Annotated in this window: 75 protein-coding genes, 1 tRNA gene and 1 pseudogene; 49 read left to right on the forward strand and 28 right to left on the reverse strand. The window is 53.3% G+C overall.

Annotation, left to right across the window (positions count from 1 at the left end; all coding sequences use genetic code 11):
• Positions 1–192: 192 nt before the first annotated feature.
• A complete protein-coding gene (gene lysA / locus EC840_RS23980) occupies positions 193–1,452 on the reverse strand; it encodes a diaminopimelate decarboxylase (protein WP_113877583.1) in 1,260 nt (419 codons plus the stop codon).
• Positions 1,453–1,585: 133 nt separating this feature from the next.
• Between lysA and EC840_RS23985 the strand changes: the two genes are divergently transcribed.
• Positions 1,586–2,545, forward strand: a complete 960-nt coding sequence (locus tag EC840_RS23985) for a LysR family transcriptional regulator (RefSeq protein WP_132967294.1) — start codon at positions 1,586–1,588, stop codon at positions 2,543–2,545.
• 65 nt (positions 2,546–2,610) lie between these two features.
• Here the strand turns inward: EC840_RS23985 and EC840_RS23990 are convergent, their stop codons facing one another.
• Both EC840_RS23990 and EC840_RS23995 read right to left on the reverse strand, forming a co-directional pair.
• Complete coding sequence (locus EC840_RS23990) at positions 2,611–3,774, reverse strand: MFS transporter (RefSeq protein WP_112291965.1); 1,164 nt, start codon at positions 3,772–3,774, stop codon at positions 2,611–2,613.
• Between the two features lie 219 nt (positions 3,775–3,993).
• On the reverse strand, positions 3,994–4,911 hold the full coding sequence (locus EC840_RS23995) for a LysR family transcriptional regulator (RefSeq protein WP_120163080.1): 918 nt from the start codon (positions 4,909–4,911) through the stop codon (positions 3,994–3,996).
• Positions 4,912–5,026: 115 nt separating this feature from the next.
• On the opposite strand from EC840_RS23995, the gene EC840_RS24000 reads away from it, so the two are divergent.
• The 4 genes from EC840_RS24000 (at position 5,027) to EC840_RS24015 (ending at position 7,202) form a co-directional block, all read left to right on the forward strand.
• Positions 5,027–5,896, forward strand: a complete 870-nt coding sequence (locus EC840_RS24000) for an MBL fold metallo-hydrolase (RefSeq protein ID WP_132967296.1) — start codon at positions 5,027–5,029, stop codon at positions 5,894–5,896.
• Positions 5,897–6,177: 281 nt separating this feature from the next.
• Positions 6,178–6,510: a DUF805 domain-containing protein gene (locus EC840_RS24005; protein WP_132967298.1), complete on the forward strand. Its 333-nt coding sequence runs from the start codon at positions 6,178–6,180 to the stop codon at positions 6,508–6,510.
• 117 nt (positions 6,511–6,627) lie between these two features.
• A complete protein-coding gene (locus EC840_RS24010) occupies positions 6,628–6,906 on the forward strand; it encodes a type II toxin-antitoxin system RelE/ParE family toxin (protein WP_112291959.1) in 279 nt (92 codons plus the stop codon).
• Positions 6,906–7,202, forward strand: a complete 297-nt coding sequence (locus EC840_RS24015) for a HigA family addiction module antitoxin (protein ID WP_112291957.1) — start codon at positions 6,906–6,908, stop codon at positions 7,200–7,202. Before EC840_RS24010 ends, EC840_RS24015 begins: the two co-directional genes overlap by 1 nt.
• A gap of 26 nt (positions 7,203–7,228) precedes the next feature.
• Here EC840_RS24015 and EC840_RS24020 read toward each other — a convergent pair whose 3' ends face one another.
• Entirely contained in the window at positions 7,229–7,945 is a 717-nt protein-coding gene (locus tag EC840_RS24020; protein WP_129638909.1) for a tetratricopeptide repeat protein, read from the reverse strand.
• A 129-nt stretch (positions 7,946–8,074) separates the two neighbouring features.
• Between EC840_RS24020 and EC840_RS24025 the strand changes: the two genes are divergently transcribed.
• Together EC840_RS24025 and EC840_RS24030 are read left to right on the forward strand one after the other, a co-directional pair.
• Positions 8,075–9,829, forward strand: coding sequence for an ABC transporter ATP-binding protein/permease (locus tag EC840_RS24025; protein ID WP_129638908.1), 1,755 nt, complete (start codon positions 8,075–8,077; stop codon positions 9,827–9,829).
• Between the two features lie 174 nt (positions 9,830–10,003).
• Positions 10,004–10,744 carry a GntR family transcriptional regulator gene (locus EC840_RS24030; RefSeq protein WP_132967300.1) on the forward strand — a complete coding sequence of 247 codons (741 nt, stop codon included), beginning with the start codon at positions 10,004–10,006 and terminating at the stop codon, positions 10,742–10,744.
• 6 nt (positions 10,745–10,750) lie between these two features.
• On the opposite strand, the gene EC840_RS24035 is transcribed toward EC840_RS24030, so the two are convergent.
• Positions 10,751–12,352, reverse strand: a complete 1,602-nt coding sequence (locus tag EC840_RS24035) for a PTS transporter subunit EIIC (protein WP_112290355.1) — start codon at positions 12,350–12,352, stop codon at positions 10,751–10,753.
• Between the two features lie 616 nt (positions 12,353–12,968).
• Between EC840_RS24035 and EC840_RS24040 the strand changes: the two genes are divergently transcribed.
• Genes EC840_RS24040 through EC840_RS24050 form a run of 3 tightly spaced genes read left to right on the forward strand, consistent with a single transcriptional unit; the run spans position 12,969 to position 18,657 of the window.
• Entirely contained in the window at positions 12,969–14,102 is a 1,134-nt protein-coding gene (locus tag EC840_RS24040) for an efflux RND transporter periplasmic adaptor subunit (protein ID WP_120163073.1), read from the forward strand.
• A gap of 9 nt (positions 14,103–14,111) precedes the next feature.
• Complete coding sequence (locus tag EC840_RS24045) at positions 14,112–17,261, forward strand: efflux RND transporter permease subunit (RefSeq protein ID WP_132967302.1); 3,150 nt, start codon at positions 14,112–14,114, stop codon at positions 17,259–17,261.
• Entirely contained in the window at positions 17,254–18,657 is a 1,404-nt protein-coding gene (locus tag EC840_RS24050) for an efflux transporter outer membrane subunit (RefSeq protein WP_132967303.1), read from the forward strand. The genes EC840_RS24045 and EC840_RS24050 overlap by 8 nt, the downstream gene beginning before the upstream one ends.
• 86 nt (positions 18,658–18,743) lie before the next feature.
• Here the strand turns inward: EC840_RS24050 and EC840_RS24055 are convergent, their stop codons facing one another.
• The 4 genes and pseudogenes from EC840_RS24055 to EC840_RS25730 all read right to left on the reverse strand — a co-directional run.
• A complete protein-coding gene (locus tag EC840_RS24055; RefSeq protein WP_112290346.1) occupies positions 18,744–19,001 on the reverse strand; it encodes a type II toxin-antitoxin system RelB/DinJ family antitoxin in 258 nt (85 codons plus the stop codon).
• 167 nt (positions 19,002–19,168) lie between these two features.
• The gene (locus EC840_RS24060) at positions 19,169–19,438 is read right to left on the reverse strand and encodes a helix-turn-helix transcriptional regulator (RefSeq protein ID WP_132967305.1); all 270 of its coding nucleotides are present in this window, start codon (positions 19,436–19,438) and stop codon (positions 19,169–19,171) included.
• A 582-nt stretch (positions 19,439–20,020) separates the two neighbouring features.
• A complete protein-coding gene (locus tag EC840_RS24065; protein ID WP_132967307.1) occupies positions 20,021–20,521 on the reverse strand; it encodes a hypothetical protein in 501 nt (166 codons plus the stop codon).
• A gap of 128 nt (positions 20,522–20,649) precedes the next feature.
• Positions 20,650–20,727: pseudogene (locus EC840_RS25730) on the reverse strand (type VI secretion system tube protein Hcp); the annotation flags it as partial.
• Between the two features lie 260 nt (positions 20,728–20,987).
• On the opposite strand from EC840_RS25730, the gene EC840_RS24075 reads away from it, so the two are divergent.
• The 4 genes from EC840_RS24075 (at position 20,988) to EC840_RS24090 (ending at position 25,329) form a co-directional block, all read left to right on the forward strand.
• Positions 20,988–22,898, forward strand: coding sequence for an FAD/NAD(P)-binding protein (locus EC840_RS24075; RefSeq protein ID WP_113877564.1), 1,911 nt, complete (start codon positions 20,988–20,990; stop codon positions 22,896–22,898).
• Entirely contained in the window at positions 22,895–24,073 is a 1,179-nt protein-coding gene (locus EC840_RS24080) for a cytochrome c (protein WP_165929059.1), read from the forward strand. The genes EC840_RS24075 and EC840_RS24080 overlap by 4 nt, the downstream gene beginning before the upstream one ends.
• 297 nt (positions 24,074–24,370) lie before the next feature.
• Complete coding sequence (locus EC840_RS24085) at positions 24,371–24,853, forward strand: Hcp family type VI secretion system effector (protein WP_112290340.1); 483 nt, start codon at positions 24,371–24,373, stop codon at positions 24,851–24,853.
• Positions 24,850–25,329, forward strand: coding sequence for a DUF2778 domain-containing protein (locus EC840_RS24090; protein WP_132967309.1), 480 nt, complete (start codon positions 24,850–24,852; stop codon positions 25,327–25,329). The genes EC840_RS24085 and EC840_RS24090 overlap by 4 nt, the downstream gene beginning before the upstream one ends.
• A gap of 400 nt (positions 25,330–25,729) precedes the next feature.
• On the opposite strand, the gene EC840_RS24095 is transcribed toward EC840_RS24090, so the two are convergent.
• From EC840_RS24095 to EC840_RS24110, 4 genes are all read right to left on the reverse strand, one after another.
• Positions 25,730–27,112, reverse strand: a complete 1,383-nt coding sequence (locus EC840_RS24095) for an efflux transporter outer membrane subunit (protein WP_232829952.1) — start codon at positions 27,110–27,112, stop codon at positions 25,730–25,732.
• A 70-nt stretch (positions 27,113–27,182) separates the two neighbouring features.
• The gene (locus EC840_RS24100) at positions 27,183–30,308 is read right to left on the reverse strand and encodes an efflux RND transporter permease subunit (RefSeq protein WP_129638894.1); all 3,126 of its coding nucleotides are present in this window, start codon (positions 30,306–30,308) and stop codon (positions 27,183–27,185) included.
• Complete coding sequence (locus EC840_RS24105) at positions 30,309–33,500, reverse strand: efflux RND transporter permease subunit (RefSeq protein ID WP_132967311.1); 3,192 nt, start codon at positions 33,498–33,500, stop codon at positions 30,309–30,311.
• Positions 33,497–34,840, reverse strand: coding sequence for an MdtA/MuxA family multidrug efflux RND transporter periplasmic adaptor subunit (locus EC840_RS24110; protein ID WP_132967313.1), 1,344 nt, complete (start codon positions 34,838–34,840; stop codon positions 33,497–33,499). The genes EC840_RS24105 and EC840_RS24110 overlap by 4 nt, the downstream gene beginning before the upstream one ends.
• Positions 34,841–35,310: 470 nt before the next feature.
• Between EC840_RS24110 and EC840_RS24115 the strand changes: the two genes are divergently transcribed.
• The 3 genes from EC840_RS24115 (at position 35,311) to EC840_RS24125 (ending at position 38,037) form a co-directional block, all read left to right on the forward strand.
• Positions 35,311–36,141 carry a gamma-glutamyl-gamma-aminobutyrate hydrolase family protein gene (locus tag EC840_RS24115; protein WP_113877556.1) on the forward strand — a complete coding sequence of 277 codons (831 nt, stop codon included), beginning with the start codon at positions 35,311–35,313 and terminating at the stop codon, positions 36,139–36,141.
• The gene (locus EC840_RS24120) at positions 36,138–36,680 is read left to right on the forward strand and encodes a M15 family metallopeptidase (RefSeq protein ID WP_129638892.1); all 543 of its coding nucleotides are present in this window, start codon (positions 36,138–36,140) and stop codon (positions 36,678–36,680) included. The genes EC840_RS24115 and EC840_RS24120 overlap by 4 nt, the downstream gene beginning before the upstream one ends.
• Positions 36,681–36,852: 172 nt before the next feature.
• Entirely contained in the window at positions 36,853–38,037 is a 1,185-nt protein-coding gene (locus EC840_RS24125; RefSeq protein ID WP_112290324.1) for a sugar transporter, read from the forward strand.
• Positions 38,038–38,102: 65 nt separating this feature from the next.
• Here the strand turns inward: EC840_RS24125 and EC840_RS24130 are convergent, their stop codons facing one another.
• A complete protein-coding gene (locus EC840_RS24130) occupies positions 38,103–38,519 on the reverse strand; it encodes a DUF2000 domain-containing protein (protein ID WP_113877554.1) in 417 nt (138 codons plus the stop codon).
• A 133-nt stretch (positions 38,520–38,652) separates the two neighbouring features.
• Between EC840_RS24130 and EC840_RS24135 the strand changes: the two genes are divergently transcribed.
• Together EC840_RS24135 and argG are read left to right on the forward strand one after the other, a co-directional pair.
• Positions 38,653–39,129, forward strand: a complete 477-nt coding sequence (locus EC840_RS24135; RefSeq protein ID WP_129638891.1) for an Lrp/AsnC family transcriptional regulator — start codon at positions 38,653–38,655, stop codon at positions 39,127–39,129.
• A 194-nt stretch (positions 39,130–39,323) separates the two neighbouring features.
• Positions 39,324–40,685 (forward strand): argininosuccinate synthase, encoded by a 1,362-nt coding sequence (gene argG, locus EC840_RS24140; RefSeq protein ID WP_112290320.1) that lies wholly within the window; start codon positions 39,324–39,326, stop codon positions 40,683–40,685.
• Positions 40,686–40,989: 304 nt separating this feature from the next.
• Here the strand turns inward: argG and EC840_RS24145 are convergent.
• The 6 genes from EC840_RS24145 to xerD form a co-directional block, all read right to left on the reverse strand.
• Positions 40,990–41,063: transfer RNA gene (locus EC840_RS24145), tRNA-Gly, on the reverse strand.
• 150 nt (positions 41,064–41,213) lie between these two features.
• Complete coding sequence (lysS, locus tag EC840_RS24150) at positions 41,214–42,743, reverse strand: lysine--tRNA ligase (RefSeq protein WP_112291242.1); 1,530 nt, start codon at positions 42,741–42,743, stop codon at positions 41,214–41,216.
• Positions 42,744–42,752: 9 nt separating this feature from the next.
• A protein-coding gene (prfB, locus tag EC840_RS24155) for a peptide chain release factor 2 (RefSeq protein WP_132967315.1) occupies positions 42,753–43,851 on the reverse strand; the annotation gives its coding sequence in 2 pieces (ribosomal slippage) (positions 42,753–43,775 and positions 43,777–43,851; 1,098 coding nt in all).
• Between the two features lie 130 nt (positions 43,852–43,981).
• A complete protein-coding gene (gene recJ, locus EC840_RS24160) occupies positions 43,982–45,715 on the reverse strand; it encodes a single-stranded-DNA-specific exonuclease RecJ (protein WP_113877551.1) in 1,734 nt (577 codons plus the stop codon).
• A gap of 6 nt (positions 45,716–45,721) precedes the next feature.
• On the reverse strand, positions 45,722–46,441 hold the full coding sequence (dsbC, locus tag EC840_RS24165) for a bifunctional protein-disulfide isomerase/oxidoreductase DsbC (protein ID WP_112291247.1): 720 nt from the start codon (positions 46,439–46,441) through the stop codon (positions 45,722–45,724).
• A gap of 25 nt (positions 46,442–46,466) precedes the next feature.
• Complete coding sequence (gene xerD, locus EC840_RS24170; protein ID WP_129638957.1) at positions 46,467–47,426, reverse strand: site-specific tyrosine recombinase XerD; 960 nt, start codon at positions 47,424–47,426, stop codon at positions 46,467–46,469.
• Between the two features lie 110 nt (positions 47,427–47,536).
• Between xerD and fldB the strand changes: the two genes are divergently transcribed.
• Positions 47,537–48,055: a flavodoxin FldB gene (gene fldB / locus EC840_RS24175; protein WP_132967317.1), complete on the forward strand. Its 519-nt coding sequence runs from the start codon at positions 47,537–47,539 to the stop codon at positions 48,053–48,055.
• A 33-nt stretch (positions 48,056–48,088) separates the two neighbouring features.
• Here the strand turns inward: fldB and EC840_RS24180 are convergent, their stop codons facing one another.
• Positions 48,089–48,541 (reverse strand): protein YgfX, encoded by a 453-nt coding sequence (locus EC840_RS24180; protein ID WP_132967319.1) that lies wholly within the window; start codon positions 48,539–48,541, stop codon positions 48,089–48,091.
• On the reverse strand, positions 48,522–48,788 hold the full coding sequence (sdhE, locus tag EC840_RS24185) for an FAD assembly factor SdhE (RefSeq protein WP_112291258.1): 267 nt from the start codon (positions 48,786–48,788) through the stop codon (positions 48,522–48,524). Before sdhE ends, EC840_RS24180 begins: the two co-directional genes overlap by 20 nt.
• Before the next feature lie 278 nt (positions 48,789–49,066).
• Here sdhE and ygfZ point away from each other — a divergent pair, with 278 nt between their 5' ends.
• A complete protein-coding gene (ygfZ, locus tag EC840_RS24190; RefSeq protein ID WP_112291253.1) occupies positions 49,067–50,059 on the forward strand; it encodes a tRNA-modifying protein YgfZ in 993 nt (330 codons plus the stop codon).
• Between the two features lie 272 nt (positions 50,060–50,331).
• Positions 50,332–50,772, forward strand: coding sequence for a DUF1198 domain-containing protein (locus tag EC840_RS24200; RefSeq protein ID WP_112291257.1), 441 nt, complete (start codon positions 50,332–50,334; stop codon positions 50,770–50,772).
• 54 nt (positions 50,773–50,826) lie between these two features.
• Here EC840_RS24200 and EC840_RS24205 read toward each other — a convergent pair whose 3' ends face one another.
• Both EC840_RS24205 and EC840_RS24210 read right to left on the reverse strand, forming a co-directional pair.
• Positions 50,827–51,162, reverse strand: coding sequence for a DUF2002 family protein (locus EC840_RS24205; protein ID WP_112289777.1), 336 nt, complete (start codon positions 51,160–51,162; stop codon positions 50,827–50,829).
• Between the two features lie 125 nt (positions 51,163–51,287).
• Positions 51,288–52,484 carry an MFS transporter gene (locus EC840_RS24210; protein WP_132967321.1) on the reverse strand — a complete coding sequence of 399 codons (1,197 nt, stop codon included), beginning with the start codon at positions 52,482–52,484 and terminating at the stop codon, positions 51,288–51,290.
• Between the two features lie 273 nt (positions 52,485–52,757).
• Between EC840_RS24210 and EC840_RS24215 the strand changes: the two genes are divergently transcribed.
• Entirely contained in the window at positions 52,758–53,063 is a 306-nt protein-coding gene (locus EC840_RS24215; RefSeq protein WP_112289780.1) for a YqjD family protein, read from the forward strand.
• 128 nt (positions 53,064–53,191) lie between these two features.
• On the opposite strand, the gene EC840_RS24220 is transcribed toward EC840_RS24215, so the two are convergent.
• Entirely contained in the window at positions 53,192–54,652 is a 1,461-nt protein-coding gene (locus tag EC840_RS24220; protein WP_132967323.1) for a PLP-dependent aminotransferase family protein, read from the reverse strand.
• A 122-nt stretch (positions 54,653–54,774) separates the two neighbouring features.
• Between EC840_RS24220 and EC840_RS24225 the strand changes: the two genes are divergently transcribed.
• From EC840_RS24225 to mgrA, 6 genes are all read left to right on the forward strand, one after another.
• Positions 54,775–55,206 (forward strand): carboxymuconolactone decarboxylase family protein, encoded by a 432-nt coding sequence (locus EC840_RS24225; protein ID WP_113877544.1) that lies wholly within the window; start codon positions 54,775–54,777, stop codon positions 55,204–55,206.
• A 256-nt stretch (positions 55,207–55,462) separates the two neighbouring features.
• Complete coding sequence (nrdH, locus tag EC840_RS24230; protein WP_113877543.1) at positions 55,463–55,702, forward strand: glutaredoxin-like protein NrdH; 240 nt, start codon at positions 55,463–55,465, stop codon at positions 55,700–55,702.
• A 10-nt stretch (positions 55,703–55,712) separates the two neighbouring features.
• Entirely contained in the window at positions 55,713–56,117 is a 405-nt protein-coding gene (nrdI, locus tag EC840_RS24235) for a class Ib ribonucleoside-diphosphate reductase assembly flavoprotein NrdI (RefSeq protein ID WP_112289785.1), read from the forward strand.
• Positions 56,099–58,261 carry a class 1b ribonucleoside-diphosphate reductase subunit alpha gene (gene nrdE, locus EC840_RS24240; protein WP_132967325.1) on the forward strand — a complete coding sequence of 721 codons (2,163 nt, stop codon included), beginning with the start codon at positions 56,099–56,101 and terminating at the stop codon, positions 58,259–58,261. The genes nrdI and nrdE overlap by 19 nt, the downstream gene beginning before the upstream one ends.
• 21 nt (positions 58,262–58,282) lie before the next feature.
• Positions 58,283–59,281: a class 1b ribonucleoside-diphosphate reductase subunit beta gene (gene nrdF, locus EC840_RS24245; RefSeq protein WP_113877541.1), complete on the forward strand. Its 999-nt coding sequence runs from the start codon at positions 58,283–58,285 to the stop codon at positions 59,279–59,281.
• 81 nt (positions 59,282–59,362) lie between these two features.
• Complete coding sequence (gene mgrA / locus EC840_RS24250) at positions 59,363–60,403, forward strand: L-glyceraldehyde 3-phosphate reductase (protein WP_132967327.1); 1,041 nt, start codon at positions 59,363–59,365, stop codon at positions 60,401–60,403.
• Positions 60,404–60,452: 49 nt separating this feature from the next.
• On the opposite strand, the gene EC840_RS24255 is transcribed toward mgrA, so the two are convergent.
• Positions 60,453–61,013: an NlpC/P60 family protein gene (locus EC840_RS24255; RefSeq protein WP_132967329.1), complete on the reverse strand. Its 561-nt coding sequence runs from the start codon at positions 61,011–61,013 to the stop codon at positions 60,453–60,455.
• Between the two features lie 194 nt (positions 61,014–61,207).
• Positions 61,208–62,563, reverse strand: coding sequence for a 2-hydroxycarboxylate transporter family protein (locus EC840_RS24260; protein ID WP_132967331.1), 1,356 nt, complete (start codon positions 62,561–62,563; stop codon positions 61,208–61,210).
• Positions 62,564–62,883: 320 nt separating this feature from the next.
• Here EC840_RS24260 and EC840_RS24265 point away from each other — a divergent pair, with 320 nt between their 5' ends.
• The 15 genes from EC840_RS24265 to emrB all read left to right on the forward strand — a co-directional run bounded on the left by EC840_RS24265 (position 62,884) and on the right by emrB (position 78,657).
• Positions 62,884–64,536 (forward strand): sensor histidine kinase, encoded by a 1,653-nt coding sequence (locus EC840_RS24265; RefSeq protein WP_129638951.1) that lies wholly within the window; start codon positions 62,884–62,886, stop codon positions 64,534–64,536.
• Positions 64,529–65,242, forward strand: coding sequence for a response regulator (locus EC840_RS24270; RefSeq protein ID WP_129638950.1), 714 nt, complete (start codon positions 64,529–64,531; stop codon positions 65,240–65,242). The genes EC840_RS24265 and EC840_RS24270 overlap by 8 nt, the downstream gene beginning before the upstream one ends.
• Before the next feature lie 588 nt (positions 65,243–65,830).
• Positions 65,831–67,027: a glycine betaine/L-proline ABC transporter ATP-binding protein ProV gene (proV, locus tag EC840_RS24275; protein ID WP_112290451.1), complete on the forward strand. Its 1,197-nt coding sequence runs from the start codon at positions 65,831–65,833 to the stop codon at positions 67,025–67,027.
• Positions 67,024–68,223 carry a glycine betaine/L-proline ABC transporter permease ProW gene (gene proW / locus EC840_RS24280; RefSeq protein WP_132967333.1) on the forward strand — a complete coding sequence of 400 codons (1,200 nt, stop codon included), beginning with the start codon at positions 67,024–67,026 and terminating at the stop codon, positions 68,221–68,223. The genes proV and proW overlap by 4 nt, the downstream gene beginning before the upstream one ends.
• 116 nt (positions 68,224–68,339) lie before the next feature.
• Positions 68,340–69,341, forward strand: a complete 1,002-nt coding sequence (gene proX, locus EC840_RS24285; RefSeq protein WP_132967335.1) for a glycine betaine/L-proline ABC transporter substrate-binding protein ProX — start codon at positions 68,340–68,342, stop codon at positions 69,339–69,341.
• A gap of 24 nt (positions 69,342–69,365) precedes the next feature.
• Complete coding sequence (gene proX, locus EC840_RS24290; protein WP_112290456.1) at positions 69,366–70,361, forward strand: glycine betaine/L-proline ABC transporter substrate-binding protein ProX; 996 nt, start codon at positions 69,366–69,368, stop codon at positions 70,359–70,361.
• 114 nt (positions 70,362–70,475) lie between these two features.
• Entirely contained in the window at positions 70,476–70,658 is a 183-nt protein-coding gene (locus EC840_RS24295; RefSeq protein WP_113877532.1) for a type II toxin-antitoxin system HicA family toxin, read from the forward strand.
• 21 nt (positions 70,659–70,679) lie between these two features.
• Complete coding sequence (locus EC840_RS24300) at positions 70,680–71,111, forward strand: type II toxin-antitoxin system HicB family antitoxin (protein ID WP_113877531.1); 432 nt, start codon at positions 70,680–70,682, stop codon at positions 71,109–71,111.
• A 166-nt stretch (positions 71,112–71,277) separates the two neighbouring features.
• Positions 71,278–72,462: an MFS transporter gene (locus EC840_RS24305; protein ID WP_132967337.1), complete on the forward strand. Its 1,185-nt coding sequence runs from the start codon at positions 71,278–71,280 to the stop codon at positions 72,460–72,462.
• A 174-nt stretch (positions 72,463–72,636) separates the two neighbouring features.
• Positions 72,637–73,398 carry an AzlC family ABC transporter permease gene (locus EC840_RS24310; RefSeq protein WP_129638946.1) on the forward strand — a complete coding sequence of 254 codons (762 nt, stop codon included), beginning with the start codon at positions 72,637–72,639 and terminating at the stop codon, positions 73,396–73,398.
• Positions 73,388–73,729: an L-valine transporter subunit YgaH gene (gene ygaH / locus EC840_RS24315; RefSeq protein ID WP_112290461.1), complete on the forward strand. Its 342-nt coding sequence runs from the start codon at positions 73,388–73,390 to the stop codon at positions 73,727–73,729. The genes EC840_RS24310 and ygaH overlap by 11 nt, the downstream gene beginning before the upstream one ends.
• 174 nt (positions 73,730–73,903) lie before the next feature.
• Positions 73,904–74,425: a transcriptional repressor MprA gene (gene mprA, locus EC840_RS24320; protein WP_095923421.1), complete on the forward strand. Its 522-nt coding sequence runs from the start codon at positions 73,904–73,906 to the stop codon at positions 74,423–74,425.
• A gap of 23 nt (positions 74,426–74,448) precedes the next feature.
• A complete protein-coding gene (locus tag EC840_RS24325) occupies positions 74,449–75,903 on the forward strand; it encodes an efflux transporter outer membrane subunit (RefSeq protein ID WP_129638945.1) in 1,455 nt (484 codons plus the stop codon).
• Between the two features lie 25 nt (positions 75,904–75,928).
• Complete coding sequence (emrA, locus tag EC840_RS24330) at positions 75,929–77,104, forward strand: multidrug efflux MFS transporter periplasmic adaptor subunit EmrA (RefSeq protein WP_113877527.1); 1,176 nt, start codon at positions 75,929–75,931, stop codon at positions 77,102–77,104.
• Between the two features lie 17 nt (positions 77,105–77,121).
• Positions 77,122–78,657, forward strand: coding sequence for a multidrug efflux MFS transporter permease subunit EmrB (emrB, locus tag EC840_RS24335; RefSeq protein ID WP_113877526.1), 1,536 nt, complete (start codon positions 77,122–77,124; stop codon positions 78,655–78,657).
• A gap of 75 nt (positions 78,658–78,732) precedes the next feature.
• Here emrB and EC840_RS24340 read toward each other — a convergent pair whose 3' ends face one another.
• On the reverse strand, positions 78,733–79,836 hold the full coding sequence (locus EC840_RS24340) for a tRNA/rRNA methyltransferase (RefSeq protein WP_095923430.1): 1,104 nt from the start codon (positions 79,834–79,836) through the stop codon (positions 78,733–78,735).
• A gap of 242 nt (positions 79,837–80,078) precedes the next feature.
• Here EC840_RS24340 and trxC point away from each other — a divergent pair, with 242 nt between their 5' ends.
• The 5 genes from trxC (at position 80,079) to EC840_RS24365 (ending at position 85,932) form a co-directional block, all read left to right on the forward strand.
• Positions 80,079–80,498: a thioredoxin TrxC gene (trxC, locus tag EC840_RS24345; protein ID WP_015695963.1), complete on the forward strand. Its 420-nt coding sequence runs from the start codon at positions 80,079–80,081 to the stop codon at positions 80,496–80,498.
• Between the two features lie 128 nt (positions 80,499–80,626).
• The gene (locus EC840_RS24350; protein WP_129638944.1) at positions 80,627–81,331 is read left to right on the forward strand and encodes a tRNA-uridine aminocarboxypropyltransferase; all 705 of its coding nucleotides are present in this window, start codon (positions 80,627–80,629) and stop codon (positions 81,329–81,331) included.
• Between the two features lie 31 nt (positions 81,332–81,362).
• Positions 81,363–84,023, forward strand: coding sequence for a bifunctional acetate--CoA ligase family protein/GNAT family N-acetyltransferase (locus EC840_RS24355; RefSeq protein ID WP_132967339.1), 2,661 nt, complete (start codon positions 81,363–81,365; stop codon positions 84,021–84,023).
• A 147-nt stretch (positions 84,024–84,170) separates the two neighbouring features.
• A complete protein-coding gene (pssA, locus tag EC840_RS24360; RefSeq protein ID WP_240783347.1) occupies positions 84,171–85,523 on the forward strand; it encodes a CDP-diacylglycerol--serine O-phosphatidyltransferase in 1,353 nt (450 codons plus the stop codon).
• A 64-nt stretch (positions 85,524–85,587) separates the two neighbouring features.
• Positions 85,588–85,932 (forward strand): YfiM family lipoprotein, encoded by a 345-nt coding sequence (locus EC840_RS24365; protein ID WP_132967343.1) that lies wholly within the window; start codon positions 85,588–85,590, stop codon positions 85,930–85,932.
• The last annotated feature ends 168 nt before the right edge of the window (positions 85,933–86,100 follow it).

The raw sequence follows: 86,100 nt of genomic DNA on the forward strand, positions 1-86,100 counted from the left end.
GCTGTAATTTTTGCGTGTAGTTCTGGCCATAGGCACCTCCGTTTCAAGGATTATATCCTCTTAAGTCGGTGTCACCGATTATTAGACCAGAACAGCTTTAACTCATTGCTTTGTATTTAAAACCCCCTCCCGACCTCCCCCTTCGCAGGGGGAGGAGCAGAGCAAATTCCCTCTCACATTCAGGAGCAGGGACTACAATTCCAGAGCAATTAACTCTTCCACCGTCTGCCTGCGACGAATCAACCGCGGCACGCCATTCTCAAACAACACTTCCGGCAGCAGAGGACGGGTGTTGTAGTTCGATGACATCGATGCGCCGTACGCGCCGGTATCGTGGAACACCAGATAATCGCCGATGTGTACCGGCGGCAGCGGGAAGGTTTCCACTCCGCCGCCTGCCTGCTGGGTAAACACGTCACCGGATTCGCACAAAGGACCGGCGATCACGGAATCCGTCAGCGGTTGTCCGCTCACCTCGCGGCCATCGGCCGGTAACAGCGAAATATGGTGATAGCTGCCGTACATCGCCGGACGCATCAGGTCGTTAAAACCTGCATCACACAGCACAAAGTGACGGCTGCCCATGTCTTTCACCGCACGGATTTGCGCCACCAGCACGCCGGATTCTGCCACCAGGAAACGCCCCGGCTCGATCTCCAGTTTAATCTCGTGCCCCAGATGCGCAGCGATTTGCTCACGCGCCCGGTTCCACAGGCCAAAATAGTGGCCGGTATCAATGGATTCTTCTTCGAAATGATACGGGATCGACAGACCACCACCGGCTGAAATCGCTTCAATATCTTGTCCGGTTTCAATCACCTGACGCACCATCGCATCGCAAACCTGCTCAAGATGGCCGTAATCCACGCCGGAACCGATATGCATATGAATACCCACAAGTTTCAGGCCGTAACGGGCGATTTCTGCCAGCGCCTGTGGCAAATCGGCATACCAGATCCCGTGTTTGCTGTTTTCACCGCCGGTGTTGGTTTTCTGGCTGTGTCCGTGACCGAAGCCCGGATTGACGCGCAGCCACACCGGATGCCCGGCTTTATGCTGACCAATCTGACTGAGCATGTCGATGGAACCAGCGTTCACCGGAATATCCAGCGCCGTCACGCGTTCCAGCGTCGGCTGATCCAGCACGTCTGCGGTGAACACAATCTCACTGTCTTCGCGGCCCGGAATAAAACCGGCCACCAGCGCACGTTCAATCTCGCCCAGCGAAACAGAATCGACCTTCACGCCCTGCTCGCGCATCAGACGCAGAATATGAATGTTGGAACAGGCTTTTTGTGCAAAACGGACGACGTCAAACTGACGCAACTGCGCGATGCGCGCTTTAATAATCTCCGCATCATACGCCCACACAGGGCAGCCAAATTGTTGCGGCAGAGCCAGTAAGTTCGCGGCATTAAGCGCGGTAGACATATCGTTCAGGGCGCGTGGCATAAGATTTTCCGTCAGGTGAATTCAGTCATATTTCCATCAGTATGCCGCGTAACAATCTGGCGATAAAATATCTATTTCAGGACAGTCTATTCATTTATGATATGGATAAATCACGCCGTTTACCGGATAAACCATGCCTGCGATTTCCCTGCGCCATATCGAAATTTTTCATGCGGTAATGACCACCGGCAATCTGACTGAAGCTGCCGCGCTGCTCAATACCTCACAGCCGACAGTCAGCCGCGAACTGGCACGCTGCGAAAAGCTGCTTAATTTGCAATTATTCGAACGCCTGCGCGGGCGTTTATATCCTACCGTTCAGGGTCTGCGGCTGTTTGAGGAAGTGCAGCGCTCGTATTACGGGCTGGACAGGATCATCAGCGCGGCGGAAGGGATCCGCCAGTTCGAGCAGGCACAGCTCTCAATCGCCTGCCTGCCGGTGTTCAGTCAGTCACTGCTGCCTGCGGTGTGTAAACCGTTCCTCGACCGTTACCCTGACGTCAGTTTCAATATTGTGCCGCAGGAATCGCCGCTGCTTGAAGAATGGCTGTCTGCGCAGCGCCATGATTTAGGGCTGACGGAAAATACCCAGACGCCTGCCGGAACCGAGCGTCAGACGCTGCTGACGCTGAACGAAGTGTGCGTACTGCCTGCCGGACATCCTTTGGCTGAGAAATCACGACTCACACCACAAGATTTCAACGGCCTGAATTATATCAGCCTGTCGGCGACTGACAGTTACCGGCAACTGCTGGATACTTTATTTACGGAACAACAGGTTACGCGGCGACTGGTGATGGAAACCCACAGTGCGGCGTCGGTGTGCAGCATGGTGCGCGAAGGCGCGGGCGTGTCGATTGTCAATCCGCTGACCGCGCTGGACTATTCTGTTAAAAACAGCGAGAGCGGCTCTGTTAAAAACAGCAAGAGCGGCGTCGTATTAAGGGAATTCAGCATTGCCGTACCCTTCACCGTCAGCCTGATCCGCCCGCTGCACCGTCCCGCTTCCGCACTGGTAGACACATTTATCGAACACTGCCATCAGCAGGCGCAACGCTTTGCCGATCGCCTTGAAGCCGCGCTGACTCGCTGAACAAAAACAAAAAAGGCCACGCCGGATATTTTCCGCGTGGCCTTTTATCTTCTCAGTATACTGAGTTACGCGACGGCTTTTTCCGCTTTCTTCGCCGCACGGCGGAAAGTGATCACACACAGCACGAAGCCGATGGCGCCCAGTCCGCCCGCCGCCAGCGGCACGGTGCTCAGCCCCATTCCGCGTTCAATGACCGCACCGCCAACCCACGCGCCCAGCGCGTTGCCGACGTTAAAGGCGGCAATGTTCAGCGTGGAAACCAGATTCGGCGCATTTTTACCGTAAGTCACGACGTTAACCTGGAGCGCCGGCACCGCAGCAAAGTTTACCATCGCCCAGATAAACAGCGTGATTTCGGCGGCCACCAGATGCACGCTGGTGTAGCTGAACAGCACGGAGAATATGGCGATCATCAGGAACGTCATGGTCAGCGAGATGCCCAGACGCCAGTCGGCCAGACGTCCGCCCAGCACGTTACCGATGGTCAGACCGAGGCCAATCAGCAGCAGCGTCCAGCTGACGCCGTGCTCAGATACGCCGGTGATTTGCGTCAGGATCGGCGCGATATAGGTAAACAGCGCAAACATCGCCGCCGCAAAGAAAATGGTGATCGACAGCGACAGCCACAAACCAAGGCTGCCCAGCGCACGGATTTCCTTGCGCAGATCGGTCGGCTCTTCTTCTTTCTTATCCGGCAGTTTTTTATACAGTGCAAACAGCGACGCCACACCAATCACGGCCACTACCCAGAATGTTGAACGCCAGCCGAAAGCCTGCCCGAGCGCGGTACCGAGCGGAACACCCAGTACGTTAGCCAGCGTCAGGCCGGTAAACATCAGCGCCACCGCTGAAGCACGGCGGTTAGGTGCGACCAGACTTGCCGCCACTACCGCGCCAATCCCGAAGAAGGCACCGTGACACAGCGCGGTAATGACACGCGACAGCATCAGGAAACCGTAGCTATAGGAAAGCGCACACATTACGTTGCCAATAATAAAGATGCTCATCAGCAGCAGCAGGGTTTTCTTGCGCGGCAGTTTTGCCGTCAGTACGGCCATGATCGGCGCGCCGATCGCCACGCCCAGTGCGTATCCGCTGATTAACCAGCCTGCAGAAGGAATACTGACATTCAGATCCCCCGCCACGTTGGGGAGCAGCCCCATAATGACAAATTCGGTGGTACCGATGGCAAACGCGCTGAGCGCCAGTGCCAGGAGTGCGACAGGCATAAAAACTCCGGATATTTTTAGTTATGAGTAAAGGCTCCGGTATGACACCGGACTGGCTTAAATACCACGTTGATCACACTTTTGACCAGACGCAGTCTGTGCCCTTGCTGCCTGAGAAATATCCGTTTTGAGGATTAATCTTTACATAACAATACATTGCAGAAAGTGCGGCGAAAGCGCAAAAGGAACCGATTCCAGTGATTTATTTCCCCCGTCAGCTCAGCGCTTTTCTTCTTTCAGCGAAATCCAGCGCGGATTCCCTTTAAACCACTCCACCAGAAAATCGAGCAGCGCACGCAACGCCTTTGGCATTTGCCGTCGTGATGCATAAATCGCATAAATCCCCATTTCCTGAGGCTGCCACTGTTCAAGTAACGGAACCAGTTGCCCGCTGGCAATCAGCGGCGCTGCCGAGTAATAAGGCTGCATGACAATCCCCGCGCCTTCCACCGCGCCGGTCAGCAGTACCAGCGATTCATTGGCGCTAAGATTGCCGCTCACCGGGATCGCCACCTGCTCGCCCTGCCGTTCAAATTGCCACAGGCTTTTGCCGAAATACGTGTACGTCAGACAATTATGCACCGCCAGATCCTGCGGATGTTGCGGCGTGCCCTGCGCGGCGAGATAAGCCGGCGATGCGCACACCACGGAAGGACACAGCGCCAGCGGCCGGGCGATCAGATTCGGATCCAGATCGTTAGTAATACGCAGCGCCAGATCGATACGGTCTTCGACCAGATTGATCGCCCGGCTTTCCAGCTGAAGATCGATACTGACCTGCGGGTGTCGGCGCAAAAACTCGGTGACCGCAATCACCACCGCGCCCTGCCCGAACGATTGTGAACAACTCAGGCGCAGCAAACCGCGCAGCGCTTCATCGCCGGTGTCCGCGACGCTTGCCATTTCCGCCGCCACCGACAACATTTTCCGGCAACGCGCCAGCGTATTTTCACCCGCATCTGTCAGGCTGAGTTTGCGGGTGGAACGGTGCAGCAGGCGCGCGCCCGACCACTTTTCCATCTCCGACAGATAACGCGTCACCATCGCCCGCGACATATTTAGCGACTCGGCAGCATTGATCATGCTTCCCCGTTCAACGATGGCAACAAACACTTGTGCAGCGGTAATTCTGTCCATGATTCGTCCGGTTTATGCAACAAACAGTTGCGCATTATCCGGTTTTTCCCGCGGATTATGCAACGTACAGTAGAGTCTTACTGAATGTGATTATAAATGCCCCTGAGGAAACCCCATGCAACTGAAACATCTGACTCTGATCGCCGCCCTGCTGGGCAGCAGCCTTTCCGCTCACGCCGCCAGCGCGCTGAAAATGGAGGTGTATAACCCGGGTGAAAACAGCATTTTCCCGGTGTCCTCTGAAATCATCACCGGCGAAAAAGAAGCGGTACTGATCGACGCGCAGTTCCAGCGCAATGACGCTGAAAAGCTGGTGGAGATGATTAAAGCGACCGGCAAGAAACTGACCACCGTGTACATCAGCCAGTCAGATCCTGATTTCTACTTCGGGCTGGACGTGATCCGTGCCGCGTTCCCGCAAGCGAAAGTGATAGCCACGCAGGCAACGGTGAATCAGATCAATGCGACTAAAGACGGCAAAGTCGCATTCTGGGGGCCACAACTGAAGGACAACGCGCCAAAATTCGTCACTACGCCAGAGCCGCTGAAGGGCAATGAATTCACGCTCGAAGGCCATAAATTTGAAATTCATGGCGTAGATACAGAACGTACGTTCGTGTGGATCCCCTCATTAAAAGCGGTGGTCGGTGGCGTGCTGGTAAATGGCGACAACATGCACGTCTGGACCGCAGATACGCAGACGCCAACATCGCGTAAACAGTGGGTGGAAGCACTGGATGAAATCACCGGCCTGAAACCGGACGTCGTGGTGCCGGGACATTTCCTGCCAGGTGCGCCAAAAACGCTGGAATCGGTGAAATTCACCCGCCAGTACCTGCTGACACTGGAAAAAGAATTACCAAAAGCGAAAGATTCCGCGGCGCTTATCACTGCGATGAAAAAACATTATCCGCAGCTTAAAGATGATTCGTCATTAGAACTGAGCGCGAAAGTATTGAAGGGCGAAATGAAGTGGCCGCAGTAAATATAGATAACGAATAACGCATTTATTATAACGGCAGGAAATATCCTGCCGTTATTTTATTTTCAGAAACCTGAGAAACAGGGCGCCAAGTAAAATCATACAGTTATAAATTAACTTTCCAAAAAACCTTACCATCACTTTTCCCTTCATTCTCAATGCATTAATAAATCATTGAATAGTAAAAAACAGCATAATAAACTCCTGCAGCCCAACCATAAACGGTCAATATCTTCTGCTATTCCTTCAGAGGATGAACCTTATCTAATTAATAAAGGATTATTATGAACTGGTATTTAAAGGCATTAAAAAACTACGCTAATTTTTCTGGTCGCGCCCGGCGCAGAGAATATTGGTGGTTCGTGTTATTCAATATTCTTATTTCAATTGGCGTGAGCATTATTGCCATGATGTTTGGTGATGAATATTTAACGTCTTTGCTTTACTCATTATTCATTTTCCTTCCCAGCCTGTCATTAGCCGTACGTCGTAATCACGATGCAGGATACAGCGGCTGGTGGGTGCTGTGTCCGGTCTTCAATCTGATCCTGATGTTCTTCCAAAGCGATCCAGAGGATAACTGCTTCGGCCCTTATGTGGTTGAGCCACAGGCGTAGACCCTCAAGATATCTTGCACCAGATGCAATTAATCATCCATTTATAACAAAGGGTGTTGCGCCTTACGCAACACCCTTTATACTGTTGCGTAAGGCGCAACATGCAGGATGCATCCAATGATTAAGGATTTCAAACACAAAGGCCTGAGTCGATTTTTCACATCCGGTTCGACTGCCGGGATCAACGCTGAACATGCTAAGAAACTCAGGCTCAGACTTGCCACGCTTCACGCAGCACAGGTTATAAATGACATTGACCGGCCCGGCTATCTGTTACATTCCCTGCAGGGTTCCCGTAAGGGAGAATGGTCAATAACGGTTTCTGGCAACTGGCGTCTTACCTTTGAATTTATTGATGGAAATGCTTATATCGTCAATTACGAGGATTATCACTGATGAACATGCATAACCCCCCTCATCCCGGCGAACTGATTGCAGAAACGCTTGAAGAACTGAATGTCAGCGTGCGTGAATTTTCCCGTGCCCTGCAAATTGCCCCTTCTACTGCGCAGCGTATTGTGAGCGGGAAAATGGCAGTAACGCCGGAAATGGCAGTGAAACTGGCAGCAGTATTAGGCAGTTCGGCCGAATACTGGCTTAAACTGCAGGCAAATCGTAGTTTATGGATTGCGGAACAAACTGTAGATGTCAGCGGATTACACCGGCTCGCGATGACATTAAAACCCGCCTGAGGCGGGTTAGTTATAATGAGCAAAACTTACTGCGTCACCCGTACAAATCCGCCTTCGGCCTGAACGTTATGGCCGAAACCGCAGTCACCGGTGGTATGCAGTTTCACGTTCTGCGGGTCGAAATTCATGTCTACGCTGCACTCGCCGCCACCGGCAGAGGCATCGTCGGCTTCGTGGTACACCGCGTGATTGTCTTTGATTGCCGTCACCACCGAAAACTCGCCGGTATTCGGGCCGTAGTACAACGACATCTGTCCCATGTATAAGCCGCTGAAATCGATTTTGAACTGCGCTTCTTCGCCTTTCACTTCCAGGATATTCCAGCTGCCAAATCCGGCATATTGCCAGTAAATGCCCGCCGGACTTTGTGCCTGTGGCATTGCAGCGAGTTTCGGCTGGATCAGACCCAGGTTGTATTGTGATTTTTTGTCAGCAGGCGCCAGCATCAGCCAGGCTTTGGCTTTCAGATAATCGCCCTGCTTAATGTAGGTCAGCGCGATGTTGTTGTAAGCCGTCGCAATCTGATCCTGCGGCTTGTGGCAAAACTCGCTCCACGCGACCTGATTGCGGAAAATTTCCCGCGCTTTGCCCATATCGCCCTGCTGATACGCGACTTTTCCGGCAGCAGCATAAATGCCTGCTTTTACGCAATCAGCATCAATATCAGGTTCATCAATCTGAGCAAACGCCTGAACACTGGCAAAACATCCTGCCACCAGCAGTAAATTCACTGCGACTTTCATCAAACATCCTTCTACTTTTGTGGTCTACAGAGCTTCGTGCTGGAAAAACATCCTTACAAGTGGCTCATTGCCCTATCGCACTGAGACACTCATTCTGGGATGATTGGCTTCACAACATATCGATTACACATGGCTATTATGACTAAAAAACCTGGGAAATCGGCGCAATGGGGCGCCGTCTGGCAGTTAATTAAGCCTTACTGGCGTTCGGAAGAAAAGTGGCGAGCCTGGGGCATGTTGACCACTATCATCATCCTTTCGCTGGCTGGCGTGTACCTCAGCGTGCAGTTTAACGAATGGAACCGCGTTTTCTATGACGCGCTGCAAAACAGAAACTATCCGGTTTTCAAAGCCCAACTGTGGAAATTTACCTGGCTGGCGCTGCTGTTTATCGTGATTGCCATCTACCGGGTTTATCTGACGCAGGGCCTGCAAATGAGCTGGCGGCGCTGGATGACCGAAGAGTATATGGAGAAGTGGCTGACCAATCACGCCTATTATTACACGGAGTATCAGCATCAGGTGGATAACCCCGATCAGCGTATTTCAGATGACCTGAATGCCCTGACCAGCGGGACACTTTCTCTGGTGCTCGGGCTGCTGTCGAGCGTGGTGACGCTGTTCTCGTTCGTGTTTATTTTGTGGTCGATCAGTGGTCCGCTGAACTTCATGCTGGCAGGGCATCACTTTGAAATTCCGGGCTACATGCTGTGGTTCGCGCTGCTTTACGCCGCTGTGGGCTCCTTCATTATCTGGTATATCGGTAAGCCGCTGGTAAAACTCGGGTTTAATCAGGAATGGTTCGAGGCAAACTTCCGTTTTGGCCTGATCCGTATCCGCGAAAACAGCGATGCGATTGCCCTGTATCACGGTGAGAAAAACGAGCACGACCAGCTGACCGGCAAGTTTGAATCCATCAAAACCAACTGGTGGTCAATCATGCGCGTCACCCGTCGCCTGAACGTCGCGACCAACTTTTATGCACAGTTTGCCAATATCTTCCCGATTCTGGTGGCCTCGCCGCGCTATTTCGCCGGTGCCATTCAGATGGGTGCGCTGATGCAAATCGCCTCTGCGTTCGGTCAGGTACAGGGCGCGTTATCCTGGTTTATCGATGCGTTTACCGATCTGGCCAACTGGAAAGCGACGGTTAACCGTCTTGCCGGTTTCAATGCCGCTATCGATCAGGTGAATGCGCAACCACGTGGGATCAAAGTCGGCCAGAGCAGCGAACATGCCCTGCAACTCGACAAGCTGACACTGAATCTGCCGAACGGTAATCCGCTGTTCTGTGATGTTTCCGCATCAATGAAGCCGGGTGAGCGCGTGCTGATTGCCGGTCCTTCTGGCTGTGGTAAATCGACCCTGCTGCGCGCCATCGCCGGTATCTGGCCTTACGGTTCAGGCAATATTGCGCTGGCGGAAGGGAAGCGTTATCTGTTCCTGCCGCAGCGCAGTTATATCCCGATTGGTACATTGCGTGACGCGCTGAGTTACCCTGACGCCAGCCGCGAATATACCGATGAACGCCTGCAACAGGTTCTGGAACAATGCCGCCTGCCGCATCTGGCCTCGGTTGAAATCCTCGATGATTACGCCAACTGGAGCCAGCGCCTGTCGCCGGGTGAACAACAGCGGTTGTCATTCGCCCGCGCCCTGCTGATCCAGCCGGATACGCTGTTCCTCGACGAAGCGACCAGCGCGCTGGATGACGAAACCGAGCAACAGGTTTACTCTCTCCTGCTCAGCGAGTTGCCGCAGACATCGGTTATCAGTGTGGCGCACCGTAATACCGTGGCGAAATACCATCAGCATTGCTGGCGGTTCAAAAATCAGGAAAACGGTCCGTGTGGATTTACCTCCAGCGCACTGCTACCTGAGTAACGCCTGAGACGCCACTGCGAAGTGGCTGAAAACGAACAAAGGTTGCTGATATCAGCAACCTTTCTTTTTTGTGTGCTGAAACCCATTTTGAACAGAATATCAGCAATGCGGTTAGCTCATTTGTATAGCTAACTATACAATTATTCTTAAGTGAAGAACCGGAGGTCAGGCTTAATGAAAATAGATAAGAACTCATTCACCCCGCTTTACCTGCAAATTGAGCAGCAACTGACCGAAAAAATCAGCGCGGGTGAAATCAAACCGGGCGACTCCATCCCGACCGAAGCGGCGCTCTGCGAAATCTACGGAGTGTCACGCATGACCGCACGAAAAGCCGTCGATTATCTGGTGCGTCAGGGCCGTGTGGCGCGGTTTCGTGGCCGGGGTACCTTTGTGGTCGAACCGGCTGAGCAGCAGAAAATCATCCTGCCGCTTGACCGCCATCTCACCGCCAGTGAAGTCGCCCAGGAAAATAATCAGCGGATTGAAAATCAGGTGCTGGAATTTCGGCGCATGCCAGCCAGTGAAGACATCGCCCGCGAGCTGAATATCCCGGACGGTACGGAAGTTTATTTTATGATCCGCCTGCGTTTATTAGGCGATGAACCCTTCGTCTATGAACAGTGCTGGATGCTGTGCGACCGCCTCCCGGACATCACGCGTGCCGCCATGACATCTTCAAAATATGCCTATATCCGGTCCAAAGGTTTTCAGCCAGCAGGCAGCACCAAACTGATTTCCGCCGAACTGCCCTCTAACGAAATCCGCCTCGCGCTGAATTTGTCACGCGACCAGCCGGTTCTGCATTCTCATGCCATTGTCTCATTCACCGACGACACGCTGTTTGAGGTGTCTGATGTGTATTACAACCAGAAAAACTATGCCTTCAGCGTCCATGCCAAAGTCAAAAGTTAGCCGCCGTCAGGCAATGCCCGACAACTCAGCCTTCACCAGATTAGCCACCTGCTCAACCTGCGGGCCATAAATCACATGCACGTCCGTGTCGGTGATGCGTTTGACGCCTGCCGCGCCGGTTTTCATTAGCGTCCCGTCCTGCACCTGCGCCATGTCTTTGACCTTCACGCGCAGACGGGTAAAGCAGCAATCGACCGCCGTAATATTCCCCTCGCCGCCCAGTCCGATAATGATATTTTTGGTTTTCTCGCCGGTTCCCTGCGCAGGCTTCGCGCGTTCTTCAGCATCGTTTTCATCCTCGCGCCCCGGCGTTTTGATCTGCATCCGCAAGATAACCCAGCGGAAACTAAAGTAGTAAACCGGCGCGTAGATGATCCCGAGGATCAGCGGATACCACCAGTGCGTTTTACTGCCACCGAGAACACCGAAGATCAGGAAGTCGATCGCCCCGCCCTGTACGTTACCGATCATCACATGCAGCATCTGCATCAGCACAAATGACAGACCGGTCAGCACGGCGTGCAGGATATACAGCACCGGCGAAACGAAGATGAAGCAGAACTCCAGCGGCTCAGTGATCCCGGTGGTAAACGAAGCCAGTCCGCCCGCCAGCATCAGCGCTTTTACACGGCCTTTATGCTCCGGTCTGGCGCAGTGATACATCGCCAGCGCCGCCGCCGGTAAACCAAACATCATCACCGGAATTTTCCCCTGCGCCAGGAAACGCGTCGCCTGCTGCGTCACCGCATCGGGGATCATGCCGGGATTAGCCAGCGCGGCATTAAAGATATTCAGCGCGCCGACAATGCTCTGATTATCCACCGTCGTCACGCCGCCAATTGGTGTGAAACGTACGGTTTCGTTGATGATGTGATGCAAACCGGTCGGGATCAGCAAACGCTCAGACGTGGCATAAATAAAGGTGCCGATCTCACCGGTGCGCCCGATCAGTTCACCGATCCACTGGATCCCCATGGCAATCGTTGGCCAGATCAGCGACATCAGCACGCCGACAATCGGCAGCACCAGAATGGTGATGATCGGCACGAAACGGCGTCCGCCAAAAAACGCGATCGCCGTCGGCAACACTATCGTATAAAAGCGATTGTGCAGCCACATGGTGATTAAGCCGACCAGCACCCCGCCCAGCACGCTCATGTTGTAGGTGAAAATCCCCAGCGTATTGGTGAACTCGGCAGCGTAAATCATCGCATCGCTTTCGGTCATGCCTTTGGCCATGAGTTTGGCGACCGTAATGGTTTCCGGCGTAATCCCCTGCGCCAGCAGACTGTAGTTAACACCGACGTGCAACCCGACAAAGCCGATCACTGCGGAAAAAGCCGCTGTGGCTTTCTCTGCATTGGCCAGACCCATCGCAGTGGCGACGGCAAAAAATAGCGGAAGATTGGCGAACAATGCGCCGGATACCTGGCGAATAAACCCAATCACCAGTTGCAGGGTTTTCATCTGCGTGAAGGCTTCACCGGTGACGGCAGGATTCTGCAACGCCGCCGCCAGACCTAAGAAAATCCCGGCGGCGGCAATCACCGAGATAGGCGTCATCAGGGCCTTGCCCAGATCATGCACCTTGCTGCCAAGTTTTATCATCTGTCGTCCCTCAGTTAGCTGGCTAAAAATAAGCCGTTAATTGAGTTAAGTCACAGAATGTATAGTTGTATAGACATAGCAGTCAGGAGTATGAAAGGGATCACAGTTTTGCCGCGGAAAAACGGATTGGTGCAGCAGGCAAAAAAAAGCCCACATCGGACTGTGGGCGCGGGGGTTGCGACTGGCCGTCGTTCAGAACGGCTGGCAACAAGCAAATGTGAGAACTGCTCGCTCTCGGCCCTTAAGGTAACGGCAGTTGCCGCGATCCTTCAGCCTTTTCTGGTAAGCAGCGGGTTAAAATGTATAAATTTGTTTGATCTGCATCACACTTTCCTAACCACCAACAATTCATTCACTTTTAGAATATTTAACTGGTTATTATTCTTAATAACTATCGATTAGTTTGCTAAGTAACGACTTTCCTGCCATTTACCACTGCACAAAAAGTTTAAAACCTTATAATTTCAATGGATTATACAGCAACATTTTCTTCATACTTAGAAACATCGACTCATGGGTAATGACAATATCCTTACACAGCGAACTCTGGCGCTCTCGTATAGTGGAGGACTTGTTGAGAATGGTTATTCTCAATTCCCCAATAAGAGTGAATTCTATGCGCCTGAAGTTTCTTTCTGTCAGTACAGTCGTACTGCTTTCCGCATGTGATGGTTCCGCCGGTTCTGCATCCCCGGCGGCACAGGTGCCTGCGGTTAATGTCGTCACTTTACACAGTCAGCCCGTCGCCCTGACCACCAGCCTGCCCGGTCGTACCACGGCGGTTCGCAGCGCGGAAGTCCGCCCGCAGGTGAACGGCGTGATCCAAAAACGTCTGTTCGTTGAAGGCAGTGAAGTCAAAGCCGGTCAGCAGCTTTATCAGATTGATCCTTCGACCTATCAGGCCGCATTTGATCGCGCGATGGCAACCTGGAAAAGCGCCGATGCCACCGCCCGCCGCTACAAACCGCTGGTCGATGCGCAGGCCGTCAGCCGCCAGCAATATGACGATGCAGTCGCCGCCGAGCGCGAAGCCGCAGCAGATGTCGAAACCGCCCGCGTAAATCTGCAATACACCAAAGTGTACGCGCCGATTTCCGGCCACATCGGCCGCTCGCTGTATACCGAAGGGGCGCTGGTGACCAGCGGCCAGACCGCGTATCTGACCACTATCGATCAGCTCAATCCTATCTATGTCGACGTCAATGAATCCTCGCAGGATTTACTAAGACTGCGCCGTGCGCTGGCTTCCGGCAAATTGCAAAGTGCCGGTGATAACGCCGCGCAGGCCACGCTGACGCTGGAAGATGGCAGCAAATATGCGCTGCCGGGCAAGCTGGAATTCTCTGAAGTCACCGTGTCGCAAAGCACCGGTTCCGTCACCCTGCGCGCCTCGTTCCCGAACCCGCACGACGAACTGCTGCCGGGCATGTTTGTCCACGCCCAGCTGCAACAAGGCATTGATGACAAAGGTATTCTGGTGCCGCAGGAAGCCATCATGCATGACGTGAAAGGTGCGCCATATGTGTACGTGGTGAAAACCGATAACACGGTTGAGCAGCGTTCCGTCACCACCGGTCAGATGATGAACGGTAACTGGCTGGTGAATCAGGGTCTGAATGACGGCGACAAAGTGATCACTGACGGATTACAGAACGTCAGGCCGGGCGCCAAAGTGAATGCCACCGAGCGCAAAGCCAGTGCCCCTGCCGAACAGGCTAATCTCGCGATGACCGATCCTTCCGCGCAATAGGTGAGCTGAATGTCTACTTTCTTTATTAATCGCCCCATATTCGCCTGGGTTGTCGCTATCGTCATCATGATCGCCGGTGCGCTGTCGATCATGAAACTGCCGATCAACCAGTACCCGAATATCGCGCCTCCGGCGATTTCCGTCAGCGTCACCTATCCGGGTGCCTCGGCGGAAACCGCGCAGAACACCGTGGTTCAGGTTATTGAACAGCAACTGAACGGGCTGGATAACCTGCGCTATATCGAATCGCAAAGTAACAGCGACGGCAGCGCCACCATTATTGCCACCTTCGATCAGGGCACTAACCCGGATATCGCGCAGGTTCAGGTTCAGAACAAAGTCTCGCTGGCCGAATCGCAGTTACCGACCGAAGTGGTCAATCAGGGGATCCGTATTGCCAAATATCAGGCCAACTTCATGCTGCTGGTCAGCCTGATTTCGACCGATGGCAAAATGAGTAACTCGGATCTGAGTAACCTGCTGGTGACCAAACTGGAAGACCCGATCGTGCGTACCAAAGGTGTCGGCGACTTCCTGGTGCTCGGTTCGGAATACGCGATGCGTATCTGGCTCGACCCGGCAAAACTGTATAAATATCAGCTGATCCCAAGTGATGTCAGCGCCGCTATTGAAGCGCAAAACGTGCAGGTGTCCTCCGGTTCTCTTGGCGGACTGCCGACGGTCAAAGACAGCAAACTCAGCGCCACCATTATCGGTAAAACCCGTTTCGACAGCATTAATCAGTTCAAAAACGTGCTGCTGAAAGTGAATGCCGACGGCTCGCAGGTGCGCCTGAGTGATGTCGGAAATGTTGACCTGGGGCCGGAAAGTTATTCCATCTCCTCGACCTTTAACGGCAGCCCGTCTACCGCTATCGCCCTGCGTCTGGCGAGCGGCGCAAACGTGCTGGATACCGACAAAGCGGTGAAAGCCACCGTCGCCGGGCTGGAAGATTCCCTGCCGGCTGGCGTGAAAGTCGAGTTCCCGTACCAGACTGCGCCAGTGGTCAGTGCATCGATTGAAGAAGTGGTGAAAACGCTGATCGAAGCCATCGTGCTGGTGTTCTGCGTGATGTTGCTGTTCCTGCAAAACCTGCGCGCAACGCTGGTCACCACGCTGGTAGTGCCGGTGGTGCTGCTCGGTACCTTCGGTATTCTGGCGGCTGCGGGGTATTCCATTAACACCCTGACCATGTTCGGGATGGTGCTGGCGATAGGCCTGCTGGTGGATGATGCCATCGTGGTGGTGGAAAACGTCGAACGTGTGATGACGGAAGATAAGTTGTCGCCGAAAGAAGCCACCATCAAATCGATGAAACAGATCCAGGGCGCGCTGTTTGGTATCGCACTGGTGCTCTCCGCCGTATTAGTGCCGATGGCCTTCTTCGGCGGCTCGACCGGGATCATCTACCGTCAGTTCTCGATCACTATCGTGTCCGCGATGGCGCTTTCCGTGCTGATGGCGTTGATTTTCACTCCGGCGCTGTGTGCCACCATCATCAAACACAATGACGAGGAAAAATCGCAGAAAGGCTTTGCGGGCTGGTTTAACCGTACCTTCGACAAAGGCGCGATGCGCTACACCAGCGCCGTCGGCACGGTGATTTCCCGTCGTCGTCTGTTTATGTGCATCTATCTGCTGATCGTGATTGCCACCGGCTTTATGTTCACCCGCGTGCCGACCACCTTCCTGCCGGATGAAGATCAGGGCGTCATGCTGATTCAGGCCACGCTGCCTGCCAACGCCTCGGCGGAACGTACCCAGCAGGTGCTGGATAACGTGCGTGAATATCTGATGAAACAGGAAGGCGGCATCGTTTCTTCGGTGTTCACCGCCAACGGCTTCAGCTTCGCCGGACGAGGTCAGAACGTCGGGATTGCCTTCGTGCAGCTGAAAACCTGGGCGAAACGTCCGGACGCCGCGCAGAAAGTTCAGGCGCTGGCCGGTCGTGCGATGGCGCACTTCGCCACCATCAAAGACGCCCGCGTGTTTGCTTTCGTTCCGCCAGCTGTTATGGAACTGGGTAACGCCACCGGCTTCGACTTCTTCCTGCAGGACACCAACGGCAAAGGGCATAACGCCCTGATGGCGGCGCGTAACCAGTTCCTGCAACTGGCCTCGCAGGACAAACGTCTGACCGCCGTGCGTCCGAACGGGATGGAAGATGAGCCGCAATATCAGCTGGAAATTGATGATGAACGCGCGCAGGCGCTGGGTCTGAGCCTCGACGACATCAACAATACCTTGTCAGCGGCCTGGGGTTCGGCGTACGTGAACCAGTTCATGTACAACAACCGCGTGAAGCGCGTTTACATCCAGGGCAAGGCGGCTTCCCGCGTCACGCCGGAAGATCTGAACAACTGGTATTTCCGTAATTCCAGCGGCGATATGGTGCCATGGAGCGCGTTCGGCAGCGGCAAATGGGTGTACGGCTCACCGCGTTACGAGCGTTTCAATGGCGTGTCTTCGGTCGAACTGATGGGCGCACCGGCACCGGGTTACAGCTCGGGCGACGCCAACGACGCGGTAATGGAAATCGCGGCCAAACTGCCACCGGGCTATAAAGTGGCATGGCACGGTCTGAGCTACGAAGAAAAGCTTTCCGGCTCACAAACCCCGGCACTTTATACCCTGTCGATGATCGTGGTGTTCCTGTGTCTGGCGGCACTGTACGAGAGCTGGTCGATCCCGTTCTCGGTCATGCTGGTGGTACCGCTGGGGATCCTCGGGACGATCGGTGCCGTATTGCTGCGCGGCTTATCGAATGACGTCTTCTTCCAGGTCGGTCTGTTAACCACCGTCGGGCTGGCGGCGAAGAACGCCATATTGATTGTCGAGTTCGCCAAAGAGCTGCATGAGAACGAAGGCATGTCGGTCACGGAAGCGGCTATTGAAGCGGCCAAGCTGCGTATCCGGCCAATTATCATGACCTCGATGGCCTTTATTCTCGGTGTATTCCCGCTGACCATTTCCAGCGGCGCGGGCGCGGGCAGCCAGCATTCCATCGGTACCGCCGTGGTCGGCGGGATGATTACGGCGACCTTCCTGGCGATCTTCTTCGTCCCGATGTTCTACGTGACGATTGTGAATTTGTTCACCCGCAAATCGAAAAAACAAGAGAAGGCGCTTCCGGCGTCTGAGGCAACACACCATGAATAAACCGCATTTCGCGCTGTCGCTTATCGGCGCGTTTTCACTCACCCTGCTGGCGGGCTGTACGATGGAGCCGGATTATCAGCGCCCTGCGCTGCCGGTCGCCAGCAACTGGGATGGTGCGAAAACTGGCACTGCGCAGGATATCGGCTGGAAAGCCTTCTTCAATCAACCGGCGATGAATCAGCTGGTTGGCATGTCTCTCGCTAACAACCGCGACCTTCGGGTCGCGGCGTTAAACGTCGATACCGCGCGCGCGGCCTTCCAGATTGACCGCGCCGCGCTGCTGCCGACACTTGACGCCAGCGCCGGCGAAACCAACCAGCATCTGCCGGGAGGATTGTATTCGACGCAAAATACCGGACCGGTGACGTATCAGCAATACAGCGCCAATCTCGGTGTGACATCTTATGAAGTTGACCTGTTTGGTCGCGTGCGCAGCCTGCGCGATCAGGGGCTGGAAACCTTCCTCGCCACCGAAGCGACGCAACGTGCGACGCAAATCTCGCTGGTGTCTGAAGTCGCTTCCGGTTATCTGAGTCTGGCGGCGGATAACGATCTGCTGAAACTGGCAATCAGTACCGCTGACAGCCAGAACAAATCCTACGAGCTGACCAAACGCAGTTACGATTCCGGCGTCAGCACCTCACAGGATCTGGTACAGGCCGAAACCACGGTTCTCGCAGCACAGGCCGATATCGCGCAGTACACGCGCCAGGTTCGTCAGGATGTGAACGCGCTGACGCTGCTGGTCGGCACCACCATTCCGCAGAATTTGCTGGCGAACGCCACCCTGCAACAGGACTGGAAATTCCCGCAGACGCCGGCCGGTTTACCGTCTGATCTGCTGACCCGTCGCCCGGACATTATTGCCGCGGAACATACGCTGAAAGCGGCTAACGCCAATATCGGCGCAGCGCGAGCAGCGTTCTTCCCGAGCATCACGCTGACCGGCACCGCCGGTTCAGAAAGCGGCAGCCTGAGTAAATTGTTCGACGGCGGCACCGGTGCGTGGTCATTTATGCCATCGATTAATATCCCAATCTTCGACGGCGGCGTGAATCAGGCCAATCTCGACATCGCGAAAGACACCAAGAAAATTGATATCGCCAACTATGAGAAAGCGATTCAGACGGCGTTCAAAGAAGTGTCCGACGGCTTAGCCGGACAGGCGACTTACAAAGACGAATTGCTGGCGCGCCAGCAGGACGCCGACGCCAATCAGCGCAACTATGATCTCTCGCAGATGCGCTTCAAAGGCGGTGTCGATAACTACCTGAGCGTACTGGTCGCGCAGCGCTCGCTGTATTCTGCTCAGCAAACGCTGATCACCACACAACTTGCCCAACTGAATCAGGACATCAGTTTATATAAAGCACTGGGCGGTGGCTGGAAGGAGTGATTTTTGAGTGAATGGAAACGCCGACGGAAGTCGGCGTTTTTCGCATCCTTTTTAAATCTTGTCTGATAAACAATCCTTAGCACATATCACCATCCCAGATCGTGCTTCAGCTCCTCAATCGTTGCGACTCTTTCAACACCAATTCCATTTTCCATATCACGAATGGCCTGAAGTGTTTTGGCATTAGGCTGCAACAATTCGACGGGTAGCTCAGCATTCACAGCCAACCTATTTACAACCATTCGAATGATTGTCGATAGATCCAACCCCATTGCCTTTGCGTTTGCCATTGCAGCAGCCTTTGACGCTGAAGTTACTCGAGCTCTGACAACAGTGTCAGTCATAAAACCTCCGGATCAATTTTGTCGTGTAGCTACATTGTAGCCCTCATGTAGTCACTGAACAAAATGTATTCACTTACAGAGCAGTGTGCAGAATATCGAATACTGTTTTATCAGCAACTTTGTACTTTCATCGCTGCGGCAAAGCTTCCAAAAAAGCTCATTGTCACTCAGGATTTAGCTGAATTCCGAATGACTTTCACCACCAACTCTCCCCGCGCATCAAAATAACGGCTCGGCCAGATCACGCTCGGATGCACATTCAGCGCCTGCGCAATCACCTTCTCCCCTTTCGGCCATGATCGTGACAGCGCATTCGATAGCGTCGAAGAACTCAATCCCGCACTACGCGATACCGCAGCCAGCGTTGTGCCTCGTTTACGCAATGCCGCAATGATGTCTGCCTGATGCCAGTCGGTATGATTCTGTGTGTTGTTCATGGAGGATCCTTTCCTGAGTTATGAGTAAATAAAACGTCTACACAGGAAGAGTAAACCGGGAGAAAAATTATCCCAAAACGGGATAAAACCGGAGGAATAGTGATCAGGTCATTGATAGATAAGATGAAATGTAATATTGATGAGTTAACTGAGCTAACGTCGATAAAAAAGTTATTTTGATGAAAATTTTCGATTTGATAGAGCTCTCAACAACTCTAGATTGAATACTTTTATTCAGGCTGCTGTGCAGCCTTTTTATCATTTACATTTCTCTATTTTCTCCGTCCCCTAAACACCTACACTCCATCTCTACAGTAAAGACACTTTTCTATCGCTTTTGTGTAGAGATAAAATGAAGAAACTTGAAGCCATCAGAAGACTGGAAGCACTAAGCCGTCGAGGGCGGACCGTTTTTTTGGTGCGTAATCTGCTTAAGATCTTTCCCGAGGGCTCGCCCGTGTACTGAAAACTGGGCTCAAAAGCCAAACCAATGAAGAAATTCTGTAGAGACTTCTCGCAAAATAACGCATTCAAAATTAGCCCGGATAATTCCGGGCTATGAGCGATAATTTTCGGCAGGGTCTATGAGGATTTTCGAGCCTCGTTTGCTTTGATCTCTTCGACCCAACCCTCCATTATCCACAGGCAAGTGGCGGCTTGTGGTCCTGCATCTAATAAAGAAAGACGGATGCGATTATATGTCTCCATATCGCTATTCGTTATTTTGTCAAATGGCGGGACGCAGGCTATATCCGTTCCTTGCTGGTATTTATAATGGTGCTTATCGAGAATTGACATCACTTTTAACGCTTCTTTAGCATTCGCATCGAGCGCGTAATAGAGAGCACCTGAAAGTTGATTGGATTGTTGTAGATTCACTACAGACGCTAAATCCGGGACTAACATTAGCCATTCATCGTCACCCGTGGAGATTTTATTTATCGTCTCAGCCCAGTCTTCAGCTGTTATTTTAGATGCAAAACTGTTGCTTCCATATTTCTGGACACTTGTTCTTATATCCTTAGGTGTAGCAGAGGCAAAAGCCATTATTGGAACGAGAAAAAGTAAGGGAAGAATTTTCATCTCACCACCTCTAATGTTTCTGATGTTCCTCTTATTAAACGGCGGGTAGGATTGCTCATAATGATACAACCAGTTGAAGCAAATCCGGCCGGGCCTTCTCTTCTCTCGCCGTGTATGCGAAATAAGCTTCTGCCATATACATCAACCGATCCTCGGACGTCCGCGCCACCATCGTCTTTAAGCCAAAAATATGCAGGGATTGCCATTCTGATAAATTCCTTTTTAAAAGTGAGGCAGTACGTTATGCCCGTATGTTTTCACAAACCATTGGAGAACCTTTAAAAATGGAATTTTCAGAAGTTTGTTACTGGTGAACTCCCCTTGTTTCCTCATTTGCGCCCGCCGTCACGCTCGCTAAGTGTTTCTTTATGTTAAATTTGTTAAAATACTTAGACATTTTTTGAGCAAAACGCTTTTGCCGTGCGGCTTCCGCGCGGGTTGATGATGTAAATTTTAAGGAAACAATATGGGCATCACTCGTCGTGATTTTCTAAACGGCGTGGCTATTACGGTCACTGCCGGAATGACTCCGTTTGAGGCGCTGCGGGCTTCGCCGCAAACAGCCACGCAGTCGTTGTATTATCCGCCTTCCCTTACCGGTTTGCGCGGAAATCATCAGGGTTCTTATGAAGCGGCGCATATCCTCGGGCGCGAAGGCAAAAAGGTCGAATCTTCCGGTTTGCCGGTGGAAGATGAGTTTGATCTGGTGGTGGTCGGAGCCGGGATCAGCGGGCTTGCGGCGGCGTGTTTCTGGCAGGAACAGCACGGTAAAGACCAGCGTATTTTGTTGATCGATAACCATGATGATTTCGGCGGACATGCCAAACGTAATGAATTTCACGTCGAGGATAAAATGCTGCTGGGCTACGGCGGCAGCGAGTCCTTTCAGTCGCCACGCACCAATTTCAGTCCGGTCGCGATGGGATTGCTGAAAACCCTCAACGTCGATATCGAGAAGATGGCGAAAGACTTCGATCAGACGTTTTACCCTGATCTGCATCTCAGCCGCGGGGTGTATTTCGACCGTAAAAACTTCGGCGTCGATAAAATTGTCAGCGGCGATCCGGGACGTGCGGTGGCTGATGATATTCCACCGGATCGCCTCAATGGCCGCGATATCAAAGACTTCATCAGTGACTTCCCGCTGCCGGAATCTGACCGTCAGGCGCTGATCGCCCTGCATACTGAATCGAAAGATTATCTGCACGGCATGAGTCAGGAAGAAAAAGTCGCCTGGGTCGACGGGCACAGTTATACCCAGTTCCTGCGTGAAAAAGTCGGACTGAGCGAGATTGCTATCCGCTATTTCCAGCAGCGTACCAATGATTTTCAGGCGGTTGGAATCGATGCCACCTCATGCAGCGACGCCCGCATTTGCGCCCTTCCGGGTCTGGAAGGTATGGGCTTGCCGCCGCTGGACGCCGAATCGCTGGCCGATCTCGACGAGCCGTATATTTTCCACTTCCCCGATGGCAACGCCGGTTTAGCCCGGCTGATGGTGCGCCATCTGATCCCGCAGGTCGCGCCGGGTAACACGATGGAAGATATCGTGCTGGCGAAATTCGATTACAGCCAGCTCGATAAGGCCGGGCAGCCGGTGCGGCTTCGCCTCAACAGCACCGGGATGCATGTCGCCAACGTAGAACACGAAGGCAAACCGGCGGTAGAAGTGACCTATATGACCGGCAGCACGCTGCACCGCGTCCGCGCCGGTCAGGCGGTGATGGCCGGATACAATATGATGATCCCGTATCTGGTGCCGGAAATTCCTGAAGCGCAGAAAGCCGCGCTGAAAGAAAACGTCAAAGCGCCGCTGGTCTATTCGAAAGTGGTGATCCGCAACTGGCAGCCGTTTATCAAACTTGGCGTCCATGAAATTTACTCTCCGGCAGCGCCTTACAGCCGCGTGAAACTGGATTACCCGGTGGATATGGGCGGTTATCAGCATCCGCGTGACCCGAACCAGCCGATTGGCCTGCATATGGTGTATGTGCCGACGCTGCCGGGCAGCGGCCTCAGCCCGCGCGAGCAGTCACGTAAAGGCCGTGCGTTACTGCTCGGCACCTCGTTTGATGCCCATGAAAAAATGATCCGCGATCAGTTGCAGGGCATGTTCGGCGAAGCCGGTTTTGACCATCAGCGCGACATCATGGCGATCACCGTTAACCGCTGGTCGCACGGCTATTCCTACTTCCTCAGCGGGATGTTCGACGACGAAGACGACGCGCAGAAAACCATTCATCTGGCGCGCACGCCTGTCGGGCGGATCACTATCGCCAATTCAGATTCTGACTGGAGCCCGTACGCCAACTCAGCAGTTGATCAGGCCTGGCGGGCAGTGAATGAACTGACGGCAATGAAAAAGGTGAGCGCATGAAGAAGCTGATGATTTTTGCCACGCTGATGGCAACGGCAGGCTCTGCCATGGCGATGTCCGAAGGTGAGTATGTGGCGAAATCCGCCGACTGCGCCGCCTGTCACACATCGCCTCAGGGTGCAGATTTATCCGGTGGTGTGCGCTTTGCCACGCCGGTCGGCGAGATCTATTCCACCAATATCACACCGGATATTCAGCATGGAATTGGCGGCTACAGTTTCGAAGAGTTCGACAAGGCGATGCGCGAAGGGATTGCTAAAGACGGCCATGCGCTCTATCCGGCGATGCCCTACACCTCTTACGTAAAAATGAGCGGGAAGGACATGCGCGCGTTGTATGACTATCTGATGAAAGAGGTCAAACCGCAGCCCGTCGCCAACCGTGAAAATGACATCAGCTGGCCGATGTCGGTGCGCTGGCCGCTGCGGGTTTGGAACAGCATTTTCCTTGATGACGGCGAGTACAGGCCTCAGGCGGATCAGAGTGCGCAATGGAATCGTGGCGCTTATCTGGTGCAGGGTGCCGGACACTGCGGAGCCTGTCACACCCCGCGTGGCTGGGCGCAACAGGAGAAAGCCCTCGATGAAAAGGACATGGCGTTTCTCAGCGGCGGCGAGCTGGACGGCTGGTCAGCACCTTCCCTGCGCGGGCTGAAAATCAGTCAGCCGGAACTGGTGGCGCTGCTGAAATCCGGTCGCAATACTCATGACGCCGTCAGCGGCCCGATGGGAGAAGTGATCACTAACAGCACGCAGTTTATGACCGATGACGATCTCAACAGCATGGCGGTGTATCTGCTCAGTCTGAAAGCGGAGGCGCAACCGGCACCAGCCAAAAAGGCCGTCGCGACTGAAGCCGGACAGCAGACGTTTATGCGTTACTGTTCGACCTGTCACGGTGTGAAAGGCGACGGAAAAGCGTTTGCCATTCCGGCGCTGGCGGGCAATCTGACCGTCAATGCAGAGAACCCGCAGACGTTGCTGCGCGTGATCCTCTACGGCGCTCAGACGCCGGTGACGGCAGAACACATGTCCAATACCATGCCGGGCTACGGCTGGACGCTGACTGATCAACAGGCCGCAGACCTCACCAATACCCTGCGCGCCAGCTGGGGAAATCAGGCAGCAGCCGTCACGCCAGGAGATGTGGCGAAAGCGAGGAAAGCAGGGAAATAAGGGCTTTTTTCACCGCAGGTAAAACCTGGCTCGATTAGCTCCTCCCCCTGCGAAGGGGGAGTTGGGAGGGGGTATTACAGATATTTGATGCACAATCAACTTTAATAAAAACTCCAGTTGAACTTCCTTATATTCATTTAAATAACTTCAACCAATAATTACCAGCATCAATCTAAAATAATAATTTATACTTAATTATTATCATTATAAAAAACCTTAATACAATGCAAAAAATACGCTTGCAGTTATCCTCCTGTGGAGTAGTTTATTTATTACTTTCAATAGGGAGATTTAAAGATGGCGATTCCTGCTTATTTATGGCTTAAAGATGATGGCGGTGCGCATATCAAAGGATCCGTTGATGTGAATGGGCGTGAAAGTAGCATTGAGATTTTGGGTTTCGGGCATGGTTTATTTTTGCCTACTGATAATAATACGGGAAAAATAACAGGTACCCGAGTGCACTCAGCAATGACGTTTGAAAAAGAGTTTGATTCCTCCAGTCCATATTTATACCAAGCTGTAGCAAAAGGACAAACGTTAAAATCTGCTGAAATCCGGTGGTATCGCATCAATGATGCTGGTCAGGAAGTTGAGTATTTCAATATGCTGCTGGAAAATGTGAAAGTTGTTGCGATCTGCCCTTTGATGCATGACTGCAAAAATCCAGCAACAGAAAAGCACAACCACCTCGAATCTATATCTCTGAGATACGAGCGGATCACCTGGAAATATAGTGATGGGAATATCATTTTTTCCGATGCGTGGAATGACAGATGATCAGATGCACATTTCGTTTGAACGGTTCAGGCTTATCCACTCTCAGTTGCCCTGGCTACGGTTTCTTTCCCGCCTATTCTGGTGAGGTAGGTCCACATCGCAACAACCCTGACTCAGCAGATCTGAAAGATATCGGCCCTTTGCCACCCGGACAATATTATATAGTGACCCGAGGGACTGGTGGGATAGGCACTCATGTTTCTGATTTTTTTGGATCAGTCGTGAGTGGGTCCGACAGGTCAGTGTGGTTTGCACTTTATAGAAACGATAACAGCATAGATGATTTAACTTTTATCGATCAGGTTAAAAGAGGTAATTTCAGACTACACCCGGCGGGTTACAAAGGGGTAAGCCACGGGTGCATAACGTTGCCTTCAAAGGATCATTTTACAATTCTGCGTGAGGCATTATTAAATACACCACAAATAAAAATCAGCTCAACGTTAAATGCTTTCGGAACTGTACAGGTATATTAAATGTCCCCTTTGAAATGTGTGCTTATTTGGCTCGGAAGTGTTTTCTTGTTTACAATGACGTTTACGACACTTTTCTCCTTATGTTCTGAACAATGGTTCTATTCGAAAATTTCAGCGCATACAGAGTTTATTCAGGAAAACATCTGGGATAATATTTATATGAGCATTTTGTTTGGAGGCTCAGCCCTTGTAGATATTTTTTTAATTTTTGTAATCGCAAAGTTTTTCGCATATCGCAAACAGGCAGCCCGGTGACATTGCTCCCCGTCAATTTTATTGCTATGTCTAAAGTGATTGAGGCCACTTACGATGAATGGCAGCATTCGCACTGAAATAAATGATGTTCTCTACACCAAAGACCGTTTTACGTGTCCTTAGTGCAGAGATAATTCAAACTCTTCTATTTACCCACATCCCCGTTCCATCCGCCGCCCAGGGCAGCGATCAGCTTGACGCTGGTGACCATCTGGGTGCTGAGCAGTGACAGGACACTTTGCTGTTGGGTCAGGCTGGTGTTTTCGGTAGTCGCGACGTCGAGATAGTCGATCATCCCGGCCTGATACTGGTTGTAAGTCACGCGGGCGGATTCTTTGGCGGAATCGGCGGCGTTCTGACGGGCGACCAGCTCGCTGTCGAGCGTGTGCAGTTCGACCAGATAATCTTCCACTTCCTGCATCGCGGTTAACACGCTCTGGCGATAACTGGCAACATCGGCGTCATACGCGGCTTCGGCCTGTGCCACTTTGCCGCGGGTAGAACCGAAATCCAGTACTGTCTGGCTGAGTTCCGGGCCTAAAGACCAGACGCGGTTTGGCAGCGAGAACAGGTTATGGAATGCCGAGCTGGCGAACCCGCCGCTGGCGCTCAGGGTCAGATCGGGATAATACGCGGCAGTCGCCACACCGACGGCGGCATTGGAAGACGCCATGGTGCGTTCGGCGGCAGCGATATCAGGACGACGCTGCAACAACTGGGATGGAATGGCGTCCGGCATCGCAGGCAGGTTGAGTTTGACGTCGCGTGCCGCAAGGCTGAACTGCGCCGGTGGTTTGCCGATCAGTACCGCGATAGCGTGCTCAAGCTGGGCGCGCTGCCATTGCAGATCCAGTGCCGAGGCTTTGGTGCTTTCAAGCTGCGTCTGCGCCTGTGCCAGTGTGGCGCGTGAGGTGTTGCCACCTTCATACTGATTCTGGATCACCGTCAGGTAACGCTGATAAGAATCGATACTTTGCTTATACAGCGCGATTTGCTGATCCATCACCCGCAGCTGGAAATAATCCTGCGCCAGTTCGGACTGTGCGCTGAGCGTTGCATCCGCCAGATCGGCCTTGCTGGCCTGCGCACTGGCGTCCTGCTCTTCTGCCGTACGGCGCAACTTACCCCATAAATCCAGTTCCCAGCTGGCACTCAGTTGTGCGGACTGGCTGTTAGTGGTTGAGGTGGATGTGCCACTGCGCGTGCTGCCGACCGTGGCATCCACGGACGGATACAAATCGGAACGTGCCTGTGTCACCAGCGCCTGTGCCTGACGGTATTGCGCGGCATACTGCGCGACGTTCTGGTTGGAAATCTGCACCTGTGTCAGCAATGATGACAGCTCAGGATCCTGATACACCGCCCACCAGTCGCCTTTGGCCTGATTATCTTTCGGGATCGCCGCCGTCCAGCCTTTGGCTTCTTTAAATGCCGTGGGCATGGCAACGTCAGGCCGTTTGTAATCAGGGCCGACGGCACAGGCGCTGACCAGAAGTGCCAGCGCCAGCGGAGCAAGCCGGAACACCATAGAACGTGTTTTTTGCAGAGTCATCAGATTCGCTTCAGGGTGATAAGTTTCAGTGTGCTTAGTTTCATGATCAGTCATGGGTACGGGCCTCCGGCGGCGTCGTGTGAGGACGCAGGCGGTGCCACAGACGATGCGTCGCGCGGCTGGTGCGATCCATATACAGGTAAACGACCGGCGTGGTGAATAAGGTCAGAACCTGACTCAGCGCCAGACCACCGGCGATCGCCAGCCCCAGCGGACTGCGCAGATCCGCGTCACCGCCGCTGCCCAGCGCCAGCGGCAATGCGCCGAAGAAGGCGGCCAGCGTGGTCATCAGGATCGGACGGAATCGCATCAGACAGGCCTGAGTGATCGCCTGTTGCGGCGTCAGACCAAGCCGCCGTTCAGCGTCGAGCGCGAAGTCGATCATCATGATCGCGTTCTTTTTCACGATACCGATCAGCAGCAGGATCCCGATCAGTGCGATCACCGTCAGTTGCGTCCCCGTTACCAGCATCAGCAATAGCGCCCCCAGCCCGGCAGACGGCAGCGTGGAAAGAATGGTCAGCGGGTGAATATAACTTTCATACAGTACGCCCAGCACGATATATACCGCCGCCAGCGCCGCCAGGATCAGCCACGGCATGGAACTGGCCAGCGCTTCAAACGCCTGCGCGGTACCGGCATAACTGCCATGAACGGTATCCGGCAAACCAATCTGCGCCATCGTCGTTTTCAGCGCAGCCTGTGCATCTTCCAGCGCATAGCCGTCGGCAAGGTTAAACGCAATGGTGGTGGTCGCCGTCTGTCCCTGATGGGAAACCGACAGCGGTGCATTGGCTCCGCTGAAGGTAGCAAACGCCGACAGCGGCACCTGATTACCGGAATCGGTGACGACATACAGCTGATGCAGGACATCCGGATTACTGGTGTAGTCAGACGTCAGGTTCATCACGACGTGATACTGGTTCAGCGTTTTGTAGATCGTAGCGATCTGCCGCTGGCTGAAGGAGTTATTGAGCAGCGTGTCGATCATCTTCACGTTCACGCCGAGTTGCGTAGCGCGATCCCGGTCGATATTGAGCATGATCTCCTGCCCGCCGGTCTGCGCATCGGAATCCACACCGGTCAGTTGCGGCAGTTTCGCCAGCGCTTTCTGCACCTTCGGCGCCCATTCACGCAGCACGGAAAGATCGTCAGATTGCAGGCTGTACTGATATTGGGCGTTGGCACTGCGTCCACCGATATGCAGATCCTGCGCCGCCATCAGGAACAACTGCGCGCCCGGTTCTTTGCCAGTCGCCATCATCAGGCGGTTGGCGACCTGATTGGCCGTCGCGGTGCGTTTATCAAAATCTTTCAGACGTACAAAGAAGGTCGCGGTATTACGTGAACCAAAACCGCCGCTGCCCGCTGAACTCATTACCGCTTCTACCGCCGGATCGTCCTGAATGATCTTGCTGTATTTCAGCACCTGCGGCTGGATCGACTGGAACGAGGTGTTCTGATCCGCACGTAACATGCCCATCAGCATCCCGGTGTCCTGATCCGGGAAGAAGCCTTTTTCCACCACGGTATAAAGATAGAAATTCAGCAGGATTGTCAGGAACAGGCCGACAAGCGTGATCAGCTGATGCCGCATTACCCAGCCGAGCGCCGCAGAATACGCCGCCAGCAATTTGTTCAGCCCGCGTTCGATCATGCGGTAAATGCGCGGCTGACGTTTTTCCACCGGCGGTTTACGTTTGAGGAAACGCGCGCACAGCATCGGCGTCAGGCTCAGCGACACCAGCATGGAGATGATCAGCGAGACACTCAGCGTCACCGCAAACTCGCGGAACAGACGCCCGACGATACTGCCCATCAGCAAGATCGGGATGAAAACGGCGATCAGTGAAAGCGTCATCGACAGCACGGTGAAACTGACTTCCTGCGCGCCTTTCAGCGCGGCCCGCACCGGCCCCAGCCCTTCCTCGATGTGCCGCGTGATGTTTTCCAGCACCACAATGGCGTCATCGACCACGAAACCGGTGGAGATAATCAGCGCCATCAGCGAGAGGTTATCCAGGCTGTAGCCAAGCAGATACATCACCGCACAGGTGCCGATCAGCGAAACCGGCAGCGCCACCGCCGGGATCAGCACCGCATTCCAGTTACGCAGGAATACAAACACCACGGCGATCACCAGAAGCGTGGCTTCCAGCAAGGTCATTTCGGTATCGCGCAGGGAAGCAGAAACGTTCGGCGAGCGATCCAGCGCCAGATTAAGCTGCACGTCGCCCGGCAGACTTTCTTTCATCAGCGGCAGCGCGGCCTTGATCGCTTCGATGGTTTCCAGCATGTTCGCGCCAGCCTGACGCGTCACGCCAATCATGACCGACGGTGTGCTGTTGTAATAACCTACGTTGTATTTATCTTCAACAGAATCATACACATTGGCGATATCGCTCAGGCGGATTGCCGAGCCGTTGATGTAGGTGACGATCAGCGTTTTATACTGCGCGGCGGTGCTTTGCTGGCCGTTACCTTCAATCATCCACGACTGATCTGAGCCCTGCAGCAGCCCTTTTGGCAGGTTGCTGGTGCTGTCGGCAATGGCTGTGCGAATGGTGTCGAGGGAAATTCCGTAAGAGGTGATCGCTTCCGGACGCAAATCAATGCGCACGCCCGGCAGCGCGGAACCGACCAGCGAAACCTGGCCGACGCCGTTCACCTGCGCGATTTTCTGTTGCAGCTGGCTCGAGGCGATATCGTACAGCTCGCCTTTACTGCGCGTAGCCGAGGTCAGTGCCAGCATGATAATCGGCGCATCCGACGGGTTGGCTTTACGATAGGTCGGCAGCGACGGCATGCTGCTCGGCAGCAAGGCGCGGGAGGCGTTGATCGCCGCCTGTACGTCGCGCGCCGCGCCGTTGATGTCGCGATCCAGATCGAACTGCAAAATGACGCTGGTCGAACTTTGCGAGCTGCGCGAGGTCATTTCCGTCACCCCGGCGATTTGCCCGAGCGCCCTTTCCAGCGGCGTCGCCACCGTTGCCGCCATGGTTTCAGGACTGGCACCGGGCAGACTGGCGCTGACCAGAATGGTCGGGAAATCCACCTGTGGCAGCGGCGCAACCGGCAGCAGGCGATATCCCAGCAAACCGAGCAGGAGTATCGCCAGCGTCAGCAGCATGGTGGCGACCGGACGGAAGATGAAGAAACGCGAAATATTCATTTATTCCGCCTGCTTCGCTGCGCGGCGATGACGCGGATTCAGACGGTGAGAAAGCCGGTCAAACATCAGGTAAATCACCGGCGTGGAGAACAGTGTCAGAACCTGACTGAAGATCAGACCGCCGACGATCACCAGCCCCAGCGGCTGACGCAGTTCCGCGCCGGATCCGCTCGCCAGCATCAGCGGCAGAGCGCCGAGCAGTGCGGCCATGGTGGTCATCATGATCGGACGAAAACGCAGTAAACAGGCCTGGTGGATCGCCTCACGCGGCGACAGCCCCTGTTTGTTTTCCGCATCCAGCGCAAAGTCGATCATCATAATGGCGTTCTTTTTCACGATCCCGATCAGCAGGATCACCCCGATCAATGCGATCAGACTGAATTCCGTACCGGCAAAGATCAGCGACAGCAACGCGCCCACCGCCGCCGACGGCAGCGTGGACAGAATGGTCACCGGATGAATAAAACTTTCGTACAGAATGCCCAGCACCACATACATGGTCAGCAGCGCCGCGAGGATCAGCCACAGCGTGTTGCCGGTGGCACTTTCAAACGACGCCGCCGCACCCTGATAACGCAAAGTGATGCTGTCCGGCATGGCGATATCGGCCACGGTGGTTTTGATCGCCTGCTGCGCCTGTTCCAGCGAATAGCCGTCTTTGAGGTTAAAGGAGACGGTGACCGCCGGGAACTGGTTGAGGCGCGCCTGCAACAGTGCGCCGGTGCGCATATGGATTTTGGCAATCGACGTCAGTTTCACCATGCCGTTAGTCGCACCGGAATTGGTGGTAGGGTTGCCGCTGTCCGACGTCGTGGTCGTGGTTGTCGTGGTTGTCGCCACCGTGCCGCTGGTCGAAGAACTGTTGTTGGTCGCCAGATACACATCATCAAACGACGCCGGTGACTGCTGGAACTGCGGGGCGACTTCCAGCACCACGCGGTACTGGTTCGCCTGGGTAAAGATGGTGGAAACCAGTCGCTGACCGAACGCGTTGTACAACGCGGTATCGACATCCGAAGCGGTAATGCCGTAACGGGCGGCGGCATCGCGGTCCAGTTCCACATACGCAATCTGCCCCTGATTTTGCAGGTTGCTGACCACTTCGCTGAACTCCGGCTGCGTGCTGAGTTTTTCAATCAGCTTTGGCGTCCATTCCACCAGATTTTCACTGTCGGAATCATCCAGCGTGAACTGGTACTGGCTTGGCGTGACCTGATCGTCAACGGTCAGATCCTGCGAAGCCTGCATGTACAGTTCGATGCCCGGCACATTTGCCGTCTCCTGTTGCAGACGCGCAATAATTGCCGGCGCACGTTCGCTGCGCTCATCGAAAGATTTGAGGCTGATCTGCAAACGCCCGCTGTTCAGGCTGGTGTTATTGCCGTCCACGCCAATGGTGGACGACACACTTTCCACATCCGGATCCTTGAGAATTGCCGCGGTCAGTAACTGCTGACGGCGTCCCATTTCACTGAAGGATACGTCCTGTGACGCCTGGGTGATCCCCTGGATCATCCCGGTATCCTGCGACGGGAAGAAGCCTTTTGGCACAATCACATACAGCAACGCGGTAAATACCAGAGTGGCGGCGGCGACCAGCAGAGTGAGCTTCTGGTGATTGAGCACCACGATCAGCATGCGGTCGTAACCGGCGATCATTTTGTCGAAGAACTCGCCGCCTTTACGGTAAAACTTGCTCTGTTTTTCTTCCGGCGTGTGGCGCAGTAAATAGGCGCAGAGCATCGGTGTAAGCGTCAGCGACACCACCATCGACACCAGTATCGACACCGCCAGCGTGATGGCGAATTCGCGGAACAACCGCCCGACCACATCGCCCATAAACAGCAGCGGGATCAGCACCGCAATCAGCGAGAACGTCAGGGAAATAATGGTGAAACCGATTTGCTGCGAGCCTTTCAGCGCGGCCTGCATCGGCGTTTCGCCCTCTTCGAGGCGTCGGGAAATATTCTCGACCACCACGATGGCGTCATCGATGACAAAACCGGTGGCGATAGTCAGCGCCATCAGCGAGAGGTTGTTAAGACTGAAACCGCACAGGTACATCACGCCAAAGGTGCCGACCAGCGAGAGCGGCACCGCAACGCTCGGGATCAGTGTCGCGGCGACATTGCGCAGGAACAGGAAGGTGACCATCACCACCAGCGCGACAGACAGCAACAGTTCGAACTGCACGTCGCTGATCGAGGCGCGAATGGTTTGCGTACGGTCGGATATCACGCTGATTTTGACCGATTCCGGCAGCGCTTCCTGCAATTTCGGCAGTTGCGCTTTGATGGCGTCCACCACCTGAATCACGTTGGCACCCGGCTGGCGCTGCACGCTGATAATAATGGCCGGTTGCTTGTTCGCCCAGGCAGACAAGTACTGGTTTTCCGGCGCTTCGGAAAGCGTCGCGACATCGCGCAGACGCAGCGCTGCCCCGTTTTCGTAATTGACGATCAGATTGCCGTATTCGGCGGCGGTGCGCAGCTGGTCGTTGGCATCGATGGTGATCGAATGATGCGGGCCGTCGAAGCCCCCTTTCGAGCCGTTAACGTTACTGTTGCCGATCAGCGTATTGATGGTTTCCAGACTGAGGTTATGCGCCGCCAGTTTACGCGGATCGACCTGCACACGAACCGCAGGCTGATGACCGCCCGCCAGCGTGACCATACCGACGCCGGAAATCTGCGACAGTTTCAGCGCCACGCGGGTGTTGACCAGATCCTGCACTTTGGTCAGTGGCAGGGATTCGGACGTCGCCGCCAGGGTCAGCACCGCGGCATCTGCCGGGTTCACTTTTTTGTAGGTCGGCGGATTCGGTAAATCGCTGGGCAGCAGGCTGTCCGCCGCGTTAATCGCCGCCTGGACTTCCTGCTCGGCCACGTCGAGAGACAAATCCAGCGAGAATTTCAGCGTGATAATGGAGGAACCGCTGGCGCTGGTGGAATACATCTGGCTCAGACCGGCCATCTGACCGAGCTGACGCTCAAGCGGGGCGGTGATCCCTGATGCCATCACATCCGGACTGGCGCCCGGATACAGCGTGGTCACCTGAATGGTCGGATAGTCGACCTGCGGCAGCGCCGAGGTCGACAGCATGTTGTAGGCGAAAATCCCCGACAACAGCACGGCGACCATCAGCAGAATGGTCGCGACCGGCCGGAGTATAAAGAGGCGTGAAGGATTCATTTAGACCCGCTGTCTTTACCGGCTGTATTTGGAGTTGCATCGGGCGCGGCGACAGTTTTGTCGGCACCGGTGGTGGCTTTATCCACACCGCCACTTTGCTCGCGGGCTTTAGACGAGCCGTCCGCTGCTGCAGCTTCACCGGAATTCGGCGTGACAATCTCGACTTTGGTGCCGTTGTTCAGGCGGTCAATACCAGTAGTAACCACCTGCTCGCCCGGCTTCACGCCGGACAAAATCGCCACCTGATCGTCACCAAAGTCTGGTCCGGATTTCACGCTGCGGCGCTCAATGGTGCTGTCGGCTTTCACCACATACACGAAGTCGCCGTCGCTGCTCAGTTGTAATGCTGCCGCCGGGATCACCGTGGCGTCTTTCAGGGTCGCGACCTGTAAGCGGGCATTCACAAACTGGTTCGGATAGAGTTTCTCATCGGCGTTATCGAACAGCGCTTTCAGCTTGATGCTGCCGGTGCTGGTATCAATTTCGTTGCTGATAAATTGCAGTTTGCCCTGTCCGAGCACTTCGCTGCCGCTCTGGTCAAAGGCAGTCGTTGGCAACTGATTGCCGCCACGCAGCGCTTTGAGCAAGGTTTGCAGATTGCTTTGCGGCACGCTGAAGGTAACGGCAATCGGCTGAGTCTGGGTAATCGTCACAATACCGGTGGTGGAACTGCTGGTAACCATGTTGCCCGGATCGACCAGACGCAGACCAACGTGCCCGCTGACCGGTGCGGTGATTTTTGCGAACTCAAGATTCAGCTTGGCGGCAGTGATTTGCGCCAGATCGGCTTTCACGGCACCGGCATACTGACCGGCGGTTGCAATCTGGCTTTCCAGATCCTGACGTGCCAGGGAATCTTGCGCATACAGTTTGCGGTAACGCGCCAGCGTCAGTTCAGCGCTTTTCGACAGCGCCTGATTCTGCGCCAAATCACCCTGATATTGTTCCAGCGTGGCCTGATAACTGCGCGGATCAATCTGCGCCAGCAGCTGCCCCTGCTCGACTTTCTGCCCTTCGGTGAAATATACCTTCATCAGCTGACCATCCACCCGGCTGGTGACCGTGACTGTCGCGTTGGCGACAACGGTACCCAGCGCACGCAGATACACCGGCACATCGGCCTGCGTGGCTTTTCCCGCCTGCACCGGTGTGGCCATTCCGGCCATCATCTGGCCGCGCATCGCACGCATTCCGCCGCGGCCCGGTTTTTTTTGGGCAGATGAGTCGGAAGCACTTTGATGAAAAGCAAAGAACCAGACCAGGATCGCAGCAACGATAATGGCGATGATAACCCACACGAGAGTGCGTTTTTTGGAACGAGACGAGGCAGTCGGCAGCATAAATTTCTTGGTTTCGCAGTATTAAAGAGGAGAAAGCAGCTGAAAAATGACCTTCAACCAGAGATTTTCAATATCAGTCAAAACACATTATCCCTAAAAGGCTCACCGGCTGTTTTTAGGACAACGTAAAGATTTCGTTAGCAATTAAGAATTTTCATTTCATTCAGCAGGATGAATTATACGCACTAATTTATCCTTTCTGACCCTTTAATGTTAAGAACTAAATGAGAATGAATATTGAAGACACAGACAGAAAATCATTATGAAGTGTCAGCCAGTCGTGGAATTTTGTCAGGAAAACGCAGGTTTAGCGTGAAATTTAACCTGCCCGCTCACCTTAACTGGTTATAAAACCAGAGGTAAATCCCGAAAATTGGATGTATTGATAATTTATATTGTTTGCGCCGACCACGGCTTGATAAGGTGAATTTTCTGATTGGTTTTCATCTTCTTGAAAGGGATTCAGGCGAATGCAGAAAAAATTTCAATCCAGACCGGTGATTGGGGTAACGCTGGACAGTGAGGAAGCCGGTGGCTACGCCGATTTTCCCTGGTATGCCCTGCGTCAAAACTACCTGAAAAGTCTGGCAGAGCTGGGCGCAGTACCGCTGGCTTTGCCGCACCACGCGGAACTGGCGGATGAATATCTGTCGATGTGCGACGGTATTGTCGTGACCGGCGGCGCGTTTGATGTTCCGCCTGAACTCTTTAATGAGCAACAGACCAGCGATCAGGTGCGTCTGAAACCGGCTCGAACTGAATTTGAAAAAGCCATCGTCAAAGGTGCCATGCAGCGCAATATGCCGCTGCTGGGGATTTGCGGCGGTCAGCAGCTGCTTGCCGTGTTAACCGGCGGCACGCTCCATCAGCACATTCCCGATGCACTTCCCGATGCCCTTGAACACAGCACGACCGTCGATACCGAAAACGCCGGCGGCAAAAAGCGCGCCCGTCATCCTGTAGAGATTGTTGAAGGTTCGCTGCTCAGCCGCTGCGTCGATCGCGATCATTATGAGGTCAACAGCTCGCATCATCAGGCGGTGAAATCGGTCGGCCCCGGCTGCATTGTGAATGCTTATGCGCCTGACGGCGTGATCGAAGGCATTGAGTGCGAGGAGTATGATTTCTGCCTGGGCGTGCAATGGCACCCTGAATATCAGCAACATCAGCAGGATACGCAACTGCTGAAAGCCTTTGTTGCAGCATCGTCACGCTATCAGCAGTCAATGCGCACGGCGGGTAAAGCCATGACAGAAGCGATGAACGACGCGATTTCCCGTCCGGGGAATGAGCAGGCGTGAATCAGGCGGCGCTTAAAATCAGAACCGCCCAGATACTGCATGATCTGGGCATCGACCCGCAGGTTATCGCACACCGTACGCTGCCTTACTTTGAAGAAGTAAGTGAGTACTTACTGGAGGATACGGAAACCGACGCGGAGAGCGGCAAAGTTTACCGGCTGATCTCCCCCGCGGCTGCCGCCTGGCATCAGATGAAACAACAGGCTGCCGCCGACGGCGTGGGCATTTATCTGGTCTCTGCTTTTCGCAGTCTGGATTATCAGGCCGGATTAATCCGCATCAAACAGCAGGCAGGCATCCCACCGGAAGTTTTCTTCACCTCGCTGGCACCGCCCGGATGCAGCGAACATCACACCGGTCGCGCCATAGATATCAATACCCCCGGCTGCGACGAAGTGACCGGCGTTTTTGGCGAAACAGACGCTTTTCAGTGGCTGCAAACTCACGCCGCCCGCTTCGGTTTCATAATGTCCTTTCCGCTGAATAATCCCTGGGGCTTTATTTATGAGCCGTGGCACTGGTGCTGGCATCCGCAATAAAACACAGTGACCTGCGTCTCAGTTTCCATAACTAAAATTGTCGTCGAAACATTTATCTGTTAGGCCAATTTTCTGTTTCATTTTTAGCACAAATAAAACACACTATGCCCTCAACAGGTGTCTGCCAGACAGACGCCTGATCCCAACATCTTCTTATAAGTCATAAATTTCAATGCAATCAGATACCGTTTCGCGCAGGACAGCATGGCTCCGCGTTGTGATGATGGCTATTGCCGCGTTCATCTTCAACACCACTGAATTCGTGCCTGTCGGATTACTTTCCGATATCGCCGCCAGTTTCAACATGAAGACCGCTCAGGTCGGTCTGATGCTGACCATCTACGCCTGGGTTGTGGCACTGATGTCACTGCCGCTGATGCTGCTGACCCGCAATGTTGAGCGAAAGCGCTTACTGATCGTCATCTTCGTGATATTCATCGCCAGCCATATTCTTTCGGTCGTGGCCTGGGATTTCTGGAGTCTGGTGGCCTCGCGTGTCGGTATCGCCCTCGCCCACGCCATTTTCTGGTCGATCACCGCGTCACTGGCAATCCGTGTCGCACCGGCCGGTAAAAAAACACAGGCACTCAGTATGTTAGCCACCGGTACCGCGCTGGCGATGGTGCTGGGCTTACCGCTGGGACGCCTGATCGGACAATATCTCGGCTGGCGCACCACCTTTATGAGCATCGGCATCGTTGCGCTGCTGACGCTGATTTGCCTGATCAAACTGTTGCCGCCGCTGCCAAGTGAACATACCGGTTCACTGAAAAGCGTGCCGATGTTGTTCCGCCGTCCGGCGCTGGTCGGTATGTATCTGCTGACTGCACTGATAGTGACTGCTCACTACACGGCGTACAGCTACATCGAGCCGTTTATCCAGACCGTTGCGAATATGGGTGAAAACTTCACCACCTTCCTGCTGCTGATTTTTGGTGGCGCAGGTATTCTCGGCAGCATTGCGTTCAGTGTGCTCGGCAACCGCTTCCCGGCGGCGATGCTCAGCGGCCCGATCTTGCTGGTCACCCTCAGCATGTTGCTGTTATTTGTGGCGGTGATGAATCCGGTCGCTATTTCAGTCCTTTGTGTGATCTGGGGGCTGGCAATGATGATTATCGGCCTGGCACTGCAGGTGCGTGTACTGGCGCTGGCGACCGATGCAACGGACGTTTCAATGGCGCTGCTTTCCGGCATCTATAACATTGGTATAGGCGCGGGGGCGCTTATCGGCAATCAGGTCAGTCTGCATCTGGAAATGAGCAACGTCGGCTATGCGGGCGGGCTGATCGGCTGCATCGCGTTGGTCTGGTGTCTGACGATTTTCAAACGCTATCCGCAGCTGAAAGTAACGAACTGATATCGGGACTTGAAAAGTAAAACCGGCACATCTGCCGGTTTTTTTATGTCTGAATGTTCATGGAATTAACGCAATAACTTCAGATTCCCCGTCAGCGATTTAATCCATTTTTCCGGCCCGACCAGGCCCACGCCATCGAGTACTTCATCGTATAAATCCCGCCGCGGAAACGTCATTTCATACTGCTCAAACTGATGCATCGTGCGCGCAAATGCCGGGAACGGCACCACGCTGCGCTCGCCTGCTGCGTCCAGCGCTTTGAACATCAGCGCCTTAATGTGATCCGGCGTTGCCTGCAGAATGGGCAGCGGAGTTTTAGAGATAGTATCGGTCGTGACGCCCTTTGCATCCGTCAGTGAACTGCCCGCCAGCATCGGGAATTTTGCTGCTAATCCGATGCCAATTACGCCTGCCGTGTTCGCCAGTAATCCCGGTGGAAGTTCGGGATTGAGGATAATTGCCACCCGCAGGTTATCTGCCATTTTGTCCGCCCTTTTCATCATTATTGATGACAAAAAGGATAGCGTTGAGACACTGAAAGGTGCTTTCTTTTTGCGCGGTAAAATGCCCTAATCTGGTTATCCCTTCCTCATAATCACATTTAAAAGGCAGATTATGTCTGTATCTGAAATTTCGCCGGCAGACCTTCGCATTCTTAAACAACTACAGAGTTCAGGCAGAATGACCAATCAGGAGCTGGCGGAAAAAGTGGGCATGGCTGCCTCTCCCTGCTGGCGGCGGATGAAACAGCTGGAAGACAGCGGTGTGATCACCGGTTATCAGGCGAACATTGACCGGAAAAAAATCGGGCTGGGGTTGCTGGCTTTTATCCGGGTGAAAATCGACAGCCACAGCGAGGAAGATGCCCGGCGCTTCGAACAGGAAGTCGGCGCGCTGCCCTCGGTGATTGCCTGTTATGCAATTGCCGGTGACGCAGATTTTCTGTTGCAGGTGGTGGCGAAAGATCTCGACAGTTTTTCCAGCTTCGCGATGGAAGTCGTGCGCCGTTTACCGGGGATTAAAGAGATGCAAACCTCGTTTGTACTCCGGGAAGTGAAACCGCTGAATGTGTTGCCGCTGGAGGGGATTTAAGGACATTCGAGGGTATGGCAAAATGCTGAACGATGTTGAATAAAACACTTCCTGGCCAACATGACAAGTAGATAGTTATGCGATAAAATTTACATAAATATGCAAAATCCCTTTTACCTGAACCCGGTTTTGCGTTATCAATATAGGCATTGAAACCTTTAGCAGACAGACCTAATTCATACAGGATTTAATCGATGACAACTATTCTCAAGCACCTTCCTATCAATCAGCGTGTCGGTATCGCGTTCTCCGGCGGTCTGGACACCAGTGCAGCGCTGCTGTGGATGCAGAAAAAAGGCGCGATCCCTTATGCGTACACGGCAAACCTGGGTCAGCCTGATGAAGAAGATTACGATGCCATTCCGCGTAAAGCGATGGAGTACGGTGCAGAGAAAGCTCGCCTGATTGATTGCCGCAAACAGCTGGTTGCTGAGGGCATTGCCGCCATTCAGTGTGGCGCATTCCATAACACCACCGCAGGCGTGACGTACTTCAACACCACCCCGCTGGGTCGCGCCGTAACCGGCACCATGCTGGTTGCCGCAATGAAAGAAGATGGCGTGAATATCTGGGGTGACGGCAGCACTTACAAAGGTAACGATATCGAGCGTTTCTATCGTTACGGTCTGCTGACCAATGCTGAACTGAAGATTTATAAACCGTGGCTGGATACCGACTTTATCGATGAACTCGGCGGCCGTCATGAGATGTCCGAATTCATGATTCAGTCCGGTTTCGATTACAAAATGTCGACCGAGAAAGCCTACTCAACTGACTCCAACATGCTGGGCGCGACGCACGAAGCCAAAGATCTGGAATTCCTCGATTCCGGCGTCAAAATCGTTAATCCGATTATGGGCGTGAAGTTCTGGGATGAGAACGTTGTCGTGAAAGCGGAAGAAGTGGTTGTCCGTTTTGAACGCGGTTATCCGGTTGCACTGAACGGCGTAACCTTTGATGACAGCGTTGAGCTGATGATGGAAGCCAACCGCATCGGTGGCCGTCATGGTCTGGGTATGAGCGACCAGATTGAAAACCGTATTATCGAAGCCAAAAGCCGTGGCATCTACGAAGCTCCGGGAATGGCGCTGCTGCACATCGCTTACGAGCGTCTGCTGACCGGTATTCATAACGAAGACACCATCGAGCAATATCACGCAAATGGCCGTGTTCTGGGTCGTCTGCTGTATCAGGGCCGTTGGTTCGATCCACAAGCACTGATGCTGCGTGACTCCGCTCAGCGTTGGGTCGCCAGCGAAATCACCGGTGAAGTCACTCTGGAACTGCGTCGCGGCAACGACTACACCATCATGAATACCGTGTCTGAGAACCTGACTTACAAACCAGAGCGTCTGACCATGGAAAAAGGCGATTCTGTGTTCTCACCAGATGACCGTATTGGTCAGCTGACCATGCGTAACCTGGATATCACCGATACCCGCGAGAAACTGCAAAACTACGTTGAGACAGGCTTGCTGACTTCTTCCGCCTCTACCGGTTTACCGCAGGTGGATAACAATAATCTGCCACGCGGATTACAGGTGAAGAATAAGTAATTGCTGTTGGTTTAAACAATTTGCAAGAAGTTGCAGAAGTCCCTTGTATGCTCCTCCCCCTGCGAAGGGGGAGGCTGGGTGGGGGTTTAGCAAACCATAAAATAGTAAAAGCTTCCGCATTCCGATCTGCTCTTAATCCCCCACCCCACCCCTTCCCTTAGCAGGGTATGCAGCTGATTTGCATCGTTTTTAAACTTTTGAGTTCAAAATTTAGACATGCAGAAACGACGTACAGGAAATACGAATAATCGGGATTGGGTAGTGAATTTTTTGGGGTATTGAACAGATTTGAGGAAGAAGTTTTTGGAGCGGGTGAAGGGAATCGAACCCTCGTATGCAGCTTGGGAAGCTGCCGTTCTACCATTGAACTACACCCGCATCGGTGTGCGACTGGCATTATAACCGGTTACGACGGCGGAGCAAGGCGTGATTGCGGATAAACGCTGGAGTTTTAAGCAGTTAGCGTATGGCGTGATCTGCGGCATGAAAAAGGGCGCCGGAGCGCCCTTTTGTGGTTTCTGAGGAAACTTATTTTTGTGTCTGCGGACGCATTGCCGGGAACAGGATAACGTCGCGGATGGTGTGGCTGTTGGTGAACAGCATAACCATACGGTCGATACCAATGCCCAGACCGGCAGTCGGTGGCAGGCCGTGTTCCAGCGCTGTTACGTAGTCTTCGTCGTAGAACATCGCTTCGTCGTCGCCTGCATCTTTCGCAGAAACCTGATCAGCAAAACGCTGTGCCTGGTCTTCTGCATCGTTCAGCTCAGAGAAGCCGTTACCGATTTCACGGCCGCCGATGAAGAATTCGAAACGGTCAGTGATTTCAGGGTTCTCGTCATTACGGCGCGCCAGCGGAGAAACTTCTGCCGGGTACTCGGTAATGAAGGTTGGCTGGATCAACTGTGCTTCAGCGGTTTCTTCGAAGATCTCGGTCACGATACGGCCCAGGCCCCAGCTCTTCTCGATTTTGATGCCGATAGATTCTGCGATAGCGGTCGCTTTAGCCAGATCGTCGAGATCAGCAACATTAGTTTCCGGACGGTATTTGCAGATCGCTTCGCGCATGGTCAGCTTGGCGAAAGGCTTGCCGAAATCGAAAGTCTGGTCGCCGTACTGCACAACGCTGCTGCCCAGAACGGATTCAGTCAGCGTGCGGAACAGGGTTTCAGTCAGAACGATCAGGTCTTTGTAATCCGCGTACGCCATGTAGAGTTCCATCATGGTGAACTCTGGGTTGTGACGCGGAGAAACGCCTTCGTTACGGAAGTTACGGTTGATTTCGAATACGCGATCGAAACCACCAACAACCAGACGCTTCAGATACAGTTCCGGCGCGATACGCAGGTACATGTCGATGTCGAGGGCATTGTGGTGGGTGATGAACGGACGTGCCGCCGCGCCACCAGGGATCACCTGCATCATCGGGGTTTCGACTTCCATGAAGCCGTTTTCCACCATGAAGCTGCGGATGCCAGACATGATCTGAGAACGGATTTTGAAGGTCTTACGGGAATCTTCGTTAGCGATCAGATCGAGATAACGCTGGCGGTAACGCGCTTCCTGATCCTGCAGGCCGTGGAATTTATCCGGCAACGGACGCAGTGCTTTGGTCAGCAGACGCAGTTCAGAACAATGGATCGACAGTTCGCCGGTCTTGGTTTTGAACAGTTTACCGGTCGCACCCAGGATATCGCCCAGATCCCATTTCTTGAATTGCTCGTTGTAGATGCCTTCCGCAAGGTCATCACGCGCAACGTAAAGCTGGATACGGCCGCCGACATCTTGCAAGGTCACAAAAGATGCCTTGCCCATGATACGGCGGGTCATCATACGGCCACCGACGGTGACTTCGATGTTTAATGCTTCCAGTTCTTCGTTGGTCTTTTCGCCATATTTCGCATGCAATTCATCAGAGATGCTGTCACGACGGAAATCGTTAGGGAAAGCGATACCGGATTCACGCAGTAAAGCCAGCTTCTCACGACGAGCTTTCAGCTCGTTGTTAAGATCTGGTACGTTTTCTGCGCTTTGCGCTGCTGGTTGTTGCTCAGACATTTTGGTTCCTCATAACCCGGCTTTCAAACTTGCCTCAATGAATTTATCCAGGTCGCCATCCAGTACGGCCTGCGTATTTCGCGTTTCGACGCCCGTGCGTAAATCTTTGATACGGGAATCGTCCAGCACGTAAGAACGAATCTGGCTGCCCCAGCCGATGTCAGACTTGTTGTCTTCCAGTTGCTGTTTGTCCGCATTTTTCTTTTGCATCTCATACTCATAAAGCTTCGCACGCATCTGCTTCATGGCCTGATCTTTGTTTTTATGCTGGGAGCGGTCGTTCTGACACTGAGTCACAATGTTGGTCGGAAGGTGGGTAATACGTACCGCAGATTCCGTTTTGTTGACGTGCTGACCACCCGCACCGGACGCGCGGTATACGTCGATACGCAGGTCGGCAGGGTTAATTTCGATTTCGATATCATCATCCACTTCCGGATACACAAACGCGGAACTGAAAGACGTATGACGACGGCCACCGGAGTCGAACGGGCTTTTACGCACCAGGCGATGCACGCCGGTTTCAGTACGCAGCCAGCCGAACGCGTAATCACCGATAATCTTGATGGTTGCAGATTTAAGCCCTGCAACTTCACCGTCAGACTCTTCGATAACTTCTGTTTTGAAACCTTTAGCTTCTGCCCAGCGCAAATACATACGCAGCAGCATGCTCGCCCAGTCCTGCGCTTCCGTACCACCGGAACCCGCCTGGATATCGAGATAGCAGCTCGCGTTATCGTATTCGCCGGAGAACATGCGGCGGAATTCCAGCTGTTCCAGTTTGGCGGTCAGTACATCGAGTTCGGCAACCGTTTCGTTGAACGTGTCTTCATCGTCGGCTTCAACAGCCAGTTCCAGCAGGCCGGTCACATCTTCCACGCCCTGCAATAACTCATCGATGGTTTCAACAATAGCTTCCAGAGAGGAACGTTCTTTGCCCAGCGCCTGTGCGCGTTCTGGCTCGTTCCAGACGTCCGGCTGTTCCAGCTCGGCGTTTACTTCTTCGAGGCGTTCTTTCTTGGCATCATAGTCAAAGATACCCCCGAAGAACGACTGTCCGCTCGGACAGGTCCTGAATGCGGTTCTTAACCGGATTAATTTCAAACATGATTTTTCGCGTCTTACGTTAGAATCGGAGTTGGCCCAATGCCATTCGAACCGCCGATTCTAACGGAATTAGCGGTCTTTTTATAGCAACGAGCCGTTTTTTTGCAGGGTTTATTGTGGGTGAAAATCGCTTATTTCGGCCATAAATGTTCGATGATCAACTGAACGCTGCGATTTCCCCGAAATTCATTGATATCCAGCCGGTACGCCAGCTGCACTTCGCGGATGCTGCTGTCCGGCCAGAAAGTCGGATCGATGTTAAAGGCGATACCGTCAAGCAGCGGGCCTCCGCCAACCGGTTCGATCATCAGTTTGAGATGACGTTCTTTCAGCAGTTTCTGTTGCAGGATGCGGAACGTGCCGTCAAACGTCGGTTCAGGAAACGCCTGTCCCCACGGACCACCGTCACGCAGCATTTCTGCCGTATCTATTGTCAGTTCACGGGCCGACAGTTCGCCATCCGACCAGACCACACCTTCCAGATGCGAAGGATCCAGCCATTCGCCGACCAGTTCTGCGAATTTGTCACGAAACTCGTCGAACTTGCTTTCTTCCAGCGACAAACCGGCAGCCATCGCATGCCCGCCGAATTTCATCATCAGACCGGGATTAAGCGTATCGAGACGTTCAAGCGCATCGCGCATGTGCAAACCCGCAATCGAACGGCCAGAGCCTTTCAGAATGCCATCGCCTGCGGGAGCAAACGCAATCACCGGCCGGTTAAAACGCTCTTTCAGACGTGATGCCAGAATACCGACCACGCCCTGATGCCATTCCGGATGGTACATCGCAAGCCCAAACGGCAGCGCGTCGGTGCTGCGCTCGAGTTTGTCGCACAGCGCCAGCGCTTCAATCTGCATGCCCTGCTCTATCTCGCGGCGGGTCTGGTTCAGCGCATCCAGATCACTGGCCAGCGCACGCGCCTGACCGATATCTTCGCTGAGTAAAAGCGCCACGCCAACCGACATATCATCAAGACGTCCGGCGGCATTGAGCCGTGGCCCGAGGGCGAAACCTAAATCGCTGGCGCACAATGTGCGGGCTTCGCGCCCCGCCACTTCGAGCAGTGCACGGATACCCGCCCGGCATTTTCCGGCACGGATGCGGTTAAGTCCCTGATACACCATGATGCGATTATTAGCATCAAGCGGCACAACATCCGCCACGGTTCCCAGCGCCACCAGATCCAGATGTTCCGCCAGATTAGGGATCGCCAGACCGTTTTGCTCGAACCAGCCGCTGTCACGTAAAGCACTGCGTAACGCCAGCATCAGATAGAACGCTACGCCGACGCCCGCCAGCGATTTAGACGGGAACTCGCAGCCGACCAGATTCGGGTTAATAATCGCTTCGGCATCCGGCAACGTTTCGCCCGGCAAGTGGTGATCGGTGACCAGCACCTGAATCCCCTTTTCATGGGCGAGCGTGACACCAGCATGAGAGGAAATACCGTTATCAACGGTCAGGATCAGCTCTGCGCCGCGTGACGCTGCCTGTTCGACGACTTCCGGACTGAGGCCATAGCCGTCTTCAAAACGGTTAGGTACCAGATAATCCAGATTCCCGCAGCCCATACTGCGTAAAGACAACAGCGTCAGCGCGGTGCTGGTTGCGCCATCAGCATCAAAATCACCGACGATAATAATACGCAGACGCTCAGCCAGCGCTTTTTGTAACAACGCGACCGCAGTATCAATGCCGTCGAGTTGCTGATAAGGCAGCATTCCGCGCACGCTGCGCTCAAGTTCCTGACTTTCTTTCACGCCCCGGGCGAGATACAAACGGCGCAACAAAGGGGAAAGATCGGCGGGAAGTTCCACGCCAGTCGCTGCCTCACGGCGGCGAAGTTGAGTCTGCAAGGTCACGAAAAATCAACCACCCGTTTTATGTGAAGGATCCTGCTGATCGAGCATGGCGGCCATTTCTTTTGGCGGCTGATAGCCAGGGATCAAAGTACCGTCTGCCAGCACCACAGCCGGCGTGCCGGTGACGCCAAACTGCACGCCCAGCTCAAAGTGTTTCGCTATATCACTGGTTTTGCAGGTTGCTGGAGTGATGTCATCACCACGCATTGCCGCATCAAAACTGGTTTTGCGGTTGCCTGTACACCAGATCGACTGCATGTCTTTCTCTGTTTTAGAATTCAGCCCCTGACGCGGAAACGCCAGATAACGCACCGTAATCCCGAGATCGTTATACTCTTGCATCTGCTGATGCAGTTTGTGGCAATAGCCGCAGGTGATGTCGGTAAACACCGTAATCACATGTTTTTCGTTTTTGGCTTTGTAGATGATCATCTCGTTTTGCAGCGCATCCAGCTTTTTCACCAGCGCTTTGTTGGTCACGTTGACCGGATGAGTGCCGCTGACGTCATACATCGGCCCCTGCAAAACATGCTTGCCATCTTCAGTGATATAAATCGTGCCGCTGTCGGTGGAAACGGCGCTCAGGCCTTTTACCGGCGTAGGCTGTACCTCGGCATTGCTCATACCCAGTTTGCCCAGCGTGGCTTTGATTGCTGCATCGTCAGCATGGACCGCGGAGCTCATACACGCAGTCAGGAATGTCAGCAGCAGTAAACCTTTTTTCATCATGTCGTCCTTTCTCTCCGGCGGGTTACGCGCGGGGATGATGTTGTTGATGTAGCTGTTTGAGTCGTTCAGTCGCTACATGGGTGTAAATTTGAGTGGTTGATAAGTCACTGTGACCTAACAACATTTGCACCACGCGCAGATCCGCACCGTGGTTTAGTAAGTGAGTGGCGAAAGCGTGGCGCAGAACGTGGGGTGACAAACGTTCCGCATCAATGCCCGCAAGGATCGCATAGTGTTTGATACGATGCCAGAACGTCTGACGCGTCATTTGCTGCGCGCGGTTACTCGGGAAGACGATATCCAGCGACTGACCGTTGAGCAGCCACGGTCTGCCGTGCTCGAAATAATTCTCGATCCAGTACACCGCTTCCTCGCCCATCGGCACCAGGCGTTCTTTATTCCCTTTACCGATAACCCGCACCACACCCTGCCGCAGGCTCAGATCACTGAGCGTCAGCCCGACCAGTTCAGAAACACGCAAACCGGTGGCGTACAGCAGTTCGAGCATGGCTTTATCGCGCAATTCCAGGGGAACATCCACACTTGGGGAAGCCAGTAACGCATCGACCTGCGCTTCACTGAGATCTTTCGGCAGCCGCTGCGGTAATTTTGGCGAAGACAGCAAGGCCGTCGGATCATCCTGACGTACAGATTCGCGGTTCATATACTGGAACAAACGGCGCATCGCGCTGAGCAACCGCGCCGAACTGGTGGCTTTGTAACCACCTTCAATACGTTCGGAAAGGAAAGACTGCAAATCTTCCGCACTGACATGCAGCAAATCGGTCTTATTGTGATGCAGCCAGCCGAGCAGAGATTTCAGATCCTGCCGGTAAGACGAGAGCGTATTTTCAGCGAGATTCCGCTCAATCCACAGCATATCCAGAAACTGTTCTGTCAGGCTCTGATCCGCCTGATTCACCGCTAGCAGAGCCTGCTCAGAGGTCACGTCCTGAGTGTTCACATTGTCTTGTTTTGGCATTCCGACTCCTGTTTCCTGAGCACATACTGCGCCAGCCATTATGCCTTTCATGCATCCAAATCTGCTACACTGCCTGCCATTCGTATTCTTATGACGTTATGGCAACAAGCATGAAAATCGGACTTTTTTACGGTTCCAGCACCTGTTACACCGAAATGGCTGCGGAAAAAATTCGCGACATTTTGGGCGATGAACTGGTTGATTTGCACAACATTAAAGATGTTGATCCTGATGTGATGGAAGACTACAGCATCCTGATCCTCGGCATCCCGACATGGGATTTCGGCGAAATTCAGGAAGACTGGGAAGCCGTCTGGAATCAACTTCCTACACTTAAATTACGCGGCAAAATTGTTGCCATGTACGGTATGGGCGACCAGCTCGGCTACGGCGAATGGTTCCTCGACGCGCTTGGGATGCTTTACCATCAGCTGGTGCCGCTGGGAGTTCGCTTTATCGGTTTCTGGCCGACTGAAGGCTTTGAATTTACCAGCCCGAAACCGCTAAGTGCCGATGGCAAACATTTCGTCGGACTGGCACTCGACGATGTAAATCAGTTTGATCTCACCGAAGAGCGCCTGCAACAGTGGTGCGAGCAAATCCTGCTGGAAATGGACGCCCTGCTGTAACGCCTCGCCATCAGCAACAGGTACGCCGCAACTTCAGCCCGGTTTTGCCGGGCTTCGCGGATGAGCATTCAGCAGTATCTGGCGCAAATGCCGCCACTCTTCCTGACTCATGCTGTCCGAGGCCAGCCACAAACGCTGCCTTCTGCTGCGCATTGCCTGCGCCAGACCGCCTTTGAGTTTCTCCCGACGCAGTGAAAGCAACGCGCCGTGGCTTATCATCCACACAGGTTGTTTAATCTGCCATTCATGACCGCGCCACAATAGACGGTATTCATCAGTCAGAACAACTTCACCCGTACGTGCCGTAATACGCCGCTGACTACGAATGCATTCAAACAGCACCAGCAACAGCAGCGTCATCCAGACAGGCCAGTAACCCGCAGGCCAGGGTGCCAGCAAAATCATCAGCATCACCGCACCGTAACATCCCAGTGAGAAAAGCTGACTGCGCCAGGACACCCTCAGGTCACATCGCCACAGGGCCACGGGCTTTGTTTCGCGTCTGAATAAGGGCAACCATGCGTTGCAATTCGGTATCGTTTGGCTCGCCGTGATTCATCAGCCAGTTGAACAGATCTGGGTCATCGCAGGTGAGCAGGCGGACAAACACCTCTTTGTCGGCCTCACTCAGCGAATCATATTCATGCTCGAAAAACGGCATGATAGAAATATCCAGCTCGCGCATACCACGGCGACAGGCCCAGTGAACTCGGGAACGGTTATTAATATCCAGTTGATTTTTGCTTTCCATAACAAGGCTCTTTGTTGGGATACAGAACGTGAGTTTCTTTATGTCTGCGATGATTCTACCAGCGGCACGTCAAGCAACGTAACTTTTCAGTGCCCTGTTTTGTCAATCTACGTGATGTGCCGTAAAACCTGCTGTAAACCTGTCGGATGTTTTACATTCTCTGGAAGGCATCCCGTAAAAGGCACCAATAACTGTTTTCAAAGCGGGTGGGCTCTTTTACCATGAGGTATCAGTCACATTTCATTGACCGGGATTAGAAAATGGCTAACGAATTTCCCTTTCCACCGCAAAAACCTTCAGCGTCGTCTCATCTGCCGCTGACGTTGATCTCTCTGGAAGACTGGGCGCTGGTAACCATGACCGGCGCAGACACCATGAAGTACCTGCAAGGTCAGGTCACTGTGGATGTCGATGCGCTGGCAGCCGACAGCCACGTTCTTTGCGCGCATTGTGACGCGAAAGGAAAAATGTGGAGTAACCTTCGTCTGTTCAAACGTGGTGACGGTATGGCATTTATTGAGCGTCGTAATTTGCGCGACACTCAGTTAACCGAAATGAAGAAATACGCGGTGTTCTCCAAAGTGACGTTCACGGCTGACGACGACGTCGTATTGCTCGGCGTGGCAGGTTTTCAGGCCAGCGCCGCGCTGACAGGTCTCTTTTCAACATTGCCAACGGCAGAGCAACAGGTCGTGCAACAGGATGAAACCACCCTGCTGCATTTCTCCCTGCCGGCAGAACGTTATCTGATTGTGACCAGCCCGGAAAAAGCCCGTCAGGTGGTCGAAGAATTAGGCGAGCAGGCGCAGCGCAACGACAGTCAGCAATGGCTGGCGCTGGATATCGAAGCCGGTTTCCCGGTGATTGATACACCAAACGCCGTTCAGTTTATTCCTCAGGCGACCAACATTCAGGCGCTCGAGGGCATCAGTTTTACCAAGGGCTGTTACGCCGGTCAGGAAATGGTAGCGCGAGCAAAATACCGTGGCGCCAATAAACGCGCGCTTTACTGGTTGTCCGGCAAGGCGAGCAAAGTGCCCGCTCCGGCAGATGACCTTGAATTGCAACTCGGGGAAAACTGGCGTCGTACCGGTACCGTTCTGGCGGCCGTTCAGCTCAGCGACGGCACGGTTTGGGTTCAGGCGGTACTGAATAATGACCTTGAAGCCGACGCTAATCTGCGTGTGCGTGAAGATGCCACCAGTCAGCTGAGCATTCAGCCATTGCCGTATTCGCTGGAAGAAACGAAGTAACAGTAACTGACATCACCGCCTTCGATCCGCAAGGCGGTGATTATTCACTTAATCGTGAGAGTGTTTGCCTTTGGCATTGAGCAAATCAACATAAGCCTGATCGACCAGTTCCTGCCGCGTCCCATGCCCTTACAATGACATTCTGCGAAGCGGGCGCAAATTCTTTGTCACTCCTTCACGTATTTCCTGTCATTAGCAGATAAACTCCCCACATCGGGTGTTGCATGCACCTTTCACATCACGCCAGAAAAGGCCGGAGGCCAGAGTCCAGAATGATATGGATTATGCTTGCTGCAATTGTTGTGGTTTTTATTGTGGGTTATTGGTTTATGACGGCAGACACCCGTAAAGCGAACGCGTCTCTCGCCAGTCTGTTGAAAATTAAGCCGGTTTATATTGATTCAATGCTGCTGGAAATGGGCAAACGACAAAGTCAGATGTTTATCCGCTCAATAAGCGGTGGATACGCTGAAGAGATCCGCAAGGCTGCCTACGTTGTGTTTATTTATCAGACCTTTATTAAAGATGCCTCAGAGGAAAACATCATCCGCTGGCGTAATATTCTGGTGCGCGCGCATTTACCGCCACAGCTGAGCAGCGAACACGCCGAACTGGCGCTGTTTTATTTCGCTGAACTGGATATCGAACCTTTCGAACTGGCGCAGTTTCGCCGCGACTACAATCAGACGTATAACCAAATTCATCTGGTATAGACGCAAAAAAGCCGCTGATTCAGCGGCTTTTTCTTATCAGATCGACCTGGCTGATTATCTGAATACATTATCCAGATAGCTCGCCAGAATCTGACGCGAACTGAAACCGTGGCAAATTCCATAATAGGTTTCGTTGTCGCTGGAAACATCCAGCGGGAAATTCTTGTACGCATCGCTGCTGCGAAAAGATGCCGTAGGTTCTGCAAATCGTTCACTGCGCTCTTTCAGAGCCGGGTGTATTACCAGGGCAGTCCGGCCAAACCGCGCTTCCCGGTTTACATACACATAATGCTCGCCCCGGCGGTAACCGTAAGCTTTATCATCAATAAAATCGCGTTCAAAACCTGATGTTTCTAAAACGCGTGCCACTTCATCTGGCCGTAAATACATGGTTGCTCCTCGCTTCTTTAACCGCAAGGCGACCTTACCGCAATAACTCTGCCAGACAATGCGTTTATCCCAAATTTTGGCGTATTTAGGATTTATCTACACTCAGCATTCACACTGTAAAATGGTTATTCAGCCTGAGTCTGACGCTCGTTTTGCAGCCATATTTTGAGTGTCAGTAACCAGGCGACCACGACCATAAAAGCTGCCGCCAGATAAATAGAGGGCGTGCCCAGATGCGAAATAATCAGTCCGGCAACCGGTCCGGTGATCCCCAGCCCGAGATCTAAAAATGCAGAATATAAGCCCAGCGCCGTGCCCTGATTTTGCGGCGGCACCTGTTTTACCGCCTCCACGCCCAGCGCAGGGAAAATCAGCGAGAAACCCGAGCCGGTAAGGAACGCGCCAAACTGCACAGAAAGCGGATCGTGCCCCAGCCAGATCATCAGCAACCCCGCCACTTCAAACACAAACGAAACCAGTGAAACGCGCAGGCCACCAAAGCGATTAATCATATTGCCGAAAATCAGACGCGCGCCAACAAATCCGAGGCTGAATAAAGTGAGCGTGAACGCCGCTCCGCTCCAGCCTTTATCGGCGTAATACAGTGTGATAAAGGTGGCGATAACGCCGAACCCGATCGTGCCGAAACCCAGCCCCAGTCCGTAAAGCCAGATGCGTCCAACCACCGCTTTAAAGGCAATACGTTTACCGGCGGTGACAGAAATCGCCGCTTTCATACAGGCAAGAATGGCGGCAAATGCAGCAGCGACAATAATCAGAACGGCTACGCCCATCAGCCCGTAAGCATGGTTGAGCAATACTCCAAGCGGCGCGCCGACAGCCATCGCGCCATAAGTCGCCACGCCGTTCCACGAGATCACCCGCGCCGTATGTTTCGCACCCACCGCGCCAATCCCCCACAAGGTGGTTCCGGTGCTGCCGAAGCTTTCGCCTACGCCTAAGAAAACGCGTGCCAGACAAAGTAATAGCAGGCTCGCCAGCGGATAAGCAGCAAACCAGAAGGCAATCGCGTAAAACACGCCACTCATCCCGCAGCAAATCAGACCAAAAATCACCACCCGTTTTGGCCCAAGCATATCCGCGTAACGCCCGGCATGCGGGCGGCTGATGAGCGTTGAAAAATACTGAACGCTGATCACCAGTCCCGCCAGCACCGAGTTGTATCCCAGCGTGTTATGCACAAAGCCTGGCAAGACGGCGAGCGGTAAGCCGATGGTCAGATAGACAACGAAGGTAAACAGCATGAACGACAAAATGCGTTTATTGAGCAGAGCGTTAGAACGAAGCGTACTTAAAGACATGGGCGGACCCGAAAATGAGATCACAGAGAGTGGAATCAACAGTATAAACAGGTTTTAGCCTCGAAACGGGCTAAAAATGTTATTGGCTGTAACGCAGATTTTGTTTTGCAGAGAAATCTGAGACGTATCACGTCAGCCCGCGCCCCGCCTGACTTGCTGCCACAGGGTCATGGCCTGTAAAGCCCCATCATCACAGGTCTTTGTCCTTAAAGAACCATCTGGTACGACATTATGGTCTATGCTTAATCCAACAGTCACACAAGGAGAGACGGAATGTTTAAGAAAACAGATAAAGTAGAAAAAAATATCAATCAGGACGTAACCCTGCTGGCGGATACGCTGGATGAAGTACTTCAGTCTGCAGGCGATAAATCCAAGGATGAATTGGATAAACTCCGCAGCAAAGCACAGGGCGTTCTGCGTGATACACGCGCACGTTTTAACACCGATAAAATTAGCCAGCAGGCACGTGATGCGGCGGCTACAGCCAATGATTATGTGAAAGATAATCCGTGGTATGGCGTCGGTGCCGGTGCGGCAATCGGTATTGTTATCGGTGTCCTTCTGGGACGTCGCTAACAAAAAAGGCAATTAGTGATGTTTCACTCCTGTGTCGGGAATATGCCTTAAAAAGCTGAAACATCCGCGTGGCCCCCTCATTGCCGCGTAATTGCTAAAAAGACGACGGAGCCTTCGGGCTCCGTTTTCTATTTCTGGTTCTGGCTTCCTGAAATCACCCGCTCCAACCGCTGCACCAGCCCTTGGGCCTGCTCCTGAGAACTGATATTAGGAAACCCCATCAGCAAACCGTTCGGGCGTAACGCTCCGCCACGCTCACGCCGCTCAACCTGCCAGTCGGAAAGCGCCTGCACCGCCAGCCCCTGTTCGCGGGCATGTCTGGCGATCAGCGCGTCATCCAGACGGGTATTCAGGCTGGCGGATAACTGGATCCCGCCGACCTGCTGATTCACCCGTAACACCCCGGCCGGAAACTGCGCCTCCAGCGCCTGCTCGAGATAACCACGGCGTTCAGCATAAAGCTGGCGCATCCGTTTCAGATGCCGGTAGAAATGCCCCTGTTCGATGAATTCCGCAATGCTGCTTTGCACCAAAGGCGGCGTGCCGCAAATTCGCAGCGGGCAATATGCCTCGATTTTTTCCACCAGACTTTCCGGCACCACCACATAGCCGCAGCGAAGCGCCGGAAACATCACTTTGCTGAACGTTCCAGCGTAAATCACCCTTCCCTGCGTATCGAGACTTTTCAGCGAAGGCAAAGGCTGTCCGTGATAACGGAACTCGCTGTCGTAATCATCTTCAATAATCCACGCCTGTTGCTGTGCTGCCCAGTCCAGCAGCGCCATGCGCCGCGCTAAACTCATGGTCACGCCGGTCGGGCTTTGGTGCGCGGGCGTAACAACGGCAAATCGTGCGTCAGGAAACTGCTTCACCGCCTGCGGCACATTCATGCCCTCATCATCCACGTTCACCGCCATGGCAACCGCACCTGCCGCACGGAAAAATGCCTGCGTAACCGGATAACCCGGGTCTTCCAGCCAGACGCCGTCGCCCGGTTGCAGCAGACTGCCGATGATCAAATCCAGTACCGGCGCATAGCCGCCGCAGATAAATATCTGTTCCGGACGGCAGGTAAACCCGCGGGAAAGTTGCAGATAACGGGCTACCGCGTGGCGTAAAACGTCTGTACCCGCCAGCGGCGGATGGCCTAAATCATTCATGCCGGTGTGACGGATTTGCCTTGAGACAATGCGCGACCAGATAGCACGCGGGAACGCATCCAGCGCCGGAAGCCCGAGCTGAAAAGGAAGGGAAGAAACAGAAGGCAACATCGGGTTGATGGGCTTACGCCCGGCGTCTTTTCTGACCGGTGCTGGCTCGGGTGAGGATAAACTTTCCGGCGCGCTGACCACCGTTCCGGCCTGTCCGCGGCTTTGCAAAAAGCCTTCCGCCATCAACAGGCCATAGGCATTTTCCACCGTGGCACGCGCCACGCCAAGTTCACTGGCCAGCGCCCGCACCGACGGCACACGGCTGTCGCGTTTAAGCTGCCCTGCCATGATCGCCTGTTTTACCCGCTGATAAATCTGGCGGTAAAGCGGTGCTTTGTGCCGGGGATCGAGCTGAAAGGAAAGACTGAAGCCGCGCATCATGACCTGTATAAATATGTATTTTATGGCTCTGTAGTATAGACCATACGAGGCGTAAAGTTACGGTCATTGAGACGCACGGTGCGTCACTGTTTACTCCAAAAATCCCAGAGGAAATCATCATGACTGCACTTCGCCTGCCTTACTATTCCCTGTCTTCTTCGGTGATGGAACCGATGAAAGCGGCGCTCGGCGCACTGGAAAACGGTCCGCTGGATAACGTGATTATCGAACTGGCGTTCCTGCGTGTTTCGCAAATTAACGGCTGTGCGTATTGTCTGGATATGCACTCTAAAGCGTTGCGCAAAATGGACGTCGCGCAGACCAAACTGGATCAACTGGCGGGCTGGCAGGTCAGCCATGCATATTCTGAACGTGAACGCGCGGCACTGGCCTGGGCTGAATCACTCACTCTTATTGCCGCTACCGGCGCACCGGATAACGCCTTTGAGCCGCTGAAAGCACAATTCAGCGACGTGGAAATCTCAGAACTGACCTTCGCCATCGGTCTGATGAATGCGTTTAACCGTCTCGCGGTGGGTATGCGCCAGTAATCTGACCGCTCAAAAATTGAACTAAAAAAGTTTTCCCTCTCCAGCCCGCTTCCTGCGGGCTTTGCCGTTTTTGCAATAAGCAAATTTAGAAAATCTACATATTGTGTGGTTGAAAATTTAAATCACCACATCTAGTATTCAGTCCATCGGAACGCCACGATGGCACCGACTCTCGCGCCTTTCCCCCGGCTGAAACAGCCGCACAGCGGGCAGGCAAAAATTGTCTCTGATTTCTTACTAGATGGAAATACGAATCATGAGCATTATTATTTACAGTAAACCAGACTGTGTCCAGTGCAACGCGACTTACCGTGCATTCGATAAACAAGGCATCGCCTACGAAGTTGTCGATTTGACTCAGGATGAGCAGGCTCTCGGGCAGGTTCGTGCGATGGGTTATCAGCAAGTTCCGGTGATTGTGGCCGGTGACGACCACTGGTCTGGTTTCCGTCCGGACAAAATCAGCGCCCTGCGCCAGCTTCAGAACGCGTTCTGAGGACCGGCGGATGAATCCGTTGGTCTATTTTTCCAGCAGTTCAGAAAACACCCATCGCTTCGTCGGCAGAACGGGATTGCCGGCGATCCGCATCCCGATAGATCGTCAGCCTGAAAAATTGCGTGTCGACACACCGTATATTTTGGTGGTGCCGAGCTACGGCGGCGGATCGTCCAAAGGCGCGGTGCCGACACAAGTGATCCGTTTTCTGAACGATGAACATAACCGTTCACTCATCCGCGGCGTTATCGCCGCCGGTAACACCAACTTCGGCGCAGCGTATTGCATTGCCGGTGAGATTATTTCCCAGAAGTGTCAGGTGCCTTACCTGTACCGCTTTGAATTGCTGGGAACGCCGGAAGACGTTGCAAAGGTCAGACAGGGAGTAACAGAATTTTGGCAGCGACAGAACTAGCAATTACCGACCCCGGCACCAGCAGCCCGGATTATCACGCGCTTAACGCGATGCTGAATCTGTTCGACGCTAACGGCCAGATCCAGTTTGATAAAGACCGCCTGGCCGCGCGCCAATACTTCCTGCAACACGTCAATCAAAACACGGTGTTTTTCCATAATCTGGCGGAGAAACTGCGTTATCTGGTGGAAGAAGGCTATTACGAAGCCGCCGTGCTGGATCAGTACGCGTTTGACGATATTAAAGCGTTATTCAAACAGGCTTACGCCAAAAAATTCCGCTTCCAGACCTTTCTGGGCGCATTCAAGTATTACACCAGCTACACGCTGAAAACCTTTGACGGCAAACGCTACCTTGAGCGTTATGAAGATCGCGTGTGTATGGTGGCGATGACGCTGGCACGCGGCGATATTCAGCTCGCCCGCCATTTTGTTGATGAGATCATTTCCGGCCGCTTCCAGCCAGCAACGCCGACATTCCTCAACTGCGGAAAAAAACAGCGCGGCGAACTGGTGTCCTGTTTCCTGTTACGCATTGAAGACAACATGGAATCTATCGGTCGCTCGGTCAACTCGGCCTTACAGCTCTCCAAACGCGGCGGCGGCGTGGCCTTTATGCTGACCAACATCCGTGAAGTGGGCGCGCCGATCAAGCGCATCGAAAACCAGTCTTCCGGCGTTATTCCGATCATGAAGATGCTGGAAGATGCCTTCTCTTACGCCAACCAGCTCGGCGCGCGTCAGGGCGCGGGCGCGGTGTATCTGAACGCTCATCACCCGGATATTCTGCGTTTCCTCGATACTAAGCGCGAAAACGCCGACGAAAAAATCCGTATTAAAACGCTGTCGCTCGGTGTGGTCATTCCGGATATCACGTTCGAACTAGCGAAGAACAACGAAGATATGTACCTGTTCTCGCCGTATCACGTGGAGAAAGTGTACGGCGTGCCGATGTCTGAAATCAGCATCAGCGAGAAATACCGCGAGATGGTGAATGACAAACGCATTCACAAAAGCAAAATCAACGCGCGCGAATTCTTCCAGGTGCTGGCGGAGATTCAGTTTGAATCCGGCTATCCGTACATGATGTTTGAAGACACGGTGAATCGCGCCAATCCGATCAAAGGCCGCATCAATATGAGCAACCTGTGTTCGGAGATTTTGCAGGTGAATTCGCCGACGATCTACGGCGAAGACCTGTCTTATCAGGAAATTGGCAAAGACATTTCCTGTAATCTCGGCTCACTGAATATCGCCTCGGCGATGGATTCACCGGATTTCGGCAATACCGTAGAAATGGCGGTTCGCGCGCTGACGGCAGTCTCTGACATGAGCCATATCCGTTCGGTGCCATCTATCGATCAGGGGAATCAGGATTCGCACGCCATCGGCCTCGGCCAGATGAACCTGCACGGTTATCTGTGCCGCGAGCGTATTTATTACGGCTCAGAAGAAGGTCTGGATTTCACCAATATCTATTTCTGCACCGTGGCTTTCCATGCGATCCGCGCCTCGAACCAGATCGCTATCGAGCGCCAGCAGTCGTTTAAAGGTTTCAGAGATTCCACCTACGCCAGCGGCGCGTATTTTGACAAATATGTCGATGACGCACTGGCGGCGAAATGGCAGCCGAAAACCGACCGCGTGCGCGAACTGTTTGCTGACGCCGGGATTGCTATTCCGACTACCGCAGACTGGGCGGCGCTGAAAGATTCCGTGATGCAGCACGGGCTGTATAACCAGAATTTACAGGCGGTGCCGCCGACTGGTTCTATTTCTTACATCAATAATTCGACGTCGAGTATTCACCCGATTGTGTCCCGCGTAGAAATCCGCAAAGAGGGCAAGATTGGACGCGTGTATTATCCGGCGGCGTTTATGACCAATGACAATCTGGATTACTACCAGGATGCCTACGAAATCGGCCCGGAAAAAATCATTGATACCTACGCCGAAGCCACACAGCACATCGATCAGGGGTTGTCACTGACGCTATTCTTCCGCGATACCGCCTCCACGCGCGACATTAACAAAGCGCAGATTTACGCCTGGCGCAAAGGCATCAAAACCATTTATTACATCCGTCTGCGCCAGATGGCGCTGGAAGGCACCGAAGTTCAGGGCTGCGTTTCCTGCACGCTGTAACCGATTGAAAGGACTTTAAAGATGAGCGCAGTAAAAACATTCACAGTAAAACAAAGGTTAGTACCCCAACCGGTCAGCAAAGCCATCAACTGGAACAAAATCCAGGACGATAAAGACCTCGAAGTGTGGAACCGCCTGACGTCGAATTTCTGGCTGCCGGAAAAGGTGCCATTGTCGAACGATATTCCGTCGTGGGCGACGCTCAGCGCGCAGGAAAAACAACTGACGATCCGCGTATTTACCGGCCTGACGCTGCTGGATACCGTGCAAAACGTGGTCGGCGCACCGACGCTGATGAAAGATGCGGTGACGCCACACGAAGAAGCGGTTTACTCGAATATCTGCTTTATGGAAGCGGTGCATGCGCGTTCTTACAGTTCAATTTTCTCGACGCTGTGCGCCACCGTGGACGTGGATGAAGCCTACCGCTGGAGCGAGGAAAACGTCGCGCTGCAAAATAAAGCGGCGATCATTTTGTCGTATTACGACGGAGAAGATCCGCTGATGAAGAAAGTCGCCAGCGTGTTCCTTGAGTCGTTCCTGTTCTACTCCGGTTTTTATCTGCCGATGTACTGGTCGAGCCGCGCCAAGCTCACCAACACCGCGGATCTGATCCGTCTGATCATCCGTGACGAAGCGGTTCACGGTTACTACATCGGCTATAAATTCCAGAAAGCGCTGGCACTGGAAAGCGAAGAGCGTCAGCGTCAGATCAAGGAGCAGGCGTTTGATCTGATTCAGGATTTGTACGACAACGAGATCCGCTACACCGAAGAACTGTATGACGGTGTAGGCTGGAGCGAAGACGTGAAGAAATTCCTGCATTACAACGCCAACAAAGCGCTGATGAATCTCGGCTACGAAGCCCTGTTCCCGGCCAGCATGGCGGATGTGAATCCGGCGATCCTCTCCGCATTATCGCCAAACGCCGACGAAAACCACGACTTCTTCTCCGGATCCGGATCCTCGTATGTGATCGGCAAAGCCGTCAATACCGAAGACGAGGACTGGGATTTCTGATGTTGCTGTAATTTCTTCAAGGGTTACAATAAAACAGTGTTTCAAAAATAACCCTACTTCCTCTAAAAAGAAGGAAACATCATGCCGTATCAGGCCTCCCCCTCCCGCTACGAAACCATGCAATTCCGCCGCTGCGGTCAGAGCGGTTTAAAACTCCCTGCACTGTCTCTTGGCCTGTGGCACAGCTTCGGCCATGTCAGCCAGCTCGAATCCCAGCGCGCATTACTGCAAAAAGCCTTTGATTTAGGCATCACTCATTTTGATCTGGCGAATAACTACGGCCCGCCTCCGGGTTCAGCCGAAGAGAATTTTGGTCGTTTGCTGAAGCAGGATTTCGCCCCGTATCGCGATGAATTGATTATCTCCACCAAAGCTGGTTATGACATGTGGCCTGGGCCTTACGGCTCCGGCGGTTCACGCAAATATCTGCTGGCAAGCCTTGATCAAAGCCTTCAACGCATGGGGCTGGATTACGTCGATATCTTCTATTCTCATCGCGTGGATGAAGAAACGCCGATGGAAGAAACCGCAGCAGCGCTGGCTTACGCCGTGCAAAGTGGCAAAGCGTTGTATGTCGGGATTTCGTCTTATTCGCCGGAACGTACACAGAAAATGGCTGAACTGCTGCGCGAGCTAAAAGTGCCGCTGCTTATTCATCAGCCTTCTTACAATCTGCTGAACCGCTGGGTCGATAAGAGTGGTTTACTGGATACGCTGGAACAAAACGGCGCGGGCTGCATTGCCTTTACGCCGCTGGCTCAGGGCTTGCTGACCGGTAAATACCTCAACGGTATTCCGGATGGTTCGCGGATGCAGGTGGAAGGGAATAAAGTGCGCGGGCTGAATGCCAGGATGCTGTCTGAGGAAAACCTGAACAGCCTGCGGCTGCTCAATGAAATGGCGCAACAGCGCGGACAGACGATGGCGCAGATGGCGCTGAGCTGGCTGCTGAAAGACAACCGCGTGACGTCAGTGCTGATTGGCGCGAGCCGTCCTGAACAACTGGATGAAAACGTCAAGGCGCTGGACAATCTGCGTTTCACCGCAGAAGAACTGGCAGCGATTGATAAACATGTGGCGGATAGTGAATTGAATCTGTGGCAGGCGTCATCGGATAAGTAAATATTCAAAGTAAAACAGGCGGATATCCTGAAAAGGATCCGCCTTTTTTTTAGCTCATCAGCTCTAAACGTCGTGCTGTTTCGTAATGATCGACCCAGTACTGATTATCCAGTGATGAAATCGTGACGCCTTCAATTTTCGAGGCATGAATAAACAGATGATCCCCGACATACACGCCGACATGACGATCGCCAGGCGACGTTTTGAAAAAGACTAAATCCCCCGGTTTCAGGCTATTTTTACTCACTTTTCTGCCGTTCCTGATTTGCTGAAACGTGGTTCTCGGCAGGCGTTTTTGCAGGGAATCCCGGAAGAGATGTTGCATCAGCGCCGAACAATCGACACCTTTGTGTGTGGTTCCACCCCAGCGATAATGCGTCCCTTTCCAGCGCGGATATTCAGCCAGCAAGGCACTTTTAATATTTTCTGAGTTGCCGGTGTTAACCGCAGTGACGGAGGAACCTTTTCCATCAAAAAGCTCGCTGTGGAAAAATTTATAGGTATCCATAGACTCAAACTCTTCAGGCATATCAAAAGCAAAGGAATGGGTGCTGAATAAACCGGCTACAAGAAGCAGTAAGGCAGAAACAAGCGATTTAATACGGAACATGCGTGGATTCTTTCGTTAAAAAATAGTGCTCTTCCTTACGTGGGAACCGGCTCTCGGGGCGGGTGACTCGTCGCTGAGTGCGCAAATAATAACCAGATAAAGTGAAATAATCTGACTATTTTCTGTCCAATTTTGGACTGGGGATTTTTTCTCAGTGAAACCAGCCCCTTCGGTGAAAGGGGCTGTTACGGGGATTATGAAAAGAATTTCGCCAGCACAAATAATCCGACAGAAACGTTGATTGCACCACCGATGCGGGTAGCGATTTGCGCGAAAGGCATCAGCGTCATACGGTTACCCGAAGTCAGAATAGCCACGTCACCGGTGCCGCCCTGCCCGCTCTGGCAGCAGGAAACAATTGCCACATCAATCGGATGCATACCGATTTTCTTGCCGACATAAAAACCGGTGCCGACCAGCGCCAGCACGGTGGTCACGATCACGAGGAGGTTTTGCAGGGTAAAAGCGTTGATCAGTTCCTGCCACGGCGTGATCGCCACACCCACCGCGAACAGCACCGGATAGGTCACTGCGGTGCGGAAGAATTTATACACCGTCATCGAGCCGTGCTGAATGGTCGGTGAAACACCATTTGCCAGTTTTACCAGTACTGCCGCGAATAACATGCCAACCGGCGCGGGCAGGCCGATCCACTTCTGACCGAGCATCCCGACCATGTAAAGCAGGATTGCCAGCAGCGCGCCACAGGCCAGCGCATTCACGCCCGGATTTCCTTCGAATTTGTCAGTACCGCTGCCCAGCTCACCTTTTTTCGACGGCATCAGCTGCCCCTCACCGGTCAGATGCGGATAGCGTTTCCCCAGCTGATTCAGCACGCCCGCCAGCACAATTGCCGTCAGACCGCCCAGCATCACGATCGGCAGAATACGCCCCAGCGCCACACCTTGTTCCATGTGCAAAATGGTCGCATAACCCATCGACAGCGGGATCGCACCTTCACCTACGCCACCGGCCATGATCGGCAGGATCAGGAAAAAGAAGGTTTGCATTGGCGGTAAACCTAACACCGTGCCCATCGCCATTCCGGCAATCATGCCCACCACTTCACCGCATAACATCGGCACAAAAATGCGCATAAAGCCCTGGATCAGCACCTGGCGGTTCATGCTCATGATGCTGCCGACAATAATGCAGCAGATGTAGAGATACAGAATATTGGTGGATTTATAGAATTTGACCGTGGAATCCACCACGACGTCCGGCAGTAAACCGTAATGCACCATCGCCGATGGAATAAAGGTGGCGCAAATCGCCGCCGCACCGAGTTTGCCGACGACGGGTAAGCGTTTGCCGAATTCGCCACAGGCAAAACCGAAGAAGGCCAGCGTGGCAACCATCACCACAATGTCGCTGGGTAATTTGCCGTTCAGGCAATCGAGCAGGATCAGCACACCGGCCAGCAGGAAGAAAGGCAGCGGGATAATGCCTATCTTGTAGTTATCAAGAATGTGCCACCATTTTTGCCTGACCGAGAGGCCGGAGGTTTTCTTTTCTTTGACTGCGATGTAGGAATCGTCGGTTGTGCTCATGACATTGCCTCTTTCTCATAAATACTTTTCTTATTGATGTTTTGAGCATAAGAAAACAGCAGGTCAGCCGGATGTGAGTTTGTTCAAATTAAAACCGCAGGGATTAAGGTTGTTATGGTGTTTATGGAGTTAATGTTATTTGATTTATAAGGATTGTCAGATTTGTAGTAAAAAGCCCTATTACCCTTGTAATCACTGAGTGAATTCATCGTTATTTATAATGCCTGTTCACAACTCTGTCTTTGTCCGATTACAGCCCTTACTGCCCCGTGGTACGCTTATTCAATGTGTATCTTTACGTTAATCTTGCAGCAGGCCGTATGAAACTCCGCATGCCTTTTCAGGTAAAACTCTTTTTATCTCTGGTGGTATTTTCCTGCCTGTTGCTGGCACTGCTGGGTGCTATTTTATTTCATATCATCGATCGTCAGTTGCATCACGACCTCGGCCAGCGTGCACGGGTTCAGGCCAGTGAAATCGCGCTGATGCCGGGACTGGCGCAGAAGGTTAAGGCGCGGGATACCACCGGGATCGCACGACTTATCCAGCCTTTACGCGATAAAAGCGATGCCAGTTATATCGTTATCGGCGATAACCGCGAGCTGCATCTTTATCATTCACAATCACCGGAGCGGATCGACCTGCCGATGATTGGCGGTGATAACGCGGAGGTGCTGGCGGGGAAAACCATTATTTCCGTCCGGCAAGGCGGTATAGGTGTTTCATTACGCAGTAAAGCGCCGATCCTGGATGAGAATAATCGGGTCATTGGTATTGTCTCCGTCGGCTACCTCACTTCTTATATTGATAATATTAACGGCCATCGTCTGGCGCAGGCCGGTTTATACGGTTTGCTTCTTTTATTACTGCTGTTCATTTTTTCGTGGATGTTCACCCGCAACGTTAAAAAACAGATGTTCTGGCTTGAACCCAAAGATATCGCGCTGCTGGTTCGCCAGCAAAAAGCCTTGCTTGAAGCCATGTACGAAGGCGTATTCGCAGTTAATGCCCAAAAACAGCTGATTTCCATTAACCGCGCCGCACGCGAGTTGCTTGATATCCATCAGCCAGAAAATGAACTGCTGGGTAAACCGTTGGCGGAAGTGCTTCAGACACCGCCCACCTTCTTCACGCAAAGTGGTATCAGTGAAAATAACAGCCAGCATGATCAGATTACGGTGCTGAATCAGAGACAGGTGATCGTCAACCGCGTTCCCATCGAGCTGGAGCCGGGTAAAGAAAGTGGCTGGGTGTTCAGTTTCCGCGATAAAAACGACATAAATACGCTGAGCAGCCAGCTGAGTCAGGTGAAACGCTACGCAGACAATCTGCGCATCATGCGCCACGAACAGCTGAACTGGACCGCAACACTGGCGGGTTTGCTGCAAATGCAGCGTTACGACGATGCGATGCACTATATTCAGGCGCAGTCGGAAGGTGCGCAGGCAGTGCTGGATTTCGTCTCGGCGCGCTTCACTTCGCCGGCACTTTGCGGCCTGCTGCTGGGGAAATACGTCAGTGCGCGCGAAAAAGGCGTTGAACTCAGTTTCGATCCCGCCTGCCAGCTCACCCGCATTCCGGCGGCTATCACTGAAACCGAGCTGATGTCGGTGGTCGGTAATCTGCTGGATAACGCCGTGGATGCCACCCTCAACGCGCTGACGCCTTCTGTGCCGGTCGAACTGTATATTTCAGACAGGAATCAGGAGCTGCTGATTGAAGTCGCCGATCAGGGCAGCGGCGTGGATGATGACCTGAAACCGCGCCTGTTTGAACAGGGCGTGACAAGCAAGCCCTCAGGCGACCACGACACGACCGGCGCGGAACATGGTATCGGGCTTTATCTGGTGGCCGGATATGTCCGTCAGGCCGGCGGCAGCATCGAAATCTCAGACAACACGCCGCAAGGTACGATATTTTCAGTCTTTATCCCGTACCCGGCTGAAGCATTAACAGGACAGAACCATGAATAACAGCAGCGCTCTCGATGTCGTGATTGTGGAAGACGAGCCGCATCTGGCCGGTCTGCACCGCGATTTTATCGAGCAAAATTTCAATCTGCGTGTCGTGGGTATCGCCGCCACGCTGGAACAGGCGCGCTCGTTGTTGCGCCTGCATGAGCCACGGCTGATTTTGCTCGATAACTATTTACCGGACGGCCAGGGTGTGGATTTAATCAACAGCCCGCTGCTGAAAAGCTTCGATTGTTCGGTGATTTTCATTACCGCGGCCAGCGATATGCAAACCTGTAGTCAGGCGATGCGTAGCGGCGCGTTCGATTACATTATCAAACCGGTGTCTTTCCACCGGCTGCAAAGTTCACTGGAACGTTTTATGCAGCTGGTGCAAACGCTGCGTAATGTGAAAGTGGTCGATCAGCGGGCTCTGGATAAGTTGTTCAATCTGCCCGCCAGCGATACACCGGCAGCCCCTTCAGCCAAAGGCATCGAGCCTAATACGCTCGAACTGGTTCAGCGCGCATTTAACGCGAAACCGGACGTCAGCTGGTCGGTTGAAGAAGTCGTTGAGGAAGTCGGGATCAGCAAAACGACAGGCCGCCGATATCTGGAATATTGCGTGGAAATTGGCTTTATCGGCGTCGAGATGCAGTACGGAAATATCGGCCATCCACGGCGCCTGTACCGGAAAATAGCCGTCACAAAAAATTCTGAGGCCTGAGACTCAATTTCCTCTTTTTTCCGTGACGAATTTCACGTTCATCGCCGGTGTCAGCACCGGCAAATTACGCCCTCTGCCCGCCGAATCCTGCCATTATATCAACTCAATTTCCTCTTTCAGACAACCGGTAAATTCACCGGTAATCACCCTCCCTGAAATCACTATTTACACCTGTAAAGTCTGCGCAAAAAATTCGCATTTCCCGGTTAAATTCCCTGCAATTATTAATGATAAAAAATCGACAACAAGATCATAAAATAAAACAAATAAAAACAATCACTTAAATATATATTCTGAATAATATACTTAATTTAAATGCAGCGGAAAACCGCCCGCCATGAAGCCCTGAAAATTGTCATTAAATGTCAGCGGATCCAGACAAAATTAGACAAGCCTGATACACACAAATACGTAACCCGAAACACAATCACGAATATTATTCAGAAACATTGAGACTTGTCTCAGAATTTCGATGTGTTAGGGTATAAAGCGTTCACTATTTTGTTACAGGCAAAATCTTATACGGTCCAACACAAAAACTAGACATCGAGCCGATACGGCTATTTATATCCAAGGAATGCACATTGCATGGCAATTAAAATCGAAGTAAAGAATCTTTATAAGGTATTTGGCGAAAACCCGGATCGCGCTTTCAAGATGATTGATGCAGGCAAGGGTAAAGAAGAAATTTTTGAGAAAACCGGTCTTTCACTTGGCGTTAAGAATGCCAGTCTGGCCATTGAAGAAGGCGAGATTTTCGTCATCATGGGGTTATCCGGTTCCGGTAAATCCACCATGGTACGCCTTCTCAATCGTCTGATAGAGCCCACCCGTGGCGAAGTCCTGATCGACGGCGAAGATATCGCCAAAATCTCAGAAGCAAAATTGCGCCAGGTGCGCCGCAGTAAAATCAGTATGGTCTTTCAGTCCTTTGCGCTGATGCCACACCTGACCGTGTTGAATAACACCGCGTTTGGTATGGAACTGGCCGGTGTGCCGGTCGAAGAGCGCAATGCCAAAGCCATTGACGCCCTGCGTCAGGTCGGGCTGGAAAACTATGCCAACTCTTATCCTGATGAACTGTCGGGCGGTATGCGCCAGCGTGTCGGTTTAGCCCGCGCCATGGCCAATAATCCTGACATTCTGCTGATGGATGAAGCCTTCTCAGCACTCGATCCGTTAATTCGTACTGAAATGCAGGATGAGCTGGTGAAGCTTCAGGCTCAGCATCAGCGCACCATTGTGTTTATTTCTCATGATCTCGACGAAGCCATGCGCATCGGCGACCGCATCGCCATTATGCAGGGCGGCGAAGTGGTGCAGGTCGGCACGCCGGAAGACATTCTTAATAATCCGGCCAACGACTATGTGCGCACCTTCTTCCGCGGTGTCGATATCAGTCAGGTCTTCAGTGCCAAAGACATTGCCCGCCGTCGTGGCACGCTTATTCGTAAAACCCCCGGTTTTGGTCCCCGTGCCGCCCTTAAGCTGCTCGAAGACGAAGACCGTGAATATGGTTATGTGCTTGAACGTGGACAGAAATTCATCGGCGTGGTGTCGATTGAATCCCTGAAAACTGCGCTTAAAGCCAATCAGTCGCTGGAAAGTGCCCTGCTGGAATCTCCGGCAGCCGTGCAGGCAGACATGCCTCTCAGCGAACTGATTTCTCATGTCGCCGCCGCGCCTTGCGCCGTACCGGTGATCAATGAGGACAATAACTATATCGGCATTATTTCCAAAGCCATGCTGCTTCAGGCTCTGGATAAAGAAGGGGGTAACGAATGAGCACTTCAACCGTAACGAACACAATGACACAGCACGCACAAGCCGCTCAGGCACAGACCCTGGATCCGTCCGTCGATCCGTGGAGTGCCGATAACGCCAGTGGCGGTGTTGCACCACAAGCTGACGCCGCGACGAGTGCAGCGCCAGCCGATGCCAGCAGCAGTGATCCATGGGGCGGTGGCAGCGATGCCGCGACCAGCGCACCGGATGCCACCCATCATGCGGCCGCGCAGGCCAACGACTGGCTGAGCGTCGCACCGGAACAGCATCAGCATTTTAATATTCTCGATCCGTTTCACAGCACGCTGATCCCGCTCGACCGCTGGGTCACTGAGGGGATCGACTGGCTGGTCGGTAACTTCCGCCCTGTCTTCCAGGGGATCCGCGTCCCGGTCGATTTCGTGCTGAGCGGTTTCCAGCACGGTCTGGAATCTCTGCCCGCTCCGATTGCGATCCTGGTCTTTGCCCTGCTTGCGTGGCAGATGGCCGGTTTGGGTATGGGTGCAGCCACGCTGGTTTCGCTGGTGCTGATCGGTGCGATCGGTGCCTGGTCACAGGCAATGGTGACGCTGGCGCTGGTTCTGACCTCGCTGTTCTTCTGTATCCTGATAGGTTTACCGCTCGGGATATGGCTGGCGCGCAGCCAGAAGGCGGCCAAGATTATCAGGCCGTTACTGGATGCCATGCAGACCACACCAGCGTTCGTTTATCTGGTGCCGATCGTCATGCTGTTTGGTATCGGTAACGTACCGGGCGTCGTGGTGACGATTATCTTTGCCTTGCCGCCTGTCGTGCGTCTGACCATTCTGGGTATCAATCAGGTGCCGGAAGACCTGATCGAAGCCGCGAAATCATTTGGTTCCAGCCCGCGTCAGATGTTGTTTAAAGTTCAGCTGCCACTGGCGATGCCGACCATCATGGCCGGGATTAACCAGACGCTGATGCTGGCACTGTCGATGGTGGTCATCGCCTCGATGATCGCCGTGGGTGGTCTGGGTCAGATGGTTCTGCGCGGTATCGGCCGTCTGGACATGGGTCTGGCATCGGTCGGTGGTGCGGGTATCGTTATCCTCGCCATTATTCTCGACCGCCTCACCCAGTCGATGGGTCGCGACAGCCGCAGTAAAGGCGGTCACCGCTGGTTCACCCGCGGTCCTGTCGGTCTGGTGATGAAGCCTTTCACCAAAAAAGCCTGATCCACATACTGCATTTTTCCCGGCGGTTCGCTGCCGGGAACTCTCAAAAGCTAAAACAACGCAGTCCACTCTTACGTATTCATAAGCCACAAACTTAAAAAGAATAAGGGTTCACCATGCGCACAACTTTGATCAATAAAACACTCATCCTCGCATTATCTATTGCGACACCTGCCGCTTTCGCTGCCGATTTACCGGGCAAAGGCGTGGTCGTCAAACCGTTGCAAAGCACCATTGCAGAAGAAACTTTTCAGACCGAACTGGTTAACCGTGCACTGGAAAAACTGGGCTACGACGTTCAGCAAACCGGTGAAGTGGATTACAACGTGGCGTATACCGCCATCGCCAGCGGTGATTCCACTTACATGGCCGTGAACTGGGAACCGCTGCAAAAAGACATGTATAACGCAGCCGGTGGCGACCAGAAATTCTACCGTCAGGGCACCTATATCAGCGGCGCGGCACAGGGTTATCTGATCGACAAGAAAACCGCCGACAAATATCACATCCACGATTTGTCGCAGCTGAAAGACCCGAAAATCGCCAAACTGTTTGACGCCGACGGCGACGGCAAAGCTGATATGGCAGGCTGTAATCCGGGCTGGGTCTGCGGCCAGGTGATCAATACCCAAATCAAGGCTTACGGCCTGAGTGATACCGTGACGCAAAACGAGGGGAACTATTCGGCGATTATCGCTGACACCCTCACCCGCTTTAAATCCGGTAAGCCGGTGTTGTATTTCACCTGGACACCGTACTGGGTCAGCAACGAGATGAAACCGGGCAAAGACGTGGTCTGGCTGACGGTGCCGTTCTCGGCAAATCCGGGTTCGCAGAAGGACATGGATACCACCCTGCCTAACGGCAAGAACTATGGTTTCCCGGTCAATAACGAACACATTGTGGCAAACAAAGCCTGGGCTGAGAAAAACCCGGCGGCCGCGAAACTGTTCGCCATCATGAAATTGCCACTGGCCGACGTGAATGCACAGAACCTGCGAATGCATGAAGGTGAATCCTCATCAGAAGATATCCAGCAGCACGTTGATGGCTGGATCAAGGCGCATCAGGCGACCTTCGATGGCTGGATTAAAGAAGCTGCTGACGCAGCAAAATAACGCATTATAAAAATCGAGGAATTTATGAAAAAGACAGGAATCTGGGCGGTTGCCGCCCTCACCACATTTGCAACAGCCACTACATTCGCTGCCGATCTGCCGGGTAAAGGCATCAGCGTGACGCCGGTCCAGAGCACCATCAGTGAGGAGTCTTTTCAGACCGAACTGGTAAGCAAGGCGCTGGAGAAACTGGGCTATGACGTGCAGCCAACCCGTGAGGTCGATTACAACGTCGGTTACACAACGCTGGCTGCCGGTGATGCGACCTTCACCGCCGTCAACTGGTCACCGCTGCATGATGAAATGTACAAAGCCGCCGGTGGCGACAAAGTCTTTTACCGCGAAGGTACCTACGTGACCGGCGCGGCACAAGGGTGGCTGATCGATAAGAAAACCGCTGAGAAATACCACATTACCAATATTGAACAGCTGAAGGATCCGAAACTGGCCAAGCTGTTTGATACTAATGGCGACGGCAAAGCCGATCTGACCGGCTGTACGCCGGGCTGGGGTTGTGAAGCCGCGCTGAATGAGCAGCTGAAAGCCTACGGACTGGAAAATACCGTGACCCACAATCAGGGTAACTATTCCGCGATGATTGCCGACACCATCACGCGTTACAAAGAAGGTAAGCCGATCTTCTATTACACCTGGACGCCGTACTGGGTCAGCAATGTGCTGGTTCCGGGCAAAGACGTGCTGTGGATGCAGGTACCGTTCTCTGTGGTACCGGGTGATAAAAATGCCGATACCACACTGCCAAACGGCAAAAACTACGGTTTCCCGGTGAGCACCATGCACATCGTGGCGAACAAAGCCTGGGCTGAGAAAAACCCGGCGGCGGCAAAACTGTTTGCCATCATGAAACTGCCACTCAAAGACATCAATGCGCAGAACGCCGCCATGCACGCGGGTAAAAATTCAGATGCTGATATCTCCGCGCAGACAGATGGCTGGATCAAAGCCCACCAGGAACAGTTCGACGGCTGGGTAAAAGAAGCGGCTGCCGCAGCGAAATAACATTACATCAGACTCAGTAAGGCCAGCGGGCGGGGAGAAATCTCCGCCCGTTTTTTTTGTCAATCGCCTTGGTGTGTATTCGTGTGTATAATGACACATTGTTAAGGAGAGCCCATGAAATCGACGGAATTGATTAAAGCGCTGCTTGCAGCGGGTTGTGAACTCAAGCGTCACCGGGGAGGAAGTCATCAAATTTGGTGGTCACCTGTCACCAACAAAACTTTTCCCGTTCCTCACCCCAAAAATGATTTACCTGTGGGAACCCTCAAATCCATTATGAAAATGGCAGGGATATGATCCTGCAACTGGAGGTTGAATATGTTCTTTTCAGTCGGGCTTGAAACGCCAAAAGATGATAAAACCGCGTACGGTATGGTGGTACCAGCATTTACCAAATTCGATTACGGGTGCTTCTCTGCAGCGGATACCCGTGAAGAAATCGCCCCTATGGTTCGAGAAGCCATCCTGATGACGGTAGAAGATTTGATCGAAAGCGAACGCTTTGTTGTTGATGATATTTTTGATGCCGGGCATTTGGTGTATGCCGCTAATCCCGAATATTCCGACTTCGATACCTGGTTTCTGATCGATATTGATCTGTCAGAGTTCGAAGGGAAGGCACACCGGATTAATATTTCGCTGCCTGATACTTTGATCAAACGTATTGATAATAAAGTTAAAAATCATCCGTCGTATCGCGACCGTAGCCATTTTCTGGCGATGGCCGCGCGTAAGGAATTGCTGGCTTAAGAGTCTCGCAGCAGGGAAATCCCCTGCTGCAAACAAGCCTGCCGGTACGGCTATTGCAAAACCAAATAGTTGCCATGAAAACTATTCATTGGTTTAATATTTCAACCAAAACGATAATCGTTTTTCGCATTCCCCTGCTTCTTCAATAAGATCTGTTATCCCCATTATGAAAAAAACGACCACACATTCACCACTCAGCCCGGCGCTGATTATTCTGATGGCAGTCGCCACCGGGCTCGCCGTCGCCAGTAACTATTACCCGCAGCCGCTGCTGGAAACTATCGCACGCGCATTTGATCTTTCCGTCAATCAGGCTGGATTTATCGTCACCGTGGCACAGCTTGGTTATGCCTGCGGGCTGATGTTTATCGTACCACTCGGCGATATGTTCGAACGTCGCGGGTTAATCGTGCTGATGACGCTGCTTTCCGCGGCAGGATTGCTGCTCACAGCCATGGCACCTACGCTGACCATCATGCTGGTCGGGACGGCGCTGACCGGGCTGTTCTCGGTGGTAGCGCAGATTCTGGTGCCGCTGGCGGCTACGCTGGCTGAACCAGAGCGTCGCGGTAAGGTGGTCGGGCTGATTATGTCCGGGCTGCTGCTGGGCATTTTGCTGGCGCGTACCGTCGCCGGTGCTCTGGCATCGCTGGGCGGCTGGCGCACGGTTTACTGGGTAGCGAGCGCACTGATGATCGTGATGGCGCTGGTCTTGTGGCGCAAGCTGCCGAAACACCAGCAGAAAACGGATCTGAATTATCCGCAGTTGCTGAAATCCATCTTCACGTTGTTCATCCACACGCCGGTGTTACGCACCCGCGCGCTGATCGGCATGTTCTGTTTCGCTAACTTCAGTATTTTATGGACGTCAATGGCGTTTCTGCTGGCGGGCCCGGCGTATCACTATTCCGAAGCCGTGATCGGACTGTTCGGGCTGGTGGGCGCGGCGGGTGCGCTGGCGGCTACCCGTGCTGGACATCTGGCGGATAAGGGCAAAGCGCATCTGACCACCACGGCGGGTCTGATTCTGCTATTGCTGTCCTGGGCGGCGATTGCCTGGGGCCAGCACTCGGTGATTTCGCTGATTATCGGCATCATCGTTTTGGACCTTTCGGTTCAGGGCGTCCACATCACCAACCAAAGTGTCATCTACAAAACCATGCCGGAAGCACGTAACCGCCTGACCGCGGGTTACATGACGACGTACTTTATTGGGGGTGCGATCGGCTCGCTGGTGTCCGCATCCGCCTATCAGGCCGCAGGCTGGTACGGAGTGTCAGCAGCAGGAACCCTTATGTGTGTGCTGAATTTACTGGTCTGGCTAAAGGGATATAAATACAAGCTGGCGTAATAACGTACGAAATTACATCAGGAGGGAACCATCACCCCTCCTGATTAGCTTGCGAATAATCATATTGGAAATTTATTTGAACCAAAGGGTGTTAACAATACTTACAGTCTGGTAATGTTTGCACCATGAATTATTTGCCGGAACTCATCCGGTTTCACAATCTTTTAAACACCCATGCAAAGCAACCCAGATCTCGAAGCACCCGACCCCGTCCGTGTTTCAACATTCGCACAAGGTATTACCGACAGCCTGCCCATTGTCATTGGCTATCTGCCCATCGCTTTTGCATTTGGCCTCAGCGCCGTAAAACTGGGATTCACCCCAGCTGAAAGTCTGCTTTTTTCCATTCTTATCTACGCTGGCGCCAGTCAGTTTGTGATCACCGCGCTGCTCAGCGCCGGAATGTCCTTGTGGGTTTCTGCCCTTACCGTGATGGCAATGGATGTACGACATGTGCTGTACGGGCCATCGCTGCGTAACCGTCTGGTGGGCAAACTCAATGGCAAAAAAACCGCGCTGTGGGCATTTGGCCTGACGGACGAAGTGTTTGCCGCTGCCACCGCAAGGCTTATCCGCGATAAACGCAGCTGGAGCGAAAACTGGATGTGCGGCATTGCGCTGTCTTCCTGGCTTTCATGGGTATTGGGTACTGCTGTGGGGGCGTTATTTGGCAACGGGCCACTGGAAAATTTCCCGGCTATCGAAGCCGCACTCGGCTTTATGTTACCGGCGCTGTTTCTGAGTTTTTTGCTCGCGGCGTTTAAGCGCCAGCAAAGTATGGTGTTTGTCGCGTCGCTGGCTGGCGCGCTGGGCGGACTGCTGTTCTGGTCAATTCCCGCCGCTATCGGCTGCGGTCTGGCCGCCGGGTGCGTTGCCGCCCTGCTGCAACGCCCTCAATCCTCTTCTGCCACGGAGATAACCTCAGATGAGCACTAATGTCATTCTGGTTTGTCTGCTCGTCGGCACCGTGAATTACCTGTTCCGGTATTTGCCTTTGCGCATGGGCGCAAGGCAGAAACCCGGGCCAAAAAGTGGCCCTCTGTCCCGCGTGCTCGACAGCATCGGTATCGCGTCTATCTGCGCGTTACTGGTGGTTTCAAGCACGCCTGAAATTTTGCGTGATCATCAAAAGCTGCTGCCTTCGCTGGCCGGTTTTGTGCTTCTCGCGCTGATTTTCTGGCGAACCAAAAGTATCATTATTGCCACACTGACCGGTGCCCTGGCATACGGGCTGGTGTTTAAGGTGATGCTGATGGCCGCAGGCTGAAGACCTTTTTTACTGCAGAGTAACCGCAGGGAAAACTCTGCCGAATACTTTAAACATCGAATAATTCACCGGAGTTATGAATCACACTAATTGCTAAAGAATTGGTGATTCATGACATTGATATTATTAATTACCATCGTTACTATGTCATCTGTAACTAATGAGGCTTCTCATATGGACAGTTCGTTCGCGCCAATTGAAAACATGTTAAATTTCCGGGCCAAAAAGCAAAAAGATTTCCCTTATCAGGAAATTCTGCTGACCCGCCTGTGTATGCACATGCAAAGTAAATTGCTTGAAAACCGCAATAAAATGCTGAAAGCACAAGGGATTAATGAAACGCTGTTTATGGCGTTACTGACCCTGGATGCGCAGGAAAGTCACAGCATTCAGCCTTCTGAGCTTAGCTCTGCGCTGGGTTCTTCCCGTACTAATGCCACCCGTATTGCGGATGAGCTGGAAAAACGCGGATGGATTGAACGCCGTGAAAGCGATAACGACCGCCGGTGCCTGCATTTGCACCTGACGCCTGACGGGGAAGCCTTTATCCAGAAGTTACTGCCGCCTCAACACAAGAGTCTGCATTTTCTCTGGTCAACTTTAGACGCAGATGAGCAGAAGCAGTTAGAAACCCTGACCCGCAAACTGTTAACTCGCCTTGATCAGATGGATGCAACAGCACTACAACAATTCTAAATTTCTGTTCAGGTAAACTACACATGTCACTCCAAGCTCGCTGGAGGCTTACGCCGCTGTTTGCCGTTTTGATTTTGGCCGGCTGTGCCTCCAGTAATAATATTGCTCCTCAGTCGTCGCTGCTGGATACGCAACAGCTTCATCTGCAGCAGGCAAAAGTCAGTTCCCTGACCCTCGGCCCTCAGTGGTGGCGCAGTCTTAATGACCCGCAACTGGATAACCTGATGACCACGACGTTGCAAAACTCGCCGTCATTACGTCAGGCCGCCGCTCGCGTGCGCGAAGCACAAAGCGTGATGGGAGAAGCCGATGCCGCCAATGGTCCGTATCTGGATTTGAATGGTTCTACGCGTCGTGAACGTGTCGCAAAAAACACGATCCCGCCGTTCCTGACCAGCTATCCTGAAGCGCCGATCTACGACAGCAGCAACAGCCTCGGGCTGAATCTGAGCTATGAGTTTGACTGGTGGGGTAAATACCGCAATCAGGTGAATGCCGCGAAAGCACAGGTGGATTCCGCCCGTGCTGAACAGGCTGAAGCCGCTCTGACGCTGACCAGTTCGGTGGCGTCAGCCTATTATCAGTTACAGGCCAATCTTGCCTTACAAGATGTTCTGCAACACGAAGTGGATAACAACCAGCGTCTGGCAGATTTGCGGAAAGCGCAATATCAGGCCGGCGTCTATGGCATTGAAATCCCGCAACAAACCCAGGCTCAGGCCGACAGTGCCAAACAGCAGATCATCAACCTGAAATCGCAAACTGAACAGCTGAGACATCAGCTTTCTGCGCTGGCAGGACGTGGTCCGGATGCGATGAATGGCCTCCACGCCGTGGCATTGCCACCGGCAGAAGCGCTGGCACCTAAAGCCGAACTGACGCTGGAATTACTGGGTAAACGCCCGGACATCGCCGCACAGCGTGATCTGGTGGAGTCCTATTCCCAGCGGGTCAGTGCGGCGAAAAAAGAATTTTATCCAAGCCTTTCCATCAGTGCCTTCGGCGGTCTGACGACCACCAACTATGGCGGCACCAGCCCGAATCTTTTTGAAGCAGCCAGTAAAGCCTGGAATATCGCGCCAGCCATTTCGCTGCCGATTTTCCACGCCGGTGCACTGCGCTCCAAACTGGGCGAAGAGTCCGCGTTATATGACCAGTCAGTTGAGTCGTATAACCAGACCATCCTGAACGCCATCCAGCAAACTGCGGATGCCATTACAGTCTCGAAAAGCAGCGCGGAACAATTGCAGCAGGCATCTTCTGCCGCTAAGTCGCTGGAAGAGGTGTATCGCGTTTCGGATGCAAGATACAACGCTGGCGTCATCGGACGGGATGAGCTGTTAAGCAGCCAGTCAGCGCTTCTGCAACAACAACAGGCGCAACTCAACGCCAGCAGTCAGTTGATGCAGTCAAAAATCAGTCTCATCCGTGCGCTTGGGGGTGGCTATCAGGCCCCGGCCGCGGACCAAAAATCATAATAAAAGACTCAGTGTGGAGAAGACCATGAGCGCAAATGCCGAAACTCAGGCAACGACGCAAGCTCCGAAAAATAAGAAAAAAACGCGCAAAGTCGCGATGCTCTTGTTAACCGGGATTTTCATTATTATCGCCATCGCCTACCTGTTCTACTGGCTGCTGGTGTTACGTCATTTCCAGTCTACCGACGATGCATATGTGGCCGGTAATCAGGTTCAGATTATGGCGCAGGTGTCGGGCAGCGTGACCGACGTCAATTTCGACAGCACCGACTTTGTTAAAAAAGGCGACGTGCTGGTGACTATCGATCCGACCGATGCGGAGCAGGCTTTCGAACGCTCTAAAACGGCGCTGGCCAACAGCGTGCGTCAGACGCATCAGTTGATCATCAACGGTAAACAATATCAGGCCAATATCGCGCTGCGTCAGACGCAACTGCAACAGGCGCAGACTGACCTCAAACGCCGTATCGTGCTGGGTAATGCCGATGCGATTGGTCGTGAAGAACTGCAACACGCCCGTGATGCTGTCGATACTGCGAAAGCGCAGTACGATGTCGCCGTTCAGCAATACAACGCTAATCAGGCGATGATTCTGGATACGCCGGTCGATAAGCAGCCGCAGGTTCTGCAGGCTGCCGCTCAGGTGCGTGACGCATGGCTTGCCCTGCAACGTACCAAAGTGCGCAGCCCGATTGACGGTTTTGTCTCACGTCGTGCAGTACAGATTGGTCAGCAGATCAGCCCGACAACCTCCCTGATGGCGGTGGTTCCGGCGCATCACATCTGGGTCGATGCCAACTTTAAAGAAACCCAGCTGGCGAATATGCGTATTGGTCAGGTGGCAACCGTGGTCAGTGACATGTACGGCGATGACGTGAAATACCACGGCAAAGTCGTTGGTATGGACATGGGTACTGGCGGCGCGTTCTCGCTGTTACCGGCGCAGAATGCCACCGGCAACTGGATCAAAGTGGTTCAGCGTCTGCCCGTTCGTATCGAACTTAACGATCAGGAAGTGGCTGAGCATCCGCTACGTATCGGTTTATCCACGCTGGTGACTGTCGATACTCAAAACCGTGATGGTCTGGTGCTGGCGAATAAAGTCCGCAGCGAACCGCTGTATCAGACCAGCGCGCTGACGCTGGATCTGGCGCCGGTCAACGCCATCATTGCTGACGTTATCCATGCCAATGCAGGCTAAAATCTCCGGAGGCCTTCGTGGCAAATAAACCGCTGGTAGGCGCCCCGCTGGCCTGGATGACGGTGGCTTTGTCTTTGGCTACCTTTATGCAGGTGCTGGACTCGACGATCGCCAACGTGGCGATCCCGACCATCGCCGGGAATCTGGGTGCCTCGAACTCACAGGGCACCTGGGTTATCACATCGTTCGGGGTGGCGAACGCCATCTCGATCCCGATCACCGGCTGGCTGGCAAAACGTATTGGCGAGGTCAAACTCTTCCTGTGGTCCACGGTGCTGTTTGCGATTGCATCGTGGCTGTGCGGTATGTCCACCAGTCTGGAAATGCTGATCTTCTTCCGTGTGGTGCAGGGTGTGGTGGCAGGTCCGCTGATCCCGCTTTCGCAAAGTCTGTTACTAAATAACTATCCGCCGGCCAAGCGAAGTACCGCGCTCGCGCTCTGGTCGATGACAGTGATCGTCGCCCCGATCTGCGGGCCGATCCTGGGCGGGTATATCAGTGATAACTACCACTGGGGTTGGATCTTCTTTATCAACGTGCCGATCGGCATTGCGGTGGTGTTCCTGACGCTGAGAACGCTGAAGGGGCGCGAAACCGCGACGCAGATCAGGCCCATCGACAGTGTGGGGTTAGTGCTGCTGGTACTGGGCATTGGCGCATTACAGGTGATGCTCGACCGGGGTAAAGAACTCGACTGGTTTAACTCAACGGAAATTATCGTACTGGCGGTCGTGGCGGTGGTCGCGCTCTGTTTCCTTGTGGTCTGGGAACTGACCGACGACCATCCGATAGTCGACCTGTCACTGTTTAAATCGCGAAACTTCACCATTGGCGTGCTGTGTATCAGCCTGGCCTACATGCTCTACTTCGGCGCAATTGTGTTGCTGCCGCAGCTATTGCAAGAGGTCTATGGGTATACCGCCACCTGGGCCGGTCTGGCGTCCGCGCCGGTGGGGATTTTGCCGGTTCTGATGTCGCCGATTATCGGGCGTTTTGCGCACCGTCTGGACATGCGAAAGCTGGTGACCTTCAGCTTTATCATGTATGCCTACTGCTTCTTCTGGCGTGCGTATACGTTCGAACCGGGGATGGATTTTGGCGCATCTGCGTGGCCGCAGTTTATTCAGGGCTTCGCGGTCGGCTGCTTCTTTATGCCGCTGACGACCATTATTCTGTCCGGTTTACCGCCTGAACGCATGGCGGCGGCATCAAGTTTGTCGAACTTTATCCGTACGCTGGCAGGCTCGATTGGTACGTCGATCACTACCACTATGTGGTCGAACCGTGAATCGCTGCACCACGCGCAATTGACGGAAAACATCACGCCGTTTAATCCGGCGGCAACGCAAACCTATCAGCAGCTGGAAGGGATGGGCATGAGCCATCAGCAGGCTTCTGGCTGGATAGCGCGGGAAATCACTAATCAGGGACTGATCATCTCTGCCAATGAGATTTTCTGGTTATCCGGTGGCGCATTCCTGGTGCTGCTGATCTTAATCTGGTTCGCCCGTCCGCCGTTCACCAGCGGTGGCGGAGCCGGTGGCGCGCACTAATCCAGGTATTCCCTGAATGTCAGAAAGCAAAACGGACGCATTACGCGTCCGTTTTTTATGGCTAAAACCGGGCGATTACGCCTGGTTCTGACGCCACCATTCTGCCAGCAAAATACCGGATGCCACGGAAACGTTGAGGCTTTCCACTTTACCGGTACCGCCGATTGACACGCTCAGGTCACCCTGCTGCCAGGCGCTGTCAGACAAACCATCACTTTCTTCACCCAGCACCAGCACCATTTTAGCCGGTAACTGCGCTTTGCCCAGCGCCGTACCTTTATGGCTCGACGTGGTCACGATGGTGTATCCCGCGTTACGGAAGGTTTCCAGCACTTCAAGGAAATTATCCGCGCTGATGGCTTTAACGTGTTCCGCACCGCCTTCAGCGGTACGGACTGCTGCGCCAGATTCCAGCTGAGCCGGATCCTGAACCATCATCCCGTTGATACCGAAATGCGCACAAGAACGCATGATACCGCCGAGGTTGTGCGGGTTGCCGACGTTTTCCAGCGCCAGTACGCAGTCTTTCGCCGGAGCCGTTTGCAGATACGTTTCTGCATCCAGACCCTGACGTTTTTTGATCAGGAAACACACGCCGCCGTGGTGTTCGGTACCGGATGCTTTCGCCAGTTCGTCATCTTCAACCACATGGTAGGCTTTGCGGTTTGCCGCCATCCAGCGCAGTGCTTCACGGAAACGCGGGGTAACGGATTGCACAAACCACGCACGGACGATAGCGTCCGGGCGGCTGGCGAACAGTGCCTTACAAGCGTTTTCGCCATACACGCGGGTTTCTTCCTGACGCTGACGACGCAGCTGCTCAGGATCGATAAAGCTTTTGCCGCTGATACCACCGTGATCCGGAACAGATTCATCTGCCGGCGGACGTGAAACAGTTTTCCACGGCGAAGAGTACGGGCCGTCGTCATCACGAGCCGGACGGCGCGGGCGATCATCGCCACGGCGCGGAGCCGGACCGCGGGAATCACCACGGGAGTCGCTGCTACGACGCTCATTGCGGCGGGCATCGTCGGGACGGGAACCCTGGCGAGGTTTATCGCCCGGACGTCCTTTATTGTTGGAAGGACGTTTATCGTTATTGCGGTTATCGCCGTCGTCGTCACTACGGACGTACATCACTTTGACTTTGCCGTTCTTGCCACTGAATGAATCGTTCATTTTTCTCTCCACCTACGCGCAGGGCGCGAAGATTACCTGATGTCTGTGAGCTAAGCCACAGGCTTTGGACCAAAAGCTTAAAACTATCGTATTCATTGAATAAACCACGTTGTTTAGGTGAGGTGTCGCCCTCATACTTACAACATACAAGTAACATATCAGCCGTTTTATTCACCGTTTTTAAGGGTAAAACGGGTTTGTGGTTGATGCCCTTCTCACGTTAAGCAATGTAGAGGCTATTTATGAATACGGTTTGTTCATCATGTCAGGCCACAAACCGCCTGCCTGAGGATCGTATCGACGACGGCGCAAAATGCGGCCGCTGCGGTCACGCACTTTTTGAAGGTGATGTGGTTCACGCCACCGCCGCTACCCTGGACAAATATCTGCAAGATGATTTGCCCGTTGTCATCGACTTCTGGGCGCCGTGGTGTGGCCCTTGCGTTAACTTCGCGCCAATTTTCGAAGATGTGGCTCAGGAACGCGCCGGTAAGATCCGTTTCATTAAGGTTAATACCGAAGCAGAACCTGAACTGAGCGCGCGGTTCCGTATCCGCAGTATTCCGACCATTATGGTGTTTAATGAAGGCAAAATGGTCGATATGTTAAGCGGAGCGATGCCTAAAGCCCCGTTCAACAACTGGCTTAATGAATCATTGTAACGCATATGCCGTTATAAAGCCCTGCCGAAGGCCCGTACAATACGGGCCTTTTTCTGTTATTCGCAGTTGCCACTTGCCTGTCCTGACCGGGTGTTTAGAATAGCCGTTTTTCGTTAACCGGGATGCTTATGTCAGACAATGCCGTTCTTCGCCTGCGTGAGCAGCGCTTAGCCCGTTCCACCCGCCCTTTCCTTGCGCGCGGATCCCGGGCCATTCGCTGCCAGACCTGCCTGTTACCCACACGTAACTGCATCTGCGCCACGCGCGAAATCCATCAGGCTGCCAGCCGTTTTTGTCTGGTGATGTTTGACACAGAGCCAATGAAACCGAGCAATACCGGCCGGTTAATCGCGGATGTATTACCGGATACGCAGGCATTTCTGTGGTCACGTACTGAAACGGATCCGGCGCTGCTGGAAGCCATTGCCGATCCCGAACGTCAGGCTTACGTGGTGTTTCCGGCCTCTTTCGCCGAACCTCCGCGTCAGGTATTTACAGAAGTCCCGGCAGGAAGTAAACCGCCTTTATTCATTATGCTCGACGGCACCTGGAACGAAGCCCGCAAGATGTTCCGCAAAAGCCCATATCTGGATAATCTACCGGTATTCTCACTCGATGTAAGCGCCAGCTCCGGCTATATCCTGCGTGAAGCCTCGCGCCCGGAACTGCATTGCACCGTGGAAGTGGCCGCTGCCCTGCTGGAAAAAGCCGGTGATGTTGACGCATCTGCGGGTCTGTCACGACACTTCACCCATTTCCGTACCCAGTATCTGGCCGGAAAACCCCATCATCCGGTGCATCAGCTCACAGCAAAGAACGAAGAAAGCCTCTAGAATCATGGGAACATGATGAACCGGAGAAGTTATGAGTCAGCGCGGACTGGAAGCACTTTTACGACCTGAATCTATCGCGGTTATTGGTGCCAGCAATAAGCCGGGCCGCGCCGGATATCTGATGATGCGCAACCTGCTCGACAGCGGATTCAATGGCCCGGTGCTGCCGGTCACACCTGCTTATCGTGCCGTATGTGGCGTACTAACCTGGCGGGATGTCGCCAGCCTGCCGATGTCACCGGATCTGGCTATTCTCTGCACGCACGCTGACCGCAATCTCGCCCTGCTCGAACAGCTTGGCGAACGCGGCTGCAAAACAGTCATTGTGCTTTCCTCACAGCCACAACAATTCGCTGATCTGAAATCCTGCGCTCAGCGCTTTTCGATGCGCCTGCTTGGCCCGAACAGTCTGGGTATTCTCGCCCCGTGGCAGAAGCTGAACGCCAGCTTTTCACCGGTACCGATCCTTCCCGGCAAACTGGCGTTTATTTCGCAATCCGCGGCCGTCGCCAATACTATTCTCGACTGGGCGCAACAGCGTGCCGTGGGATTTTCTTATTTCGTTTCTCTCGGTGACAGCCTGGATATTGATGTCGATGACCTGCTCGACTTCCTTACCCGCGACAGTAAAACCAGCGCCATCCTGCTATATCTCGAACACATCAGCGATGCACGACGTTTTCTTTCCGCCTCACGCAGTGCCTCACGAAATAAACCGATTCTGGTGATCAAAAGCGGTCGAAGCGGACAGGCACAGCAGCTGCTCAACAGCCCTCTAAGTCTGGATGCCGCCTATGATGCTGCTATGCAGCGCGCCGGTTTACTGCGTGTGCAGGATACGCACGAACTGTTTTCTGCGGTCGAAACGCTGAGCCATATGCGCCCGTTGCGAGGTGAGCGCTTACTAATTATCAGCAACGGCGCCGCCCCGGCTGCGATGGCACTGGATCAGTTACTCTCGCGTAACGGCAAACTGGCGAAACTCAGTGATGAAACCCGTCACGCTCTGAGCGCCGTTTTGCCACCATCGATTACCGCCGCCAATCCGTTAGATTTGCGCGACGATGCCACACCCAAACTGTATCAGGCGGTCATGACCGCCCTGCTCGACAGCACAGATTACGACGCAGTATTGGCTATCCACGCACCCAGCGCGGCGGCACATGGCACCGTGACGGCCAGCCACCTGATTGAAGCCGTTCATCAGCATCCCCGAGGTAAATACATCACGCTGCTGACTAACTGGTGCGGTGAGTTTTCATCGCAGGAAGCCCGCAAACTGTTCACTGAAGCTGGCATCCCGACTTACCGGACGCCGGAAGGCACGGTGACGGCATTTATGCACATGGTGGAATATCGTCGTAACCAGAAACAGCTGAAAGAAACGCCGGCTCTTCCGGCAGATCTTGAACAGAACACCGATCAGGCACATCAGCTGATCGCCCGGACATTAGCGGAAGGCACCACGCAGCTCGATACCCATGAAGTGCGCGCAATTTTGCAGGCGTACGGAATGAATGTGTTGCCGACATGGATAGCCAGTGACAGTGCAGAAGCGGTGAATATCGCCAGTCAGGTTGGCTATCCGGTGGCGCTGAAGCTGCGTTCTCCAGACATCCCGCATAATTCAGAAGTGCAGGGCGTGATGCTATATCTGCGCACCGCGAGCGAAGTGGAACAGGCGGCGAATGCGATATTTGACCGCGCCAGACAAGCATTTCCGCAGGCGAGGATTCAGGGGCTGCTGGTGCAAACCATGGCTAACCGGCCCGGATCACAGGAGCTTCGCGTGGTGGTCGAACAGGATCCGGTCTTCGGCCCGCTGATTATGCTGGCCGAGGGCGGCACTGACTGGCTTCCGGAAAGACAGGCGGCGATTTCCCTGCCGCCGCTGAACATGACGCTGGCACGCTATCAGGTCGTTCAGGCGCTCAAGAGCGGCAAAATCAGAGGGCGCAATGCGTTGCATCCTCTCGATATCCCGGCGCTCAGTCAGCTGCTGGTAAACGTGTCGAACCTGATTATTGATTGCCCGGAAATCGAACGTCTGGATATTCATCCTTTGCTGGTTTCCGGCAATGAACTCAGCCTGCTCGATGTTTCAATGCAGCTTTCGGCACAGAGGCCCGGCGCACCGTCACGACTGGCAATTCGTCCTTATCCACGTGAACTCGAAGAGCACGTTATACTGAAAGACGGGTCGCAAGCGTTGTTCCGCCCGATACTGCCGGAAGATGAACCACTGCTTAAAGCGTTTATCCTGAAAGTGACGAAGGAAGATCTCTACTATCGCTATTTCAGTGAGATCAACGAATTCACACATGAAGATTTAGCGAATATGACGCAAATCGACTACGACCGCGAAATGGCATTCGTGGCTATTCATACTCTTAATGAAAAAAGTGAAATTATTGGTGTCACCCGAGCGGTATCAGATCCCGATAATACTGATGCCGAATTCTCGGTTCTGGTTCGCTCAGACCTGAAAGGTTTAGGGCTCGGAAGACGCCTGCTGGATAAGATGATTAATTACGCCGCAGAGCATGGGCTGCAACGTCTGACCGGTATTACTATGCCCAACAATCGCGGCATGATTACGTTGGCCAGAAAGCTGGGATTTGACGTCGATATTCAGATTCAGGACGGTATCGTGAACCTCTCCCTGACGCTGGAAAAGACCCGAATTTTGTAGCAGGAAACCGTGAGCCTGCGCGATGAACAGGCAAAAGATGCGCACATCAGACAGGACTAATGGTATTATCGACCGATTGTGCGGTTACCTATATCTGTTTGTGCCGCTAAAGCCATTACATGAAGAGAGAAGAAGCGCACTGTGATGTTGTCAAAATTCAAACGTAATAAACATCAACAACACCTTGCTCAGCTACCCAAACTCCCCCAAACGGTTGATGCTGTAAAAACGCTCTACTGTCCGACAGATTTCCGTACGACGCTGCTCGAAGCCATTGCTAACGCCACCCAACGGATTTATCTGGTTGCGCTCTATCTTGAGAACGATGATGGCGGTCGCGATGTGCTGTCGGCGCTGTATGACGCCAAGCAGCGTCGCCCCGAGCTGGAGATTTGCGTGCTGGTTGACTGGCACCGTGCTCAGCGTGGTCGCATCGGCGCTGCAGCGGCAAATACCAATGCTGACTGGTATTGTCGTATGGCGAAAGAGCATCCCGGACTTTCCGTGCCGGTATATGGTGTGCCCGTAAATACCCGCGAAGCGCTGGGCGTTTTGCATCTCAAGGGTTTTGTGATCGACGATCAGGTCATTTACAGCGGCGCGAGCCTTAACGATGTCTATCTGCATCGCCATGAAAAGTATCGTTATGACCGTTATCAGTTACTGACGAATACGGCGCTGGCCAACACAATGATCGACTTTATGAAGAAGTCGATCCTGACCGCGTCTGCCGTACAGCGACTGGATCGCGAAGATCGTCCAAAAAGTATCGAGATCAAGAACGAAACACGTCAGTTCCGCCAGACCTTGCGTACCAGTGGCTATCATTTTAAAGATAGCGCCGGTAATGATGAACTGGCCGTCACGCCGATTGTGGGTCTTGGCAAACAAAATGAGCTGAACCGGACTATCCATCATCTTATGGCCAGCACGGATCATAAGCTGACATTGTGTACGCCTTACTTCAATATGCCTGCCCTGCTGGCGCGCAACATTATTCATCTGCTGCGCCGTGGAAAGCAGGTGGAAATTATCGTGGGTGATAAAACCGCGAACGATTTCTATATTCCGCAAGATCAGCCATTCAAAATCATAGGTGCCTTACCGTACTTGTATGAAATTAACCTGCGCCGCTTCCTGAGCCGTTTACAGCGTTTTGTTGACAGCGGACAGTTAATTGTCCGTCTGTGGAAAGACGGTGATAATAGCTATCACCTGAAGGGCATGTGGGTAGATGACCGCTGGCAACTGATTACCGGTAATAACCTCAATCCCCGCGCCTGGCGTCTGGATCTTGAGAATGCCATTTTGATCCACGATCCGCATAAAGAAATGGCCGCTGCGCGTCATAAAGAGCTGGAAGAAATTCGCCAGCATACGCATGTGGTTTCGCACTATATGGAACTGGAGAGCATTCCAAATTATCCGGTCAAAGTTCGTAAGCTTATCCGACGCTTACGGCGGATAAGAATCGACAGACTCATCAGCCGAATTCTGTAATTGGCTATACTGAAAGCCTGATCATCGTGATCGGGCTTTTTTTTATCTGGGATTCCACCCTATGATGCAAAGATTATCTGTAGCGCTCAGACTTCCTCATATCGCGCTGATATTGGGATGCAGTGGTTGCACGCATTATGCGAATGACGCGTGGACAGGCAAAGATAAAGCCGAGCACTTTGTGGGATCAGCAGTATTAGCAGCAGCTGGAACTGCCTATGGTGATCATCAGGGATGGAATGAAGCACGCAGCCGCTCATTCGGACTGATGTTTTCTGTCGGACTGGGTGCGGCGAAAGAGCTTTATGACAGCCGGGAAGGTGGGAGTGGCTGGAGCTGGAAAGATTTTAGCTGGGATATCGCAGGCGCAGCTGTCGGATACAGCGCTTATCATCTGACTCATTACTAACAGGGGTTCTGGCAGAGCGCAAGCGGAGTAATAAATGCCAAAATCAAGGCAAGTAACGTCCAAACATCATCAGATTCCACATAGCAAAAAGCCCTGTACGTCAGTACAGGGCTTTCCACTTATTTGATGCCTGGCAGTTCCCTACTCTCGCATGGGGAGACCCCACAC

This window comes from Rahnella sp. JUb53, from assembly GCF_004346065.1.
GTDB classification, from domain to species: Bacteria; Pseudomonadota; Gammaproteobacteria; order Enterobacterales; family Enterobacteriaceae; genus Rahnella; species Rahnella variigena.

What these genes read in the sequence shown, in the direction of transcription:
- proW (WP_132967333.1), top strand. Translation starts at nt 67,024, where the DNA reads ATGAGCACTTCAACCGTAACGAACACAATGACACAGCACGCACAAGCC.
- EC840_RS24325 (WP_129638945.1), top strand. Translation starts at nt 74,449, where the DNA reads ATGTCACTCCAAGCTCGCTGGAGGCTTACGCCGCTGTTTGCCGTTTTG.
- ygfZ (WP_112291253.1), top strand. Translation starts at nt 49,067, where the DNA reads ATGGCTAACGAATTTCCCTTTCCACCGCAAAAACCTTCAGCGTCGTCT.
- EC840_RS24270 (WP_129638950.1), top strand. Translation starts at nt 64,529, where the DNA reads ATGAATAACAGCAGCGCTCTCGATGTCGTGATTGTGGAAGACGAGCCG.
- EC840_RS23995 (WP_120163080.1), bottom strand. Translation starts at nt 4,911, where the DNA reads ATGGACAGAATTACCGCTGCACAAGTGTTTGTTGCCATCGTTGAACGG.
- EC840_RS24095 (WP_232829952.1), bottom strand. Translation starts at nt 27,112, where the DNA reads ATGGTGTTCCGGCTTGCTCCGCTGGCGCTGGCACTTCTGGTCAGCGCC.
- fldB (WP_132967317.1), top strand. Translation starts at nt 47,537, where the DNA reads ATGAAAATCGGACTTTTTTACGGTTCCAGCACCTGTTACACCGAAATG.
- EC840_RS24065 (WP_132967307.1), bottom strand. Translation starts at nt 20,521, where the DNA reads ATGAAAATTCTTCCCTTACTTTTTCTCGTTCCAATAATGGCTTTTGCC.
- xerD (WP_129638957.1), bottom strand. Translation starts at nt 47,426, where the DNA reads ATGCCAAAACAAGACAATGTGAACACTCAGGACGTGACCTCTGAGCAG.
- EC840_RS24340 (WP_095923430.1), bottom strand. Translation starts at nt 79,836, where the DNA reads ATGAACGATTCATTCAGTGGCAAGAACGGCAAAGTCAAAGTGATGTAC.
- EC840_RS24025 (WP_129638908.1), top strand. Translation starts at nt 8,075, where the DNA reads ATGGCTATTATGACTAAAAAACCTGGGAAATCGGCGCAATGGGGCGCC.
- EC840_RS24100 (WP_129638894.1), bottom strand. Translation starts at nt 30,308, where the DNA reads ATGAATATTTCGCGTTTCTTCATCTTCCGTCCGGTCGCCACCATGCTG.
- EC840_RS24295 (WP_113877532.1), top strand. Translation starts at nt 70,476, where the DNA reads ATGAAATCGACGGAATTGATTAAAGCGCTGCTTGCAGCGGGTTGTGAA.
- EC840_RS24035 (WP_112290355.1), bottom strand. Translation starts at nt 12,352, where the DNA reads ATGATAAAACTTGGCAGCAAGGTGCATGATCTGGGCAAGGCCCTGATG.
- EC840_RS24030 (WP_132967300.1), top strand. Translation starts at nt 10,004, where the DNA reads ATGAAAATAGATAAGAACTCATTCACCCCGCTTTACCTGCAAATTGAG.
- lysA (WP_113877583.1), bottom strand. Translation starts at nt 1,452, where the DNA reads ATGCCACGCGCCCTGAACGATATGTCTACCGCGCTTAATGCCGCGAAC.
- emrA (WP_113877527.1), top strand. Translation starts at nt 75,929, where the DNA reads ATGAGCGCAAATGCCGAAACTCAGGCAACGACGCAAGCTCCGAAAAAT.
- EC840_RS24085 (WP_112290340.1), top strand. Translation starts at nt 24,371, where the DNA reads ATGGCGATTCCTGCTTATTTATGGCTTAAAGATGATGGCGGTGCGCAT.
- proV (WP_112290451.1), top strand. Translation starts at nt 65,831, where the DNA reads ATGGCAATTAAAATCGAAGTAAAGAATCTTTATAAGGTATTTGGCGAA.
- EC840_RS24010 (WP_112291959.1), top strand. Translation starts at nt 6,628, where the DNA reads ATGATTAAGGATTTCAAACACAAAGGCCTGAGTCGATTTTTCACATCC.
- argG (WP_112290320.1), top strand. Translation starts at nt 39,324, where the DNA reads ATGACAACTATTCTCAAGCACCTTCCTATCAATCAGCGTGTCGGTATC.
- EC840_RS24255 (WP_132967329.1), bottom strand. Translation starts at nt 61,013, where the DNA reads ATGTTCCGTATTAAATCGCTTGTTTCTGCCTTACTGCTTCTTGTAGCC.
- EC840_RS24125 (WP_112290324.1), top strand. Translation starts at nt 36,853, where the DNA reads ATGCAATCAGATACCGTTTCGCGCAGGACAGCATGGCTCCGCGTTGTG.
- EC840_RS24040 (WP_120163073.1), top strand. Translation starts at nt 12,969, where the DNA reads ATGCGCCTGAAGTTTCTTTCTGTCAGTACAGTCGTACTGCTTTCCGCA.
- EC840_RS24210 (WP_132967321.1), bottom strand. Translation starts at nt 52,484, where the DNA reads ATGTCTTTAAGTACGCTTCGTTCTAACGCTCTGCTCAATAAACGCATT.
- mprA (WP_095923421.1), top strand. Translation starts at nt 73,904, where the DNA reads ATGGACAGTTCGTTCGCGCCAATTGAAAACATGTTAAATTTCCGGGCC.
- EC840_RS24135 (WP_129638891.1), top strand. Translation starts at nt 38,653, where the DNA reads ATGTCTGTATCTGAAATTTCGCCGGCAGACCTTCGCATTCTTAAACAA.
- EC840_RS24305 (WP_132967337.1), top strand. Translation starts at nt 71,278, where the DNA reads ATGAAAAAAACGACCACACATTCACCACTCAGCCCGGCGCTGATTATT.
- EC840_RS24050 (WP_132967303.1), top strand. Translation starts at nt 17,254, where the DNA reads ATGAATAAACCGCATTTCGCGCTGTCGCTTATCGGCGCGTTTTCACTC.
- EC840_RS24045 (WP_132967302.1), top strand. Translation starts at nt 14,112, where the DNA reads ATGTCTACTTTCTTTATTAATCGCCCCATATTCGCCTGGGTTGTCGCT.
- EC840_RS24055 (WP_112290346.1), bottom strand. Translation starts at nt 19,001, where the DNA reads ATGACTGACACTGTTGTCAGAGCTCGAGTAACTTCAGCGTCAAAGGCT.
- EC840_RS24220 (WP_132967323.1), bottom strand. Translation starts at nt 54,652, where the DNA reads ATGCGCGGCTTCAGTCTTTCCTTTCAGCTCGATCCCCGGCACAAAGCA.
- EC840_RS23985 (WP_132967294.1), top strand. Translation starts at nt 1,586, where the DNA reads ATGCCTGCGATTTCCCTGCGCCATATCGAAATTTTTCATGCGGTAATG.
- nrdI (WP_112289785.1), top strand. Translation starts at nt 55,713, where the DNA reads ATGAATCCGTTGGTCTATTTTTCCAGCAGTTCAGAAAACACCCATCGC.
- EC840_RS24215 (WP_112289780.1), top strand. Translation starts at nt 52,758, where the DNA reads ATGTTTAAGAAAACAGATAAAGTAGAAAAAAATATCAATCAGGACGTA.
- EC840_RS24310 (WP_129638946.1), top strand. Translation starts at nt 72,637, where the DNA reads ATGCAAAGCAACCCAGATCTCGAAGCACCCGACCCCGTCCGTGTTTCA.
- lysS (WP_112291242.1), bottom strand. Translation starts at nt 42,743, where the DNA reads ATGTCTGAGCAACAACCAGCAGCGCAAAGCGCAGAAAACGTACCAGAT.
- EC840_RS24015 (WP_112291957.1), top strand. Translation starts at nt 6,906, where the DNA reads ATGAACATGCATAACCCCCCTCATCCCGGCGAACTGATTGCAGAAACG.
- EC840_RS24005 (WP_132967298.1), top strand. Translation starts at nt 6,178, where the DNA reads ATGAACTGGTATTTAAAGGCATTAAAAAACTACGCTAATTTTTCTGGT.
- EC840_RS24365 (WP_132967343.1), top strand. Translation starts at nt 85,588, where the DNA reads ATGCAAAGATTATCTGTAGCGCTCAGACTTCCTCATATCGCGCTGATA.
- dsbC (WP_112291247.1), bottom strand. Translation starts at nt 46,441, where the DNA reads ATGAAAAAAGGTTTACTGCTGCTGACATTCCTGACTGCGTGTATGAGC.
- EC840_RS24105 (WP_132967311.1), bottom strand. Translation starts at nt 33,500, where the DNA reads ATGAATCCTTCACGCCTCTTTATACTCCGGCCGGTCGCGACCATTCTG.
- EC840_RS24090 (WP_132967309.1), top strand. Translation starts at nt 24,850, where the DNA reads ATGATCAGATGCACATTTCGTTTGAACGGTTCAGGCTTATCCACTCTC.
- nrdF (WP_113877541.1), top strand. Translation starts at nt 58,283, where the DNA reads ATGAGCGCAGTAAAAACATTCACAGTAAAACAAAGGTTAGTACCCCAA.
- EC840_RS24060 (WP_132967305.1), bottom strand. Translation starts at nt 19,438, where the DNA reads ATGAACAACACACAGAATCATACCGACTGGCATCAGGCAGACATCATT.
- EC840_RS23990 (WP_112291965.1), bottom strand. Translation starts at nt 3,774, where the DNA reads ATGCCTGTCGCACTCCTGGCACTGGCGCTCAGCGCGTTTGCCATCGGT.
- EC840_RS24110 (WP_132967313.1), bottom strand. Translation starts at nt 34,840, where the DNA reads ATGCTGCCGACTGCCTCGTCTCGTTCCAAAAAACGCACTCTCGTGTGG.
- EC840_RS24265 (WP_129638951.1), top strand. Translation starts at nt 62,884, where the DNA reads ATGAAACTCCGCATGCCTTTTCAGGTAAAACTCTTTTTATCTCTGGTG.
- mgrA (WP_132967327.1), top strand. Translation starts at nt 59,363, where the DNA reads ATGCCGTATCAGGCCTCCCCCTCCCGCTACGAAACCATGCAATTCCGC.
- EC840_RS24080 (WP_165929059.1), top strand. Translation starts at nt 22,895, where the DNA reads ATGAAGAAGCTGATGATTTTTGCCACGCTGATGGCAACGGCAGGCTCT.
- EC840_RS24205 (WP_112289777.1), bottom strand. Translation starts at nt 51,162, where the DNA reads ATGTATTTACGGCCAGATGAAGTGGCACGCGTTTTAGAAACATCAGGT.
- trxC (WP_015695963.1), top strand. Translation starts at nt 80,079, where the DNA reads ATGAATACGGTTTGTTCATCATGTCAGGCCACAAACCGCCTGCCTGAG.
- EC840_RS24225 (WP_113877544.1), top strand. Translation starts at nt 54,775, where the DNA reads ATGACTGCACTTCGCCTGCCTTACTATTCCCTGTCTTCTTCGGTGATG.
- EC840_RS24260 (WP_132967331.1), bottom strand. Translation starts at nt 62,563, where the DNA reads ATGAGCACAACCGACGATTCCTACATCGCAGTCAAAGAAAAGAAAACC.
- nrdH (WP_113877543.1), top strand. Translation starts at nt 55,463, where the DNA reads ATGAGCATTATTATTTACAGTAAACCAGACTGTGTCCAGTGCAACGCG.
- ygaH (WP_112290461.1), top strand. Translation starts at nt 73,388, where the DNA reads ATGAGCACTAATGTCATTCTGGTTTGTCTGCTCGTCGGCACCGTGAAT.
- EC840_RS24300 (WP_113877531.1), top strand. Translation starts at nt 70,680, where the DNA reads ATGTTCTTTTCAGTCGGGCTTGAAACGCCAAAAGATGATAAAACCGCG.
- EC840_RS24115 (WP_113877556.1), top strand. Translation starts at nt 35,311, where the DNA reads ATGCAGAAAAAATTTCAATCCAGACCGGTGATTGGGGTAACGCTGGAC.
- proX (WP_112290456.1), top strand. Translation starts at nt 69,366, where the DNA reads ATGAAAAAGACAGGAATCTGGGCGGTTGCCGCCCTCACCACATTTGCA.
- EC840_RS24355 (WP_132967339.1), top strand. Translation starts at nt 81,363, where the DNA reads ATGAGTCAGCGCGGACTGGAAGCACTTTTACGACCTGAATCTATCGCG.
- EC840_RS24020 (WP_129638909.1), bottom strand. Translation starts at nt 7,945, where the DNA reads ATGAAAGTCGCAGTGAATTTACTGCTGGTGGCAGGATGTTTTGCCAGT.
- proX (WP_132967335.1), top strand. Translation starts at nt 68,340, where the DNA reads ATGCGCACAACTTTGATCAATAAAACACTCATCCTCGCATTATCTATT.
- EC840_RS24075 (WP_113877564.1), top strand. Translation starts at nt 20,988, where the DNA reads ATGGGCATCACTCGTCGTGATTTTCTAAACGGCGTGGCTATTACGGTC.
- EC840_RS24130 (WP_113877554.1), bottom strand. Translation starts at nt 38,519, where the DNA reads ATGGCAGATAACCTGCGGGTGGCAATTATCCTCAATCCCGAACTTCCA.
- EC840_RS24350 (WP_129638944.1), top strand. Translation starts at nt 80,627, where the DNA reads ATGTCAGACAATGCCGTTCTTCGCCTGCGTGAGCAGCGCTTAGCCCGT.
- EC840_RS24200 (WP_112291257.1), top strand. Translation starts at nt 50,332, where the DNA reads ATGATATGGATTATGCTTGCTGCAATTGTTGTGGTTTTTATTGTGGGT.
- EC840_RS24000 (WP_132967296.1), top strand. Translation starts at nt 5,027, where the DNA reads ATGCAACTGAAACATCTGACTCTGATCGCCGCCCTGCTGGGCAGCAGC.